Origin of the sequence: Mycobacterium zoologicum (assembly GCF_020181635.2) — a bacterium.
Lineage (GTDB): Bacteria > Actinomycetota > Actinomycetes > Mycobacteriales > Mycobacteriaceae > Mycobacterium > Mycobacterium zoologicum.
Genome location: NZ_JAYJJS010000010.1, coordinates 1 through 115343, shown reverse-complemented (window position 1 = coordinate 115343; position 115343 = coordinate 1). Strand labels below are relative to the sequence as shown.

The following is a 115343-nucleotide window of genomic DNA, read 5'->3' as shown; positions in this document are numbered from 1 at the left end:
GGCATTACCGCGTCCGGAAAATGAAGACGGAGCCAGTATTCGGTGAGGGCCCACAAGGAGGGACAGTGAGATCGAGATGGGGCGCGCCGACGCGTTCGGCGTCGACGCTGGCGGCACTCGCTGAGGCGACACGGCCAGTCCTACGCCCTGGCACATCCGTCGGGGATCGGCCTCCAGTCGTTCCTGGAATGTGTAGAAACATTGCCCCAACCCACACCCTGTCCAACACCCCCGACGTGCGCAATTCATCTGCCATGCAACGGCCCACCGCTGAAACCACGCGAACCTGTGGCGGTGAACGTCGATGCTGACGCTGTTCAAACGCCTGTGGGTTCCACTGGTGGTCGCCGCTGCCGCGGTCGCCGGGACCGTGGCCGTAGTCAATCTACGCGACGCGTTCGGCGCTGACGAGATCTTCGGCTGGAGTGGCAGGGGATCCGAAATCATCGAGTCGATCAACGAAAAGCACATCACCTACGAGGTCTTCGGCCCTGCGGACACCGCCGGTGGCGTGAGCTTCTTGAACCGGGACACCCAGACCGAGCAGGCTCAGTACACCGGCTTGCCGTGGACTCATGAGATCATCACCACCAGCCCGGCGGTGATCGGCAACCTGGTGGCCCAGGGCGACGGGGATCAGATCGGCTGCCGGATCACGGTCAACGGCGTGATCAAGGATGAGCACGTCGTCACCGGCCACCACGCCCAGGTGTTCTGTCTGGTGAAGGCCGCATGAGCGCGCACGACAGGACCAGCCGCCCGGCCTACATGCGGCTGGTCCGCACGCTGGCGTGGCCGCTGATCGTCTTCTGGCTGCTGCTCACCGCCGGGCTGAACCTGCTGGTGCCGCCGATCGAGTCCGTGGCCCGCACCCACGCTGTGACCATGTCGCCGCAGGACGCACCGGCGATGATCGCGGCCAAGCACATCGGTAAGAAATTCGAGGAGTTCGACTCCGACTCGATGGTGATGCTGGTGCTGGAGAGCGACGAGAAGCTCGGTCCCGAAGCGCACCACTACTACGACGGCCTGATCGCCAAACTCGACAAGGACCACACCCACATCCAGCACATCCAGAATCTGTGGGGGGATCCGATCACCGCGGCCGGTGTGCAGAGCACCGACGGCAAGGCCGCTTACGCGCAGATCCACACCGCCGGCGACCAGGGCAGCACGCTGGGCAATGCCTCGGTCGACGCGGTGCGCAAGATCGTCGCCGCCGACCCGCCGCCGCCGCCGGGACTGAAGGTCTATGTCACCGGTCAAGCGGCGCTGACCACCGACATGACCGAGGCCGCCGACCATTCCATGCTCACGATGATGGGGGTGACCGGTCTGGTCATCATCATCATGCTGTCGATCGTCTACCGCTCGGCGGCCACGGTGGCGCTTGCGCTGGTGATGGTGGGCTTCGAGATGGGCACCGCACGCGGCCTAGTAGCGCTACTGGGAAATCTGGGCCTGCTGGGTTTCTCGACGTTCGTGGTCGCGATGCTGTCATCATTGGCGATCGCCGCCGGCACCGACTACGCGATCTTTCTGATCGGTCGCTACCACGAGGCGCGCAACGCCGGTGAAGACCGGGAAACCGCTTGGTATTCGATGTTTCGCGGCACCTGGCATGTGATCCTGGGTTCGGGCCTGACCATTGCCGGGGCCTCGCTGTGCCTGCATTTCGCCCGGTTGTCCTACTTCAAGGCCCTGGGTATCCCGTCGGCGCTGGGGTTGCTGGTGGTGATCGCCGGTGCGCTGACCGTCGCCCCCGCCGTCGTCGCGGTCGCCGCCCCCGCGTTGGACCCCAAGCGGGTGGAGGGCCGCGGCTGGCGTCGGATCGGTACCGCCAACGTCCGTTGGCCCGGACCGGTGTTCGTCGCCGCCCTGCTGGTCACCCTGGCCGGGATGCTGGCGGTGCCGGGGATGAAGATCAGCTTCAACGACCGCTACTACATCCCGAAGGATCTGCCGTCGAATGTTGGCTACGACGCTGCCGAGCGGCATTTCAGCGCGGCGCGGATGAACCCGGACATGCTGATGGTCGAGACCGACCACGACATGCGCAACCCCAGCGACATGATCCTGCTGGACCGGATCGCCAAGAACATGTTCCGCAGCCGCGGCATCGAGCGGGTGCAGAGCATCACCAGACCGCTGGGCAGCCCGATCGACCACACCTCGATCCCGTTCCAGATCAGCATGCAGGCGGTGCCGATCCAGGAGAACCTGCAGTTCATGAACGACCGGATGAGTGACATGCTCAAAATGAGCAATGACCTCGACGGCACCATCATGTCGATGACCCGACTGCGTGATCTGGTCAGCCGGATGGGCGCCACGACCGGTCGGATGTCTGCCGATATGGCCTCGATCGACGAGACCGTCGAGGAGATCCGCGACCACATCGCCGACTTCGACGACGTCATCCGCCCGATCCGCAACTACGTCTACTGGGAGCAGCACTGCTTCAACATCAATGTCTGCTGGGCGGCCCGTTCGGTCTTCGAGGCCTACGACGGCATGGACAAGTTCAGCATGAAGATGCAGCCGCTGCTGCAGGACGTCAAGGACATGGACGCCGTGCTGCCCGAGATCGTCGACCAGTTCGATCCGATGATCGCGATCGCGAAATCGATGCAGGGCAGCCTGCTGTCCATGCACTCCAGCTTCTCGGGTCTGGTCAACCAGATGTCGCGGATGACCGACACTGCCGGGGCGATGGGGCAGGCGTTCGACGCGTCGAAGTCCGACGACTACTTCTACCTCCCGCCGGAGGCGTTCGACAATCCTGACTTCAAGAAGGGGCTGGAGCTCTTCCTGTCCCCGGACGGCAAGGCCGCACGGTTCATCGTCACCTACGACGCCGACCCGGCCACCCCGAAGGGCATCGCATTCGTCGAGCCACTGCTGGCCGCCGCCCATGACGCGGTCAAGGGCACGCCGCTGACCGACGCCAAGTTCTACCTGACCGGCACCGCCGCGGTCTACAACGACATCCAGACCGGTTCACGCTACGACATCCTGATCGTCGGCACGGCCGCGGTGACCCTGATCTTCATCGTGATGCTGCTACTCACCCGAGCGCTGGTGGCCGCGGCGGTGATCGTCGGCACCGTACTGCTGTCACTGAGCGCGGCGTTCGGGCTCAGTGTGCTGGTCTGGCAACACCTCCTCGGGCTGCCGCTGAACTGGATCGCCCCGGTGTTCGGGGTGATCATCCTGCTGGCGGTCGGTTCCGACTACAACCTGCTGTTGGTCCTGCGATTTCAGGAGGAGATCGGGCTGGGGACCCGCACCGGCATCAAGACCGGCATCATCCGCTCGATCGGCGGCACCGGGTCAGTGGTCACCGCGGCCGGGCTGGTCTTCGCCTTCACGATGATGTCGATGGCCGCCAGCGACCTGTATTCGATCGGCCAGGCCGGGTCCACGATCGGGCTCGGGCTGCTGTTCGACACCCTGATTGTGCGATCGTTCCTGACGCCGGCGGCCGCCGCGCTGCTCGGACGGTGGTTCTGGTGGCCCCAGCGGGTGCACAACCGACCGGTACGCGACATGGCACCGCCTACCACGCCGATCCCGGTGGCTGTTCTGCCACCACCGACCGGCGACCAAACAGGCACCACACAACATCCGGAAACGCAATAACACACACGATCAGAGAAAGCGTGACACGTGCCCGCCAAGAGTGTTGATGAAGGCTTAGACCGTACCCAGACCCCGTTCGCTACCGCCGCACTGGTCGCTCTGCCCGTGCGCCTGGTCCTCGGCTGGACGTATTTCTCGGCCTTCTGGCGGCGAGTCGTGCTGTCCAACAAACTGAATCCAGATCTACCGGGCTACGTCGGTGAGAAGTTCAATCATTTCCTGCCTCATTCGATCGGGATCGGGCCGATCATGGAGCATCTTCTGACCGCACCGGGCCTGCTTCGCGTCGCCATGATCGCATTCACGATCGTCGAGGGCATCGCTGGCGCCTGTATGATCCTCGGTTTGTTCACCCGGCCCGTGGCGGTAATCGTGTCAGCCCTGGCGTTCGGAATCTTGATCAGTGCCGGATGGTTGGGTACCACCTGCCTGGACGAATGGCAGATCGGGATTCTCGGCGTCGCCGGCGGGCTGTTGTTGTTCCTCAGCGGCGGGGGCACTACTCTCTGGACGGATTCCTGGCGGCAAGGAATAACGCGTTCACCCGCACGCGAATGTTTTCCTGGCTGACCTCTGGCGATGTGACACTCGACCGTAGAGCCGTATTCGCCGGGTCAATCGCTGTGCTGTCCTTGACGCTCTTCACCAACCAGTATTTTCACGGTGGCTTGTATGGTCCGCTGCACAATAAGTCGATTGCACCGACCATAGAGATATCTGACGCTCGCATCGATACCGACGTGCTGCGGTTCACGATCTATCGCACTGACGGTGTCGACGTGTACGGGTCTTTTCTCATCGGCGTAGCAGTCACCGACGACACCGCGGGCAAGAAGGTCGTGAATTTAAACGCCGACCAGCTGAGCCGACTGCCGCAACACGTTATCGCCAACCGGTACATAGCCAAGGTCAAGCCCGGCGCGCACAGTCTCATCGTCCCGCTCGGCGCCAAGGCAGAACTGACGATGAACACCGGCTCCGCACGCCCGAACACTGATCATCGTTACCGATTGACGCTGACCGACATCAGTGGAGCCACCTGGAGCCAGGAGATAGTGGTCGGCAGTTGACGACGGGTGGCTTGACGACTTCAGAATGCCAGGGCCGGGAGTGTCCATGCTGCGTACCGTTCCGTCCCGTGCTGATACGGCTGTGCCGGCCAAGGCGCGATGACAGTCGCCTTGGCCGGCACAGGAATCCAAGCGGCCCCGCAGAGACTGCGGGCTCACGCCGCGGCTACCCGGCTGTTGCGGCAGGGCGCTCCCACACTGCCCGCCACTGGTGCTCCTCGGCGTGTTTGTCGCTGTTGAGTTCGGCTGACGGTGGGCTCAGATGGATGGCTGGGTACGGAAGGGTGAAGAAGTCTCCAGCACCGCGGGCGGAGGTGCCCGCACCGGTGTCGATGTAGCAGTACCCCTCACCCGAGAGAGCCCCAGCACGGTCGGTCTTGCCGAGGTAGTGCAACACGTTCTCTGCAGCGGTTTTTGCCCCGTTTCGGGCGAAGATCGCTGCCTTCGGCAGGGAGCGGCCCGATGGGATGGTGATCGAGGTGGCGTCACCGACCGCGAAGATACCTGGGTGCTGGGTCTGCATGGTGTTGACGTCAACCGTGATCCAGTCGTCCCCGTCAAGGCTGAGGGACGGTTCGTGCGGGGGGATGAATACCAGCATGTCGAACTCGGCTTGGGTTTCATCGTGAAACTCGATGATTCGGCGGTCACCGTCAACGCGTTCCACGTTCCGCTCCCCGTGGAAGTCGATGCCGGCACCCTTGAGCAGTTCCACCAGCTCAGGCCCTGCGTAGGGGCCTGCTGAGGGCATCGGATGCGTTTCGGGGCTGTAGACAGACATCTGGGTTGCCGCTCGTGCACCGCTGTCACGCAGGAGATCCGCAGCCAGCAGTGCGCCTTCGTACGGGGCGACCGGGCAACGGAAGGGCTGGGATGTGATCAGAAAGACCAGCTTTCCGCCCGTGAAGCCCCGCAGGGCGCGGTGCGCGGCACCGGCCGCTTCGATGCCGTAGTAGTGCACGGCAACGCCTCGGTCCATCGCGTCCGCCAATCCGGGCACCTTGTCCACCGCGTTACGCGCCCCGGTGGCGATCACCAGCGCATCGAACGGAACGTCGGTGCCGTCGTCCATCGTGACGGTGTGCGCCAAATGGTCGATGGTTCGGGCGGTACCAGTGACGGTGCGGACACCCGACAACGCCTCGACGGTGGGCCGGATCGCGACGCTGTCCTGATCACGCCACCCACGCATCACCCAGGGCAACGTGAAGCCCATGAAATGAGAGAAGTCCTGGTCGACGATGGTCATATCCACGTCGTCGAGTGAGGCGCCAGATTCCCTGAGCTCGTTGACGACGCTGAGTCCACCGACACCGGCACCCAGAATGAGTAGTTTCTTGACCATACCGATACCTTCCATCCTCGTTACATTGCGCACGCACACCATTGGGTGTGCGAGTTGAGATCCCTGCGAATGCGACGGCCATGCCGGGACATTCCGCAGTGATGGTCGGGCAAGCACCATCGCCATCGGGGGATCCGCGCCCCGGCGGAACTACCGACCCGATCGCAGTCGGGACAGATCTGGGTGTCGGCTGCGCCTGGGCAGCGTTGCACAACCAGCCCGCACCCCACGCTCCTACGCGTCAGGTTGCCCGGACCGAATGGCCGCCTCGACCTCTTGTACGGCGATCTGCTTGGTGCAGAAGAACCAATCCTGGCAGTCGAGGCCTTCGACGTCGCCGTCCATGCGCTCCTTGGCGGTTCCGCAGGAACCGGCGGTCGGCACGATCACCGGCTCACCCGGGCGCCAATCCGCCGGTGTCGCAACGTCGAAGTGGTCCGCGGCCTGCAGGGCCTTCACCACCCGCAACAGTTCGTCGAAGTTGCGACCGATACTCAGCGGGTAGTAGATGATCGCCCGGATGGTCCCGCGCGGGTCGACGAAGAAGACCGCGCGCACAGCCTTCGTGGTGTCTTCCCCTGGCATGATCATTCCGTACTTGCCGGCGACCTGCATCGAGACGTCGTCGATCAGCGGGAAGGTGACCTCGACGTTGCGCATGTCGCGGAAGGCGATCTTGTCTTTGATCGTCCGCAGCCAGGCGATGTGGCTGTAGAGGCCGTCCACAGACAGGCCCACCAGGTCTGTGTTGTAGGCGGCGAACTCCTCCTGCATCGACGCGAACGTCACGAACTCACTGGTGCACACCGGCGTGAAGTCCGCCGGATGGGAGAACAGGATCACCCACTTGCCGGCGTAGTCGCCGGGGAAGTTGATCTCGCCCTGGGTGGTGACCGCAGTGAAGGTCGGTGCCGGGTCGCCGATGCGGGGCATCTGCACGATCGGCGCGTTCTCTGTCGTGGTCATCCTTGATCCTCCTCAATCGATCCATAGCAACTGCTTGCACCCTAACAGATACCCCACCGGGCATCCATGCAGAGGAGCGGACATGTGAACATCACATGGCAGGCCTGGATCGCATTGCACCCCAACGGAAGTCAACTCTAGGACAATGCCACGCCGGCCCTTCGGGTGATCACCGATCTGGTAAATGTGAGGAAGGTCACATATACCTATAGGGGTATTGACAAGAATGATCTCATATACGCTACCGGGTATATGATCAACGGTGACGCACCTTAGCGGCGATGCGCCGCGAAGTTCGTCAGCGATGCGTCACCGAGCCGTCAACAAACCGGAAAGGTTCCAGCCCAATGCAGGACAACAACAGCCACGACGCACCCCCGACCCGGCGCATGACATTCGGCATCCCGCAACCAGCCGGATGGCCACTGGAACGGGTACTGCACCTCATGGCGGGAATCATCGTGCTGACCAGCCTGACTTTGGGGCAGCTGCTCGACGGGCGCTGGCGGATACTCACCGCGTTCGTCGGTGCCAACCTGCTGCTCGATGCGATGGTCGGCTGGTGTCCGGCAAAACTGCTGCTCCACCGCCTTGGCATAGCCACGACGTTTGAACGAGCACTGCGGTCGTCGCCGAAGTCGACCCCCGCTTGCCGATAGGCGCGATCCGCTCTTGAAGGGCGGAACGTGTGACGATGCGCATCCGCACGAAAAGTCATGACATACATACCCCGATGGGTATAGACTGGGATTCGAGAATGATCCTGCCGACAAGCTGAACCCACTCAAATCAGGAGGATCTCATGGCCCGAGTCGCCATCCTCGGTGCCGGAATTGCCGGACACACCGCCGCAATGCACCTTCGCCGAATGCTCCCCCGTAAACATGAGGTCGTGGTGGTCTCGCCCGAGCCGGACTGGAACTTCATTCCGTCGAACATCTGGGTCGGGGTGGGCCGGATGGAGGCGAAGAAGGTGCTCATCCCGCTGGAGCCGATCTATAAGCGCAAGGGAATCGGCTTCCATCAGGGGTTTGCCACCACCATTCATCCCGCGGGCAGCCCCGAGCAGCCGTCACCGTCGGTGGACTTCACCTACACCGATCCCGTGCGTAGCGGCGAGACCGGCAGCCTCACCTACGACTACCTCATCAACGCCACCGGCCCGAAGTTGAACTTCGCCGCCACGCCCGGACTCGGACCCGACGGGCACTCCTGGTCGGTGTGCACCGCCGCACACGCCGCCGAGACGGCCAAGGCGTTCAACCAAGTCGTCGCCAAACTCAAAACCGGCCAGAAGCAGCGTCTGGTCATCGGCGTCGGGCACGGCACCTCCACGTGCGAGGGGGCGGCCTTCGAGTACACCTTCAACGTCGAGCACATGCTGCGCGCCGCCGGCGTCCGCGACCTCGCCGAGGTCATCTACCTGACCAACGAATACGAACTCGGCGACTTCGGTGTGGACGGAATGAAATTCGTCGACAAGGGCTTCACCCAGTCGAGCCGGCTGTGGACCGAGTCACTGTTCCGGGAACGTGGCGTCAAAGCCATCACTCAGGCGCACGTGAGCGAGGTGATGGACGGCAAGCTGCGCTACGAGCAACTCGACGGTACCGAGCACGACCTCGACTTCGACTTCGCGATGCTGCTGCCGCCGTTCCGGGGTGCCGGCCTGAGCGCCTATGACAAAGACGGTGCCGACATCACCTCCACTCTGTTCGCGCCATCGGGTTTCCTGAAGGTGGATGCCGATTACTCGGGCAAGCCCTACGAGGAGTGGTCTGCCGACGACTGGCCGCGCACCTACGAATCCTGTGCCTACCCGAACATCTTCGCCCCGGGCATCGCCTTCGCCCCACCGCACTCGATCTCGCAACCGCGCAAGAGCCCCAACGGGACGGTCATCACCCCCAGCCCGCCACGCACCGGCATGCCGTCGGGCATCATGGCCAAGACGGTCGCCCAGACCATCCGCGACCGTATCGCCCGCGGCGGCCAAGCCCCGGCCCACCACGCCTCGATGGCGGCCATGGGCGCCGCATGCGTGGCATCGGCCGGCGCCGGGTTTCGCGACGGCTCCGCCGCGGCGATGACGATGTTCCCAGTCGTTCCCGACCCGGTGAAATACCCGCAGACCGGCCGCGATCTGGCAGGCACCTACGGTGAGATCGGGCTGGCCGGCCACTGGATCAAGGCGCTGCTGCACCACCTGTTCATCTACAAGGCCAAGGCCAATCCGTTGTGGTGGCTGATCCCCGAGTGAAAGGCCCTGCCGTGGACGACGACATCTACACCACCGCGAACGCTCAGACCGCAGAACGTATCGCCGACGCCCCGCTGCCCACCGATGCCACGCTGCGGACACGCCAGAACCTGCCCGTCCAGGCGTGGCGCTTCGCCCGCCTCAACCTCAAGATGCTGCGCATCATCTACCGCGGACACGGCTGAGGGAAACCGGACGAGTTCAATCGGTCGATACAACACCGGGTTGTTGAAGCGAGTGTAGTTGCTCGGCAAAGACTTCGGCGGGAGTCTACCAGTTGAGGACCTTGCGTGGCCTGTTGTTGAGCCCGAGGGCGACCGCTTCGAGTTCTTCGGCGGACCAGCGGGATAGGTGGGTTCCCTTCGGGAAATATTGACGCAGAAGACCCTTCGTGTTTTCGTTCGTTGGTCGCTGCCAGGGTGAGTGTGGGTCAGCGAAGAACACCTTCGTCCCGGTGTCGAACGTGAAACTGGGCATGCCCGGACAGTTCTTTACCGCGATCCCAGGTGAGCGTCTGCCGCAGCTGTTCGGGTAGCTGCGTCAGTGATGCGGCCAACGCGGCGTTCATCGCCACGGCGCCGTATCCGCTGAGCACCGGCTCGTTCTTCACCGGCGGCCTCTGGCCCCACCCGTCGAGCCGGGGAAGGTGGACCAGCATCGTGGAGCGGCTTTTGCGTTCTACGATTGTGCCGATCACCGAGGTCGGAGTTCGATGACGAACAGGGGTGTCATTTGCGATACTTAAGGCGAGGCAGTCGTCTTTGCCGGAATCCAACCCCCGAACCACCCATGGCTTGCGCGCACGCTTGCCCACAAATGCCATACATTTGTCACCCACTGAGTGGGTGACCGAGTTGCACTGGCCCAGCGAAGCGGTCACCCATATGTGGGACAAACACCGTACCACCGTCGAGATGGCAACCGAAGCCGTCAGCAATCCCGACGCGGTGGGGTTCATCCCCGACCCCAAGCGCCGCTCGGGCAAAAGCAGCCGGTTCATCGGCTTCTCGCCGACCGCAGACGCAGTCCTCGTCGTCATCGTCGTTGACCACGAGGACCGGCCATACGGCGCGAACTGCTGGCCGGCCAACGCCACCGACCAGAACACATACCGGGAAAGGAACAACCCGTGAACAACGAACTCAGCAACCTACTCAACGAGGCACGCGAGCTGGAAGCCGTCGACAGCTCTGAATACACGACCGCACCGGCCACCCACCCCAACCGCGAAAAGGCCCAAACCCTCACCGTGCGCCTCACCGACGATGAGATGACCCGGCTACGTACCGCTGCAGCAGAGCGCCGCCTACCGGTATCGGCCGTGGTGCGCACAGCCATCGCCCACGAACTGGCGCCACAACCCGACGACGGTACCCGCGAACTCATCACCGCGCTCCATGACCACAACCTCGCCATCGTCAGAACAGCGAAGTGACTGTAGCCCAATGGTTCACGGGCAAGCCCGTCATGCGGGCAATACCTATAGGCGGCCGAGTCGTACACCCGCGCGAAGGGGGTAGATTGCCAACTTGCAACCAAGGTCGGCTCAGTTGGTCGACAACCCAGCGCAAATCGATCATTCCCGCACTTGTGCGCCGGGTGACGTAGCCCCGGCCCACAATCAAAGCAACTTGCATGTTATACATGCAAGTCCCATGTTAAACTCGGTACGGTGAGCACGATCCAGATCAGAGATGTGCCTGAGGATGTTCATTCGGCGCTTCGTTCGAAGGCTGCTGTTGCCGGGCTTTCCCTGTCGGAGTACCTGCTCCGGGAGGCAATCCGGGTGGCCGAGCGCCCTGCCATCGCCGATGTGTTGCGCCGCAATGAACGACGAGGTTGGGGTGTCGGACCGGGCGAGGCGGTAGCCGTGCTGCGTCAGATCCGCGACGGCGAATCTGACGCGTGATCGTCGTCGATACCTCGGCATTGATCGACATTCTTGTCGAGCGCCCGCTCAACATCGCCTTGCGCCAGCGAATCAGCGGGGCAGCCGAGTTGCACGCTCCGCATCTGATTGATATCGAATTTCTCAGTGTGATCCGTCGCCTGGTTCGCATTCAGGCCCTCTCGGCCGATGCGGCCGCCGTCGCGCGTGAGCAGTTCGAGGATCTGTCGATCGAGAGGTATTCTCACGAGTCGCTTCGGGATCGGATCTGGCAGTTGCGCGACAGCCTGACCGCGTATGACGGCGCATTTGTCGCGCTAAGCGAGACCCTCGGGCTTCCGCTCGTCACCGCTGATGGTCGGGCCGCCCGCTCGCACGGTCATCACGCCCAAGTCGAGTCTTACGCCCGGTGAGTGCCGGGTCGCCTTGGACATTTCTGTCCGATACGCGATGGACAGACAGCTAAGGTATGCTGGCATACATGAAACGGACGACGGTCAAGATCCCTGACGCGTTGGATGCCCGCCTGCGGCATGAGGCTAGCCGACGGAATGTGACCATCTCGGACGTCAGCCGTGAAGCGCTTGAGGCTTACCTCGGCACGACCGGTGGCCGTCGGCGCCTCAACGCGGCGGCCTCCGGCCGTAGCGGCCGAAGCGATATCTCCGAGCGCATCGAGGAGATCTTGGCTGCCGAGGTCGGACCATAGCGGCAATCGTTGTCGATGCGGGCCCTCTCTATGCCTACGTCGACGCCGACGACGCTCACCATGCGTCGTCGCTGGAGCTTCTGCAGACCCATCCGGGTCCGTTGATCGTCCCGACACTCGTCATCACCGAGGTGGCCTACCTACTGGGCACCCGGCTGGGTACCGAACCTGAGGTGCGATTCCTCGGCGACTTGGCCGACGGTGCGTTCGTCGTCGAGCCGGTAGCTGCGGGAGATTGGCTGCGGATCGCTGAACTTGTCGCGCGGTACCGAGACCTGCCGCTCGGCACCGTAGACGCTTCCGTAGTGACCACGGCAGAACGGCTGGGCATCAGCGAGATTGCGACCGTCGACCGTCGTCACTTCACCGCCGTGCGTCCGCGCCATATCGAGGCATTCACTCTTCTTCCATGAACCCCCAGGTGCCGCCGGAGTCGTCTCGCGCCGGCAGTTGGTCACGTCATGAACGGGCGTCCGGCGACACTCCAGCACCCTCGACGGGGGTAGGTTGCCGAATCGCAACAAACCTCGTGCTGGTACGCCCGTACCACCACCGACTACATCACCGTGGTGGCATCACCATCACCGGCGACGCCACCCACCTGGTCGTCAGCGACCCCACCGGCCAACCACTGCAGCCCGCTTCCCTGGCCCGCCCCCCGCAGAAACCCGCACCAGCGGTGCGGCCCTGCAAAGGACCGACCGGTGAACGCGCCCAATGGTGGTGGTACCAGCCCTTCCAACCCAAAGCACCACCGACCACCAACTGACACCTTGGTGCTCAGCCCAGCGACCGCGGCTCCCAGACGGCTCCGCCGTCGCGACCCGCCTTACGTGCCAAGCGGTGATTGCGGCCCCGAAGCAGCCGCAGCTGCAACACCGATTCGATCCAGAACGTCCGGCGAATCGACGAGGTCCACGTCGAGTGGAACAGTTTCTTGGTCGCCGTCAACGCATCGGGTGACCGCTCGACGAGCTGTGCGGCCAGATCCGCGGCGGCGGCAACGGGATCGTCGGCAACCGAGGTCACCAGCCCGTACCCGAGGGCGTCGCTACCCGAGAACACCTCTGCGGTCATGGTCAGGCGTTTGGCCACATCCATGGGCAGCAGCTCACGCAACGTGACGGCTCCGGTCATGTCGGGGATCAGGCCCCACTTGGCCTCCATGATCGACAGCTTGCAGTCCGGCGTCGTGATCCGGAAGTCGGCGGCCAACGCCACCTGCAGGCCTCCGCCGTAGCAATGGCCGTGCAGCGCGGCGATCACCGGAACCGGCAGTTCGCGCCAGGCCCAGCAAGCCTGCTGAAACAGGTTGGTCTTCTGCCAGGGCAACTTGCCGAAGTTGCGCACGCCGGCCAGCCCGGACAGCTTCGCTCCGGCGAAGTCCAGACCGGTGCAGAATGCCCGGCCTTCGCCGCGCAGGATCACCACGCGGATCGACCGATCACGGGCCAGCTGCTCGGGGACCGTTGCCAGCGCGTGCAGCATCGGCAGGTCAAGGCTGTTCATTTTGTCCGGTCGGTCCAGCGTCACGTGGGCGATGCCGTCGACGACCTCAACTCTGATGCGTTCCTGTGTCATCGCGACAGGATAGAGCCGGGTACCACGTGGCGGGATCCGCCGTGAGATCAAATTTGCCAATTGAATGGTAATTTAGTGCCATGAGCGTGACTGTGGACAGGCTGGGACGGCTGGTGATCCCGAAAGCGCTGCGGGTCGCGCTCGGGATCACCCCGGACACACCGCTTGAACTGATTCCGGACGGATCGGGACTGCGGATCGAGCCCGTTCAGCGGAATGCCCGCCCGATCGAGACACGAGACGGACTACCGGTGCTCGGCCAGGTCGAGGGTGCGGCTCTGACCGACGACGACGTGCGCCGGCTTCGCGATGACGTCCAACGATGACCGCTGGGCCTGCGACACCAGTGTTGCCGTAGCCGCCCTTGACTCGACCCACGTGGCCCACGAAACCTGCCGCCAAGCGTTGGTTCAACATCGCCCTGCGCTAGCGGGCCATGCCGCATTCGAGACGTATTCGGTGCTCACTCGGCTTCCCCTCCCACTTCGCCTCGATGGCACAGCGGCCGCCTCGGTATTGGCGCAGGCATTCCCGGCCGGGTGTTGGCTCGACGCGCGAGCGGCCGGCGATCTACTCGCCCGCCTCGCGCGCCTCAACATCGTCGGCGGATCTGTGTACGACGCTCTTGTCGGCCTGGCCGCCTCGACGAATCAGCGCGTACTACTCACCCGCGACCGTCGGGCCGAGCGCACCTATCGCGCACTCGAGGTGCGATACCAGTTCGTCGGTTGACGGGCCGGGGCGCTTGTTGAGATCCGCCTACCAGTTCAGCGCGGCCATCTCGCGTTTGGTGTCGCACACCGCGCGCACCGCGGCGTCGATGTCGACGGCGGTGACGGTCTTGAGGTCATCGATCGTCACCTGGTGACCGGCCCGCTTGGCCGCGGCCACCCTGGTGTCACGGGCCAATTCGGCTTCCTCTATCACGTTGCGGGCGAACCGGCCGTTGTGCATGACGTTGATGCCGTGCTCGCCGCGCGGGCTGCTGTACCCGCGGATGGTGGTCACCATCTCCAGGAACCGTTGGCGCGCCTCGGGATTGAGCTCGGTGGCGCGGCTGGAGCCGTAGCGTTCGCCGATCTCGACGATCTCCTCCGGCGAGTAGGACTCGAAGCGGATCTTGCGGTTGAACCGGCTGGCCAGACCGGGGTTGACGGTCAAGAACTCATCGACCTGGTCCTCGTATCCGGCGGCCAGGAAACAGAAGTCGAAGCGGTGCTTCTCCAGCGCGATCAGCAGCTGGTTGACGGCCTCCATGCCGATCATGTCCGGCGTCCCATCCTGATGACGCTCCACCAGGGAATAGAACTCGTCCATGAAAAGGATTCCGCCCAAAGCCTTTTCGATCAATTCGTTGGTCTTCGGCCCGGACGAGCCGATGTGCTCGCCGCAGAAGTCGGAGCGCCGCACCTCGGTGATCTCGGGGTTGCGCACGATTCCCATGCCGGCGTAGATCTTGCCCAGCGCCTCGGCGGTGGTGGTCTTACCGGTGCCCGGCGGTCCGACCAGCAGCATGTGGTTGGTCTGGCCCTCCACCGGCAGGCCGTGCTCCAGCCGCATCGCCCGGATCTCGAGCTGGTCCTCCAACGCCTTGACCGCGCGTTTGACCTCGGCCAGCCCGACCTGCTTCTCCAGCTCGGCGCGGCCCTGCGCCAGCAGCTCCGCCCGGCGGTCGGTGGCGTTGTGCTCGTCGAGTTCGGCGCGGCTCTTCGCCGACTCGGCATCCCAGCGGTCGCTGCGGCTGTCGATGATCTGTTCCTCGGTGATCACCAGGCGCAGTTTGGGTTCGGCGAGTGCGGCTTTGGCCGCCTCGGTGAGCACACCGTTGATCGCGGCCTTGGACAGCCAGACCTGTGCCTGCTCCTCTTCGCCGAGCTGGCGATGCACCATGCCGCGGATGTAGGCCAGATCCGCTGCCAGCAAAGGGATCTCGTTCGGTGCGATCGACGCGGTCAGCACCCCCGGGGGAAACCGGTCCGAGCCGTGGATGTGCCCGGCGATGTCGACCCGGTCCAGCCAGTCCAGCGCAACCCTGCCCTGCCCCAGATGCGCGGCGGCATAGGCGGCCAGCGCGCAGATCGAGGCGGTGACGGCGGGCATGACGATCGCCCGGTCGGGCAGCTCCTCGGCGGCGACGGTCAGCAGATCCGGCCAGCGCTGGGTGAGGAACATCAGGTAGGCGCGGGCCAGTTGGTGCCACTGGTGGTTGACCCAACTGTCCAGCAGCGCGCGATCGGACAACAGCGCGTCGGCCCGGGCGTACTCGCCCTCAACCGCCCATGCAGAGGCCAGCGCCAACCCCACATGCGAGGCATCGGTCACGGTGATCGACAGATACGGCCCCAACGGAATCTGGGCGGCCAGGTGCCGGCCGAGCCGGGTGGTCTCCTTGTGCAACCAGTCGCCGTTGTTGTACAGCCGGGTGAGTGTCTCCAGAGAGGTGTCGCCGCACGCGATGCGGCCCAGCCACGCGTCGGCCATGGACGGATCGGCCTCGGTGGCCGCGGCGAACTCCGCCAACGCATCAGGCGAGCCGTACCGCGCGTCCATACTCACCATGGCCCGGTCGAAGTGCCGCCGGGCTGCCAGCAAGTCACTCAATGTCTGTCGTCCCCTGTCGCATATACGAGGTCATGGTGAGGTCATCGCGACGACATCGGCGCCAGCGCCTCCGGACTGCAGTACCGGTTCTCCGCCCGGAACAGTTCCACCGTAGCCAGCCACGAATTGTTGCCGACGACAACCCGCACCGCGGTCCGATCGATCTGCTCGATGCTCACCTCGACCGCGTCCGGTGGCGGCGGCGGGCTGCCGGGCGGCGCCACGGTGATCACGGTGGCCGGACGCGGAGACGGCGCGATCGGCCCGTCCACCACGCTCACCGTGGTGCGCGGCGTGGGCCGCGACTCGTCGACCACCGCGATGTCGGGCATCCGGACGCTGGCCCAGCGCGCCCGGTCACGGGTGTGTACACAGACCCGCTCGCCGGACCCGGCGGCACGGATGATGAGCCGTTTGGCGATCAGGTCTTCGGCGGCGATGAACACCCGGCTCAGCTCACCGGAGTCGGTCAGCGGCATCATCAGCCGGTCACCGTTGGCCAGCTTGCCGATCAGCACACCCGATGGGCCGATCTCGATCGGCAGCTCGGCCGGCAGCGGACCGGACCGCAGCCCGCGCAGTCGCGGCCGCGGCGCGCACATGTTCGCCTCCAGCGCCGCCGCCTGTTCGCCGTTGAGCCGGCGCAGCACCGTCGCGGGGGGAGTGGGGGCCGGTTGCGGGGTCTGCAGTGTGACGGTGGCGGTACACGTCCCGTCGGGATACACCGTGACGTTCTGCGTCACCTCGTCCACCGGCAGCGTCCAGGCCTGCGCCAGCAGCGCGGCACTGATCTCGCGGGGCGGGTAGGCATAGGTGGTCACCCAGCCCCGGTCGGTGCGCACCGTCTTCCAGCGCACGGCATCGTCGGTCAGTGACGAACCCCCGCCGATCCGTCGGTCCAGCTCCACCAGATCGCTGGCCGTCGCCACCCGGGTGCGCAGGCCGACGCACCGCAACGACCCGGCGATCTGCTGCGCGACGGCCACGGCGGTGGCACCCAGCGTGGTGCGCCAGCGCAGCGCCGAGGTGTTGTCCAGAACGCTCAACCGCAGCAGCAGCCAGGTCTCTCGCTGGCCGGCGTAGGGCGGCGTGCCGATCTCGGTGTCGTAGACCCGCGGGTAGTCGCCCGCGGTCGCCCGGCGTGCCCCGATGCTGACGACGCTCAACGATTCGAGCACCAGACCCAGGGGGTGCCGCAGCATCGGCAGCAGGGCGCTGACGTCGACGACGTTGTCGGTCTCCACGTTGACCGAGCCGGTGGCGATGGTGGCGGCATGGGATCTGCCCAGCAGGTGTACCGCCACCACGGCCACGCCGTCCTGGATGCGGACCCCACCGCCGGAACGGTTGTTGGCCACCGTGATCGGTTCGGCCCACGCAGCCTTCGCGTCGCGCCGCAACCGCAGCAGCGCCCACGACCAGGCCGGCTGGCCCCACCACGGCACCAGCACCAACAGCACCGCGGGCACCACGGCAGCTGCGACGCCGATCCACCCGCCCAGCGCCCAGCCCGCCAGCCCGCACAATGCGATCACCAGGGCGCACACCAGCCGCCGGTTGCTCGAGGCGCTGAAACCGGTGAGCCGGACCCGGTCCTGACTCACTTGATGGCCCTTCGGATCCGGGCGGTGACGACGGCGACCAGGACCGCGGCGGCCAGCGCTCCGAGGAATCCGAGGGCGACGGTCCGGGCCCGATGGTCCGGTGGTGGCGGCGGGGGTGCCGGGGTCAGCACGCGGTGCTCCGACCCGGGTGTGAGCGGCTCACCCGGCGGCACGTTGAACGTCAGCGCGGCCACCGGATCGACCAGGCCGTAGCCGACCCGGTTGTCCACCCCGGCGGGTGGATTGTGCGCGGTCTGCACGATCCGGTTGATCACCTGGTGCGCGGTGAGCTGCGGGTATTTCGCCCTTACCAGCGCGGCGACCCCGCTGACGTAGGCGGCGGAGAAGCTGGTGCCCCAGAACGGCATGTTCTTCTCCCCGACCCTGATCGGCGGGTAGGCGTTGACCGGTCCACCGCCTTGCGGGGACAGGCCCATCACGTGGGTGGCGGGGGCGGCCACTCCGACCCACGGGCCGGACATGCTCTTGTCGATCGGCGCCCCGGTGGCGTCGACCCCGCCGACCGACAGGACATAGTCGGAGAACCACGACGGGCTCGAGATCACCTTGACCTGGTTCCAGTCCCGCGGATCGTTCGGGTTGAGCGGATTGAACATCGGGTTGTCGGCGCAGCCCGCCTCGCCGACGTTGCCGGCCGCGGTGATGATGACGGCGTCTTTGACCGTCGCGGCGTACCACAACGCCGCACCCAGCGCCCGCTGATCCAGCCCGGACGCGGCCGGGACGCAGGAGGTCACCGAAATGTTGATCACCTTGGCGCCGAGGTTGGCCGCGTGCACGACGGACCGGGCCAGCGTCGCCAGAGTGCCGGCCTTGACGTGCTCGTCGTCGTAGCCGCCGAACTGCGGGTGCACCGGCTCGAACGCGCGGGAGGACTGCCGGATCGAGATGATCGTCGCGTGCGGGGCGACACCCACCACGCCGTCAGGGGCGCCCGGTGCGGGCGGCGGGACGGCCGGGTCGTCCTCGGTCTGGGGATCGGCCGGCCCCGACGAGGGAGCCACCGCACCGTCTTCGGGCGGGGGAGGCGGCGGGGGTGGCGGCGCCGCGGTCTGGGTGATGGTCACCGGAACCGGGATGGGTGGCGGGGCGGGCGGGCCGGGAATGTCGGCCGGCGGCAGCGCTTCGCCGATACTCGGCGGGGGCCCGGCCGGTGGGGGGAAGGCGGGGACCTCGGGCATCGGCCGCGGCATCGGCAGCACGCCGAGTGGGGCGGCGGCGATGATCGACGCGGCGATCGTGCCGTGCGCGTCGCAGTCCTGCAGGCCGCCCATGCCCTCGGAGCCGCCCATGATGTAGTCGCCGCCGGCGATCGCGGGCAGCCGTGGGTTCGGGCTGACGCCGGTGTCGATCACCGCGACCGGCACACCGTGGCCGGTGGAGTACTGCCATGCCGTGGCAATCCCGAGCGTGTCGAATCCGGGTGCCAGTTGGGCGAGGTCGGGATTGCTGACGGTGATCGGGACGCTGCAGGAATTCGAGCGGCGCATCGGCTGGTCCGGTCCGGGTGTGTCGTCGGCCGGGGCCAGCGCGGGATCGACCACCGGGGGGTCGATCGCCAGCGCCATCGGGGAACCGTCGGACAGACTCACCAGCAGCATCACGCCGGCGATCGCGGCAGCGCGGGTCCCCAGCCGACTCAGTTGCGGACCCACACGAACAGTCCTCCCAGCCAGGCGCCGAGCACCCCCACGACGATGAATGCCAGCACTTCGAGCCATTCGACGGCCAGCCGAATCCAGGGGACGAACTTGGTCTCGGGCACCAGCAGGCCGGCGGCCACCCCCAGTGCGGCGAAGACCGCGATGGCGGCCGACGGCCACAGGAACCCCCCGGCGGTATCACCCGGATTGGCCAGCGCGTACTTGACGATTCCGGTGAGCACGGCAGCACACGCCCCGCCGACCAGGGCGATGGCCTGGACACGGCCGGCGAACCCGCGGCCCTGGGTGATGAACAGGCCCGCGACCAGACCGCACAGCAACACCGCACCGCGTTGGCGTGCAGATCCCGGCGCCAGCACCATCCACACCGCGATCGGCAGTGTCGCGGCGATGGCCACACACATCCCGACCTGCACCGCGTTGATCAACCGCGCCGAGGCTGCGATCGCGGTGCCGCGCGCCGAGATGTCGACCAGGTCGTCCTCGTCGTCCTCGTCCTCCGGGGTGACCGGGGAGACCGTGTCGATCGGCATGTTGGCGCGCCGGGCGAACAGGTCGCGTCCGGTGATCGAGCCGAAGTACGGTGGCCGCACCCGCGCCACCCACAGCGCGATCGTCGGCGACATGCGCAGCAGCATCAGCAGACCCAGCAGGGTGCAGATGCCGATCACCTGCGGGGACACCGGATGCCACATGCGTGCCGCCGCCACCGCCCCGCCGATCCCGGCAGAGGTGACGATGGCGGTGGTGACAGCGGTCTGCGAACGCAGCAGAACGCTCAGGGCGATCGCACCCAGCGCCAGGACCGTCACCCCGATCAGCAGGTGCGGCGCCCCCAGCGGTCCGGGTGCCGCGCACAGTGCCGAACAGGACAGCGCGATCACGGCCAGCCAGCCGAACCCGCTGAACAGGTCGTCGCGAGCGGGCCAGTTCTGCCGGATCACGCCTGCGCCGAGCGTCAGCAGAGCGCCCAGGCCGACCAGGACGGCAGCCGGCGGCCAACTGTCACTGAAGGTGCGGGCGCGCACTCCCAGCGCCGAGACCACCAGCACCGCCATGGCCAGCAGGCCGACTGCGGTGTGCGCTGCCGTCAACGCGGTGACCGGGGCGAACATCCGGTCGACCTTGACGTTGAGCAGCCGGGAGACCGTCTGCTCGTCGGCCTTGTGACCGCACTCGGGGCACTGGACCTCGGGCCGGGTTCCCAGCCGGCGGGCCGTGGCCGCCAGTGCACTCGACAGCGACTCGTACTGGGGCTCGAAGGAGTCGCCGCCCACCACCGGGACCAGGACCAGGGTGTCGCCGTCCTGCACGCCGAGGTCATCGAGGCTGCGGGTGATGTCCAATCGCACGCCGTTGACCTTGTGCAATTCGTAGCTTCCCGGCGGAAGTGCCACACCGTCGAAACCGTGGTGTTTCAAATCCTCGTCGAGTAGTTCGACCATTCCCTCGAAGAATTCCTCCACCGGAATACCGGCCGGGAAGACCTGGGATACCAGGTGTTTGTCGTAGGCGAGGCTCACCGCACAGCGCGCTGGAAATGCGACTTTCGCCGGCGTCGGAGAGGTCACCGTTCTTACCTTTCGGTGTCGGGCACGAACTTGTCGGCCAGACCGGCGGTTATTTCGAACAGTCGCAGTCGGGTCTTCTTCTTCACCTCATTGTGGACATCGATGATTCCGCCCTTGGCCAGATGCGCGTCGTAGGGCATCACTTCCACCGTGGCACCGGTTTTGCTGAACCGTTCGGTCAGGTACGCCACCGCGGCGCTGTCCTCGACCGGCCCGGAGTGGTTGAGAATCACCGTGGCCCGCGACACCAGCTCGTGGTAGCCCTGCGCGGCGAGGTAGTCCACCGCCCGCAGTACCGGCCGCGACCGATCCGCGGTGATTCCCGAGACGAAGACCAGCGTGTCGGTGTTCTCCAGTACCGGTTTCATGACGGGGTGTTCGAGGTCGGCCGCGGTGTCGACGATGATCACGTTGTGGGTCCGCCGCAGGCGTGACAACACGCCGCTGAACATGGCCGGGACGAGCGGGCGGAGCTGGTCGGACGTGCGGTTGCCGGCCAGTACGTCCAGGCCTACGGCATTTTGCCCGAGGTGTTCGCGGATGTCGGAATATCCCTGAACATCGGTGTCGCTCAGAACGGCCGAGTAGTCGCCCGGGGGATGCTCGTCGATACGGTCCGAGAGCGTTCCGAAGCCCGGAACAGCGTCAATCGCGATCACATTTTCCGGCCGGCATTCCCGGAACACGCTGCCGATCGCGGCGGCCATCGTTGTGACGCCGGTACCGCCCTTTCCGGACACCAGCGTGATCACGTACTGCCGACGAATGTGCCGGCGAATTCGATTACGCAGATCGCGGTAATGCCGCTCGCGCGGTGACTCGCCGGGATTAATGACTTTTGCCGACACCGAATACACCAGTTTGCGCCAGCCGGAACCGGGGGGAATCTTGCGGGGTGTCGCCAGATCGGAAATGCGCATGGAGTCCGATACGGAATCCCGGTAGCGGTGGCCCGTCATCGGATCCCGCCGCCCGGATGCGCCTTCGTCAGGCGTATTCTGGCTATTCCATGGGCTTGTCACGTGCGTGATGTTAACACGGTTGTAGATACCTCGTTTACACAGTTTCTGCTGGCCAGCGGTAATGCACGGTAATGGTGATCATGTGAATTCACTGTCACACAACCCGTCGGTGTGAATGCCAGTCCGCCCCGGCCGGGAGCCGGCTGATGAGCCGCAGGATCGCATTGGCGACGTCGGTTCGGGTGCCGGGGGAGACGATCTGATAGCGCCGGCCGCCGTTGTCGATGTTCTCCACGCACACCCGGCCGGCCGGGGTGTCCGAGATCATTACTGCGGTGTCGCCGATCGCCATCCGGGCCAGATCTTCGGGTCCCGCTCCGGGTTGCAGCGCGACGATATTGGCCTGGCCGGACACCTCGGGGTCGGCGGCCGCCATGACGGTCTGCTGCTGGTCGATGTCGAGTCGCTGGTCGGCCAGATACTTGCGCAGGCCCTCACGGTCCCGGACCCGCTCGAGCAGCTCCTTGGTGTCCAGGGTGACCGGTCGCAGGGGGGCGGAGTCGGTGACTCCGCAGAGCCGCTCGATCTGGCCGACCAGGAGGTCACCGGCCGAGGCCTGGTCACCGGCGGTGCCGGCGGGATACAGCCGCACCTCCTGATCGTGGCGTTCGAGCACCACCCACCAGGAGGCGAATCGGTTGATCGAGACCCGGGTCATGTGCGCAGGGTCGCCGTAGGGCCGGCCGGGGAAGTTCAGCGTCACCAGCAGTGCGACGTCCCGGCGCATGATCACCGTCAGCCACTCGCGGATCATCGGATCGACCTCACCCAGCCCGTCGAGTGCGCCGATCTCGGTCAGCTCCTCGGCGATCGGATGGCGCAGGGCCTGCTCGGCGGTGTCCAGCCGGGGCAGCAGCGGCCGCAGGCCCAGTTCCGGGCAGAGCTGCTCGATGCCGGTCACGGACTGCAGCACCCACAGCCCGTCGAGCGTCGTCGTCAGCACGTGGTTCCCTCGGTCAAGGTTCGCGTCGTCTCAGTGCACTTCAATGAACGAGGTGGGGCACCCGCACCGATCGTGCGGGCACCCCACCTCGGGAAGATCAGAAAAGGCTGCTGATCGTCTGGTCGGTCGACATGGCGCCTTCGAGCACCGAACCGATGGTGGAACCGTGCTGGCCGATGGTCTCGATCAGGCCCTGCAGGCCCTGCAGCATCTGCGCCTGAGCTTCGAAGAACCCGGTGGCGCCGTGGCCACCGAAGTACTCCGTCAGCGCCTGGGTGAGCTGCTGCGAGTCGGCGTGGATCTGGTCCAGGGTGCCGGCGCTGCTGACAACGCTGTGGGCGTGATCGCCGACAGCGGCGGGGTTATAGGTGATGCCGTCCATGTGATCGTGTCCTTTCGGGTTCAGGGATCAGGGCTTAAGCGGACTGTCCGCCGAACAGCGAGTGGAAGGCGTGCTCCGAGTGGGATTCGTGGGATTCCATCAGGGCAGCGGCCTGGTTGAGGCCCTCGGTCAGGCGGTGGCCGCCGGTGAGGACCTTCTGGATGTCTTCGTGGATCTGGGCGGCCGTGGCGAACGACGCCTTGGAACCTCCGCCGTCCCAGGTCGAGGCGCCCAGGATGTTCTCGTGGTCGTGCAGGTACTGGTTGGCGATCGCCTGGGCGTGTTCGATGTGCTGGCTCAACTTCGAGGCCGTGTTCCGCATCAGTTCCGGCGTGACAACAATGGATGCCATCGTTTTCTCCTTGGTGGTAAGACCAACCCCCCCGGGGTTCGGCGGGATGTATCTGGCGGTAGTGTATGGGCTCCTTTCAGATGTGTCGATTCACCCTGATTTTCAGCAAATAGCCAGGTCACGCCCGGTTGTCGATGACCTGCACGGTGTTCGGTCGCTCGTTGGGCCGGCTACCTTGGCCTTTTCCACCGGCGCCGGCGCCGTGGGCCATGGGCATGCCGCCCATGCCGCCGGCGCTGGTGGTGGTCACCCGCTGGGACTCCACCGACCCCAGCGCGCCACTGGGCCGCAGCCCCTGCGGACGGCCGCCGCCGGATTCGAATGCGCTCACCGGCCGGGTGAACGCCGAAACCGGCGCCCCGGCTCCACCCCCGCCGAACCCGCCCGCCGTGGGCGCGCCCGTCGCGTTGGTCAGCATGGCCGCCGCCGGCACGCCACCGGCGCCCGCCGGATTCAGCGCGCCGCCGAGCATGCTCGGGTTCATGAACATGCCCATCATCGACTGCATCGGGCCCATCATCTGCTGCGGCATCTGCATGAACTGCTGGGGTGCCTGCATCAGCGTCGAGCCGATCTGCTGGACCGGGCCCAGCATCGAACTCATCTGATTGCCCATGCCCTGGGCGGCGCCCGCACCCTGGCCTGCGGCGTTGGTGGCCCCCGACGTGCCCTCATAGGCGGCGCGCATGGCACCGCCGGCCGCGGTCTGCGCGGATGCTTCGCCGACGGCGCTGGCCGCCGCCGCCGGGGCCGCCGGTGAGGCACCCATCCCGGCTACCGGAGCGGGAACGGTCAGGCTGGAGGTGAGCGCGTTCAGCGTCGCCCCGTAGGCTGCGCCCACCGCGGAGTTATTGGGCCAGAACATGCCGAAGTACTCGAGCTCCAGCGAGGCGATCCGCGGCGTCAACGCCCCGAGAACAGACCAGTTGATGCTGTTGTCGAAGGCGCTCTCGATCCGGTTCTCGTCGCACTCCTGGAAGGTGCGCATGGTTCCGTAGGCCAACTGGTAGGCCTCCACCGCCGCCGCCACGATCGGTGCCTTCATATCCACCCAGCCGGCCAACCCATGCAGGGCGACGTTGAGCATGGTGGCGTTGAGGACCGAACTCCCCGAGCCGGCGCCTATCCACCCGATCGAGGTCAGCGCGGTGTTGACCGCCGAGGCGATCCCGGACGCGTGGTGGGCGGCGCCCACCGCCGTCCAGGCCGCGCCGTTGGTCAGCATGGTCGGAAGGCCCGCGCCACTCTTGATCAACATGTCGTTGGCCTCGGGCGTGCGGGCGGCCCACCCCGGGTCGGCCATGGGCTAGCCGCTGATGGCGGCGGTGGCTGCCCGCAGCGCCTCGGTGGCGCTGTAGACACCCGCCGCGGTCGCCTGCGTGCCGGCGAACAGCCCGCGCTGCGCCGAGTGCTCGGCGACGATGCCGAGGTATTCCGTGCCGGCGGCGAGCAGGGCCGCGTGGAAGGCGATCGAGTCGAGGTCATTGCCCATCGGCAGCACGCCGAGCAACCCGGGGCTGGCCGCGGAAGCGGCCGCCGCCGTCTCTGCGCTGATGGCGGACTCCGCGCCAGCGGACGCCAGGACCGCTTCTGGTTCTACAGAGAGCATTGTTCCTCCCGATGCCTCATAGACGATGAGCCGACGGCGCTGGCAGCTTCGCCGACGATCCTAAACCCGAACCGGCATTCGCGTCACTTCACTGCACGTTTACCGGCTAATCCTGCTCGAAATCGCGCATCATCGACGTCGGGACACCCACCAACACGCCTTCTACCTGCGAATCGTCGACCAGCAGGCCGCGGCCGGCGGGCAGCTCCTGAGCCCGCACCAGCCGGTTGACCTTGTTCTGCGGATCGTTGTCCATGAACAGGAACGGCGACTTGGCGGTGCGCTGCGTCTTGACCCAGGGGTCCATCTCCAGCTGGGCGAAGTTGGAGGAGTTGCGGGTGGTGAACACGTGCAACCCGATCTGGCGGCCCCGTTCCATCAGCTTCCACAGCGCCGCGCCCACCGGTGGCTTGGCCGGATGGATCTGCGCGGGGCGCAGGTCCTGCACGTCGTCGATCAGCACGAAGTGCCGCGGGCCCTCCCAGGGCCGCAGTGCCCGCAGTTCCTCCTGGCTCAGGCCCTTGGCGGGCAGTCGCGGGATCAGGACCTGCTGGGCCAGTGCGGTCAGCACCTCGTCGATCTCGTCCTGGTCGTAGGCGTAGGCGTTGACGTAGCCGGGCCCCTGAAGGTCGCGCAGCGGCCCGGTCTTGGGGTCGATGATGGTGATCTGGGCTTCGTCGCGGCCGAACCGTGCCATCACGGATTCGCCGATGGCGGCCAGGGTGGCGCTCTTACCGCACAGCGCGCGGCCCAGGATCATCATCCCCGGGTGCTCGGACAAGATCAGCGGCACCGGCAGCAGATCGTGCTGCTCGCCGATCGCGAACGCGATCGACGGCACGGATCGGGCCGGCGGGCGTTCGGCGAGGTCGTAGGCGATGACGTCGGTCAGCGCGACCGCGGACGGCAGCCGCTTGAGGGTGGCGTGCTTGGTCACCCCGGCGACTTCGGCCACGCGGGCGCCGAGGTCGCGCGTTCCGATTCGGGTGCCGTCGGCGGCGGCCAGTTCCGGCACACCGATGAGCATCTCGTGCAGCGATTCGGTCAGGCCGAAACCGGGCCGGTTCACCGTGCGCTTCGCGGCGTCGCGGGCGTCGACCGAGGCGGTGCCCATCTCGTTCTCACCCGGGTTCTGCAGACGCAGCTGGATGCGGACGTCGGAGTTCTGCAGCAGCGTCTGGCGCTGACCGTGAATCCAGCCCGACGCACTGGTCATCAGGTGGACGCCGTACTCCGGCCCGACACCGCTGAGCGCGATGATCCGATCTCCCAACATGGTGTCGGTGTTGTAGAGGTCGGAGAAGTCGTCGATGACCAGGAAGACGTCGCCGTAGGGATCGCCCGGATCGGTGCCGGCCAGCGTGTCGGTGCCGGAACCGAAGCGCCGCTCCCGGAATTCGTTGATGTCGATCTTGTCCCGCCGGAAGGTGTCCTGGCGGGCGCTGACCAGTGCGGCCATGGTCGCCACGGTGCGCTCGACGCCCTCACGGTCGGCCGGCGAGACGATGTCGGCCACGTGCGGCAGGTTCTCGGCGTAGCCCAGCGTGGCGCCGCCGACGCAGAAGAAGGTCAGCCGCGCCGGGGAGTACATCAGCGCCGCCGAGCACATCAGCGTCATCAGCGTCGTCGTCTTGCCGCGGCTCTTGGCCCCGACCACCATGATGTTGCTGCGCAGCACGTCGACGCAGTGCACCAACTGCTGGGCATCCTCGGGGATGTCCTTGACGGCCAGCGGCCACACCAGCCCCGAGTTGCGCCCGTAGTCGACGTCCCACGGCTTGCCCCGGTACAGCGCGACCAGCGCGTCGACCGGCTCGGAGATCTCCAGCGGCGGCAACCACGGCAGGTGCGGGGCCCGGCGGTCCGCGGCGATCAGCGACTCGCGCAGGACGTCGACGATCTTCTTCTTCTTGAACCCGTCGTCGTGCAGGAGGAACTCGTCGGGCTCGGTGTCGGTCGCCGACATATCCTGCAGCGCCTGGGCATCCGCGTCGTCCAGCGGCTGGAACTGCCAGGTGTAGAGCCGGGGCTTGGTCAGCGTCATGTCCAGGGTCTTGCCGGTGGACACCTTGCGCTTGGGCACCACGAACGGCGCCGACAGGTAGAAGCAGCGGAACGGGTCCAGATCGCGCGGGCCGACCTTGAGCAGCCCGAAGCCGTTCTCCTTCGACGGCAGGTGATAGGCGGCATCGGAGCCGATGACCTCCCGGCTGTCGTCTCCGGATTCGGCACGCAGCGCGACGCGGAAGGCGATGTTGGACTTGACCTTCTGCAGCGACGACAGGTCCAGGCGCTGGCCGCCGAGCATGAAGAAGACGTTGGCGCCGCGGCCCTCCTGGCCGATGTGGATGATCAACTCGATCCACTTGCCGTGGTTGGCGAACAGCTCCAGGTACTCGTCGATCACCACCAGCAGGATCGGCACCGGCTCCAGATCGCGGCCGGCCAGCCGGATCTCCTCGTAGTCGTTCGCGTCGCGGGCGCCGACGGAGTTGAACAGCCGGTAGCGCCGGGCGATCTCACCGTCGATCGCGCGCCGCATCCGTTCGGCCAGGTGGCGGTCGTCCTTGCCGAGGTTGGACAGCGCCGCCGACACGTGCGGTATGCCGAGGATGTCCTGGGCCGCGGACTCGAACTTCATGTCGACGAAGATCACGTTGAAGGTCTCCGGCGAGTGGGTCAGCGCGATCCCGTAGACCAGCGAAAGGAAGAACTCCGACTTGCCCGAACCGCTGGTGCCGACCACCACCGAGTGAAAGCCGAAGCCGCCGAAGTCCTTTGCGCGCAGGACCACGTTCTGCAGCTCGCCGTTGGGCTTGGCGCCGACCGGGATCTCGGCCCACCGCTCGTCGCCGCGACTGCGTCGCTCGGCCCACAGCCGGTCCACGTTCAGCTCGCGGGCGTCGTCGATTCCCAACGCGCGCAACAGTTCCAGGGCGCCGCTGCCGGCGTCGGCGACATCGACGCTGGCCGTGGGCGACCAGCGCGCCATGGCCCGCGCATAGCGGTAGGCCCGTGGCACCGAAAGTTGATCGGCGTGGGCGAAGAACTTGCCGCCGACGCGCAGCATGGGCCGCTGCGCCGGGACGGCCCGCCCGTCCCGGCGGTGGGTGGGGGCCGGTTCGTCGGCGTGGTTGTGGCGGGCGGGCTGGTCGATGACCTCGAAGATCTCCTCGCGTGCGAACCCCACACCCGCGCCGAGCCGGGACGCCACCCGCAGCACCGTGATGCCGTCCTTGCCGACGCGGCCGACAACGCTCTCCCACGCCTCGGGACTGCCGGTGTTGTCGTCGACGATCACCCAGTGCGGCCCCAGCTCGTTGCCGTCGGCGCCGGTCTCCAGCGCCGATCCCATGGTGGTGGGACTCGGCGCCGACGGCGGCCGCCACGCACCGCGCTTGCCCTTCATGTGCAGGTCCGCGCCGAGCGTCGACTCCAACTCGGTGGGGCTGGTGAACACCAGCCGGCGCCATCCGCAGGCGTCGAACAGTTCGTCATGCTGGTTGTGCGGCAGCCACACCATCCAGGACCACAGCTCGGGGTGGCGGGTCACCACCATCAGCTTGAGATCGAGCGGATTGTGGAAGACCGCCAGCCCGGCCAGCACCGAGCGCAGCAGGGAGCGAACCTGGTCGAGGTCCTCGCCGACGAAGCTGAAGCCCGGGCGCGAACGCAGGTTGACCACCTTGGCGATGTCGCGGATCTTGCGCTGCTCGAGGATGAAGTCCCGCAGCGCCTGGCCGGTGACCGGCTCCAGCTCCTCGTCGATGGGGATCTCCGGCCACTGCACCGACAGCACCGAATCCGGGGCGTGCTGCACCCCGACACCCACCCGGGCGTCCAGGAAATCCGGGTCCGAGCGGCGGCGCTCCCACATCTGCGGCCCGCCGATGACCGCGCCCAGGCCCTGCGGATTGGAGTGCACCTGATCCTGGGCCTGGCGCTGGGCGCAGACCGCCTTCTGGATCTCGTCGCGCTCACCGTCGAGCGAACGCAGGTAACTGCGCCGGTTCTTCTCCTGCTCGCCCCAGCTGATCTTGCGGGCGCGGCCGAAGCGGCCGGAGAACATCAGCATGCCCAGCCCGGCCATGCCCATCATCGGGAACATGCCCGACCCCAGGCTGCGTACCCCGGAGACGTAGAGCATGACGATGGTGCCGATCAGCGCGACCAGCAGCGCCGGTAGGCCGATCATCACCCACAGGTTGCGCGGCTCGCGTTCGGGCAGGGCGTCAGGGGCCCGGGGCGCGACACGCACCGGCTTGGGCTCGGGAACCTGAAGGCGTACGGGAACAAACGCGCGCTTGGACATCGCCTCAGTGCCCTCCCGGAATGGCCAATTGGTTTTGCGGCACCACCGGCTGCACCGCGCCGGCGGAGGCCACGGTGTCGCGGGCCAGCAGTGCGGCGTGGCGAGACAGTTCCGGGCCGGCCGCGAACGTCCGCAGCAGCGGCCACGGCGCCTGTTGCGCCGAGCCGGGGTCCAGGCCGAGGCCCTGCAGGGTTTCGGTCTCGGCGGCGATTCCGAACCGGACACCGCTGGGTGACACCCAGAACAGGGTCTCGCGGGAGTCCGAGTCGAGCAGCTCACTGGTCGAGGTGACGAAGTTGGTGGCCCCGGGCTGCACCAGCACCTGGTTGGCCACCACCGAGGTGGGTCCGCGGTCATCGCGCACCAGTTTGACGATCCGGTTGTCCAAGCCCGGCGAGACCGGCAGGCCGCGGCCGTTGTACAGCGTGATCCGGGCCTGCCGGTCACCGGCGGCCTTCTCCCACCCCACGCACGTCGTCGGTTCGGCGGCGGTGTCGACGAACCTCAGCCGGCTGTTCGGGTAGTACTCCACCGGCAGCGTGCCCACTTCCGGGATGTTGACCAGCTTGTCGGGGCTGACCACCAGGGGAGCGACCGAACCGAACGAGTTCGCGCTGCGGATCAGGTCGGCCACGAAGCTGGTGATCTTCTGGACCCCGTCGGGCACCAGCACGTAGAACTGGGAGCCGCCGCCGGCGGTCCGGGTCTCCAGCACCGCTCCCACCGCCGATCCGGGCACCCACTGCGACGGCGCTCCGGCCAGTGGAATCAGTGGTACCCGCAGCGGCTCGGTGCTGGGCAGGGCGTCGTAGAGCGCGCGGGACATCTCCACCGGGACCGTGGTTCCCGGGTCGATGCCCAGGCTCAGGGTGATCGCCCGATCGGACGGGTCCACCTGGGAGCGTTTGCCGCCCCAGATCACGTAGGTACCACCCTGGAAGCGGGTGAGCACGGCGGCGTCGGCCGCCAGCGGTGCGGCACGGCCGGCGCCGGTCAGCGGTCCCGCGATCGCGGTCACCAGGGGCGGCTCGGCCCGGCGCGGGGAACCCGCGGTGTCGCAGACGGCCCACGCCGACGGGGCGCCGGTGTCGGCGACCAGTGCCGCCGGGGCTCCGGGGATGCCGATCATCGGGCCGGTGGGGTATTTGGCGATCTCGGCGGGTTTGACCCAGGTGGGTACTTCGGAGTGGCCCACCGCCAGCCGGGCCGAGGTGATGTTCAGCGCGGGGTACAGGCGCCCGTCGATGCGCGCGTAGATGGCTCCGGAGTCACGGTCACCGACGATCGCCGACGTCCGCACGATTCCGGCCGGGCGCAGCACGTTCAGCAGCAGCATCCAGCCCATGCCGATGAAGATCAGCACCACCGACAGCACGATCGCGGCGGTCTGCTTGCGGTCGTCGTGCTTCATCCGCACGGAGAACTTGGTGGTGGCAGCGCGCAGCCGTCGGTTGTAGAACAGGTGGCCCGAGTTCTGGTCCCGGCTCGACAGACTCAGCGGCATGCTGTGTTACTCCTTCGACCCTGCGGTCACATGCTTCACGCGCACCGCGACGACGATACTGGCCGCAGCCTGCGGGAACCAGTCGCTGCCGCAGACGCGATCGCGCCGAAGGGCGTAGCTTTTGCGCTATGGCCGATGCGCGGGGAGCTTTCGCGGATGCGGCGCGGGCGCGTGAAGCGGTGCTGGCGCAACAAGTCGCGGGAGATCCACACGATCGTCTCCGACGCGGCGGCAATTGAAGATTTTCCCCGCAATATCACGGCACCTATGGAGGAGCTTGATCGTCGTGGCCGGTCTAAGAACGATTGCACGCCGCACCGCGTTTTTCGCCCTCGGTCTCGTGACCGGGATTGGATTGTTCCTGTTTGCAAGTCTGATACTTGCCGTGCTGGGGTATGGCGGCGGATACGCGTTATATAACGGGTACTTCCTGTCTGTCGCGCTTTGGGGAATCGCAGCCGTCGCAGCTTACTTCGTGACGAAATCCTGGGAACCGGGAAAGCGGCTCAACCTTGGGCTATTCATGGTCGGCGTGGTGATTCTCGCGTTGATAGGCGGCCTCAGCACCTTATTTACCACGCCCCAGTACCTGATGTTTCCAGGGGGCCGGTGAGGGCCGGCGGTCGGTTGACGTCGGTCGAGCCGCCCGGCTAACTTGGTGGCGCCGCGGATCAACCGAGGTCATCACAGACAGGAGCCGACTCATGTCGCCAACAGACCTGGGCGTCATCACATCCATTGCGTGCGTCGTGATGCTCACCTTGGCGCTGTTCCTGTCGACCAGCTCCTAGCCGAACCGCACCCTCAGGGGTGCAGGTTCCACTGCCCGCAGTCATGGGCCATGACGTCGTTGACGTCGACTTCGATTCCACCGACCACCGGACCCGGGCTCGATGCGGTGCTCACGATCCGCTGGAAGAGCACGGCCGCGGGGTCGCGCTTACCGTTCGACCAGGATCGGGTCTGCCAGGCCCACCGGTGTCCCGGCGTGCTGGAGCTGCCGATCACAGCGTCGGCGGCAGCCCACTGGCAAGCGTTGACGCCACCGTAGACGCCGGTGCGTTGCACGCCCAGAACCGAATTGATTCCCCGAAACCATTGCAGCGCAACATTGTTCCAGGTCTCGCGGTTGATGTCGTCGTCGACACTGAAGAAGATCGGTGCGTTGCGTGCGCCACCGGCCGCGGTGTGCAGCTGCCAGGCGGTGTGCGCGTCGCTGACACCGCCGGCGAACCCGCGGGTGAAGTCCGACGGGGCCGTCCCGCCCGGCTTGCCGAACTGGTAATTACTGACGATCACCAGGCCCGCGGCGGTCAGCGACTCGGCGTAGGGCCGGGTGATCGGCTTGGCGCCGAAGCTGGACCCGGGCCGCGACGTCGACACGTAGTTGATGACCCCGGAGTAGCCGGCGGCGCGGATGTCCTGGGCCGGGATCTGGCGCATGGCGTAGTCGATCAACATGTGTCCGGTGCCCGCGGCGACGGGCGCGCCGGCCCCCGCCGCTGCCACGCCCAGACCGGCCATCGCCGTCGCCGCCGAGGCGTATCGGAGCACGTCACGGCGGGAGAGATGGTTCCGGGAGGGGGAGGTTCGTGGCGAATCGGACACGCCCCCGATGTTAACAATGTGACTGTTGTTAATAGGGTTGCCCGCGCCGCGGATCGGCGGTCTCGTTTCCGTAAACATGGTCGTTCTGTCCGGTGATGAAGTCGGCGACAGCTACGCTGCGACGGTGTCGACGCCGGTGAGCAGCGCATCGCCGACGGCTCCGCGCGGGGCCGGGTTGGTGATCACCTGCTGGTGCGTCCTGGCGGTCTGGCTGGTGGCGACGGTGGGCAATGCCGTGAGCGCCGGATCGTCGAGAGCCGCTGACGCCGAAGCGATCTGGGGTGCGGCGCTGCTGGTGTTCGTGGTCCTTCATACGTTCACCCTTTATCGACCCGCCGGTGTCATCGCCTACTTCGCGATCGCGGTGACGGTGGGGTTCGGCCTCGAGGCGTGCAGTGTGGCGACCGGCTTCCCATTCGGCTTCTACACCCATCACATGGCAGGTCCCCGTGCGCTCGGCATCCCGTTCCCGGTGGTGGCGGCCTGGGTGATGATCGCCTGGGTGGCGTGGATTCTGGCGCGGGTGATCGTGGGCGAGTGCCGGAGCCGGCGCCTGGCCGTGCTGGGGACGCCGGTGGTCGCCACCCTGATCGCCGGCGGCTACGACCTGGTGATCGACCCGTTCGGGGCCTATGTGCGGCAGGTGTTCTCCTACCGGTCACCGAGTGGGGTGTTGGGTGTGCCGCTGAGCAACTACGTCGGCTGGCTGATCACGGGGTGGGTGCTGTTCCAGACGTTCGCGTTGATCGAGCGGCGGTGGCGACGCGAACCCACCGCGTCCACCCGATCGGCGCTGTTGATGCCGGCCGTCGTCTGGTTCGGCCTGGGCCTCCAGGTGAACCTCGGGCTGCTGCTGGTCGACGATGCCGCCACCACGACCATCGCGGGCAGGGCCGTCGCGCTGAAGGACGTCTATGAGACCTGCGTCGAGATGACCTGGTTCATGATGGGCCTGGTGGTGGTCATCGCCGTGGTGCGGCTGTTCTCGACGGAGACGCCGGGGCCCGACGGCACTCAGTGATCGGTCGCCCGCACCCTTGACCTAAGTCAAACGATTGACTTAAATGGGTCACGCTGCCGGCTCCCCGGTGGTCAGCCGAGGAGGTTCATGTCCGCCCGTCAAGTCGTAGCCGGCGCCTCGGACTTCACCGGCCCGCTGCGCGATACCGGCACTCCGCTGGAGGCCGCGACGCTGGGCGCACTCGACCGGCTGCAGCAGGTGCTGACGCCGCAACCCACCGGCGCCGACCGGTTCCGGGCCGACAACGAGGCCGGCCGCTTCGGCCGGATCTTCGGCGGCCAGCTCGTGGCCCAGGCGATGGCCGCGGCGGCGGCCACCGTCGACGGGCCCAGCCCGCATTCGATCCACGCCGCGTTCCTGCGGGCCGGGGATTGCGACACGCCGCTGGACATCGTCGTCGACCGCACCCGCGACGGACGATCCATGTCGATCCGCCACGTCGAGGTGCGCCAGGCCGGACACACGCTGCTGACGGCCACGGTGTCCTTCGACAGCAATCCCGAGGACGGCCCCGAGAACCACCTGGCCACGACCGAATTCAACGACGCGCCGGAGTCGCATCCGCTGCTGCAGCACTGGGTGCGCCAGGCCCCGCCCGGGCTGGCAGAGCGGGGCATGACCTGGATCGACACCCCACCCCCGTTGGAGCTGCGGATCGCCGAGCCGCCGATCTTCCTGGGAGGCGGGCGGGGACCGGGGGAGCGCACCCACTGGATGCGGCTGCCGCGCAGCATCGACGGCGGGCCGGTGACCGACGCCGTGCTGCTCGCCTACGCCACCGATTACCTGTTGGTGGACATGGCGCTTCGGTCCCACCCGCAGTGCGTCGGCTACGGAACGCACACCGGCCTCACCCTGGATCACGCCGTCTGGTTGCACCGCCCGGTGCGCTTCGATCGATGGCACGCCTACACCCAGCAGACCGTCGCCGTCGGCGGTCATCGAGCCCTGGTCCGGGGCAGCATCGTCGACTCGGCGGGCCGTCACGTGGCCAGTACCGCGCAGGAAGTCCTCATCCGTCCGACCGGCGGAACGCCACCACGAAAGGCAGCAGACCAGTGACCACCATCATCCCCGTCTACAACCCGTCGACCGAGGAACAGATCGCCGAGGTCCCCGACGCGGATCAGGCGGCCGTGGACGCGGCGGTGGCGCGCGCCCGGGAGAGCTTCGAATCGGGAGTGTGGCGCAAACTGCCCGCGGCCCGGCGCGCCGAGATCCTGTTCCGCGCAGCCGAGATCATCAAAGAGCGCACGCCCGAACTCGCCGAGATCGAATCCCGCGACAACGGGATGACCGCCATGGGCGCCAGTCAGATCATCAAGGTCTCCCAGGAGATGCTGACCTACTACGCCGGCTGGGTCGGCAAGATCCACGGCGAGTCTGCCAACCTGGTCTCCGACGGCCTGCTCGGGCATTTCGAGGAGTACCACACCTTCACCCAGCTCGAGCCGGTCGGCGTCGTCGGATTGATCATCCCTTGGAATGGACCGTTTTTCGTCGCCATGCTCAAGGTGGCCCCGGCGCTGGCCGCCGGCTGCAGCTGCGTGCTCAAGCCCGCCGAGGAAACCCCGCTGACCGCGCTGAAACTGGAGGAGATCTTCCGAGAGGCCGGCCTGCCCGACGGAGTCCTCAACGTCGTCACCGGCTACGGCGAGACCACCGGGGCCGCGCTGACGGCGCACCCGGACGTCGACAAGATCTCGTTCACCGGATCGACCGAAGTGGGACGGCTGATCGTCAAGGCGGCCGCCGGAAACCTCAAGCGCCTCACGCTGGAGCTCGGCGGCAAGTCGCCGCTGATCATGTTCGACGACGCCAACCTGGACAAGGCGATCATGATGGCCGGCATGGGCCTGCTGGCCGGCTCGGGCCAGAACTGCTCGTGCACCTCACGGATCTATGTCCAGCGCGGAATCTACGAGCAGGTGGTCGAGGGCCTGGCCAACTTCGCCCAGATGCTGCCGATGGGTGGCAGTGACGACCCGAATTCGGTTCTGGGCCCGCTGATCAGTGACAAGCAGCGGCAGCGGGTGGCGGGCATCGTCGACGACGGCGTGGCCGCCGGGGCGCAGGTCATCACCGGGGGCAAACCGATGGACCGCCGTGGCTACTTCTACGAGGCGACGATCATCACCAACACCACCCCGGACATGCGGCTGATCCGCGAGGAGATCTTCGGCCCGGTCGGATCGGTGATCCCGTTCGACTCCGAGGGCGAGGCGATCGCCGCCGCCAACAACACCGAATACGGTCTGGCCGGCGCCATCTGGACCGAGAACCTCAGTCGCGCCCACCGGGTCGCCAACGCGCTTCGCGGAGGCCAGATCTGGGTGAACTCCGCGCTGGCCGCCGACCCGTCCATGCCGATCTGCGGGCACAAGCAGTCGGGTTGGGGCGGCGAACGCGGGCGCAAGGGCCTGGAGGCCTACTTCAACACCAAGTCGGTCTACATCAGCCTGTGACCGGCTGACAACCCAACCCTCAGGAGACCGCCGATGGTGCTGCGCAAGGACGCGTCGTCGTTGGAGGGCCGGGTGGCCGTGATCACCGGGGGTGGCGCGGGCATCGGGCGCGGCATCGCCGAGACCTTCGCGGAATTCGGTGCCCGGGTGGCGATCTGGGAACGCGACCCGCAAACCGCGGAGCAGGCCGCTGCCGCGGTCGGGGGCCTGGCCTGTCCGATCGACGTCCGCGACCCCGACCAGGTCGATGCCGCGCTGGCCGAGACCATCGCGGCGGTGGGGCTGCCGACGGTTCTGGTCAACAACGCCGGCGGGACGTTCGCCTCGGCGCTTCTGGACACCACGCCGAACGGCTGGGACGCCTTGATCCGCTCCAACCTGACCCAGGTGCTGCTGTGTACGCAACGGGTGGCGCGGGCCCTGGTGCAGCGGGGCGAGCCCGGCAGCGTCATCAACGTCAGCAGCATCGAGGGCACCCGTGCCGCGCCGGGTTACGCCGCCTATGCGGCGGCCAAGGCGGGCGTCATCAACTACACCAAGACCGCCGCGCTGGAGCTGGCGCCGCACGGCATCCGGGTCAACTGCCTGGCGCCCGACCTCACCCTGACCGAAGGCATCGAGCGGGTCGGCTCGCCCGAGATGCTGGCCGGCGCGGGCCACATGATCCCGATGGGCCGCCCCGGCCACGTCGACGAGATGGCCGGGGCCGCAGTATTTCTCGCCAGTGACATGAGTTCCTACGTCACCGGGCAGGCGCTGCACGTCGACGGGGGCACCCACGCCGCCGGCGGCTGGTACCACCATCCCGACAGCGGCGACTACCTACTCGGGCCGCCGCGAAAGGAATAGGCATGCGATTCGCGTTCACCTACCCGATCATCACTCACCCCTGCGACCCGGAACTGGCGTCACCGCACGGGGTCGCCGCCGTGGCACGAGCCGCCGAGGCCGCCGGATTCGACGCCATGGGCTTCACCGATCACCCGGCGCCCACCCAACGCTGGCTCGACGCCGGGGGCCACGACAGCCTGGACCCGTTCGTGGCAATGGGATTCGCTGCCGCGCACACCCGCATCCTGCGGTTCATCCCGAACGTCGTGGTGCTGCCCTACCGCAATCCCTTCGTGGTCGCCAAAGCGGGAGCGACACTGGACCTGCTCTCCGGGGGACGCTTCACCCTGGCCGTCGGCGTCGGCTATCTCAAGGGTGAATTCGCCGCTTTGGGAGTGGATTTCGACGAACGTACCGGGCTGGTCGAGGAGAGCCTGGAGGTCATCCGGGCGATCTGGACCGGCGACGACGTCTCGTTCGAAGGCAGCAATTTCCACGCCCGGGGAATCACTGCCCATCCACGCCCGGTCAGCCTCCCGCATCCGCCTATCTGGATCGGTGGGAACACCGGTAAGGCCCGCAGGCGGGTCGCCGCCCATGGTGATGGGTGGGCGCCGTTCGCGGCTCCGGCGGCCCTGGCCGGAACGGCGCGCACCGCCGCCATGGACACGGTCGAAGCGTTGGCCGCCGGTGTCGAGGACTTGAAGCGGCGCTGCGAGGAAGCGGGCCGGGACTTCGCGGGCATCGACATCTGTTTCTCCAATCTGGTCGGTGGCCGCGTCGGGTACGACGACTTCAAGCCGGACGCCTACTTGGACGGCCTGGGCCGGCTGGCCGATGCCGGCGTGACCTGGACGCAGGTGGCTTTGCCGGGAGACAGCCTGGCGCACGCCATCGAGGCCATCGAGCAGTTCGGCGAATCGGTGATCGGCCAGCAGTAGAGCTCTTAGTCTTTGCCGATGACGGTTTCCCGGCGCGACATCCTGCGCTATGGCGCACTGGCGGTTCCCGCGCTCGCGGTCCCAGGCGTCTTCGGAGCCACCGCCGGTGCGCCGCCGGCCGCGGCAGAAGGACTGCGGCTCATCGACTTCGCTCACCGACTGGTGCAACCTGAAGCGATCCGCGCGGCGGGCTTCGACGGGGCGTTGGTCTATGTCTCCGAACTGCGCCCGGGTGCCGACTTCGACTTCAAGCCCGTCACACGGGATTACACCGATGGGCTGCGCGCGGCTGGCCTCCACGTGGTCAGCTGCTACCAGTACGGCAAACCCGGGTGGGTGAATTCGCCGTCGGACTTCACCCGCGGCTACGACGGCGGGGTGGCCGACGCCCGCACCGCCCTGCGGCTGCACAACGCGGCCGGGGGCCCCGACACCGCCCCGATCTTCTTCAGCGTCGACGAGGACATCGATTCGTCGGCGTGGAAGAACCTGGCGTCCGCGTGGTTTCGCGGGATCAACTCCGTGCTCGGCGTGCCGCGAACCGGAATCTACGGTGGCGTGCGCCAGCTCGGCTGGGCGATCGGCGACAACGTGGTGGGGCATTCGACCAGCGCGGGTCACCGCTGGGCCTGGCAGACCAGGGCGTGGTCGGGCGGTCAACGGGAGCCAGCGGCCGTGCTGTTTCAGCGCGAGATCGTCACCGCCACCGACCCGGGCTTCATGATCGACGACGTGCACGTCGACGTAGATGATGTGTTGGCAGCCGATTTCGGCCAGTGGGATCTCGGGGATCGCCGGATCCGATGACAGACCCGCCACCGCCGTCCTACGTTGGGCCAGTGCACCCTCACACCGAATCAGAACCGCTCGCATCGCCGGCGGATCTCAGCGCGGAATGGCTGACCCGCGTGCTCGGCGGCCCGAGCGTAACCGGATTCCGGACCGAACGGATCGGCACCGGACAGATGAGCGAGTGTTATCGGGTCACGCCGGCCTACGCGCAAGGATCCGCCGGGCCGGCCTCGCTGGTGCTCAAGGTCGCGGCCGGTGAACCGACCAGCCGGCAGACCGGGCTGATGCTCGGGCTCTACGAGCGTGAGGTGAGGTTCTACACCGACATCGCGCCGCGGCTGTCAGGTCCGATCCCGCACTGCTATCACGCCGCCATCGACACCGACACCGGGATCTTCGACCTGGTCCTGCAGGATGCGGCGCCGGCCGTCCCCGGCGACGACATTGCCGGCGCCGCCGTCGAGCAGGCATTGCTGGCGGTCTCCGAACTGGGCCGCATGCACTCCTCGCTGCGCGACGAGGCGGACCTGGCTGAGGTGGCGTGGCTCAACCGCGCGGCACCGATCAACCAGGCGCTGCTGCAGACCCTCTACGCGGGATTCCTGGACCGCTATGCGGCCCGGATCACCGATGAGCAACGCACGGTCTGCGACCGGCTGGTGGCCGGCTTCGACGGCTACCAGGCCGCCGAGGACCAGCAGCCGAAAGGACTGGTGCACGGCGACTATCGGCTGGACAACATGCTCCTGGGCGAACCCGGCTCGCCACGCGCCCTGACGGTGGTGGACTGGCAGACCGTGACCTGGGCGCCGGCGTTCGTCGATCTCGCCTACTTCCTGGGCTGCGCGCTGCCGGTCGAGATCCGCCGGGCCCGCTTCGACGACCTGGTCCAGGCGTATCTGGCCGGCCGCGGACCCGATGCCGACGTCACCGCCGTCGACGTCCGGGAGGGGGTGCGCCGGCAGAGCTTCTTCGGGGTGATGATGGCCGTGGTCTCGTCCATGCTGGTCGGGCAGACCGAACGCGGCGACGACATGTTCATGACCATGCTGTCGCGGCACTGCGCCCAGGTTCTCGACACCGATGCGCTGGCGATCCTGCCCGCCCCGGCCGTCCCGGAGCCCCTGGCGCCCAACGACTCCGATGAGTACCCGCATCCGCCGGCAGCCGAGCCGCTGTGGAACGAGAGTTGGTACTTCGACTTCGTCGACCCGGCCGGGTCGATCGGTGGCTGGATCCGGCTGGGGCTGTACCCCAACGAGAATCACGCCTGGATCAACGCCCTGCTGTGCGGGCCCGGCATGCCCACCGTGGCGCTCAACGACTTCCGTGCCGACCTGCCGGCCGAGCCGTTCTCGATCAGCACCGCCGGCATCACCATGACCCAGCAGGTCATCGAACCGCTGCGGTGCTACCGGGTGGCGGTCAGCGGCACCGCCCAGGCCTTCGACGATCCGGCGGCGCTGCTACGCAACGAGACCGGTCGACCGGTGCCGCTGAATATGGAGCTCGAGTGGACCACCGCGGGGCGGCCGTATCAGTACCGGATCACCCCACGCTTCGAAATCCCCTGCACCGTCACCGGTTCGGTCACCGTCGACGGCGTAACCCACGAGGTATCCGCGGTTCCGGGTCAACGTGATCATTCCTGGGGGGTGCGGGATTGGTGGGCGATGGACTGGGTGTGGAACGCCCTACATCTCGACGACGGCACCCACCTGCACGGCGTCGATGTCCGGATTCCGGGCATGCCGCCGGTGGGCATCGGTTACGTGCAGGACGACGCCGGGTTCATCGAACTGCAATCGGTGCAGGCCGAGGCGCAGTTCGGCCCCGACGACCTGCCGGTCTCTACGGTACTGCGCTTGCAGCCCACCGGTCTGGTCGCCACCGCGGAGATCATCGCCCACGCGCCGGTGCGACTGGAGTCACTCGACGGTCGGGTCAGCCAGTTCCCCAGGGCCTGGGCGGCGGTCACGATGGCCGACGGACGGACCGGGGTCGGTTGGCTGGAGTGGAACCGCAACCGTTGAGCAGTGCTGCGACCATGTAGGCATGACCGCAACGCTTGTCGCCAAGGCTGTGGCCGGCGGCTTCGCCCACCGCACCCTGTTCGAGGGGCTGGACCTGACCGTGGCGCCGGGCGACGTGGTCGGCGTGGTCGGCGCCAACGGTGCTGGTAAGAGCACGCTGCTGCGGATCCTGGCCGGGGATCTGGCGCCGCTGGCCGGATCGATCAACGCCGCGCCGGCCGATGCGTTCGTAGGCTGGCTGCCCCAGGAGCATGAGCGGGTGGCGGGCGAGACCGTCGCCGCCTACATCGCGCGGCGGACCGGGTGCGCCCAGGCGGCCCAGGCGATGGACGCCGCCGCGGCCGCCCTGGCCGATCCGGACACCGCACCCGCCGGCACCGATCCGGCGGAGGACTACTCGCGGGCGCTGGATCACTGGCTGGCCACCGGTGCCGCCGACCTCGATGAGCGACTGCCCGCGGTGCTGGCCGATCTGGGCCTGGACGGCGAGGCCGTGCAACCGGATTCCACTCTGATGACCGGACTGTCGGGCGGGCAGGCGGCGCGGGTGGGCCTGGCTGCGCTGATGCTGTCCCGGTTCGACATCGCGCTGCTCGACGAGCCGACCAACGACCTGGATCTGGACGGACTGGACCGGCTCGAGCAGTTCGTCCGCGATCTGCGCGGCGGTGTGGTGCTGGTCAGCCATGATCGGGAGTTCTTGGCCCGCAGTGTCACTCGCGTGCTGGAGCTCGATCTGGCCCAGAACACCAACACCGTCTACGGCGGCGGATACGAGAGCTACCTGGAGGAACGCGAGATCAACCGTCGGCACCGCCGCGAACAGTACGACGAGTTCGCCGAGCGCAAGGCCGATCTGGTCGCCCGCGCCCGCGTCCAGCGGGAGTGGTCGAGCCAGGGCGTTCGCAACGCCATCCGCAAAGCCCCCGATAACGACAAGATCCGACGCCGCGCCGCCACCGAGTCCAGCGAGAAGCAGGCGCAGAAGGTCCGGCAGATGGAGAGCCGGATCGCCCGGCTGGAAGAGGTGGCCGAACCCCGCAAAGAATGGACGCTGCAGTTCACCATCGGCGCCGCGCCGCGGTCGAGCACGGTGGTCGCCACACTCGACAATGCTGTTGTCCGACAGGGGGATTTCACTCTCGGCCCGGTTTCCCTACAGGTCGACGCCGGCGAGCGGATCGGGATCGTCGGCCCCAACGGCGCCGGAAAATCCACATTGCTGCGGCTGCTTCTCGGCCGCCGGGAACCCGATACGGGCCGCGCGAGCCTGGGCGCCAACGTGGCGATCGGTGAGATCGACCAGGCGCGAGCCGATTTCACCGGGGATGCGCGTCTGGTGGACCGCTTCGAGCAGCGGGTGCCGGACTGGACGACCGCTGACGTGCGGACCCTGCTGGCGAAGTTCGGGCTGACGGCCGACCATGTCGAGCGCACCGTGGATGAGCTCTCACCCGGGGAGCGCACCCGCGCCGGGCTGGCGCTGCTGCAGGCTCGCGGGACCAACGTGCTGGTGCTCGACGAGCCCACCAACCACCTCGATCTGCCCGCCATCGAGCAGCTCGAGCAGGCGTTGGAGAGCTACGATGGCGCGCTCCTGCTGGTGACTCACGACCGCCGGATGCTGGCCAACGTCCGGTTGGACCGGTCCTGGCGGGTCGAGGACGGGCGCGTCACCGACCTGCAAAACTAGGATCCATTTCGGCTGTCTGAGGGGATGGGATCAACTGATGCGACTCGGACTGTCCACGCCCGTGGTCATCCAGGTTCCCGGCACCGCCTCGGCCTGGGAGGCGGACGCGGGTATCGACGACGTTGCGCGGATCGGCACGGCAGCCGACGAGCTGGGGTTCGGCTACCTCACCTGTTCCGAACACGTGGCGGTGCCCGCCGCAGCCGCCGAAACCCGGGGAGCGACCTACTGGGATCCGTTGGCCACCCTGGCATTTCTCGCCGCGCGGACCACCCGGATCAGATTGCTGACCTCGGTTCTGGTGCTGGGCTATCACCATCCCCTGGAGATCGCCAAGCGGTACGGGACACTCGATCGGCTCAGCGCCGGCCGGGTGATCCTGGGCGTGGGAGTCGGGTCGCTGCGCGAGGAGTTCGACCTGCTCGGCGCCGAATGGGACGACCGTGGCGTCCGCGCCGATGACGCGATCAGGGCACTTCGGGCGTCCCTGTCGCAGACCCGGCCGGTCTACGACGGTCCGCACTACCGCTACGACGACATGGTGGTCCAGCCGTGTGCCATCCAGACCCGGGTGCCGATCTGGGTGGGCGGCCGAACCATGCGCTCACTGCGGCGCGCCGTCACGCTGGGGGACGGGTGGACGCCGTTCGGGCTGACCGCGGCCGAGATCACGAGAATGCTTGCTGCTGTGGATACTCCGGACGGTTTCGCGGTAGCCCTGGCGACACCGCCACTGGACCCGACCGGTGCGGCTGCGCACGCCACGGACTGCGTCGCCAGGTTGGCCGACGCCGGGGCGACGGATCTGAACTGCGTGATCTCGGCACGCTCGGCGGAGCACTACTGCGACCAGCTGGCGGCACTTGCCGAGCTCGTGCCGGGAGCCGTCAGCGGCCCGGCCACCGGGTGATCGCGGCCGGCAGGTCGTGGCGTGGCCGCAGCCCGAACTGCGGTTTGCGGCGTTGCAGAAACGCCGCGACGCCTTCGGCGAAGTCGGCCGATGCGAACAGTTCCTGCAACACCCGAGAGTCCAATTCGTGTGCGGCCCAGGGATTGTCGGCCCCCGACATGGCCCACAACATCTGCTTGGCCGCCGCCACGGCCACCGGCGAACCGTTCTCGGCGATCTCACCGGCGAGGCGATAGGCCGCCTCGAGCACGCCGCCGTCGGCGATCACCTCGGAGACCAGACCGGCCGCATGGGCCTCGGTGGCATCGAAGACCCGGCCGGTGACCACCCACTCCATGGCCTTGGACATGCCGACCACCCGAGGCAGGAACCAGCTCGATGCGGCCTCGGGCACCAGGCTGCGCCGAACGAACACGAACCCGAAACGTGCGGTGTCCGAAGCGATCCGGATGTCCATGGGCAGGGTCATGGTGGCGCCGATCCCGACCGCGGGACCGTTGATCGCGGCGATCACCGGTTTGAGCATCGCGGCGAACCGCAGCGCGACCACGCCGCCGGTGTCGCGGGGCACGCCGTCGTCGAACAGCAGTTCCGCATCGGGTGCCTGGCTGAACTCGACGGCCTTCGGGTCCAGATCGGCGCCGGCGCAGAACGCCCGCCCGCTGCCGGTGACCACCACCGCGCGGACGGCGTCGTCATCATCGGCCAGGTCGCACGCCGCGACGAGTTCACCGGCCATGACCTGAGTGAAGGCGTTGAGCCGGTCGGGGCGCTGCAGGGTGATGGTGGCGATGGCGTCGGTGACCGAGTAGTCGATCTGGGTGAACGCGGGCTGATCGGGTGCCATGCCCGGACGTTACACTCGCGCCAACAGCTAGCGTGCCGTTGCCCCGTCACCGCAAGGAGAGATATGGATCTGGGCTGGTCGCAGGCTGACCGTGCATTCCAAGACGAGGTCCGGACGTTCCTCGCCGAGAAACTGACGCCGGAGCTGCGCCGCGCCGGGCAGCTGATGACCAGTGTGTACGCCGACCACGAGGCCAGCATGGCCTGGCAGGCGATCCTGCATGAGCGCGGTTGGGCGGCCCCGGGCTGGCCGGTCGAGCACGGCGGCTGCGACTGGAGCCTCACCCAGCACTACATCTTCAGTCGCGAGACCATGCTGGCCGGCGCTCCGTCGTTGTCTCCGATGGGAATTCGGATGGTCGCACACGCGATCGTCCGCTACGGCACCCAGGCGCAGAAGGACTACTTCCTGCCCCGCATCCTCACCGGTGAGGTGTTCTTCTGCCAGGGCTATTCCGAACCCGAAGCCGGCTCAGACCTGGCGGCGTTGTCGATGGTCGCCACCCTCGACGGCGACGACCTGGTCTGTACCGGCAGCAAGATCTGGACCACCCATGCCGCCGAGGCGAATTGGATGTTCGCGCTGGTGCGCACTTCGCGGTCGGGCAAGAAGCAGCAGGGCATCACGTTCGTGCTGATCGAGATGGACTCACCGGGTATCGAGATCCGGCCGCTGGTGATGACCTCCGGTGAGCAGATCCAGAATCAGGTGTTCTTCGACGACGTGCGGGTGCCCCGATCCAACGTCATTGGGGAGATCGACGACGGCTGGACCGTCGCGAAGTACCTGCTCGAGTTCGAACGTGGCGGCGGCGCCGTGGCGCCGGGCCTGCAGGTGATGGCCGAGGAGATCGCCACCGCGGCCGCCGGGCAGCCCGGTCCGGAGGGCGGGTCGCTGGCCGACGACGGTGCGTTCATGCGCAAGCTGGCCGACACGCGCATTCGTGCCGAGGTGCTGGAGATCCTGGAGTACCGGGTGCTCACCGCGGTGGCCGAGGGCCGCAACCCCGGAGCGGCGTCGTCGATGCTGAAGATCCTCGGAACCGAGCTCAGCCAGGAGCTCACCGAACTGGCGCTGGAGGCTGCCGGGCCGCGCGGGCGGATCTATCAGCCGCACGTCACCGCCCCCGGTGGACCGATCGCCGACTATCTGCCACCGGCCGACGGTTACCGGTCCGGCGAGCCGTGGCAGGCCGTCGCCCCGCTGCGCTACTTCAACGACCGGGCCGGCTCGATCTACGCGGGCAGCAACGAGATTCAGCGGAACATTCTCGCCAAAGCGACATTGGGGCTCTAGATGGACTTCAACCTCACCGACGAGCAGCAACTGCTGCGTGACGGGATCACCCGGTTTCTCGGCTCACGCTACGACCTCGAGGCCAGCCGAGCGGCCGCCAAGACCGGCGCCGGTTGGCAGCCGGAGATCTGGCACGCCCTGGCCTCCGAGTTGGGCATCCTGGGCGCCACCCTTCCCGAAGAGGTCGGCGGGATCGGCGGCGGCGCAACCGAACTAATGATCATCGCCGAGGCGCTGGGCCATGCCCTGGTGATCGAACCCTACGTCGACGCCGTGGTGGTCGCAGGTGGGCTGCTGCACCGCGCCGGTGGCCCGACCGCGAACGGTGTGCTGGAGCAGTTGATCGCCGGGACTGCCGTCGTGGCGCTGGCCGCCACCGAAGCTGAGTCCGGTGAACGCTGGCAGGACGCGACGACGCTGTCGCGCCCGGACGGTGACGGCTGGGTGCTGTCGGGCGGAAAGATCATGGTGCTGGGCGCACCGCTGGCCACGCATCTGCTCATCACCGCGCGCATCGAGGGCACCGACGGGCTCTCGCTGTTCCTCGTCGACAGTGACGCGCCCGGCATCCAGACCCACCCGTACCGCACCATCGACGACCGAAGCGCGGCCGACATCGCCTTCGACGGGGTACGTCTTGCGGGCACCGCACTGCTCGGCGAACCGGGCGGAGCCTGGCCGTCGCTCGCCCGGGCCCGCGACGAGGGTGCGGCGGCGATCTGCGCCGAGGCGGTCGGCGGCATGCGAAAGGTATTGGCCGACACCGTCGAATACTGCAAGCAACGCCAGCAGTTCGGCCAGCCGATCGGCAGCTTCCAAGTACTGCAGCACCGGATGGTGGACATGTACATGGAGGTGGAGCAGTCCGTGGCCGCGGTGTACCTCGCGGTGCTCAACCTCGACGCCGACCAGGCCACCCGGGCCCGTGCCGTTTCGGCGGCCAAGGCCACCATCGGCCGGGCGGCCCGGATGATCGGCCAGCAGTCGGTCCAGCTGCACGGTGGTATGGGGATGACCGAAGAACTGGCGATCGGCCACTACTTCAAGCGGCTCACCGCGATTCAGTACGAGTTCGGTACCACCGACTTTCACATCGCCCGCTACGCAGAGCTGACAAAGCCGTAGCGGAGGCGGCTACTTCTGTAAGTGGTGCGGGCAGTAGGCGTGGGCGGCGACCGCCGCGAACTGCGCGGCGCCGTCCATGGTCAGCCCGGGGTTGTCGGCCGTGAGTTGTTTGACGACCTGCAATCCCGTCTCGCCGTTGTTGGCCATGCTGCACACGGCATGGCCGGCCACGATGGCCTGGTCGTTACCGGCGAAGGCGAGCCCCGCAGATCTCAAGCCGGCCAGGAAGATGGCGTCGGCGTTGCCGCCGTCGTCGCCGACATCAGGCTCCGCGTACGCCGGCGCAGCACCCCCGATGAGGGCGGCGACGCCCAGTACTGACAACACGCTTCGTATGCCGTTCATCGTTTACACCTCCGTGACCAGACGGGCGATCTCGATGTAGAGGGGGATTCCGACGGTGACGTTGTAGGCGAACGTCAGACCCAGCGATGCCGCCAACGGCAGGCTGGGGCTGGCCTCGGGAATCGCCAGCCGCTGGATGGCGGGCACCGCGATGTACGACGCCGCAGCGCACAACACGGCGAACAGGACATAGGTGCCCGGCTCGAAGTGGACTCCGGTGAGCGCGGAATAACCGTGGGCGACCAAGATCCCGATCGTGGCAAAGAGGTTGGGAGCCAACAAGCCGTAGAGGATGAAGCCGCGGCCGGCGGTCTGCAGATCCCTGAGTTTGCGGGCCGCGGTCAGGCCCATCTCGAGCAGGAACAGGCACAGGGCGCCCTGGAAGGCCGTGACGAAGACCGGGTCGTCGACTCCGGTGACCTTGCTGCCCTGCAGGCCGCTGATGAAGCCGATCGCGATGCCGCCGAGCAGCAGGCAGATTCCCGGGTTGAGGAAGACCTCCCGCACCAGCTCCGGGCTCAGCAGGCGACCCTTCGCGGCGCCGGACTCGGCAGCGGGTTCGCGGGCCGCTCCGATCTGCATCCCACCGGTGGGGTCACCGGGGGCCGCCGCGCCCGCCGCAGTCGCACTCCCGGCGGCCACGGCGGCGTAGTCGGGCTCGCCGGGCAGGTTGCCGGCGGCGTCCATGCCGCGGTGCCGCAACCGGGCGACCAGGAACAGCGCCACCAGGCAGCCGGGAATCTCCATGATGGCCAGCATCACCGGCATATAGGCGTCGAAGGCCATGTCGATGGCGGCCAGCACACCCAGGCAGGTGGCGAAAGTCCCCGCGGAGTCCGAGCCGTAGTAGCCGGCGACCGTCGCCCGGTCTACCTCACGCAACCTGGTCAGGTGTTTCAGCAGGTAGTAGGCCAGGATGCCGATCCCGAAGTTCAACACGAACCCGGTGATCATGAACCCGAGGATGCCGCCGAGTTCGGAGACCTCGATGGTCGCGAGCTCCTCGCCGCCGCGCCAGCCGATGGCCAGCAGCAGATACATCGTCAGGCCCTGGTAGACCGCGTTGGGGAAGTCGAACGGAACCTTCAGCAGCGCGAGCAGGAACCCGAAGTAGAAGAACAACAGCAATGGCTTGAACAGGTTGTGCGTGAAGTTCTGCCAGAACTCGAGGAGCATCGTTCTCTCTTTCGTCTCAGATGCCAGGCGCCGTCGGTGGGTGTCAGTTGAGGGGAGTGGTGGCGGCCGTCTCGGCGCCGGTGCGCTTCTTGCCGCCCTTGAGGTGCACGGCGTGCACGCCGGGCTTACGGGACAGTTCTTCGAGCAGGTCGTCCAGGCCGGCCTGGTCGACGTTCCAGTGCTGTACGGCCTCGGGCTGACTCTGCAGTTTGGCGATCACGGCGTCGAGCTTGACCGGGGTCTTGGCCTTGCCGCCCTGGATCCGGATGCGCCCGGTGCCGCCGGCGGCGACAGCGCGGGGGTTGACCCCGCCCAGGGCGCCGCCGGCCATACTTCCCAGGGTCGTCTGGTTGAGCAGGCCCCCGGCCATCCCCGACGCGGGCGCGGCGGCCAGGCTCGCGGCGGGCATCCCGGTGGCCGCCAACCGGATCGCCGGGCTGGCCGAAGCCCAACTCGGCGGCACGGACAGGTTCCCCACCAGGTTGGCCTCGGCCATACCGGCCGACACCGCCGAGGACAGGCCGGCGGAGGTTCCGGCACGAAGCCCGGCGCTGAGACCGGTGAGCGGCAGGCCTTCGAAGAGTCGGCCTATCGGCGTTCCGAACTTCAGAAAGTTCTGGATCGGGAAGTTGGTCAGCAGCGAGATGTCGTTGAACGGCGTGGTCAGGCCCGCCGGACCCTTCAGAGCCGAGAACACCGAAGCGAAGCCGGTCGCAGCATTCGGATTGCCGGTCAGCTGGATGAGCAGGTTGTTGACGAAGTTGTTGTACTGGGTCGCCAGGTTGCCCAGGAAGTCCATGATCGAGTTGCTGCCCGCGCTGGCCGCCGCCGACCCCGCGCTGGCCGCTGACGTGGCTGCGGCGGTCCCGGTGGTGGTCTGCGGAGGCTCGGTGAAGGCGGTGATCTTGGTGGCCGCGGCAGCCGATGCGGCGTAGGTCTGCATGGCGGCGGCGTCCTGCGCCCACATCTGGAGGTACTCGGCCTCGTTGGCCGCGATGGCCGCGAGATTCTGGCCGAGGTAGTTCGTGGCGTACAGCATCTCGTTCTGGGTGCGGTTGGCCGTAACGACTTCCGGCGGAACGGTTGCCGCATGGGCGGCTTCGTAGGCGGTGGCCGCGGCCTGCGCCTGGGTGGCCGCCTGAGCCGCGGTGGCCGCGGTCGTCGACATCCAGCTGACGTAGGGCTGGGCGGCGGCCGTCATCGCCGCGGCGGACGGGCCGGTCCACGATTCACCGCCGAGCGAGGCGAGCACCGCGTCGTATTCAGCTGCGGCGGCGCTCAATTCGCCGGCGAGGCGCCCCCACGCGGTGGCAGCGGCACTCAGCGACCCGGATCCGGGGCCGGCGTACATGTTGGCCGAGATGATCTCCGGCGGTATCAGCGAGAAGTACATTTCGACACCCTTATCTGGTCGAGTGCGACTGGGTCAGGTGGGCGGGGCCACGGCTGGTCATCGTCGGCTCACTCATCGGGTGCCGGTATCACGATGATGGTGGCTGCGGCCGGATCGGCCTCACCAGGCGGAATCGGGCCGAAGGCGTCGGCGCCGCCGCTGTTTCGCAGGGATCGCGTCGCCGCGCCCATGGTCTGGGTTGCGGTACCGCCCATTCCGCGGCCGAGCAGGCTGGACAGCGCCATCTGCCCGAACATGGCGTCCTGGCCCACGACCGCGGCCAGCGGGGCGGCTTCGACGGTCGCCGGGAGCGGTGAGGTCATGCTGACGAGTCTGGTCGCGGGCGCCGCGGTCGTCCAGGATGGCGGCACCGACAGTTTCCCGACCGCCGCGGCGTTGCCCAGCGATCCCGTAGCGCTGCTCAGGCTGGCGGTGGGAAATGCGGTCGGCGCCAGTGGCGCGAGCGGCAACAGTGCTCCGGTGATGGCTTTGGGGCCGGCGAGGTAGGCCTGCGCGGCCATCCCGTTCATGATCCAGGAGTACAGCTGCCCGAACGCCAGCCAATAGCCACCGGGGATTGTCGTCCAGCCGAGCGGGGTTGTGTACCCGGTCAGTGTGCTGAAGATCAGGTTCCAGTTGTCCAGGAATGAACCCGATGTTGTCGCCGCCGCGGTGCCGACGGGGTTGGACGCCAACGACTGCAGCGCCTTGGGCATCGCGGTCAGCAACTGGGAGACCTGCTGCGCGATGTCCGACGCCGCCGAGTCTCCGGTTGCCTCGGCCGATGCCGCCATCTGACTGGCCGCACCGGTCGGATTGGTGGTCTCCGGCGGCTCGCTGAAGGGCGTGAGCTGGGTCGCGACTGCCGACGCGCCCGCGTAGCCGTACATCGCGCCGGCGTCTTGGGCCCACATCTCCGCGTAGTGGATCTCGGTGGCCGCGATGGCCGCGGTGTTCTGCCCGAGCAGGTTCGTCGCGACCAGCGTTGCCAGCTGCGCCCGGTTCGCTGCGACCACCGGCGGCGGAACCGTCGCGGCGAAGGCGGCCTCATAGGCCGCTGCAGCGGCGCGGGCCTGACCGGCGGTGAGTTCGGCCTGCGCCGCCGTCGAGGTCATCCAGGTCACGTACGGCTCAGCGGCGGCCGTCATGGTCGACGACGACGGACCGGACCACTCTCCGGCCAGGGTCGAAAGGGTGGAATCGTATGCCGCCGCGGCGGAACTCAGTTCGGCCGCGAGCGCGTCCCATGCGGACGCGGCAGCCAGCAGCGGCGCTGAACCAGCGCCCGAGTACATGCGACCGGAATTGACCTCCGGCGTCAATGCAGCAAAATCCATCTCGGGTAACTCCTTACACCGCGCGTCTCGACCGCTGACGCCTTAACCGTGCTACAGAACCCCAAATCCCAAACAGCAGGTGTCTATTCAGGGTCCTGATGTAAACAGCGTCCGACATTGTTCATTTAGTAGTGGACCAGCTGCCGGTTGAAATCTGTTGTGAGGCAGCTGGGATGGTGCTCCTGGTGCCGATCGCCCACCCGCGTAAGTGTTTTGACGACATTTATTCGGTTAACTGAAAACCAGAGAGGTCACAAGCGGCCGGGGGTTGACCGGCTGTAACATTGGCCGGGCTTTATGCGCCGGCCAGCGCCGAATTTCTTCGGGTGAAATTCCTTCCGGATTCGGCGCCTCAGTCGACTGAATAGTACGCAGGGCTAGCTGGAAAGTAGCTGTATGCGAACTGGATCTTTCCTGTAGTCGCGCTGCTGATGAACTGTCAATCTCGTCGTTGTTCGCGCGGCCGTACAGTACTTGTTGATACGCAAAGAAAAGCGCTGACGAGCGCTACCGGCCGGGACGGTATACCGCTGAAGTTCTAGTAACCCTTGTTGGTGCGCAAGACTCTGCGCTAACCTCCCGTTGTGCAGCTTCCGTCGGCTGAACTCACCGCAGCAGAACTAGACCTGCGCGCGCAGGTCCGTGCCTTCCTGGCCGAGCGGCTGCCCGCCGGAACCTTCGAGCCTGGCCTGGGCATGGGCGCTCCGGTGGACCCGGCGTTCTCCGCGGCACTCGCCGAGCGGGGTTGGGTCGGGATGGCGGTGCCGGCGGTCTACGGCGGGCCCGGAGCCACCGCCGTAGACCGTTTCGTGGTGGTCGAGGAGCTGCTGCGCTGGGGCGCCCCGATCGGGCAGCACTGGGTGGCCGACCGCCAGATCGCCCCGGTGCTGCTGCGTTACGGCACCGAGCATCAGAAGCAGTGGCTGCTCCCGCGGATCTGCCGGGGCGAGGTGTGCTTCTGCATCGGCATGAGCGAGCCGGACGCCGGCAGCGACCTCGCGGCGGTGCGCACCCGGGGTGTGCGCACCGACGGCGGCTGGCGGGTCTCGGGAACCAAGGTATGGACCACCAACGCGATGGCCGCCGACTACATGATCGCGCTGTGCCGCACCGGCGAGTTCTCCCAGGGCGCCCGGCACGAGGGGCTCAGTCGCTTCCTGATCGACATGCGCAGCCCCGGCGTCACCGTCGAACCGATTCCCTACCTGGACGGCAGCACCGGCCACTTCGCCCAGGTGGTCTTCGACGACGTGACGGTCTCCGACGACCTGGTGATCGGCGAGATCGGCCAGGGCTGGGCCCAGAACACCAGTGAACTGGCGTTCGAACGCAGCGGCCCGGACCGGTGGATCTCGACGTTCCTGCTCGTCCAGGAGTTCATCCGCGAGCACCCGCAGTTGGCGGCCGGTGTCGCCGGTCGCCGGCTGATCGGCGAGCAGGCCGCTCAGTACTGGGTGCTGCGGCGGCTCTCCCTGGCGGTGGCCCGGGCCATCGACGCCGGCGAGACCCCCGCTGCCGAAGCCGCCCTGATCAAAGAGATGGGCACCCGATTCGAACAGGACGTGGTGACCGCACTGCAGGACCTGCTGGACCGGGAGCTGATCTGCGACCTCGATCCGGCGCACCCGCCATCGTTGTTCGAACGGCTGTTGCGCCGCGCGGTGCTGGACGCGCCGTCGTTCACCATCCGCGGCGGAACCACCGAGGTGCTGCGTTCGGTGGCCGCCAAGGGGCTCACATGAGTGCCGGCGAACTGCGCGGCGCCGCAGACCGGCTGTTCGCCGAGCACAGCGGATGGCAGGCGGTCGCCGACGCCGAAACCACCGGGTGGTCCGCGCCGCTGTGGGAGGCGTTGCGGCAGACCGGATTTCTGGACGTCGGAGTCCCCGAAGAGCTCGGCGGATCGGGCGGCAGCGTGGCCGACGTAGCCGAACTGCTGCGCGCCGCCGGCGCCCACGCGGCACCGGTACCGCTCGCCGAGGCCGGACTGGTCGGGGGCTGGCTGCTGACCGCCGCCGGGCTGGCGCTTCCCGATGGTGTCCGCACCGTGCTGCCGCCGGGATCGCTGCGGCTCGACGGCGACCGGCTGTTCGGCACGGTGCACGGCGTGCCGTGGGGCCATCGGGCGCAGCACCTGATCGCCCTCGTCGACGGCGTCGTGGTGTTGGCCCCCGGCCCGGTCGCCGGCGGGCCGACCTGCGATCGCGCGGTCAACCTCGCCGACGAGCCCCGTGACACCCTGCGGTTCGACGGAGTGGCGGTGACCGCCCGCGCCGGCGCGCCGGTCACCGAGCAGGCGCTGAGTGAGCGGACCGCACTGGGCCGAGCGGTGCTGATCGGCGGCGCGCTGAGCGCGGTGGCCGCGATGACGTTGCGCTACACCTCCGAACGCGAGCAGTTCGGGCGCCCGATCGGCCGGTTCCAGGCCGTGCAGGCCCATCTGGTCACCATCCACCAACAGGCCACCGTGGTGGCGGCCGCCGTCGAGGCTGCGGTCGCCGCCGTCGAGGCGGGCACCGCAGGTTTCGAAATCGCCTGCGCCAAGGTGCTCGCCGACCGGGGCGCCCAACTCGCGGCACGCGCCGCACATCAGGCGCACGGCGCCATCGGAATGACGAAGGAGTACCCGTTGCACCACCTCACCCGGCGACTGTGGGCTTGGCGTACCGAGGGCGGCGGTCATCACCGGTGGGCCGACCTGCTCGGCCACACCCTGGTGGCCGCGGGCCCCGATGCGCTCTACCCCGCCATCCAATCCGGCTCCGCGGTGGTGACGGCGGTGTCGCGATGAACCGCCTGCAGCGGCCCGACGGGGTAACCCTGGCCTACCGGGTGCACAACCCGCAGGCCGGCGGAGTGCCGGTGCTGCTCACCCACGGCTTCGGCGCCACCGCCGCCATGTGGGACGCCAATATCGCTGCGCTGGCAGCGGATCGGCCGGTGATCGTCTGGGACCTGCGCGGACACGGCGACAGCGACGCCCCGGCGGACATGGCGCACTACAGCGAGCGGCTCAGCGTGCAGGACATGGCCGCCGTCCTGGACGAGGCCGGTGCGCAGCGGGCGGTGATCGGCGGAATGTCGTTGGGCGGCTACCTTTCTCTGGCGTTCCACCTCGCTTACCCGCAGCGGGTGGCGGGGCTGCTGCTGGTCGACACCGGGCCGGGTTACCGCAACGACGAAGCCCGCGCCGGGTGGAACGACTGGGTGGAGCGCCAGGCCACGAAACTCGAACGCGGGGAAACCCTTTCGGGTATCACCGCCGAAACCGGACAAGCGGTCCACGCCCATCCCGAAGGATTGCCGCGGGCCGCCCGCGGCATCATGGCCCAACACGACGCCCGGGTCATCGAATCACTGGACGGCATCACGGTGCCGGCCCTGGTGGTGGTGGGAGCCCGCGACACCAAGTTCCTGGCGCCGGCCGAATACCTGGCGCGCCGCATCTCCGATGCCCGCAAGGTCGTCATCGACGACGCCGGGCACGCCGCCAACATGGATCAGCCCGAGGCGTTCAACGCCGCTGTCGTCGAATTTCTGGACCGGCTGTGACCGCGCCGCATCTGGTTGTCGAGCTCGTCGGGCAGCTGGCTGTCATCGAGCTGCGCCGGCCGCCGAACAACTTCTTCGACGCCACCCTGATCCGCGATCTAGCCGATGCCTACGAGCGGCTCGACACCGCCGGCGACTGCCGGGCGATCGTGCTGTGCTCGCAGGGCAAGAACTTCTGCGCCGGTGCGGATCTGTCCGGCAACACCGGGGACGGCGCCTCGGCCGCCGAACTCTACCGCCAGGCCGTGCGCCTGTTCCGGGCCCGGACACCGGTCGTCGCGGCGGTGGCCGGCGCCGCGATCGGCGGCGGACTCGGGCTGGCGCTCAGCGCGGATTTCCGCGTCGGGTCGCCGTCGTCGAGGTTCGCCGCCAACTTCAGCCGGCTCGGTTTCCACCCGGGCTTCGGGATCACCGAGACCCTGCCTCGGGTCATCGGGCAGCAGCGGGCACTGGAATGGATCTGACCGGTGAGCGGTTCGGCGGCGAGGTGGCCTACCAGGCCGGGCTGCTCGACGAGCTGGCCGCCGACGGCGACGTGCGCCCCGCCGCGCTGCGGTTCGCCCAGCGCATCGCGGCCGCGGCCCCCCAGTCGCTGGCCAGCATCCGCGCCACCATGCGTGCCGGGCTGGCGGAGGCCGTCGCGGCGGCCACCGATCATGAACTGGCCGAACAGACCCGGCTGCAGCACACCGAGGACTTCCGTGAGGGCGTCGCCGCCTCAGCCCAGCGCCGCGCCCCGCGGTTCACCGGGCGCTGAATCATGGCCGCGCCCAACCCGCCGCCGCGCAAGCAGGAACGCGGCACCGCCGCGCAGCGCAAGATGATCCAAGCCGCCCAATCGCTGATCGCCGAAGGCGGTTTCGGCCACGCCACCATGGCCCGCATCGGGGAGCGGGCCGGCTACAGCCGCGGCCTGGCCGACTACCACTTCGCGTCGAAGTCGGAGATCGTCGAGAAGATCATCGACGAGATCGCCCGCGGTTGGGATGACCGCATCGGATCCGCCGAACCGCGCCGCGGCATGCCCGCGCTGGCGCACGCCATCGACGTCGCGATGGCCGGACTGGAGGACGATCCGACACCGGCGCGGGTACTGCAGGTGCTCGCCAGTGAGGCACCCGGGCTCGAACCGGCCATCCGGGAACTGCTGGCCCGCCATGACGAGTCCTACCGGCGAAGGTTGCGGCGCTGGATCGTCGAAGCGCAGCAGGACGGAACCGCGCGCACCGACATCGATCCGGTCGCGGCGTCGGCGGTGATCGAGGGGATGTTGCGCGGCGTTGGCTACCAGTGGATGCTCAATCCGGAATCGTTGCGGCCCACCGCGATGGTGCCGACGTTGCGCGATGCGGTGCTGGGTCTGCTTGCCCGCCCGGCCGGACTGTGGGGCGCACCGCCGGAACGCTGATGCAACACTGGTCGCATCCCATCCGAAAGAGGAGACACGCCCCATGAGCGAGACCGAATTGTTGGACGCTGTTGTTGCGACCGGAACCGCGATGGAACAGGCCGTCGCGACCTTCATGCTGCACCCGGAGACCTTCGGTGCCAGTATCGCCGCCGGCTATACGAACCCGCTGTCGGGCTACGTCGCCGGCCGCGGGGGAGTGCTCGGCGAGGCCACCGGTGCGACCGTTGCGTCGGTGTTCGCGGTGTTCGAACCGACTGCGCTGGGCGCGATGTGGGACGAAGGTGTTGCGGTGCGCGGCGCCGCCGGTGCGGCGCAGCTGTATTGGGAGCAGACCGCGGAGTTCGGGCGTAAGTACCTGGCCGGTGCCGACGGGCTGGACCGGATCGCCGCGCTGGGCGAGAAGATCATCGCCGCAACGCCGCCCGCGGGATTGCCGCTGTTCGCCGGATGGCGGGCCATGCCGCTGGCCGACGACCCCGCCGGCCGGGCACTGCAGGTGATGTTCGTGCTGCGGGAGCTGCGCGCCGCCGTGCACTTCGGCGCGCTGTGCATCTCCGGTGTCACCCCGATCGAGGCACACATGCTCAACAAGGGGCCGCAGTACGCCGCGATGTTCGGCTGGCCCGAACCGTACCCCGACGGCGCCGGCAAGCGCGACGAGTACGCGCAGATCGAGCAGATGACCAACCGGCGGATGACCGACTTGTTCACTACCGCACTTGATTCCGCTGAGGCAACCGAACTCGCCCGGCTGAGCACAGCCGCCCTGGCGTCGCTGCGGGCCGCCGTTCCCGGCTGAGGCGTCAGCGGAAGCGGACGCCCAGCGTCGCCAGGCCGAAGATCTTCTTGTCGGCGGACTTTGCGCCGACCAGGATCACCCCGGTGCGGGTCTCGGGGTCGAGTGACTTGATCTTGCCGCTGAACTCGATGTCGGCGCCTTCCTTGGCCGACACGATCGCCGGGGCCGAGAGCCGCACCGCGAAGCGGGTGACCGCCCCGGGGTCGCCGGTCCAGGTCGAGGCGAAGCCGGCGCCCAAGCCCATGGTGAGCATGCCGTGCGCGATCACGTCGGGCAGCCCGGCCAGCTTGGCGATCTCCTCGTCCCAGTGGATCGGGTTCGCATCGCCGGCCACCCCGGCGTAGTTGACCAGGTCGCCCCGCGAGAGCCGGGTGTGGTGCACCGGCAACGCGTCCCCGACCTTCACCTCGTCGAACGACGGTGTCGCCGGGGTGCGGGTCAGGCCCCCGGTGGACAGCGGGGCAGCGGGGCCGGGCCGGGTCGTCTTGACGTAGTTGGCGTTTGACTGCCCGATGTCGAGGATGTTGACGTCGTGCATCATCGCGCGGTGCACCGCGGACTTGACGTCCGGGCCGATGTCCTCGGCGGTGACGCCGACGACGGTGGTGTGCAGGGTGTGCACCACTTCGCCCGCGGTGTCGGTGAAGGTGTTGGTGACGGTGATCAGGTCGCGGCCGGCGATCCGGCGCACCGATGTCAGCTCCACGTCGATCGTGAGCTCGTCGCCGGCGACGATCGGGCGGTGCTGCTCGAAGACCTCTTCGGTCTGCATGTAGGTGTCGTAGCCGACGACCACCGATTCGAACATCTCACGGTTGCAGCTCATCCCGGGAGTCGAGGTGAACGTCAGCGGCGCCACCAGCTCCGGGTAGCCCATCTCCGCCGCTGCGGCGACATCCCAGTGCGCGGGGTGGTAGTCCTGTACCGCGCGGGCGTACTCACGTACCTTCTCCCGGCCGACCAGGTACGTGCCGTCCATCTGGTAGTAGTGGCCGACGCGGGCTTCCATTGCCGATGCTTCTGGTGCGGTCATGAATTGACTCAACCGTTCTGTCGGCGGGTTTGCTGGCACCGACCAGAGAACCCTAGCGCGCCTACCGGCTGGCGGGCTCCGCAGCCAAGGCGGCGCTGAGTCGGCGCGTCGCCTCATGCAGCTGCGTCCCCAACCGCATGACGGTCGCCCCGGTCATCGGTGCGGCGCTGGGAACCAGGCTCAGCATCAGGGCGACCCGCGAATCCGGCCCCAGGATCGGGGAGTCGATGTGGCTCACCTCGTAGCTGCGGTCCGGGGCCAGGCTGACCGGGAACCACTCCTCGGTATGGATCAGTTCGTCGGTCAGCGCCTGCGCCAGTTGGCTCAACCGGGTGGAGCGAACCTCGGCGCTGCGCACGATCAGCGCGAGTTCCTGCAGCCGCAGATCAGGCAGGATATGCAGGCCGACCGCGTAGCCACGTTGCGTCACGGCCGCAAGCGCGTGGCGGTAGCGATCGCGCACCTCGGGGGGAAGGGCGGCCAGCCAGTCCTCGCGCACCTGCGGCCCGGACCAGGCAGCGATCGAAGCCCCATACGGCGGGCGGTGCGGGAACTGGGTGCCGATCGGCATCGGGTGACCGCCGCCGTGGCGGCTGCGGACCTGATCGACGACGGTGGAGTAGTCCTCGCTGACCGAGAAGGCGATGCAGTGCGCTCCCGTGGCGGCGGACAACTCGGCCATCTCCGAGCGGGCCAACACCAGGGCCGGATAGTGGCCGGCCGCCTCCCTGCCGAGCCGGACCAGGGCAGGACCCAGGTGGTAGGTCTTGCGAACCGGGTCACGCAGCAGCCAGCCGGCCCGCAGCAGTTCGGACAGCATCGAGTGGCAGCTGGCCTTGTGGACGCTCAGATGACGTGACACCTCGGCCAGGGTCATGCCGTCGTCAGCCACACCCGCCAGGTGCTCGAACAGGTTCACCACTCGCTCGGTCTGCGGGGAGGGACGGGCGGCCATGGCAGAACCATAGCCGCGTGGTCGCATAGTGCGACCTATTGCGGTGGTATACGCGACCATGTGACGATGCCCACAATGTCTAGAGTCGCGGACCTTCGAGGCAAGACGGCGGTCGTCACCGGGGGCGCCGGTGGTATCGGCCAGGCACTGGGCCGGCGTTTCGGTCGGGCGGGCATGAAGGTGGTGCTCGCCGACGTCCTCGCCGAACCGCTGCGGGAGGCGACCCGAGCTCTCGCCGACGAGGGGATCGAGGCGGCCGGAGTGGTCACCGACGTCACCGACTACACCTCGGTCGAGGCACTGGCCGACGCCGCTCGCGATCGATTCGGTGGGGTGCACGTGGTGTGCAACAACGCCGGCACCGGCGCGGTCTCCGAGGGCTACCTGTGGGAACACGACCTGGCCGACTGGCGGTGGGGAATCGACGTCAATGTGCTGGGCGTCATCCACGGCATCAAAGCGTTCGTGCCGATCCTGCTCGAGGCGGGCGAGGGACACCTGATCAACACCTGCTCGGGCAACGGTGGATTCGCCCCGATCGCCCGGGGCGCCATGGGCGGCCCGGCCACCGCCGTCTACCCGATGACCAAGGCCGCGGTGCTCTGCCTGACCGAAAGCCTCTACACCCATCTGGAGATGACCGGGACGCGGGTGCGGGCGCACGTGCTGTTCCCGGGCGGCTTCCTCAACACCGGGATCTGGGAGTCGTGGCGGCATCGGCCGGATCGCTACGCCGCGACCCAGCAACGCCGCACCCCGGAGACGACGCTGGCAGGCGTGGTGGACCGCTTCGAAGCCGCCGGCGCGCACGTCGAGTTCACCCCGCTCGACACTGTCGCCGACCTGGTGATCGACGGCATTGCGGCCGAACGGTTCTGGATGATGGGGCCGCCCACCGCGGCCGATCAGGTCGTCAGCAAGAAGGCCGAGTCGATCCTGGCGCGCGGCGAACCCGACTATCTGGTCGACGTGCTGGTCCAGCACGCCGAGAGCACCTCGGATGAAGGAGGAAGGCCTTGAGCACCATCGCAGTTCGCTACGGCCCGCGGCCCCCGCAGGAGCGGGTCGACCATGAGATCGATGCCACCAGGGCGCCTATCGCCACCGAGGCGGTGACGATCACCTACCTGACCGATCCGGAGATCGTCGCGGCCGTACTGCCCCGGCCGCTGGAACCGGCCGCCGAACCGCTGGTGCGCGTCCAGCTGCAGCGGGTCCGCATCGAGGGCATGCCGACGTTCACCTCGGCGGTGTTCTCGGTGACCGCCCGGCACGGTGACATCGCCGGCGACTATCCGCTGTTCATGCCGCAATCCACCGAACAATCGGTCACCGGCGGGCGCGAGACCTTCGGCGAGCCCAAGAAGATCGCACGCATCGAGGTGGAGCGCGACGGCGATCGCATAACCGCCGGCGTGAACCGGCTGGGCCATCAGCTCGTCACCGTCACCGGCCGGGTGACCGGCCCGGCGGAGCTGCCGCCCGACCAGATCAACACCGAGTTCTACTTCAAGTTCCTGCGTGCCCCCGACGGCAACGGCATCACCGACCCGCACCTGGTCTACGGCGAATACCACCGGCACTATGAGGTACTCGAGAACATCGAAGGCACAGTCGAACTGGGGGAGTCCCCGCTGGATCCGGTGGCCGACATCGTGATTCGCGAAATCCGTTCGATCAGCTGGTGCCGCCGACGCACCGTCCAGGTGGGGCGGATCGCCGAGCGGGTGCCCGCCGAATGGCTGCTGCCGTATGTGCACCAGCGCTACGACGATGTCGCCCTGCTCGCCGCCCCCCGGCCCGAGTCGGCGCGGGCCTAAGTCCATGGACCGCTACACCATCATCTCGGCGGACTGCCACGCCGGCGCCGACCTGTTGGACTACCGCGAATACCTGGATCCGGGCTTCCGGGACGAATTCGACAGTTGGGCGAAGACTTACGTCAACCCCTTCGGCGACCTCACCGAGCCCGATGCCGAACGCAGCTGGAACAGTGAGCGGCGCAACGCCGATCTGGACGCCGAAGGTGTTGCCGGCGAGATCATCTACCCCAATACCGTGCCTCCGTTCTTCCCCAGCGGCAGCCTGGCCGCTCCGCCCCCGGAGAACGCCCGCGAGGTCGAGCTGCGCTGGGCCGGACTGCGGGCGCACAACCGCTGGCTGGCCGACTTCTGTTCGCGAGCACCGGAGCGGCGCGCCGGGGTGGGCCAGATCCTGCTCGAAGACCTCGACGAAGCCGTCGCCGAAGTCGCCCGGATCGCCGAACTCGGATTGCGCGGCGGGGTGCTGCTGCCCGGGGTCGCCCCCGGCGCTGCGATCCCGCAGCTCTACGCCGAGCACTGGGCGCCGCTGTGGGCGGCCTGCGACGAGGCGGGTGTGGTGGTCAACCACCACGGCGGCACCGCCGGACCGACCCCGACCGACGGGTGGGGCAGCTCGTTCGCGGTATGGGTCTACGAGACCCACTGGTATGCGCACCGGGCGCTGTGGCACCTGATCTTCTCCGGCGCACTGGATCGCCATCCGGACCTCACCGTGGTCTTCACCGAGCAGGGCGCCGGGTGGATACCGGCGACGCTGGACTCGCTCGACGTCGCGGCGGCCCGCTATGCGCGGCCCGGTTCGGCGATCTCCCGCTTCGCCGGACCCACCGCCGGCTCGCTGAGCCTGCAGCCCAGCCAGTACTGGTCCCGGCAGTGCTACGTCGGCGCCAGCTTCATGCGGCCCGTGGAGTGCGCCGAACGGCACGCTATCGGCGTCGAGAAGATCATGTGGGGCAGCGACTACCCGCACTACGAGGGGACCGGCCGCTATACCCGGGAAGCGTTGCGGCACACCTTCGCCGGTGTCCCTCCCGCCGAGGTGGCGGCCATGCTCGGTGGGAACGCGGCCGCCGTCTACGGCTTCGACCTGGCGGCGCTGGCGCCGTTGACCGAGCGGATCGGCCCGACCGTGGCCGAGGTAGCCGAACCACTGGTGGACTTACCCGCCGATGCGAGCAGCACCGTTTTCGAACCCGACCCCATCCGTACCTGGTAGGCGAAAGGAAGCCCTATGGACCCGTACACGATCATCTCCGCCGACACCCACGCCGAACTGCCGACTGAGCGGTACCGCGAGTACGTCGACCCCGAATACCTCGACGACTTCGAGGTCTATCTGGCCGAGAAGACCGCCGCGGCGCAGGCCGGCGGGTTCATCGACGAGGAGTTCGCCCAGGAGTGGTTCGACGAGCACGGTGAGGGCATCGCCGGCGGCTGGGATGTGGCGCTGCGGGATCGGGAACTCGACGGTGACGGGGTGGTCGGTGAGGTCATCTTCCCCGACGCCGACGCGGTGACCGGGGTCGCCGGGGCCCCGTTCGGGGCCGGCCTGGGCCAGTCCGGCGACCTGGACCCCGGACGCGCCATGGCCGGGGCGCGGGCCCACAATCGCTGGCTCGCCGAACTGTGCAGCCACAGCCCCGAGCGGCGCGCCGGGGTCGCGGTGGTGCCGATCCTGGCCGACGTCGATGCCGCGGTCGCCGAGATCACCCGCGCGGCGGAATCCGGGCTGCGGGGCGGGATCCTGATCCCGGCCCGCTGGGTCGGCTACCCGCCGTACCACGACCGCCGCTACGACAAGGTCTGGGCCGCTTGCCAAGACCTGCAGATGCCGGTGCACACCCACTCCGGGCCGGCCCCGCAGGAGGAGTACGGCGGGCACCTGGGCATCTACGTCACCGAGGTGCGCTGGTGGGGCGCCCGGCCGTTGTGGTTCGCATTGTGGTCGGGGGTGTTCGAGCGTTTCCCCGGCCTGCGCTGGGGGGTCACCGAGTGCGGCGCCTTCTGGGCCAACGATCTGCTCTGGCTGATGGACACCCGGTTCCTGCGAGAGCACTCGGCCAAGAAGATGAGCCATCACATGGAAGGCGACCTGACGATGCCGCCGTCGGCCTACTTCGACCGGAACTGCTTCATCGGGGCCACCACCACCGAGCGCCGAGAGCTGGCCAGACGCTACGAGATCGGTGTCTCCAACATGTTGTGGGGCAACGATTTCCCGCACCCGGAAGGGACCTGGCCGCACACCCTCGACTGGCTGCGGCGGTCCTTCTGGGACATTCCGGTCGACGAGACCCGACAGATGCTCGGCCTGGCGGCAGCTGAGCTGTACAACTTCGATCTCGCGGCGCTGGCGCCGCTGGCCGCGCGCATCGGCCCGACGCCCGCGGACCTCGGCCAGGACGACGCGGTCAGCATCCCGAAGTGGGAGGCGGCGCGGGAGATCGGCCGGCACTGGCTCACCGACGCCGAGCCGATCCCCGACCTGGTGCAGAACTGAGGAAACCACGATGGATCGCTACGTCGTCATCTCGACCGACACGCACGCCGGGGCCGATCTCTACGACTACAAGCGGTATCTGCCGGCGCGGTTGCACGACGAGTTCGATTCCTGGGCAAAGACATACCAGAGCCCGTTCGACGACCTGATCATCGCGACCGCCAGCCGGAACTGGGATCACGACCTGCGGATCACCGACATGGACGCCGACGGCGTTGCCGCCGAGGTGTTGTTGCCCAACACCGTTCCACCGTTCTTCCCGACCACCCCCAACATCACCATCAGCCTGCCCCGCACCCGCGACGATTTCGAGAAGCGTTGGGCCGGAGTGCAGGCCCACAACCGGTGGCAAATCGACTTCTGCGCGCTGGCCCCGACGCGACGTCGCGGTCTGATTCAGATCTTCCCCAACGACATCGAGTTGGCGTGCCAGGAGATTCGCTGGGGTGCCGCGCAGGACTGCTTCGGCGGGGTGCTCATCCCGGCCGTATCACCGGGTGATCCGCAGGTGGCCCCGCTGTTTCACACCCGCTACGAACCGATCTGGGCCTTGTGCGCGGAACTCGACCTGACGGTGGTGCAGCACGCCGGGGCCGGCAGCCCCGAGATGCCGATGGACCAGCCGGCCTCCAACCCGGTGCTCATCACCGAGATGGCGACGTGGGCCCAGCGAACCTTGAGTCACCTGATCCTCGCCGGAGTCTTCGAGCGGTACCCGACGCTGCGATTCGTCCCGACCGAGCAGGGCACCATGTGGGTGCAGCAACAGCTGATGCTGCTCGACGTCATGGTGCCGATGATGAAGACCGAGGCGCACAACCGCACCTACGGGATGTTCGGGGGGTCCTCCGTCGACGAGATGACCCTGTTGCCTAGCGAATACGCCCGGCGGAATGTCTACCTGGCCAGCGAGCTGACCCCCTACGAGTCGTCGATGATCGACTACCTGGGGGCCGACCACATCATGTGGGGCAGCGACTACCCGCACGAGGAGGGTTTCGCGCCGCACTCCAAACTGGCGATCCGCTGGGCGCTGCATGACCGGTCCGAGGACGAGTGCCGGAAGATCCTCGGCGGCAACGCGGCCCGGCTGTACCGGTTCGACCTGGATGCGCTGGCGCCCGTCGCCGCCAGGATCGGGCCGACCGTCGACGAAGTCGCCACACCGCTGGGCGACACCGGATATGTGTCCCCAGGCGGCTTCGGCTACCGGCCGTTCGAAGGCGGGCTGGCACTCAAGCGGATGGCGCCGGCCCGCGGGTAGCGGTCGCGCCTTTAGATCATCGCCCGCAGCGGGCCCTGCGGCTCGATGCCCAACGAACTCAGCGCCGAGGCGTGGAACGTGGTCCCGGGCACGTGGATCGCATGGTTGAGCCCGGCATGCGCGTCGCGCCAATACCGTTGCAGCGGTTTGTCCATCCGCAGCGCGTTACCACCGGAGCGAGCGAAGATCTCATCGACGGCGCCCACCGCGCGCCACACCGCACGAACCTGGGTGCGGCGCCCCGCGGCGCGGTCGGCGAAGCTGACTTCCTTGCCGGCGGCGACCATGTCGTAGATCCGGTCGGCGTTGGCCAGCAGCTCCTGCCGGGCGGCGTTGATGTCGGCGGCCGCCTCCCCTATCGCGTACATGACATAGGGGTCGTCTTTGATCGCGGTCCCGGTGGCGCTCACCCGTTCCCGCTGATAGTCCAGATGGGCGGCCAGCGCGCCTTCGGCGATACCGATGACCGCCGAGGAGATGCCGAGCGGGAACATCGTCGACCACGGCATCAGATACAGCGGATCTGTCATGCCGGCCTCGCGCTGGGCGCTGCCGTCCATCACCTTCATGCCGTCCATCGTGCGGTAGCTCGGAACGAAGGCGTCTTTGACGATCACGTCCTTGGACCCGGTTCCGCGCAGCCCCACCACATCCCAGGAGTCGTCGACGATCTCGTAGTCCGAGCGCGGCAGGATCATGTGCAGGATGGCCGGTGGCATCACCGGAACGCCGTCGGCGTCGCCGACGATCGCACCGAGAATGATCCAGTCGCAGTGGTCGGTACCGGAGCTGAATCCCCACCGGCCGTTGAAGATGTAGCCGTCGTCGACCGGCTTGGCCACACCCTGCGGCGCATACGGCGAGGCCATCCAGGTGTTGACGTCGGTGCCCCAGATCTCGTCGCCCACCCGCGGATCGGCGTAGGCCAGCTGGTAGGGGTGCACCCCGACCACCCCGTTGACCCATCCCGCCGACGGGTCCAGTGCCGCGGTGGCCATCACGGTTTCGGCCCACTCGCGCGGATGCGCCTGGAATCCACCGTGTTTGGCCGACTGCAGCAACCGGATCGAGCCGGCGTCCTTCATCGCCTTGACGGTCTCATCGGTCAGTCGGCCGATCCGCTCGGCTTCGCCGGCCTGCTCCCGCAACTGGTCGGCGATGCCCATCAGTCGGTCGATTACCCGTTCACCCATGTTGTCGCCCTAACGTCGGGGATGCGAAAAGCGGTGGTCTGCTGCAGGTGATGATGACACGGCCGGCGCGCGGCGTCCGCCGAAAAGACAACCGGGACAATCATGCGTCTGCCGGCTGTAGCGATGCGGGATCGAGTCGAAGATGAACTGACCGCCGGGAAATCGTGTTGCGCACTCGGCGATCAGGTTCAGTGCGTCATGCGGGGCGAGGTACATCAGCAGGCCCTCCGCGGTGATCAGGATCGGGCGATCATCGCCGACGTGAGTCATCCAGCCGTGGGCCCGCGACCGGCATCGCGGCGACAAGCTGCCGCTGGAATACCTGGTGCGCAAACAGTGCCGGGACAACCGCGCAACTGTTCGGGCTGAGTGACCGCGGGGTCATCGAGGTCGGCAAGAAGGCCGACCTCAACGTGATCGACATGGAGGCGCTGAGGCTGCACCCGGCCCGGATGGCCTACGACCTGCCGGCCGGTGGCCGGCGTCTGCTGCAGGGCGCCAGCGGGTATGTCGCGACGATCGTCAGCGACGACCCGGGCGCATGAGCACTTCCATCACAAGTGCAAATCTGTGTCCATCCGGCGGTGTAGGACGCGGATGACATCAACGACGTCCTCAGCGGTCAACCGGTAGAACAGTGCGTGGGAACCGACCGATAGCTTGCGATAGCCGAGTCGGATCTCATCGCAGGTCCGGTCGATCCGGGGATTCGCCGCAACGCGTGCGATGGCGTATTGGATTTCGCGCAGGTATTCATCGGCCTGATCAATGCCCCACTGCTCGTGGGTGTAATCCCATATCTGTTCCAGATCCGCCTGCGCGGCCGGTGAGAGTAGATATCGGCTGGTCACCGGGTGCGTGATACTTCGGTCCGCTTGCGGTCGAGAAACGCGTCGAAGTCAAATGGCGTGGACGCGCCGCTACTTTCGCCATCCTCCAGCGCGGTGCGCAGCACACGTAGCTGGGTTTCACGATCCTCCAGTAGTCGCAAGGCCGAGCGAATGACCTCACTGACCGATCGGTAGCGGCCGGCCGCGATCTCCTGATCGATGAAGGCCTGGTAGTGCGCGTCGAGCACGAAGGAAGTGTTCTTGCCCATGATAAGAAGGTACCAAATCTTGGTATCGAGGGGCACTCGGCCGCGCCGCCGAAACCCGCAGGGTGGGGATACCGGCGATCAGATCCAGCAGCGCGGGCAGGTAGGCGGTGAAGTAGGGGCGCAGACCGTCCAGCCCGCGGGTCACGACGACGGCGGCGTCGTCCCGCTCGGCGGCCAGCCGGTCGGGGGAGCGTGCCCGCGCCACAGTCGGCGGTCCAGCGGTGCCCGGGAAGCGCGCGAGCTCAGGACGGCTCCCGGGCGACGCCGCGCTCGAAGATGCGGGTCAGCGTCGGCACGATGGTGTGCCGGTCCACCAGGCCGTGGGCCGCCTCGCGGCTGGCCTTGATCATCAGGCCGAACAACGCGATCCGGATCCACTCCGCGCTGATCTCCGGGTCGAAGACACCTTCGCGTTGCCCGCGGACGATGAGATCGAGGATCGGCGTCGAGTTGGGCAGCTGTTCGCCGGGGATATCGCGCAGCACGGCCGGGTCGGCGAACAGAAACACGATCCGGTCGCCCTCGGGAACCAGGCTGGTGATCAGCCGGCGCATCGCGTCGCGGGCCGGACCCTGGTCGATGGCCGCGTCGGCGATCGTCTCATCGATGACGCGGATCGAGTCCAGGGTGGTCTCGTGGATCAACCGGTCCCGGTCGGCGAAGTAGCGGTGCACGGTGGAGCGGGCCACCTCGGCGGCGGCGGCGATCATCGGCAGGGTGGCGGTGCGATCCCGGGCCAGCACCGATGCCGTCGCACCGAGAATCGCCGCACGGGTGCGCGATTGCGAACCGGTGAGCTCCGCGACGTCCATGCCGCGATGATAGACCCTCACACGTCCCTTTATGGGACATTGACGTCCGATTACTAGACGGTCTAGTCTTCACGACGGAAAAAGGGGTGGCGCGATGAACTGGACCGTCTTCGGCACGAACTGGCACTTGTTCGGTGACCTGGCCGCGGCCGCCTTCGTAGTGCTGCTGGTGGCGGCGACCGGCGTGTTCTTCCACATCCGGCGCCTGCGCAACCGGGCGCCGCTGCCGATCAGCGAGGGAGTCGGGGCCCGCAAAGCGGTCTTGGCCAAGGTGCGCAAGGGCGAGCCGCTCTCGCCGCAGGAGCATGAGTTCGTCGGCCGGGTGATCGACGACCACCGCACTGCGCTGGCGTTCTGCATTCCCGCCGCGATCTTCTCGCTGGGCTGCTTCTATGTGCTCGGCAGCCTGGAGCAACTGCACGGCGCCACCCCGTCCGAACGCACCTTCATCGGGGTGATCCCGATGTTCGGCTCGTTGAACGTGACCGCCCAGACGCTGCGGATCGCCAAACTCAAGAAGCGCCTGCCGGTTTCGGTGACGCAGTGAGCTCGCTGCTGGCGCGGGCCTGGCTGCCGCTGGTCGCGGTGGTCGCGCTCGGCCTCGGCGCGATCGGGATGTGGAAAGTGCACCAGATGTCGGCTCCCGGGCCGGTTCTGACGGTCAACCCGCCGCAGGCACCCGAACAGTTCACGCCGAAGACGTTGAGCTACGAGGTATTCGGCTCACCCGGGGCGGGTGTGCTGCTGTCTTACGTCGACCTCAATGGGTACCCGCACACCGTCGAACTGGACTCCTTGCCGTGGCGCCATGACGAGACCACGATGCTGACGGTGGTGTCGGGCAGCGTCTCGGTGCAGGTGCGCGGCGACTACGTCGGCTGCCGGATCCTGGTCAACGACGTCGTCCGCGACGAGCACACCAACGCCCGCGACAACGCCGACATCGCCTGCCGGGTCAAGTCCGCATGAGCGTTGATCGCAAGGCGCGCCCGTTGGGCGCCCGGCTGGTGCGGGTGCTGGCCGTACCCATCATGGTCTTCTGGGCTCTGCTGGCGGCGGTGACGAATACCTTTGTGCCGCAGGTGGAGAGGGTCGCCGAGGAGCTCGCCGGGCCGATGGTGCCGACATATGCGCCCTCGCAGGCCGCGATGCTCGCGATCGGCGAGAAGTTCCAGGAGTCCACCTCCACCAGCATGACGATGCTGGTACTCGAGGCCGACCGCCCGCTGGGTGAGGCGGACCATCGCTACTACGACGCGCTGGTGCGCACGTTGCGAGACGACACCGAGCATGTGCAGTACGTGATGGACACCTGGGGCCGTCCCATCACCGCGGCCGGCGCCCAAAGCCTCGACGGCAAGGCCTCGTATGTGTTGCTGCGCCTGGCCGGCGACATAGGTCAGATGCAGGCCAACGACTCCGTCGCCGCGGTCCGCCACATCGTCGACACCTCCGACCCACCGCCGGGGCTCAAGGTCTACGTCAGTGGCGCAGCACCATTGGCCGCCGACACCGTCGCGACGGCTAACAAGAGCCTGAACAACATCACGATCGCGACGATCTTCCTGATCATCTTCATGCTGCTGATGGTCTACCGGTCCGTCATCACCATGCTGGTGCCGCTGTTCGGGGTGCTGATCCTGATGCTGGCCGCCAAGGGGGTGATCGCCGCCCTCGGCCACTTCGGCTACATACAGCTGTCGTCGTTCGCGGTGAACATGGTGGTCTCGCTGACGCTGGGCGCGGGCACCGACTACGGCATCTTCCTGATGGGGCGCTATCACGAAGCGCGGAACAACGGCGAAAGCCGCGAGGAGGCGTTCTACATGGCCTATCGCGGTGTGTCCCATGTGATCCTGGGCTCCGGGCTCACCATCGCAGGCGCCGCCTACTGCCTGAGCTTCGCAAGGCTGAACTACTTCAACACGATGGGCCCGGCGGTGGCCATCAGCATGGTGCTCACCGTGGTGGGGGCGCTGACGCTCGGGCCGGCGATCCTCAGTGTGGGCAGCCTGATCGGCCTGTTCGATCCGCGGCTAAAGGCCAAGGCGCGGCTGTACCGGCGGATCGCCACCTCAGTGGTGCGTTGGCCTAAGCCGATCCTGACCGCCTCCGCGGCCCTGGTGGCCGCCGGAGCCGTCTTCGTGCCGACCTATCAGGTCAGCTTCGACGACCGCACCTATCAACCGCACGACTCACGGGCCAACCTGGGGTTCGCCGCCGCGGATCGGCACTTCGCCAAGAGCAAGCTGTTCTCGGAGATGCTGATGGTCGAATCCGATCACGACATGCGCAACTCGGCCGACTTCATCTCGCTGGATCGCGTTGCCAAGGCGCTGATCCGGTTGCCCGGAGTGGCGATGGTGCAGAGCATCACCCGACCGATGGGCCGTGCGCTCGAGCACGCCTCGCTGCCGTATCTGTTCACCGGGCAGGGCAGCGCCAACGGGCAGCAGTTGCCGTTCACCAGGGAGCAGAACGCCAACACCGCCCAGCAGGCCGACATCATGGGCCACACCGTCGAGGTGTTGCAGAGCACCATCGCGCTGACCCAGAAGCTGGCCGATGAGATGCACTCCACGGTGCTCACGATGGAGGACATGCAGGCCGTCACCGATCAGATGAACGAGCAGATCTCGAATCTGGACGACTTCCTGATGCCGTTGCGCAGCTATTTCTATTGGGAGCCGCACTGTTTCGACATCCCGATCTGCTGGGCGTTCCGGTCGACCTGGGACATGATGGACAACGTCGACAGGCTCGCCGAGAGCATCAAGGACGCGGTGGGGTCCCTGGAGGTGGTCGACAGTCTGCTGCCGCAGATGGTGACCCAGCTCAACACCATGGCCGAGGATCAGATCGCCCTGCGCGCCCTGATCGTGAACACATACGGCCCCACCAGTATTCAGGCGCAGAACACCGATCAGACCTTCAACGACATGATCAACGTCGGCAACGACTTCGACGCCTCCCGCAGTGACGACTTCTTCTACATACCCCGCCCGGCCTTCGACAACGAGGACATCAAGATCGGGATGCAGCTGATGATGTCGCCGGACGGCAAGGCGGCCCGGTTCATCGTCACCCACGAGGGCAACGCGATGGGCCCCGAGGGCATCGAGCACGTCGAGAAGTTCCCCGATGCGATCAAGATCGCGCTCAAGGAGACCTCATTGGCCGGGGCGAAGATCTACATCGGCGGGTCCGGCTCGAACAACAAGGACATCGCGCAGTACTCGAAGTCCGATCTGCTGATCGCCGCGATCGCAGCGTTCGTGCTGATCTTCCTGATCATGCTGGTCATCACCCGAAGCCTGGTGGCCGCCTTGGTGATTCCGGGAACGGTGGCGTTCTCCTACGCCGGGGCGTTCGGGTTGTCGGTGCTGATCTGGCAGCACCTGATCGGGCTACACCTGCATTGGCTGATTCTACCGCTGACGTTCATCATCCTGGTGGCGGTCGGATCGGATTACAACCTGCTGCTGATCGCCCGGCTCAAAGAGGAGCTCGGCGCGGGTCTGAATACGGGTTTGATCCGGGCGCTGGGCAGCACCGGCGGCGTGGTGACCTCGGCTGGACTGGTGTTCGCCTTCACCATGCTGGCCATGCTCGCCAGCGATCTGCGCACCATCGGTCAGGTCGGTTCCACCGTGTGTATCGGACTGCTGCTGGACACCTTGATCGTCCGGTCGTTCATCGTGCCGTGCCTGGTGCGGATCTACGGGCCGTGGTTCTGGTGGCCGACGATCGTGCGCCAACGTCCATTGCGTCGGCAGGTTCAACCGGCCGCGCCGGTGTGATCGCCGGCGCCACCCAGCGGCGCAGGAAGGCCCGCAGTTGCTCGCCGCGGCGAGGCGGCCGGCCCGGGTCGATGACCAGGGATTGCAGCACCCGGAGCATGAATTCGACCAACTGATCGAGACCGTCGCCGCCGAAACCCGCAGCGTCCCAGTCGACGTCGAAGCGTTCGACGATCGATCGCCCGAAGGTGCGGGCCATATCGGAGGTGACACCGGCCGAGAAGGCACTGGCCTTGCCCGGTGTCAGCAGCAGGCTCATGTAGCGCTCGTCGGGCAGACGTTCCAGTGTGTGCGCGATACCTTCCACGACGGCCTCGGCGGGATCATGGATCCCGCGGACGTGCCGGGCCAGGCCGTCGAGAAAGGGATCGACCTCGGCGACGGCGGTGGCGATCAGCAGCGCTTCGGTGCTGGCGAAATAGCGGTAGACGGTCTGGCGGGTGACGCCGACGTCCCGGGCCACATCCGAGATGCCGAAGTTCTCACCGGAGTGGTCGATCCGTCGCCGGGCGGCTTCCAGGATGCGCACGACGGCTTCGTCGTCGTCGGCCGGTTTCACGCCCGACCAGCCGTGAGTGCGCATGAGCGCACGTTACCGCTCGGCGACCGGCGCCTCTTGACCATACAAATTGATAATGTGTATGGTCACTCCGACTTACTTCGCGAGGGGAGTGATCGGGTGATCGGCGTACGGGACACCGAACTGACCAGGCGAGCGCTGCGGCTGGTGTTGAACAAGACCACCGACATGGCCGACGAGGTGCTGCGGGTGCCGTTGCACTACTACCGGGACGCAAAGGTCACCGAGATCGAGGAGTCCCAGATTCTGCGGCGCACACCGCTGGCCGTCCTGCCCAGTGCGCAGGTTCCGAACCCGAACGACTACGTGGTTCGCTCCGTACTGGGAGATTCGCTGCTGGTCACCCGCGACAAGAACGGCCGCAGTCATGTCTTCCTCAACTACTGCCGCCACCGCGGCGCCAAGCCGGCCTGCGGTGCAGGCAGTGCGGTGCGGTTCACCTGCCCGTACCACGCCTGGACCTACCGCAATGATGGGACGCTGCTGACCGTGCCGGGTAGCACCGGTTTCGCCGGTATGGACAAGCGCGACTACGGGCTCATCGAGTTGCCCAACCAGGAGCGCCACGGCTTCATCTGGGCGGTGCTGACCGCCGGCGCCGACATCGACGTCGATGGGCACCTCGGTGACCTCGGTTCTGATCTGGCCGCGCTGGACTACGACTCCTTTGGCTACCACGACTATCGCGAGTTCGAATCCGAGGTGTCCTGGAAGGGGGCTTTGGAGGCGTTCGCCGAGAGTTACCACTTCCCGTTCGTGCACGGCGAAAGCCTGATCGGTCAGAACGCGCTGGCGAACACCTCGATCCACGACCGCTTCGGCAGACACCACCGGATGGGCTTTCCGTTCAACTGGATCACCAACCTGCAGAGCGACTCCGAAGCGTCCTGGGACGTCCGCGACAACATGGGGGTCATCTACTGGATCTACCCGAACCTCATCCTGGCGAACAGCTCGGTGGGGGTGGAGGTCATCGACATCCTGCCCGCCGGCTCCCCGACCCGGTGCACCGTCCGGCACAGCTGGCTGGCCCGGACGCCCGCGGCCGACGACGACACCCGCGCCGGCTACGATGCGATCTTCGCCGCTGTGCACGCGGCGGTGCGCGACGAGGACTTCGCCATGCTGCCGCAGTGCGGTGAGGGCGTGCGGCACGGTCAGCATGACCATATGGTGATCGGCCGCAACGAGATCGGCGTTCAGCACATGGTCCGGGTGTTCGCCGACGAACTCGGCATCGCACTGGGCTGACCGGCCGATTGCTCCTCAGAACACCCGCCGTTCGGCGAGCACATCCGCGAACGCCGCCAGGTCGGTGGCGAACAGCGAGGGTTGCTCGAAGGCGGCGAAGTGCCCGCCGCGGTCCGCGACGCTGTAGTGGACCAGGTTGTAGCGATGGGCCGCCCAGGCTCGCGGGGTCTGCAGCATCTCGTACGGGTAGACCGCGTAACCGGTCGGCACGTTGACCCGGCCGGTCCAGGTACTCAACGGGCCGGTTTCGGAGCGGGAGGATTCGCAGTACAGCCGGGCCGCCGACGTCGCCGTCACCGGCAGCCAGTACAGCATCAGGTTGTCGATCAGCCGGTCGGTGCTGATCGGCATCCCGTCGCGGATGTCACACCAGGCGTGAAACTTCTCCAGAATCCAGCCGGCCAGGCCCACCGGAGAGTCGTCGAGGCCGAAACCCAGCGAATGGGGGCGCGTCGCTTGCTGTTTCAGGTAGGCCATGCCGTCGGCGGTGCGCTGCGCCGCGGCGACGATGGCGGACTGCTCATCCTCTGTCACGGCGCCCAGCAGTTCGGCGTTGTCCGGGTCGGGCGGCGCGAAGAGCATGTTGGAGTGGATCGCAGCGGCACGGCTGGCGTAATGCTCACCAAGTTCGCGGGTGACCAGCGCGCCCCAATCGCCGCCCTGCGCGACGTAACGGTCATAGCCCAACTGACCCATCACGTCGTCGACGGCGGCCGCCACAGCTGCGACGTCGACACCGCGCCGGCGGGTGGGCCCGGAGAACCCGTAGCCGGGCATCGAGGCGACGACAATGGGGAACCGGCTGCGCAGCAGCGGAAGCACGTCGAGGAACTCGACGATCGAACCCGGCCAGCCGTGAGTGAGCAGCAACAAGATAGCGCCCGGATCGGTCGAACGCGCATGCAGGGTTCAGCCACGGTCGTCTCCTCTCAGGCCGGCGACGATGTGATCGCAGACGAAATTTCGGACCGCGCGCGGGCTGTCGAGGTTGACCCGCATGGGTGGGAGCAGCTCGAAACTGAACAGCATCCGCACGATCCATTCGCCGGCGCGGCCCGCATCGAGCGTGGCGTCGACCTCGCCGCGGTGTTGCGCGGCGCGCACCATCGGCGTCCACAGCTGCACGGAGCGGCGCATCAGCTCCTCGCCGCCGTGTTCGAGCAGCAGCACCAGCACGCTCTGATTGATCGCCCGCGGTTCGGCGGCTGAGCGTCGGCGATGCGCCGAGATCAGCACCGCGGCGGCGGCGACCTGCTCGGCGAGGCTGGCCTGCTCGTTCACCTCGGCGGCCATGGTGTCGATGAATGCCGCGGACAAATGGCCGAGCGTCGCGGCGATGGCGTCGTCGCGGGTCCCGAAGACGTTGTGCACCGTGCCGCGGGACACCCCTGCCTCCTCGGCGACGGCGGTGAGGCTGAAGCGCCGCGGGCCGAGCCGGCGCAGGGTTTCGGTGGCGGCGGCGAGCAGCGGCGGCGGTGGTGTTCTCGATCCGTTGTCGCCGGGCACTTGCACACATTATCGAGATGTGTACAAATTGATCAATAGTTCCGTGCGCCGAGTCCCGCGAACACAAGGAGACTGCCGTGTATGACCTCACGATCACCGGTGGCACCGTCGTCGACGGATCCGGATCCGATCGCTTCCTGGCCGACGTGGGTGTCCGCGACGGCAAGGTCGTGGCGGTCCAACGCCGCAGTGGAGCCGACGATCCGGGCTTGACCGGCGAGGCCCGTGAGACCATCGACGCCACCGGACGCATCGTGGCACCGGGGTTCGTCGACATCCACACCCACTACGACGGCCAGGTCAGTTGGGACAGCCTGCTGGAGCCCTCCAGCGGCCACGGCGTGACGACGGTGGTCACCGGCAACTGCGGGGTGGGGTTCGCCCCGGTACGGCCGGGCCGCGAAGAGTGGCTGATCAAACTGATGGAGGGCGTCGAAGACATCCCCGGCACCGCGCTGACCGAGGGCATCACCTGGGGCTGGGAGAGCTACCCCGAATACCTCGACGCCGTCGACGGCCAGCGCCTCGCCGTCGACGTCGGCAGTCAGGTCGCGCACGGTGCGATTCGTGCCTACGCCATGGGCGATCGGGGCGCCCGCAACGAGCCGGCCACCCCGGACGACATCGCCGCGATGAGCGCCCTGGTGCAAGAGGCGATCGAGGCTGGGGCGCTGGGCTTCTCGACGTCGCGCACCCTGGCGCACCGGGCGATGGACGGCGAGCCGGTACCGGGCACCTTCGCCGCCGAAGACGAGTTGTTCGGGCTGGGCCGGGCCATGGCAGCGGGCGGTCAGGCGGTCTTCGAGCTGGCCCCGCAGGGTACCGCCGGTGAGGACATCGTGGCGCCGAAGAAGGAGCTCGAGTGGATGCAGCGCCTCGGCGCCGAGATCGACCGGCCGATCTCGTTCGCGCTGATCCAGGTCGACGCCGACCCGAACCTGTGGCGTGAGCAGCTCGACATCTCCGCGGCTGCGCATCAGGCCGGCAGCGCGCTGTACCCGCAGATCGCCGCCCGGCCGTTCGGCATGCTGCTCGGCTTCCCCGGCCATCACGCCTTCACCCACCGGCCGACCTACCGGCGGCTCAAGGAGCAGTGCAGCCGTGAGGAGCTGGCGCAGCGGCTCGCCGATCCGGTGGTCAAGGCGGCGATCCTGTCCGAAGACGATCTGCCGCCCGACCCCGCCGTGCAGTTCGACGCGATGTTCGCCCTGGTGCAGCACTCGCTGCACCGCATCTACGACCTGGGGGATCCGCCGGACTACGAGCCGACGCCGGATCGCTCGGTGGCGGCGATCGCCGCGGCGCGCGGCGAGGATCCGCTGGCGACGCTGTATGACCTGATGCTGGCCTCCGATGCCGGCGCGATGCTGATGCTGCCGTTCTTCAATTACGCCGACGGCAACCACGACGCGATCCGCGAAATGCTCACCCACCCCGCCGGCGTGCTGGGCCTGTCCGATGGCGGCGCACACTGCGGAATGATCTGCGACGCTTCCTATCCCACCTACCTGCTCACCCACTGGGCGCGCGATCGGCATCGCGGCCAGAAGCTGTCGCTGGAATACGTGGTGCGCAAGCAGTGCCGGGACACCGCCGCGCTGTTCGGTCTGACCGACCGCGGCGTGATCGAGGTCGGCAAGAAGGCCGACCTCAATGTCATCGATATGGACGCGTTGAGGCTGCACCCGGCTCGGATGGCCTACGACCTGCCGGCCGGTGGACGTCGCCTGCTGCAGGGCGCGAGCGGGTATGACGCCACGATCGTCAGCGGAGTTGTCACCCGGCGCCACGGCGCCGACACCGGCGCCCGTCCGGGGCGTCTGGTGCGCGGAGCGCGTTGAACACCAGATAAGGAGCCTGACTGTTGTCTTCGATGTATCCCTGCGATGAAGTCGATCTCGACTTCATCGAGCACGCGCCGCAGCGGTTCAGCAACAGTGTCGAACTGGCCGTGACACCCGAGCAGGTGTGGCAGGTGCTCGCCGATGCCGAAGCCTGGCCACACTGGGCGTCTGTCATCACCCATGTGAGATGGACCAGCCCCGAGCCGCATGGCGTCGGTACCACCCGTGTCGTCGACATGCGCGGCGGCATCGTCGGCGAAGAGGAGTTCCTGGCCTGGGAACCCGGTCGGCACATGGCGTTTCGCTTCAATGCGAGCTCGACCTCGGCGCTGGCGGTGTTCGTCGAGGATTACCGCATCGAACCCACCGCGCAGGGCTGCCGGCTCACCTGGACGCTGGCCAACCGGCTGACCGGCCCGGCCAAGTTCTTCTCCCCGGTCAGTGCCCCGCTGATGAACCTGGCGTTCCGCCGCTTCCTGTCCAACCTGCGGCGCTACACCGACAAACGCTTCGCCACCGCGGCCCACGGCTAGGGTCCGGCGGCGGCGGAATCAGAGGTGCCGGTCGATATCCATCCGCTGATCACCGGGTGCGTCGCGAGGCGTCGGTTCGTTAGCGGTCCATCGCCAACTCCCGGGCGATGGCGGCGTGGTACTCGTCGATCTTGGCGGGGTTGACCGCCCGGAAGAATCCGTCCGGCAGGGGCGCGTGCCGGTAGGCCTCCACGGTCATGGTGCGGGTGAACAGCGTGACTCCGTCGGCGGGTCGGGTGAATCGGTACTGCACGGTGATGCGTCCTTCCATCCCGCCGTTGCCGTCGCGGTCGTGGCCGAGCCGGCCCACCGAACTGAACATCCACAGCGTCGGGCGCGTCGCGATGGCGAGCTGCCAGGTGAAGATGCGGCCGCCGTCCGGGCCGGCCTCGGTCCAGGTGTCGCCGACCTCTAAAGGCATTCGGCTGGGCAGGTTTTCGATGTGAGCGCTGCCCGGATAGGTCTTGGTCCAGTTGGCCGGATCGGTGACGAAGTCATAGATCGTCTCCGGGGGATGGCTGAACGCGGTCTCCGAACTGGTGGTGACGATGCCCAACGTCGTGCCTTTCTTTACAGTGCCGCCTGCAGCGCGGCGACGGTGTCACCGGGTCTCGGTCTCGGCCAGCCGGCCCAGCTCGGTGACGAACCGCAGCGCGAATGTTTGGGCGGGCATCTTGACGAATACCGTGGCGGGCACGCCGTCGCAGTCGAGCGCCAGTCGGGCTCGTGAGGACGTACCGGCATCGCCGTCGACGACACGCACCCGATCCACGCGGCGCCCGAGGATCCGGGACAGCTGAGCCGCGGTCAGATCGGAAACGCGCCGCGGCAGCTTTCCACCGACCGTGCCCAGGGCCACCCGGCCGACGCCGCGACCCAGCTCGGCAGCCAGGTTCAGGGCCGGGACACGATGGCGTCGGCGGCCGGATGCGGCTGTCATCGTGGTGAGTTACCCCATTTCCCGCTGTGAACACGAACCGGTCTGACCAGCGCCTGCATATTTCACGACTTTACAGTTCATGATTAGAGTGTCATGTCGATGGTCCAACTGTTGACCTCCCCGCACTCGGGGTGCTAAGCAGGTGCACAGCATCCTGCCTCCGCGACCAGAAGGACTCGTTCATGACAGTGCAGTCGGTAATCGACGATCTGGCCAAGCGCCCCGGCACGGGCGAGGTGATCCCGGTCATCGACCCGGCCACCGAGGAGCAGATCACCGAGTTCCGCGACGCCGGGTCCGACGCCGTCGACGCGGCCGTCGCCGCCGCGAAGGCGGCTTACGAGTCGGGTGTGTGGACCGACCTGCCGGGTCGCAAGCGCGCCAAGGCGCTGTGGCGCCTCGGTGACCTGATCGACGAGCACGCCGCGGAGTTCGCCGAGCTGGAATCCCTGGACGCCGGCATGCCGCCGGCGCAGGCCGAAATGATCGTGTCCACCTGCGCGGAGTTCTTCCGCTACTACGCCGGCTGGTGCACCAAGATCACCGGATCGAGCTACCAGGTGCAGATGGAGGGCGGCGTCAACAGCACCCACGCGAATTTCCACGCCTACACCCAGAAGGAGCCCTACGGCGTCGTCGGCCTGATCTACCCGTGGAACGGCCCGCTGTTCAACGCCTGCGCCAAGATCGCCCCGGCATTGGCCGCCGGATGCAGCAGCGTCGTCAAGCCCGCCGAGGAGACCCCGCTCTCAGCGGTGCTACTGGAGCGGCTGATCGCCCAAGCCGGGGTTCCCGACGGCGTCGCCAACTTCGTGATCGGTTACGGCGCCACCGCCGGCGCGGCGATCACCGCGCACCCCGACGTGGAGAAGGTCGCCTTCACCGGCTCCACCGAGGTCGGCAAGCAGATCATGCGCGACTCGGCGGACAACCTGAAAAAGGTCACCCTGGAGCTCGGCGGCAAGTCACCGGTGCTGATCTACGAAGACGCCGACCTGGACATGGCGATCATGATGGCCTCGATGGGCATCTTCGTGCACTCCGGTCAGGGATGCGTCTGCGGCTCAAGGGTTTTCGTGCAGCGCAGTGTGTACGAGCGGGTGGTCGCGGGCATCTCGATGATCGGGGAGAACCTGGTGCTCGGCGGGCCCAAGGATGAGGGCGCCATGATCAGTCCGCTGGTCAGCGCCAAGCAACTCGACCGGGTGCTGGGCTACATCGAGCAGGGCAAGTCCGACGGCGTCGAGATCGTCAGCGGCGGCTACCGGCTCGACCGCAAGGGTTACTTCGTCAAGCCCACCGTGGTCACCGGCGTCGACCCGGCCACCAGCCGGCTGTACAAAGAGGAGATCTTCGGCCCGGTCGTCACGATCCTGCCGTTCGACGACGACGACGAAGCCATCGCGATGGCCAACGACACCAGCTACGGCCTGGCCGCCACCGCCTGGACTTCCAACCTGGCCCGCGCCCACAACCTGGGCAAGCGGCTGCAGGCCGGCATGGTGGGACTCAACTGCCAGCTGACCTTCGACCACAACGTGCCGTTCGGCGGCTACAAGCAGTCCGGCGTCGGCAAGGAGTTCGGCTACGAGGGCATCGACGGCTACTTCAAGACCAAGTCGATCTGGGCTGCGCTGTAAGAACTCAGCGCGGGATGCTGGGCCACCAGACCCGATCGCCGATCAGCGCGAACAGTGCCGGAATCACCAGGGTGCGAACGACGAAGGTGTCCAACAGGATTCCCAAGCCCACGATGATGCCCAGCTGGGTCAGTACGATCAGCGGCAGCACCCCGAGGACGCAGAACACCGCCGCCAACACGACTCCGGCGCTGGTGATCACCCCGCCGGTGGCCGACACCGCCCGCACCATGCCGGCGCGGGTGCCGTGGGCTGGGGTCTCCTCGCGGGCGCGGGTCACCAGAAATATCGTGTAGTCCACGCCCAGGGCGACCAGGAACAGGAACGCCAACAGCGGAGTGCCGTTGTCCAGCGCGGGAAACCCGAAGGCGTGCAGGCTCACCCAGCTTCCCAGGCCCAAGGCGGCGAGCGCGCTGAGCACGGTGGCGGCCACCAGGACCGGCGGCGCCACGGCAGCCCGCAGCAGCACGAACAGCACCGCGAGCACCACCAGCAGGATCAGCGGGATCAGCACCCGGCGATCACGCACCGCGCCGTCGCGGACGTCGAGGGCCTGGGCGTCTGCGCCGCCCACCAATGCTCCGGTCGAATCCCGCAGCGCGGCAACGATGGTGAACGCCTGATCGGTCGCCGGCGCTGCGTCGAGCACCACCGACCACTTGGTGAGTCCTGTGGCGGACTGCCCGGCCGGGACGGCCGCGACCACGCCGGGAACCGCGGCGATGCTCTGTCCGATCGCGGGCGCGCTGCCGGTGGGGCCGACGACGACCGTCGGTCCGGCCGCGCCGCCCGGGAAATGCTGTGCCAGGGCTTCGAATCCGCTCACCGAATCCGCCCGTAGCCGGAACTGCTCGGTCTGCGACAGCCCGATGCCGGTGCCCGCCAGCCCGGCCGCCGAGACCGCCAGCACCGCCAGCGCCGCGATGCACACCACGGCGGGACGGCGACAGACCGCGTCGGCGACCCGGTGCCACGGCCCGGTCGTGTCGATCGAGCCGCTACCGGTCCGGGGAATGAACGGCCAGAACACCTTTCGTCCACACCACGCCAGCAGCGGAGGCAGCACCAGCAGCACGAACACCGCGGCCACCACCAGACCGCAACCCGCGCACAGGCCGAGGCTGCGGGTGCTCGGCGTGGCCGCCAGGATCAGGGTCAGCAGGGCCAGCACCACGGTGGCGTTGCTGGCCAGGATCGCCGGGCCGGCGGCGGTCACCGCGCTGCGCAACGCGATCCGATGCTCGGGCTCGGCACGCAGCTCCTCGCGGTAGCGCGAGATCAACAGCAGCGCGTAGTTGGTGCCGGCGCCGAACACCAGGACGCTGGTGATCCCGGAGGTGGAGCCGTCGAACGTCACCCCCGCGACCCGAGCGACGTCGGCGCCCACCACGGTGGCGACCCGATCGGCGAACGCGATCACGATCAGCGGCGCCAGCCACAGCACCGGGGAACGATAGGTGACGATCAGCAGCAGTGCCACCACCAGCGCGGTCACCACCAGCAGCGTGACGTTGGCGCCGGTGAAGGCGTCGGCGATGTCGGCGCCGAAGGCCGGCCCGCCGGTGATGTGCGTGGCCAACCGCCCCGGCAGGCCGTCGCGGGCCGCAGCGCGCAGCGCCTTGACCGTGTCGGTGAGCTCGAAACCCGACAGTTGGGCGCTCAAGACCACCGGTGCCAACGCCGCGTGGCCGTCGGCGGAGACCAGCATCGGTGCCGGCGGGCCGGTCAGCACCTGCGGCAGCTGTGCCATCCGGTCGCAGGCTTGGGCAAGTGCGGCCAGGTCATCCGGGGACAGCGGCAGGCCGTCCTTGCGGGTGGCCACCAGCAGCGCACTCGCCTGGTCGCCGTCGGCGAACTCGGAAAGCAGGGCGGCGACGCGGGCCGACTCGGAGTCTCCCGGCAGCGCCACCGGTGAGCGGGTGGCGGCGTCGTTGACTCCGCTGAGGGCCAGCAGCGCGATCGCGATCAACAGTGGAACCAGCGCCACCAGCCAACAACGGCGCCCGGTCGCGGCGGTCGCCAACCGGTCCCACACCATTCGGCGAGCATGTCACAGGCGGGCCTGGTCGCCGGCCTCAACACCGCCCGCTCGGCCTGAAAGTCAGGCGGCCGGGATCGGCTGGTCGTCGTCGCGATGGCCGAACGCGCCGAAGCCGTCGACCAGCTGCTCGGATGGCTCCGGCGACCAGTCCCAGGCTGCGATCTGGCGCCGCGAGCGCCTGCTGAACAGCGCACGCATCAGCTCGTAGCCGTCGGCACGCAGCGTGATGACGGTTTCGCCTGTGCCGCAGCGCCATTGCTGCCCCAGCTCGTCGCTGATCAGGAGCGTCGCGGTGTCGCGCAGCCGTCGGCCGGGAAGCCTGCCCATCACGTCGAGCAGCGGCTGCCAATGCTCACGATCGGTGCGGGCCAGTCCCAGCGCCTCGTGCAGGTCGGCCTCGTGGCAGATGGCGTCGGCGGCCAGATTGGGGCCGTCGAACTTCTGGCCCACCAGGGCGGCCTCCACGGCCGGGGCGTCGGCCTCCCATTCGGCGATCAGCTCGGCGACCGGGCGGGTGCGACGTTCGGCGACGTGCCGAGCGGTCCAGGACGCGCCGGGAGCGCCGTCGAGCCGGTTCGCCGCGGCGTCGGCGGCACCGCCGGCCAGATGCGCCAGCAGCTCATGCACCGTCCAGCTGGGTGTGGCGGGAACCGGGGTGGCGAGCTGGGTGTCGGTGAGCCCGGCGGCCAGCGCGGCGATCCGGGCGCGTGCGTTGCGGTAGGTCACGTCAAGCATGGGTGTCTCCTGAGTGTCTGTCGAACAGTGTGCCCATCGGCTTTTCGGCCAGCCGGCGGTGGGTGGTGTTCTGCGAGGCCGCCAGCAGCCCAGCCATGCCGGCTCCCAGCACAACCGCCGACGTTGTCGATTCGCCCACCGCAGTCCCCTTCCGTGACGCCAGGGACCGACGATACAGGCAAATTAAGAAAATTAAGAGCGCCTTGGCGTAACAGTAAGATCGCTAGCCGGCCGGGACGGGTGCCGGCAACACCTGGGTCGGCGTGTCTGCGACGACGGCGGGAGCCTCGGCGGGCACCGGGGCGGGCCGGCGGTGCACGTTGATCGGCCACCAGAACCACCGTCCCAGCAGCGCAGCGATCGACGGGGTGATCAGGCTGCGCACGATGAACGTGTCGAACAGCAGGCCCAGCCCGATCGTGGTGCCGATCTGGCCGACCGAGCGCAGGTCGCTGGCGATCATCGCGATCATCGTGAACGCGAACACCATTCCGGCCGCCGTCACCACCTTGCCGGTGGCGCCCATGGCGCGGATCAGCCCGGTCTTGAGGCCGGCCCCGATCTCCTCCTTCATCCGGGAGACCACCAGCAGGTTGTAGTCCGAGCCCACCGCCAGCAGCACGATCACACTCATCGCGATCACCAGCCACTGCAACTCGATACCGAACACGTACTGCCACAACAGCACCGACAGCCCGAACGACGACGCCAGCGAGAGCACCACGGTCCCGACGATCACGATCGAGGCGACCAGCGCCCGGGTGATCAGCAGCATCACCACGAAGATCAGGATGATGGCGGCGATCGCCGCGATCAGCAGGTCGTAGTGCGCGCCGGTCGCGATGTCGGCGTAGGTGGCGGCGGTGCCGCCCAGGTAGAACTTCGCCTTGGCCAGCGGGGTGCCCTTGACGGCCTCCTTGGCGGCCTGCAGTTCGGCGCCGACGGTCGCGATGCCCTCGACGGTCGCCGGGTCGGTGTCGTGGGTGATCAGGATGCGTGCGGCCTGGCCGTCCGGCGACATCATCAGCTCCATGCCGCGCTGAAAGTCCGGGCTGTCAAAGGCTTCCGGCGGCAGGTAGAACATGTCGTCGTTGCGGGCGTCGTCGAAGACCTGGCCCATCACCGCGGCGGTGTCGGTCATCTGCTCCAGCTGGGTGACCACCTGGCTGAAGCTGCTGTGCATGGTCAGCATCAGGTCGCGCATGTTGGTGGCGATGGCCATCATCGGCGGGATCTGAGCAGCGATCTCCGGCGTGATCGCATCGACCCGGTCCAGCTGATCGGCCAGCGACGCGGTGTTTTCGGCCAGCTTGTCGAAGCCGTCGGTGGCGTCGAACATCGACCGGAACGCGTTGCACACGCCGATGTTGAAACAGTGCGGCTCCCAATAGAAGTAGTTCCGCAGCGGCCGGACCTCGTCGTCGAAGTCGGCGATCCGGTCCCGAACCTCTTCCATGGTGCCCGCCATGTCGTGGGTGGCCTCATCGGTGCCGTGGGTGGCGTCGGACAGCTGCACCGTCAGGTCGTGCAGCCGGTCCATCACCGCGACCATCGAGGTCAGCTGGTCGGCCATGGTCGCGGTGTCGTCCAGGCGGGCGCGCAGGAACTGCAGATTCTCTCGCATCGTCACGCCCTGCGCGCTGATCTGGAACGGCACCGATCCGTGCTCGAGCGGTGGGCCCAGCGGCCGGGTGATGGACTGCACCCGCTCGACGCCGGGAACACGGAAGATGTTGCGGGCGATGCGATCGAGCACCAGCATGTCGCGCGAGTTGCGCATGTCGTGATCGGTTTCGACCATCAGCATGTCGGGGTTCATCCGCGCGGAGCTGAAATGCTTCTCGGCGGCGGCGTAGCCGATGTTGGACGGCACATCGGCGGGAATGTAGTGCCGATTGTCGTAGCTGGTCTTATAGCCCGGCAGCACCAGAACACCCACGGCGGCAACGGCGGTGGCGGCGGCCAGGATCGGCAGCGGCCAGCGCACCACGGCGGTACCCACTCTGCGCCAGCCGCCGGCGCTGGTCGCCTGCTTGGGGTCGAGCAGCCCGAACCGGCTGCCCAGAGCGAGCACCGCCGGCGCGAACGTCAGCCCCATCGCCAAGATGGTGAACATGCCCAGCGCGCACGGCACCGCCAGCGTGTTGAAGTAGTTCAGCCGGGTGAAGTGCAGGCACAGCATGGCCCCGGCGATGGTCAGCCCGGAGCCCAGGATCACGTGGCTGACGCTGGCCAGCGTGGTGCGCTGGGCGGATCGGGGATCTTCGCCGGCGTTGCGGGCCTCGTGATAGCGGCCGATCAGGAAGATCCAGTAGTCGGTTCCCGCCGCGATCGCCAGCGCGGTCAGGATGCTGACCACGAAGGTGGAGATCGCGAAGACGTGGAAGTCGGCCAGCACCGCGATCAGCCCGCGGGCCATGCTCATCTCGGTGACCACCACCAGCAGCCCGATCAAGGTGGTGGGAAAAGACCGGTACACCACCAGCAGCATCACCGCGATGACGACCAGGGTGATCCCGGTCATCTTCACCATGGAGGCGTCGCCGGCCTCGTTGGTGTCGGCGACCAGGGCCGCCTGACCGGTCACATACGACCGCAGGCCGGCCGGCGGATCGGAGTGCTCCACGATCTCGCGCACCGCGTCGACCGATTCCACGCCCTGGGCCGAACCCTGGTTTCCCGCCAGATGGACCTGCACGTAGGCGGCCCGGCCGTCCTCGCTCTGCGATCCCGCCGAGGTGACCCGGTCGCCCCAGAAGTCCTGCACGTGTTCGACGTGGGCGGTGTCGGCCTGCAGGCTTGCCACCAGCCGGTCGTAGTAGCGGTGGGCGTCGTCTTGAAGCTCTTTGTCGCTCTCCAGCACGATCATCAACACGCTGTCGGAGCTGAACTCGCCGAACTTCTCGCCGATGTGCTTCATGGCCATCACCGACGGCGCGTCCTGCGGCGACAGCGAGACGGCGTTGTGGGCGCCGACGATCTCCAGCTGCGGCACCAGCAGATTGGTGGCCGCGGTGGCGGCCAGCCAGAACAGGATGATCGGGATGGACAGCGCCCGGATCACCCGCGGGTAGCGGGGCTCGGTGGCCGAACCACGGTGGCCGCTCATGCCGCTTTCACCACGCAGAACGTCGCGGCCGCGTGCCCGTCGGCGCGCTGCTGGTCGCGCAGCTCGCCGTTGACCGTGATCCGGCAGCCCAGCTCGGAGCTGTCGCCCTGGGCCATCACGTTGGCGAACACGCTGGGCGCGGTGGTGGTCATGGTCAGCGACCAGGGCAGCGAGGCGAACGTCGTCTCCTGGGACTGGGCCCGCTCGTCGACGTAGCTGACCATGCCCGAGGTGCCTTCGGGGCCGTAGACCTCATAGGTGACGTACTTGGGCACGGTCGAGATGATCTGGCCGCCGTCGTTTCCCGAGGCGGCGGCGCCCTGGGCGCCGAAGACGCCGTGGAACCGGTAGATCACCAGGGTTCCTACCGCGACGACCGGGACGATCACCAGCACGATCCACAGCCGTTCCAGCGGCCCCCGCAGCTTTCGCATTGCGCTCATGACCGTTGACCTTACGGCCATAAGGAAACGCATGTAAAGTTAGATTGTGCCAGCTCACACTCGTTGCCGAGGTGTTGCGCAGCACGCAGATGCAATCAACTAACAATCGTTAGGATGTCGATGTGTCCGGTACCCCCCGTCAGCGCAATCTGCGCGGCCACGGCGCGCTGCTGCGCGACGAGATCCTCGCGGCGGCCACCCGCGTCATCGACGCCGCCGGCAGCGAGGGCGAGGTGTCGCTGCGCAGCATCGCCCGGGAGGCCGGCATCGCCGCGCCGTCGGTCTACGGCCATTTCGAGGACCGGGACCGGGTGCTCGAAGCCGTCGCGGAGGCCAGCTGGCTTCAGGTGTCCGAAGAGATCGCCGACCAGGTCCAGTCGGCCACCGACCCTCGCGAGCGGCTGCTGATCGGCTGCCGGGTGTATGTGTCGTTCGCCCAGCGCCACCCGCTGCGCTATGCGCTGATGACCCAGGACGGCCAGGCGCCGCCGGCCGCCCGTCAGGCCCTCGACACCGTCACCCGGGCGCTGCTGGCCTGCAGCGGCAAGACGTCCGGGTCGGAGCGGATCGCGGCCGCGCTCTCGGTGGCGCTGCACGGCGTGGCGATGCTGCACCGCACCGACGCACCCAACCTGTGGCTGAGCGATTTCAGCACCGACGAAGTGATCCAGACGCTGGTCGACGCCGCCACCCTGCTGCTGGACCGGCCGGTAACATCCAGCTGATTTTCATTGAACGCTCAGCTTTATTGCTCGTAGGGTTCAGGAGTGGACTCTCGCACTGCACTCCGACTCTGTGCCACCTCCGGCGTCACCCTGGTGGGCGCCGGCCTGCTCGCCGCCGTGCCGGCCGCACCCGCGGCGGCATCACCGCAGTTCCGCGCCGTCGCGCTGGCCGCGGGTCAAGACGTGGGCCTGGTCGTCGGCGGCACCGGCACACCGATCCCGTCGCAGGACTACATCGACGGTGCCAATGCCTACATCCAGCGGATCCTGCCCGGTGCGGTCTCACAGGGTGTCTTCACCCCCGAGGGCGGATCGCCGATCTACACCGGCGTCAAGAGCCTGCCGTTCGACCAGTCGTTCGCCCAGGGCACCACGATCCTGACCAGCGACATCGAGAATCAGGTCGCCGCGGGCAACACCGTCGCGGTCTTCGGCGAATCGCAGAGTTCGACCATCTCCGGGATGGTGATGCCCAACCTGGAGAAGGACGGGGTGGCCGCCGACGCGGTCAAGTTCGTCCTCGTCGGTGACCCCAGCAACCCCGACGGCGGCCTGCTGGAGCGCTTCGACGGGCTGAGCCTGCCCAGCCTGGGCATCACGTTCAGCGGCGCCACCCCGCCGGACACCATCTACGACACCACCATCTACACCCAGGAGTACGACGGCTTCGCCGACTTCCCGAAGTACACCCTGAACTTCCTGGCCGACCTCAACGCCTTCCTGGGCATCGAGTACGTCCACCCGACCTACCGGGACCTGACCCCCGACCAGATCAACAACGCGATCCTGCTGCCCACCACCGCCGGCTACGACGGCAACACCACCTACTACATGGTCCCGATGGCCGACGACCAGGTGCTGCCGCTGCTGCGGCCCTTCGAGGGCCTGCTCGGCAAGCCGGTGGTCGACCTGCTGAATCCGGTACTGACCCAGATCGTCAACCTGGGCTACGACAACCCCGACAACAACGGCTGGGACGTCGGGCAGGCCAACGTGCCCACCACCTTCGGACTGTTCCCGTCCAGCGCGCAGCTGGCGACCGCCATGAACAACATGGGCCCGGCATTGCAGGAGGGCTGGAGCGCCTTCCTCAACGACCTGGAGCACCCCACGACGACCACCGCATCGTCGTCGATAGGTGACCTGCTGTCCGGCAGCACGCCGTCGTTCACCGACATCGTCAACGGGCTGACTTCGGCGTTCTCCCAGGCGTATTCGGTGCTGCTGCCGACTGCCGACATCGGCACCGCGCTGACGTTCAACCTGCCGGCTTATGACGCCACGCTGTTCGCCGACAACATCGCGTCGAACCCGCTGGACGCCTTCGGTCTGCCGCTGGCGGCGGACACCGGCCTGATGACGCTGGCGTTGGGAATCGAGTACATGGTGCTGCAGGAGACCGCTTCATCGATCAGCAGCACCCTGGGGGATCTGTTCGGGACCGCCGGCTAGCGTCAACCGCCGGGAGCGGGAGCGGGAGCCGGCGGCCGGGGTGTTGGCACAAAGCCCTTCAGCACATCCGGCAGGTTCACCGACTGCTGCGGCACCGGCGCGCAGGTGGGCGGGCACTCGGTCAGCTGCCAGGTCTGGCACCGGTCGGTGCGGAACGCGGTGTCGCCCGGCTCGATCAGCACCACCTGCGGCTGCTTGGTCATGGCGCTGTCGACGGTCTTACCGCCGCTGATCCGCCGCCAGTAGCAGGCGTTGCCGTCCCGCGGCCCGTCGGAGCGGTAGGTGCCGGGCACGATGTCCTTCCCGACCGTGAACGTGCCGTCGGCGTCGATCACCTGCTTGGGCGCGGGCGGGGGAGCAGGGGTCGGGTCAGCGGCGGCGGTCCCGGCACCGGCGAACCAGGCCGTCAGCGCGACAGCCACCGCCCCGGCCTGCTTCATCGGTCTCATACCTGACGAAGGTACCTGCTAGGGCTTGACGCCCACCGTGATCAGGTCGGACACGATCAGCGTCCACGCGGGGCGCGCCACCCGATGCTGGTCGGCCACGGTGAACCCGGCGTCGGTGAACAGCGTGCGCATCTCGCTGGGGGTGGGCTGCTTCGCCGGGTTCCACCGCAGGCCCGACAGCCGGTGCAGCGGGTCGGGCAGCCGCGGACTCATCGCGGTGACCGCCGCCATGCCGCCCGGCGCCAGCACCCGGTGGAACTCCCGCACCGCCGCCGGCTGGTTGAAGAAGTGAAACGCCGAGCTGGTGACCAGCGCGTCGAGCGCGCCGTCGGCGAACGGCAGCTGCTCGGCCGGCCCGGTCAGCCACTGCACCCGCGAGGAACGCTCCCGGGCCTGGGCGAGCATGCCCTGCGACATGTCCACGCCGTAAACCGCCTCGGGCGCCAGTTCGCGCTCGATGCGGTCGGCCAGGATGCCGGTGCCGCACGCGATGTCGGCGACCCGGGCCGGCGCATGGGCGCGCAGCGCGGCGATCAGCTCGTCCTGGGCCGGCCGATAGACCAGCTGCTGGAGGTACTGGACGTCATACGCCGGAGCCGCGAAGCTCCAGAACCGGGTGACGGCCTCATTGAACGGTCTGCGGGGTGCCTGTGGTGCCACAGCTGCAGAATCTACCGCCGGGACAGTGAGAGGGTGTACCCCATGACCGTCTGCTACCGGCATCCCGATCGGGTCACCGCGCTGCGCTGCACCCGATGCGATCGCCACATCTGCGGTGACTGCATGCGCAGCGCGGCCGTCGGCCAGCACTGCGTGGACTGCGCGCAGGCCGGAGCCGCCCAGCTGCGCCGCACCACCCGGCCCCGCGTTCGCGGGGTTCGGGCGGCCTCGGGTGCGCCGGTGGTCAGCTACGGGCTGATCGCGTTGTGCGTGCTGGCCTTCGTCGCGCAGGTGTCCTCCCGTGACCTGGACTCCGAGCTGGTGCTCTGGACGCCGGCGGTGGCCCACGGCCAGCTCTACCGCCTGCTGACCTCCGCCTTCCTGCATTACGGCCCGATGCACCTGCTGCTCAACATGTGGGCGCTCTACGTGGTGGGACCGCAACTGGAGGGCCTGCTCGGCCGGGCGCGGTTCGGCGCGATGTATCTGCTCAGCGCACTGGGTGGTTCGGTGGCCGTCTATCTGCTCGCGCCGGTCACCTCAGCGACCGCCGGCGCCTCGGGGGCCATCTTCGGCCTGTTCGGCGCCACCCTGGTCATCGGCCGCCGGCTGCGGATGGACATCGGCTGGGTGGCCGCGATCATCGTCATCAACCTGGTCTTCACCTTCACCATTCCGAACATCAGTTGGCAGGGTCACGTCGGTGGACTGATCACCGGGGTGGTGGTCGCCTTCGCCTATGTCTATCCGCCGCAGCCGAACCGGACCCGGGTGCAGGTGGCGGCCAGCGTGCTGCTGCTGGCCCTGTTCGTCGCGCTGATCTGGTGGCGCACTGCCGAATTGGTGTCCTGACGCCGAGCGTGTCATCCCCGTAGTAGGGGTGGGTCGGCCCTAAGATTTCGGTGGTCCACCAGGGAGAGGATCGACCAATCGGCGCCAACGGCGGCCAGGATCGCACACATCCGTCGGCCGGGAACCGGACACGCCGGGCCACCTCGATGCGTACCCCGGCCAAACCTCGCTGGGTCGCGCCGGCTCCGCGTGCCGCCCGGTTGGGCACCGCGCGTGCCGCGGACCGGACCCGACGGGGCGGACGCAAACCCGGCATTCACGCCCTCGACGGCCTGCGGGCCATCGCCGTCGCGTTGGTGCTGGCCGACCACGGCGGCATCCCCGGAATGTCGGGCGGGTTCATCGGGGTGGACCTGTTCTTCGTGCTGAGCGGATTCCTGATCACCTCGCTGCTACTCGACGAACTGAGCCGCACCGGCCGCATCGAACTTGGCGGGTTCTGGATCCGGCGCGGGCGACGCCTGCTGCCCGCCCTGGTGCTGATGGTGCTCACCGTGGCGATCGCCCACCAGCTGTTGCCCTCGGATGCGGTGGTGGGCCTGCGCGAAGACGCCATCGCCGCGTTCTTCTGGGTGGCCAACTGGCACTTCGTCGCCCAGCACACCGACTACTTCACCGAGGCGGGCACGCCGTCGCCGCTGCAGCACACCTGGTCACTCGGGGTGGAGGAGCAGTACTACTTCATCTGGCCGCTGCTGCTGGTCGCGATCGCTGTGACCCTGGGCGCCCGGGCCCGGCGCCGCGACTCCCGCGCCACCGTCGGCGGCGTGCGGTTGACCGTATTCCTACTGGCCAGCGTCAGTGCGGCGGCTTCCGCGGCAGCCGCGGAGATGCTGGCATCTGACGCGACCCGCGACCGGGTCTACTTCGGTACCGACACCCGGGCGCAGGCGCTGCTGATCGGGGCCGCCGCCGCGGCACTGTTGGTGGGGGACTGGCCGGCGCTGACGGCAGGGTTCTCGGTGGTCCGCAGCCGGCGGGGCCGTCTGGTCGCCGGCGCGCTGGCGATCGCAGGCCTGACCGTGCTCGGGGTGGCCGCCCACCGCAGCACCGGGTCCGCCGCGGAGTTCCACGGCGGGCTGTTCACCGTCGTCGCGGTGGCGGCGATCGCGGTGATCGCACCGGTCGCGCTGCACCAGAGCGGGCTGCCGGCCCGGGCGCTGGCGTGGCGGCCACTGGTGTGGCTGGGCACCATCTCCTACGGCGTCTACCTGTGGCACTGGCCGGTGTTCCTGGTGCTCAACGGCGAACGCACCGGGTGGTCGGGCTGGGCGCTGTTCGGCGCGCGGTGCGCGGCCACCCTGGTGCTGGCCGCGGTGTCCTGGTGGGTCATCGAGGAGCCGATCCGGCACTGGCGGCCGGCGCGGGTCTCGATGCTGCCGCTCGGGGCGGCCATCAGCGGCACCGCGATCGCGGTCACCGTGCTGGTGGTGCCGGTCGTCGAACGGCCGTCGGCGGTCAACGGCCTGTCCCCGGACGTGGCGGCGGCCGCGGCGGTCTCCCCGATCGAGGCGCCGAACCCGCCGTCGACGTCGCGGCGGCCCACCCCGCGGCCGGTGCACCACGACCCCGACCGGCCGCGCACGGTCTCGGTGTTCGGCGACTCGATCGGGTGGACGGTGATGCACTACCTGCCGGCCACCCCCGGATACGACTTCATTGACCACACCGTGGTGGGCTGCAGCATCGTGCGCGCCGGGCCCTACCGCTGGGCCGGCAGGGTGATCGATCAGGGCAAGGACTGCGACGGTTGGCCGGCCCGCTGGGCACGCCAGGTAGCCGCCGACCAGCCTGATGTGGTGCTTCTGTTCGTCGGACGCTGGGAGACCGTGGACCGGGTCAACGAGGGCCAGTGGACCCACATCGGTGATCCGACGTTCGACAGCTATCTCACCGCGGAACTGCGCAGCGCGCTGGACGTGCTGGAAGCGGCCGGCAGCCGGGTGGTGGTGACGACGGTGCCCTACAGCCGCTTCGGTGAGCGGCCCGACGGCAGCCTGTGGCCCGAAGACGATCCGGTCCGGGTGGACCGCTGGAACGCCCTGCTGCGCCGAGAGGTGCACGGCCGCGACGCCGTCACGGTGACGGATCTGAACAAGAAGCTCGGGCCGGCCGGCAGCTACACCGCCAAGGTGGACGGCATCAAGGTCCGCAGCGACGGCATCCACCTCACGCCCGAAGGGGTGAAGTGGCTGCTGCCGTGGCTGGAGGAATCGATCAGCTGATCTGGGTCGTGGACCACTGTCGGCTCGCACTGCGTGCAACATCACACCAGCTCAGGGCGCCTAAATTAAATTAGTTTTGCTAACATAGTTTTTGTTGGCGCAGCGTCGCACCCTCGAAAAAATACTTCAGCGATATCCCCTTAGAGGTCCCGATTATGTCTATCGATTCATCCACCGCAGCCGAGGAACAGAAGGCCCTTCGCGTCGCCGTGCTGGCCGCGTCCGATCCCCAGTTCGCCGCAGCCCAACCCGACCCGGCCGTCGCCGCCGCCGTCGAAGCGCAGACGAAGCTGGCGCCGATCGTGCGAGCCGTCCTGGACGGCTATGCCGACCGGCCCGCGCTCGGTCAGCGCGCAGTCGAGTTCGTCGCCGACCCGGCGTCCGGGCGCACCGTCGCGCAATTGCAGCCCCGCTTCGACACCGTCAGCTACGGCGAGTTGGCGCAACGGGTCCGCGCCGTCAGCGCGGCCCTGGCCGCCGCCGCCGTCCGGCCCGGTGACCGCGTCGCGGTGCTGGGCTTCACCAGCGTCGACTACACCGTCATCGACGTTGCGCTGGGTCAGATCGGTGGCGTCTCCGTGCCGCTGCAGACCTCAGCGGCGGTCGGCACCCTGGCTCCGATCGTGGCCGAGACCGAGCCGCGCGTGATCGCCGCCAGCGTGGGCTCACTGTCCGACGCGGTCGAGTTGGTGCTGGCCGGGCCGGCCCCGACCCGCCTGGTGGTGTTCGACTACCACGAGCAGGTCGACGACCACCGGGACGCGCTCGCGGACGCCCGGGCGCGACTGGCCGGTCTCGAGATCGTGGTCGAGCCGCTGGCCGACCTGCTCGCCCGCGGCCGCAACCTGTCCGCGCCGGCCGAGTCCGCTGCCGACGAGCAGGATGACCCGCTGGCCCTGCTCGTCTACACCTCCGGCAGCACCGGAGCGCCCAAGGGTGCGATGTACCCGCAGAGCAACGTGTCGCGGATGTGGGTCCGGTCGACCAAGAACTGGTTCGGGCCGAGCGCCGCCTCGATCACCCTGAACTTCATGCCGATGAGCCACATCATGGGTCGCGGCATCCTTTTCGGCACGCTCGGCAACGGCGGCACCGCCTACTTCAGTGCGCGTAGCGACCTGTCGACATTCCTCGAAGACCTCGCGCTGGTGCGGCCCACCGAGCTGAACTTGGTGCCCCGGATCTGGGAGATGCTCTTCCAGCACTTCCAAAGCGAACTGAACGGAATCGCCGACGGAGGCGGGGAGGCCGCCGAGGCGCAGGTGCTCGCCCAGATGCGCCGCGACCTGCTCGGCGGGCGCTGCATCTTCGCGATGAGCGGATCCGCGCCGATCTCCGAGGAGCTGCGGACTTGGGTGGAGGAGCTCACCGAACAGCACGTGATGAACGGCTACGGATCGACCGAGGCCGGGATGGTGCTCTTCGACGGCCAAGTGCAGCGGCCGCCGGTGCTTGACTACAAGCTGGCCGACGTGCCCGACCTCGGCTACTTCGGCACCGACCAGCCGCACCCGCGCGGTGAGCTGCTGCTCAAGACCGAGAACCTGTTCCCCGGTTACTACAAGCGCCCGGAGATCACCGCCGAGGTGTTCGACGCCGACGGCTACTACCGCACCGGCGACGTGGTCGCCGAGGTCGCGCCTGACCACCTGGTCTACGTCGACCGGCGCAACAACGTACTCAAGCTGGCCCAGGGCGAGTTCGTCACCCTGGCCAAACTGGAGGCGGAGTTCGGCAACAGCCCACTGTTGCGCCAGATCTACGTCTACGGCAACAGTGCGCAGCCCTACCTGGTGGCGGTCGTGGTGCCGACGGAGGACGCCCTGGCACGCTTGGATGCCGCCGGCCTCAAGTCGGCCATCGCCGAGTCGCTCCAGCAAGTCGCCAAGGATGCCGACCTGCAGTCCTACGAGGTACCCCGAGACTTCATCGTCGAGGCCGAACCCTTCACCCTGGAGAACGGGCTGCTCACCGGCATCCGCAAGCTGGCCTGGCCAAAACTGAAGGCGCACTACGGTGAACGCCTAGAGCGGCTCTACACCGACCTGGCCGAAGGTCAGGCCAACGAGCTGACCGAGCTACGCCGGAACGGCGCACAGCGGCCCACGGGCGAGACCGTGGCCCGAGCCGCCGCCGCACTGCTGGGTTCCTCGGCCGACGTCGCGTCCGACTCCCACTTCACCGACCTCGGTGGTGACTCGCTGTCCGCGCTGACCTTCGGCAACCTGCTGCGCGACATCTTCGATGTCGACGTCCCGGTCGGCGTCATCGTCAGTCCGGCAAGCGATCTGGCGTCGATCGCCGACTACATCGATGCCGAGCGGCAGGGCGCTCAAACCGGTACCAGACGGCCCAGTTTCGCCTCGGTTCACGGCCGCGACGCGGTCGAGGTGACCGCCGCTCAGCTCACCCTGGACAAGTTCCTCGACGAGGCCACTCTGGCTGCGGCACCGTCCCTGCCCGGCCCGTCCGAGCAGGTGCGCACCGTGCTGCTCACCGGTGCCACCGGCTTCTTGGGCCGCTACCTGGCGCTGGAGTGGCTGGAACGGCTCGATGCCGCTTATGGCGAGGCGGACGGCACGCTGATCTGCCTGGTGCGGGCCCGCTCCGATGAGGACGCCCGCCGCCGGCTCGACGACGTCTTCGACAGCGGTGACGCGAAAATGCTTGCCCGCTATCGGGAATTGGCGGCCAAGCACCTGCAGGTGGTGGCCGGCGACAAGGGCGAGGAGAACCTCGGCCTGGATGCCGACACCTGGCAGCGGTTGGCCGAGGACGTCGACGTGATCGTCGACCCGGCCGCGCTGGTCAACCACGTGCTGCCCTACAGCGAGCTGTTCGGCCCGAACGTGGTGGGCACCGCCGAACTGATCCGGGTCGCCCTGACCGGAAAGATCAAGCCGTTCACCTACTTCTCCACCATCGGTGTCGGCGATCAGATTCCGCTGGGCGCCTTCACCGAGGATGCCGACGTGCGGGTGATGAGTTCGGTGCGGGCCATCAACGACGGCTACGCCAACGGTTACGGCAACAGCAAGTGGGGCGGCGAGGTGCTGCTGGCCGAGGCCCACGATCTGTGCGGCCTGCCGGTCGCGGTGTTCCGCTGCGACATGATCCTGGCCGACACCAGCTACGCCGGCCAGCTCAACCTGCCGGACATGTTCACCCGGATGATGTTCAGCCTGGTCGCGTCCGGAGTCGCCCCCGGCTCGTTCTACGAGCTCGACGCCGACGGCAACCGTCAGCGCGCGCACTACGACGGCCTGCCGGTGGAGTTCATCGCCAACGCGTCCACCACCTTGGGCGCGGGTAGCGCCCCGGCCGGCACAGCCGGGTTCGCCACCTACCACGTGATGAACCCGCACGACGACGGCCTGGGCATGGACGAGTTCGTCGACTGGCTCATCGAGGCCGGCTACCCGGTCCGGCGGATCGCCGACTACAGCGAGTGGCTGCAGCGGTTCGAGACCACCCTGCGGGCACTGCCGGAGCGGCAGCGCCAGGCGTCACTGCTGCCGCTGCTGCACAACTACCAGAAGCCGCAGCCGCCGATCAGCGGGTCGATCGCTCCGACGGATCGGTTCCGTGCGGCGGTGCAGCAAGCGGAAATCGGTGCTGTGAAAGACATTCCGCACGTGACACCGGCGGTGATCGTCAAGTACATCACCGACCTGGAGCTGCTCGGTGTGCTCTGAGTCGACCGGGTCTCGAATCAGCCGCTGCGCCAAGGTGTTTCGCGGCATGGTTTGACGACCTCGGATTTCAGTGAGATCATGTCGGTAATGCAACGGCGCCCGCGTGCGTCTCGGCCGGAAGGAGGTGAGGGCGAAGTGAGTCCCAGTGACGGACCTTATCCAAGTTCGATGACCAGTTCGTTCGCCACCGTCCCCGGCGCTCTTGCTATCCCCTGAACCGCGAAGGCCTGAACCTCGAGTTCGGCTGCTCGCAAGGGCTTGCGCCGGCCGGTGGAATTCCCCGGCAGGAGAAGAATCATGGCTTTCACTGTTACCACTCGTACTGGCCGTACCACTCGTACTGGCCGCGGCGTGATCGCCCGGCTGCGTCACCTGGGTATTCAGGCGATGGGCGCACAGCAGCGCACCGAGCGCTACATAGCGCACATGCCGACGGCGGTGCTCGGCGCCTGCTAGGCCTGCACGATGATCGGGTCGCCCAAGTGCACCGAGTTGAAGTACCACGCTGCGTCGTCGGGGCTCAGGTTGATGCAGCCGTGGCTGACATTCGCGTAGCCCTGTGAGCCCGTCGACCAGGGCGCCGAATGCACGTAGACCCCACTCCAGGTCACCCGGACGGCGTACTCGCCGTTAAGCAGGTAGCCCTCCGGATCGTTGAGCGGAATGCCGATGGTGCGCGAATCGAACTTGATGGTGCGCTCTTTGGTCAGTGCGGTGAACGAACCGATCGGGGTGGGGCGCTTGGGCTTACCCATCGAGGCCGCCATCACCCGCAGCATCTCGCCGTTCACGCTCACGGTGAAGGTGTGGTCGGAGATGTCGGCGACTCCCAGCACGGCGTCGCCGGTCTCGAATCCCGTCTTCATCCCGTGGACGTCAACGCTGATCTTGGAGTGCGGTGCCCAGTAGCCGTCCGGAATCCACTGCACCTCATCGGAACTCGGCCATTCGAAGTGACCGGTGCGAGCAGGTGTCGAGGAGATGTGGATGCCGCGTTCGGCTGCTGCCCGGTCACCGACCGGACCGGCGAACGTCACGATCACCGGGTAGGCGACCCCCACCACCGAGCCGGCCGCGGGCTCGATGGCTGCCACGGCCGGGTTGTTGCTGCCTCGGTCAGGTGTGATCTGTGCGGCCTGACCCACCCCGGCCGACGCCGTCATCACCAGGGCCACCGAGCCGGCCAGCGCCACAATTCCCCTCAACATGCGGTACATGGCGTCCATTGTGCCAAGCCGAACGCCATTGGCGCAGATTCAGCCGTCCTGCGGCGATGCCAGCAGGTCGCCCCAGGCCGCCTTGGCGCCGGACTCGCCGATGGTGTGGATGGCGAACATCGCCCCGCCGGCCAGGGCTAGCACCGCCACGCCCAGGACCAGCCGGACCGGCATCGCAAGGCCGCGCTCGCGCGATCCGGCCAGGTGCAGGCCGGCCAGCAGCGCCGCCGCGACAACCAGGGCCAGCGCCATGTAGACGCCGTACTCGCCGGCGGACATGTGAGTGTCGAGCTGTGGGGATCCGGCGATCTTCCCGGTGTCGGCGAGCCATTCCCCGGCGGTGACCGTCAGCGGCGTGACCACCAGCGTGACGCCCGCCAGCACCGCTACCAGCCACACCAGTCGCCGCCGTGCCGCCGGCCACAGCGTGCAGACGATCAGCAGAATGCCTGTGAGCGGCACCAGCGCCACCACCGAGTGCAGCAACAGGATGTGGGCGGGCAATCCGGCGATCGTCGTCATGGCTGTCCTTCCGTCGGCAGACCCAGCCTTCCCTCAACAGGGCTCGGGCACAAGACCCATGTCTCCCCAGCTCTGGGCCGCTGTTTGTGGTCAGTACCGGCGGTTCCGGTAAGCTTGCCGTGTTTGTGACCTGAGCGCAGGAGGTAACCGATGAGCGGATCGCATCGCCCTGGACGGTGGTGGCTGCTCAACTTGACGGCTGCCACGGTGGCCCCATTGGTCATGGTGGCCACAACCGGCCTGGGCCTGATGGCTGCACCGGTGCAGGCGCTGCCGGCGATTCCCGCCCCCCCGCTGGACCCCGCGGCCATGCTCGCGCAGGTCGGTCCGGCGGTGGTCAACATCGACACCCAGATGGACTACCAGAGCGCCGTCGGCGCCGGAACCGGCATCGTGTTGGACCCGGGCGGCATCGTGCTGACCAACAACCATGTCATCGCAGGAGCCACCGGCATCACCGCCGTGTCGGTCGGCACCGGCCAGACCTACGACGTGGACGTACTGGGCTTCGACCGCAGCCATGACGTCGCTGTGTTGCAGCTGCGCGGCGCATCCGGCCTGCCGGCCGCCAACATCGGCAGTTCCGCCCGGGTTGCAGTCGGCGACCCGGTGGTCGCGATGGGCAACGCCGGTGGCCACGGCGGCCAGCCGAGCGCGGAGCCCGGTCGTGTCATCGCGTTGAACCAGACCGTCTCGGCCGCCGATGAGCTGACCGGCAGCACCGAGACCCTGAACAACATGATCAAGGCCGACACCGCGATCCGCCCCGGCGACTCGGGCGGCCCGATGGTCAACGCGGCCGGCCAGGTGATCGGGATGAACACCGCGGCCAGCGACAACTACAAGTTCGCCCAGCCGGGCGGCGAGGGTTACGCCATCCCGATCGATCAGGCGATGGCCATCGCCGGACAGATCCGGGCCGGCACCCCGTCGAGCACCGTGCACATCGGCGAGACCGCGTTCATGGGCGTCGGAGTGGTGGACGACAACGGCGGCGCCCGCGTCGCGCAGGTGCTGGCCGGCACCCCGGCGGCCGCGTCGGGCATCGCCAAGGACGACATGATCACCTCGGTCAACGGCCGGCCGGTCAACTCGGCTACCGACCTGACCGACGTGCTCGACCAGTGCCACCCCGGTGACACCGTCACCCTGAGCTGGCGCAGCGCGATGGGCGGCGACCACAGCGCCAGCGTCACGTTGGTACCCGGCCCGGTCGGCTGAGGCCGCCGGCACGCGTGATCCGCGAGAACTACGACAGCGAGACCAAGCTGTCGTGGGTGCTTGCCGCCCTCGCCGGGACGTTGGCGGCCGCGGCGTTCACCCACTCGGAGGGTTACTTCGTCACGTTCATGACCGGCAACGCCGGCCGTGCGGTGCTGGGCGTGTTCACCGATAATCAGTGGCTGTCGATCTCGGCCGGGGCGCTGCTGCTGTCGTTCCTGGCCGGGGTGGTGACCGCGGCGGTGTGCCATCGCCGGGTGTGGCCGCAGCGGCCGCACGGGGCGCTGATACTGACCGCGATCGCGCTGGTGACCGCGACCCTGGTCGACTGGCTGGTCGAAGGCGGACCGGCGCTGCCGCTGCCGCTGTTGCCGATCCTGCTGGTCGCGTTCGGGGTGGGCGCGCTGAACACCACGTTTCTCCGCGACGGCGAGGTGTCGATTCCGCTGAGCTACATCACCGGGACGGTGGTCAAGCTGGGCCAGGGCATCGAACGCCACATCAGCGGCGGTGGCACGGTCCACGACTGGCTCGGCTACTTCCTGCTGTTCACCGGGTACGTGTTCGGTGCGTTCGTCGGCGGTTGCATCAGTCTGTTCGCCGGCGGCACCTGGATGCTGGTCATGGCCTCGGGCGTCTGCGTGCTGGCAACCTTCTACACCTACGGCTACGTCGACCGTCGCGGGTTGTGGAAGTAGGACAAACGCCGAGACCGACGTTTCGCAGATCCGCTGTCGGATCTTGCCTGCGAAACGTCGGTCTCGGGTTGGGGGGCCTGATCAGGTCGGGTCGACGGTGGAGCTGAGCACCCGCTGGATGTCCGGCTTCATCGCGACAAGCTGCTCGTTCCAGTACGGCCAGTCGTGCGTTCCGTTGGCCGGGAAGTTGAACACGCCGTTGTTGCCGCCGGCCGCGGTGTAGTTCTGCTGGAACGTCTGGTTGGTGCGCAGCGTCATGCTCTCCAGGAATTTGGCGGGCATGTTGTTGCCGCCCAGGTCGTTGGGCGTGCCGTTGCCGCAGTAGACCCAGATGCGGGTCCGGTTGGCGACCAGCCGCGGGATCTGCACCATGGCGTCGTTGCGCTTCCATGCCGGGTCGGACGACGGCCCCCACATGCTGTTCGCGTTGTAGCCGCCGGCGTCATTCATGGCCAGCCCGATCAGCGTCGGCCACCAGCCTTCGGACGGGTTCAAGAATCCGGAAAGCGCTGCGGCGTAGACGAACTGCTGCGGGTAGTAGGCCGCCAGGATCAGCGCCGAACCGCCCGCCATCGACAGGCCCACCACGGCGTTGCCGTTGGGGGAGACGCTCTTGTTGGCCTGCAGCCACGACGGCAGCTCGCGGGTCAGGAAGGTCTCCCACTTGTAGGTGTAGTTCTGGCCGTTGCCCTGCGACGGCTGGTACCAGTCGGAGTAGAAGCTGGACTGGCCGCCGACCGGCATGATCACCGACAGGCCGGACTGGTAGTACTCCTCGAACGCCGGGGTGTTGATGTCCCAGCCGTTGTAGTCGTCCTGGGCGCGCAGGCCGTCGAGCAGGTAGACCGCGTGCGATCCGCCCGGCTGGAACTGCACCTTGATGTCGCGGCCCATGGACGCCGACGGCACCTGGAGGTACTCCACCGGCAACCCGGGGCGGGAGAACGCCGAGGCGTCGCCCGAACCGCCGGTGACTCCGACGAGGCCGGCAAGCAGTGCGGCCCCCACCGCCGCGACCCCGAGACGGCGCGGTAGCCGACGGGCCGCGTGTCGCAACTTCTCAACGCTCTTCATAGCCTTTTCCCATCCGATGATCGATCCGCCCGCGGCGGCTTGGTGCCTGGTCTTGCCCTGCTGAAGGCAGTCAAACACGGTGGTCGGCTGTGTCCTGTTCGCCGCCACGGGATTTCATATCGCGGTTCGGCAACGATTGAGATTCGGCGCGGACTCGCCCGGGCGCCGGTTAGACATATAGTCGACGTAGTCACGAGAACGAGGAGTGCGCCATGCAACCGACAGCAGGGGCCCCGGCAGGCCCGCTGACCGGCGTGCGCGTCATCGAGATCGGCAGCTTCGTGGCGGTGCCGCTGGCGGGGATGACGCTGGCACAACTGGGTGCCGACGTGGTGCGTGTCGATCCGGTCGGCGGGGCCGCGGACTATCGCCGCTGGCCGGTCGCGCAGGCCGGCACCTCGATCTACTGGACCGGGCTGAACAAGGGCAAGCGGTCGTTCGTCGCCGACCTGCGGGCGCCCGACGGGCAGCAGGTGGTCCAGCGCCTGATCGCCGAGGCCGGGGTGGTACTGACCAATATGGCGGGCCGGCAATGGCTTTCCTTCGACACGCTGGCTGGGCTTCGTCCGGATCTGATCCACCTCGAGGTGCTGGGGAAAGCGGACGGCTCGACTGCGGTGGACTACACCGTGAACGCCGCGGTCGGATTTCCGCTGGTCACCGGGCCCGGCGATTACCGGGCGCCGATCAATCATGTGCTGCCGGCGTGGGATATCGCCTGCGGTCTGCACGGTGCGCTTGCGGTGGCCGCCGCGGTGCATCGTCGTGAAAACACCGGCCAGGGTGCCCGGATCAGCCTGGCTCTGGAGGATGTCGCGCTGGCCACCGCCGGCACGCTGGGCTTTCTCACCGAGGCGATGGTGAACGGCACCCGGCGTGAACCCATCGGTAATGCCCTCTACGGCCAGTACGGGCAGAGCTTCACCAGCAGTGACGGGGCGACGTTCATGATTGTCACGCTCACCGACCGGCATTTCCGCGACCTGACCGAGCTGACCGGAACCACCAAAGTCCTTGCCGCCCTTGCCTCGGCGCGGGATATCGACTTCTCTGACGAGGGCCAGCGCTACCGCAATCGCGACCTGCTGACCGGGCTGTTCGGTGGCTGGTTCGCCGAATGCACCGCGGACCAGATCGAAGCCGCCCTGGGGGAGACCTCGCTACTGTGGGACCGCTACCGCAACTTCACCGAAGTCGCTGCCGGCCAACGGGTTCGCGACAGTGCGATGTTCGCGCCGCTGCATCAGCCGGGGGTGGGCGACTACCTGGCCGCCGGCCTGCCCACGCGCATCGACGGGGTGCACGCGCCGGCGGCCGCGGCGCCGGAGTTGGGCGCCGACACCGTCGCGATACTGGCCGACCGCCTCGGAATAGCACCCGAAGACATCGACAAGCTGTGCCAATCCGGCACGGTGGCAACGGATTAACGAAGGAAACGGGACGGTATATGCGCACATTCGCCTCGATCGAAGAACTCGCTGCCTGTCAGGGGGAGCTGATCGGCCAAAGTGACTGGGTCACCATCACCCAGGAGGCGGTCAACCTGTTCGCCGACGCCACCGGGGATCACCAGTGGATTCACGTCGACCCGGAGCGGGCGGCCTCAGGTCCGTTCGGAACCACGATCGCCCACGGCTACATGACACTGGCCATGCTGCCGCAGCTGATGCACCAGATCTACCGCCTCGACGGCGTCAAGCTGGCGATCAACTACGGGCTAAACAAGGTCCGGTTTCCGGCGCCGGTTCCGGTCGGCTCCAAGATCCGCGCGGAGACCTCCGTGGTGGAGGTGGCCGACGCCGGCGGCGGCGCCCACCAGGTGACCCTGTCGACCACGGTTGCCATCGACGCCCATGCCAAGCCGGCATGTGTCGCCGAGAGCGTGGTGCGCTACCTGCTCTGATCGGTGGGCCGGCCGCCGGGGCGGGAGGCGAAGTGGCGGGCGATGATCGCCGCGATGTGCAGGAACCGCCGCCGGGTGTCCGGCGCCATCTCCTGCACCACGTCGATCACGCCGCCGGGCCGTAGGTGCGGGTCGAACGGCACCTCCACGACGGCCTGACCGTGCGCCACGAACTGGGCGCTCAGGGCCGCACGGGTGCGCCGGTCCGCGTGCCCGTCGGAGTCGTTGAGCACCACCACGGTCCGGTGCAGCAGCCCGCCCTGGCCGCGGTGGGCCAGCCACTCCATGGTCTTGGCCGCTGCGCCGGCTCCGTCCGCCCACGGGGAGGAGACCACGATGAGCGCGTCGAGGTCGCGCAGCGCCTCCTGGGTGACCGGCGAATCCATCGTCGAACCGCAGTCGATGATCGAGATGGCGAAATGCCGGTCCAGGCGCAGCGCCGCCTCTCGGTACAGCGCCGCGTCGAGGGTCCGTCGTCCCCCGGCGGCGGGCTCGCCGATGAGCACGTAGAGCCCTGCGGCGTTGGCTCCCACCCGGCTGCTGATGTCGGCGAACGACTGCAGGCCCGCATCGGCCGCCAGGTCCCAGTATGAGCTGGTGGCATGCGGATCGATGCGGCTGCCCAGGCGCCCGAAGGCGGTGTCGGCGTCGACGGCCACCACGTGATCGGTGCGCCGCAGGGCCGCGAACACCGAACCGACACTGGCCGCCACCGTCGTCTTACCGACGCCGCCCTTGCCCAGCACCCCCACCTTGTAGGTGCCGCGCGGCAGGGATCGGATGGCAGCCTCGTAGGCGGCCTCCTCCTGTTCGGCCGGTGACGGGCCCAGGTTGATCAGGCCCAGCGTCGCCGAGAGCACGAGGCGCCGCCAGCCGCGGCGCGGTTGGGGACGCGGCGGCCGGACCGCTGCCGGATTCGGGAACGGTTGGGGTTGGGTGTACATAGGCCTGCCAGCTTAACCGCGAGGATGGCCTGCGGGGCCGCAGCAGGAGATCAGCAGTCGTAATACAGCGCGAATTCGTACGGGTGCGGGCGCAGGTTCACCGGGGCGATCTCGTTCTCGCGCTTGTAGCCGATCCAGGTCTCGATCAGGTCGGTGGTGAATACCCCACCCTCGGTGAGGTATTCGTGGTCGGCTTCCAGGTTGTCCATCACCTGGGAGAGTGAGGTCGGGGCCTGCGGGATGCCGGCGGCCTCATCGGGCGGCAGCTCGTAGAGATCCTTGTCGACCGGTGCGGCCGGCTCGATCTTGTGCTTGATGCCGTCGATACCGGCCATCAGCATGGCCGCGAACGCCAGATACGGGTTGCCCGAGGAGTCCGGGCAGCGGAACTCCATGCGCTTGGCCTTCGGGTTGGTGCCGGTGATCGGGATGCGCACGCACGCCGAGCGGTTGCGCTGGCTGTACACCAGGTTGATCGGCGCTTCGAAGTGCGGGACCAGGCGCTTGTAGGAGTTGATCGTCGGGTTGGTGAACGCCAGCAGTGACGGCGCGTGGTGCAGGATGCCGCCGATGTAGTGCCGTGCGGTGTCGGACAACCCGGCGTAGCCGATGTCGTCGTAGAACAGCGGTTCGCCGTCCTTCCACACCGACTGGTGCACGTGCATGCCCGAGCCGTTGTCGCCGAACAGTGGCTTGGGCATGAAGGTGACGGTCTTGCCGTGCGCCCAGGCGGTGTTCTTGATGATGTATTTGAACAGCATCAGGTCGTCGGCGGCGGCCAGCAGTGTGTTGAACTTGTAGTTGATCTCGGTCTGGCCGCCGGTGCCGACCTCGTGGTGGCCGCGCTCGACGGTGAAGCCCGCATCGGTCAGGTTGGTGCTCATGACATCACGCAGATCGACGTACTGGTCGACGGGCGCCACCGGAAAGTAACCGCCCTTGGGGCGCACCTTGTAACCCCGGTTGGGGCTGCCGTCGGCCTCGGCGGAACGGCCGGTGTTCCACCACCCCGAGACCGAATCCACCTCGTAGAACGACCCGTTCATCTGCGAGTCGAAGGAGACTGAGTCGAAGATGTAGAACTCGGCCTCGGCGCCGAAGTAGGCGGTGTCGGCGATCCCGGTGCTGGACAGGTAGTTTTCCGCCTTGCGGGCGATGTTGCGCGGATCACGCGAATACGGCTCGCGGGTGAAGGGGTCGTGCACGAAGAAGTTCACGTTCAACGTCTTTGCTGACCGGAACGGATCGATGCGCGCAGTGCTGGCGTCGGGCAGCAGCAGCATGTCCGATTCGTGGATGGACTGGAAGCCCCGGATCGACGAACCGTCGAACGCCAGCCCGTCGGTGAAGACGCTCTGGTCGAACGCCGTGGCAGGAATCGAGAAGTGCTGCATCACACCAGGCAGATCACAGAATCGAACGTCGACGTACTCGATGTTCTCGTCCGCTACGAGCTTCAGGATCTCGTCGGTCATGGGGGGCCTCCTTCGGGTACGGACAGCCCGACCATAAGCAAGGCACATTTCCCGCGCGTGATCCTGTTATTGCGCTGATGTAACACAAAACTCACCGTTTTGGAGTTTGCCCAGCGGCTGGCGCCGCGGCCGGACCCGGGTATATCGTGGCGATGCCTGCCGGTAATTTTCGCCGCGGGCAAAACCGTTCAACGTCGCACGGCTGAAATCCCCGTCTTGCATCGCAGCTCATTGGGCGATGCACCAGGCAAGTGCGAAGGGTCAGGTACTGATGTCGACCACCCCGATCGGTCTCTACAACCCCGCGTTCGAGCATGGCGCGTGCGGAGTGGCCATGGTTGTCGACATCCATGGCCGGCGCAGCCGCGACATCGTCGACAAGTCGATCACCGCGCTGCTCAACCTGGAACATCGGGGCGCCGCCGGGGCCGAGCCGAACAGCGGTGACGGCGCCGGCATCATGCTCCAGATCCCCGACCGATTCCTGCGTGCGGTGACCGATTTCGACCTGCCCGCCGAAGGTTGCTACGCAACCGGGATGGCGTTCCTGCCGCAGTCGGCCAAGGAGGCGGTGGCGGCCTGCGTCGCGGTGGAGAAGATCGCCGAGGCCGAGGGGCTCACAGTGCTCGGCTGGCGTGATGTGCCCACCGACGACTCGTCGCTGGGCGCCTTGGCGCGCGATGCGATGCCGACCTTCCGGCAGCTGTTCCTGGCCGGGGCGTCCGGGATGGAGCTGGAGCGCCGGGCGTATGTGGTGCGCAAGCGCGCGGAGCACGAGCTGGGCAACCGGGGCCCGGGCCAGGACGGTCCCGGGCGGGAGACCGTCTACTTCCCGAGCCTTTCCGGTCGGACGATCGTCTACAAGGGCATGCTGACCACCCCGCAGCTCAAGGCCTTCTACCCGGATCTGGCGGACCCGCGGATGGAGAGCGCGCTGGGCATCGTGCATTCCCGGTTCTCCACCAACACCTTCCCGTCGTGGCCGCTGGCGCACCCGTTCCGGCGCATCGCACACAACGGCGAGATCAACACCGTCACCGGCAACGAGAACTGGATGCGGGCCCGCGAAGCGCTGATCCGTACCGATGTCTTCGGCTCGGCCGAGTCCGGAAACGGCGGCAGCACCGCCGACAAGCTCTTCCCGATCTGCACCCCGGGTGCCTCCGACACCGCACGATTCGACGAGGTGCTGGAGCTGCTGCATCTGGGCGGCCGCAGCCTTCCGCACGCGGTGCTGATGATGATCCCGGAGGCCTGGGAGCGCCACCAGGCGATGGAGCCCGAGCTGCGGGCGTTCTACGAGTACCACGACTCGCTGATGGAGCCGTGGGACGGCCCCGCCTCGATGACCTTCACCGACGGCACCCTGGTGGGTGCGGTTCTGGACCGCAACGGTCTGCGGCCGTCGCGGATCTGGGTCACCAACGACGGCCTGGTGGTGATGGCCTCGGAGTCCGGGGTGCTCGACCTGGATCCGTCCACCGTGGTGCACCGGCAGCGGCTGCAGCCCGGGCGGATGTTCCTGGTCGACACCGAAGCCGGCCGGATCATCTCCGATGACGAGATCAAGTCCACCCTGGCGGCGCAGCGGCCGTACCGCCAGTGGATCAACGAGGCCCTGATCCCCATCGAGGAGCTGCCGCCGGGTGAGGTGCCCCGGATGGAGCATCACCGGGTTCTGCTGCGCCAGCACATGTTCGGCTACACCAATGAAGAACTGAACCTGGTTCTCGCGCCGATGGCCCGCACCGGGGCCGAGCCGATCGGCTCGATGGGCACCGACACCCCGGTCGCGGTGCTCTCAGCTCGGCCGCGGATGCTGTTCGACTACTTCCAGCAGATGTTCGCCCAGGTCACCAATCCGCCGCTGGACGCCATCCGCGAAGAGGTGGTCACCAGCCTGCAGGGTGCGCTCGGTCCCGAGGGCGACCTGCTCAACACCGAGGAGCCCACCTGGCGCCAGGTGGTGCTGTCCCAGCCGATCCTGAGCAACTCCGACCTGGCCAAGCTGGTGTCGCTGGACCCGGATCTGCCCATCGGCTCACGTGGCAGACACGGCCTGTCCGCCGCGGTGATTCACTGCCTGTACCCGGTCGCCGAGGGCGGCGCGGGTCTGCGCGCCGCGCTGCGACAGGTGTGCGCCCGGGCGTCGGCGGCGATCAAGGACGGGGCCGGTTTCATCGTGATCTCCGACCGGGAGTCCGACGAGACGCTGGCCCCCATCCCGTCGCTGCTGGCCACCGCCGCGGTGCACCACCATCTGGTCGCCGAACGCACCCGCACCCGGGTCGGCCTGGTGGTCGAATCCGGTGATGCCCGCGAGGTGCACCACGTGGCGGCGCTGCTCGGGTTCGGTGCCGCCGCGGTCAACCCCTACCTGGCGTTCGAGTCGGTGCAGGACATGATCGACCGGGGCATGATCAAGGGCCTCGACGGTGAGCATGCGATCGCCAACTACGCCAAGGCCGCCGCCAAGGGTGTGCTCAAAGTCATGTCCAAGATGGGCATCTCGACCCGGGCCTCCTACACCGGCGCGCAACTGTTCCAGCCGGTCGGTATCTCCCAGGACATTCTCGACGAATACTTCACCGGCCTGTTCTGCCCGATCGGGGGAATCACCCTCGACGAGATCGCCGCCGACGTCGCGGCTCGCCACGCGATGGCGTATCTGGCCCGGCCCGAGGAGCAGGCGCACCGCGAGCTGCCGGTGGGCGGTGAGTACCAGTGGCGGCGGGAGGGCGAGTACCACCTGTTCAACCCCGAAACCGTGTTCAAACTGCAGCACTCCACGCGCACCGGCCAGTACGCGGTGTTCAAGGAGTACACCGCGATGGTCGATGACCAGAGTGAGCGGCTGGCCACGCTGCGGGGCCTGCTGAAGTTCAAAGCCGGGGAACGCAAGCCGATTCCGATCGAGGAGGTGGAGCCGGCTACCGAGATCGTCAAGCGGTTCGCCACCGGCGCTATGAGCTACGGCTCGATCTCCGCCGAAGCTCACGAGACCCTGGCGATCGCGATGAACCGGATCGGTGGCCGGTCGAACTGTGGTGAGGGCGGTGAGCACGCCGACCGGTACCTGCCGGATGAGAACGGCGACTGGCGGCGCAGCGCGATCAAGCAGGTGGCGTCCGCCCGCTTCGGTGTCACCAGCGACTACCTGGTGAACTGCTCGGACCTGCAGATCAAGATCGCCCAGGGCGCCAAACCCGGAGAGGGCGGCCAGCTTCCGGGCAACAAGGTGTACCCGTGGATCGCCGAGGTCCGCCACGCCACTCCCGGCGTCGGGCTGATCTCGCCGCCGCCGCACCACGACATCTACTCGATCGAAGACCTCAAACAACTGATCTACGACCTGAAGAACGCCAACCCGGCCGCCCGCATCCACGTCAAACTGGTCGCCGAGAACGGGGTGGGCACGGTGGCGGCCGGGGTGTCCAAGGCGCACGCCGATGTGGTGCTGATCTCCGGGCACGACGGGGGCACCGGCGCCGCGCCGCTGACCTCGCTCAAGCATGCCGGGGCGCCGTGGGAGCTGGGGCTGGCCGAGACCCAGCAGACGTTGCTGCTCAACGGGCTTCGGGACCGGATCGTGGTGCAGGTGGACGGTCAGCTCAAGACCGGCCGGGACGTGGTGATCGCCGCGTTGCTCGGCGCCGAGGAGTTCGGCTTCGCCACCGCGCCGCTGGTGGTGTCGGGCTGCATCATGATGCGGGTCTGCCATCTCGACACCTGCCCGGTCGGGGTGGCCACCCAGAATCCGGAGCTGCGCAAGCGGTTCAGCGGCCAGCCGGAGTTCGTCGAGAACTTCTTCTGGTTCATCGCCGAGGAGGTGCGCGAATACCTTGCCGCACTGGGCTTCCGCACCCTCAACGAGGCTGTCGGGCAGGTGGGTGCCCTGGACACCACCATGGCCCGGGCGCACTGGAAGGCCCACCGGCTCGACCTCGACCCGGTGCTGCACGCGCCGGAGTCGGCGTTCATGAACCAGGACCTGTACTGCACCTCCGGTCAGGATCACGGGCTGGAGAAGGCACTGGATCAGCAGTTGATCGCGCAGAGTCGCGAGGCGCTGGACTCGGGCACCCCGGTGCGGTTCGACTGCGAGATCTCCAACGTGAACCGGACCGTCGGCACCCTGCTCGGCAACCGGGTCACCACAACCTATGGCGCCCAAGGGCTTCCCGATGACACCATCGACATCACCTTCACCGGGTCGGCGGGCAACAGCTTCGGTGCGTTCCTGCCGCGCGGGATCACCCTCCGGGTCTTCGGTGACGCCAATGACTACGCCGGCAAGGGACTCTCCGGTGGCCGGATCGTGGTGCGCCCGCCGCGCGACGCCCCGCAGGGTTATGTCGCCGAGGACAACATCATCGGCGGCAACGTGATCCTGTTCGGGGCCACCGGAGGCCAGGCCTTCCTGCGTGGAAAGGTCGGGGAACGGTTCGCGGTCCGCAACTCCGGCGCGGAGGCGGTGGTGGAGGGCGTCGGCGACCACGGCTGCGAGTACATGACCGGCGGCAAGGTGGTGGTGCTCGGGCCGACCGGGCGCAACTTCGCGGCGGGGATGTCCGGCGGCATGGCCTATGTGTGGGACCCGCACCGCGACCTGCCGCACAAGCTCAACACCGAGATGGTGGATCTGGACATGTTCGGTGACTTCGACAACGCCGACATCGCCTGGCTGCGTGGCCTGTTGGCCGCGCACGTCGAGGCCACCGACTCCGCGCCCGCACGGGCGATCCTGTCCGACTGGCCCAACCAGCGCCGTCACTTCGTCCGAGTGATGCCACGCGACTACCGGCGGGTGCTCGCCGCTACCGCCGAGGCGAAGGCGAACGGCACCGACCCGAATGAGGCGATTATGGCGGCAGCTCATGGCTGACCCGAAAGGCTTTCTGACCAACCCCCAGCGGATCCTGCCGCTACGGCGCCCGGTCGCCCAGCGACTCGGCGACTGGAACGAGGTATACGAGGAGTTCGCCGAGGACACCGTCCGTCAGCAGGCGGGGCGCTGCATGGACTGCGGTATCCCGTTCTGCCACAACGGGTGTCCGCTGGGGAATCTGATCCCGGAGTGGAACGACCTGGTGCGCACCGGTCGCTGGCGCGAAGCCTTCGACCGGCTGCACGCCACCAATAACTTCCCGGACTTCACCGGGCGGCTGTGCCCCGCGCCGTGCGAACCGGCCTGTGTGCTGGGCATCAACCAGCCGCCGGTGACCATCAAGCAGGTCGAGTACGAGATCGTCGAACGCGGGTTCGCCGAGGGCTGGGCGGACCCGATTCCGCCGTCGGTCCGAACCGGGAAGTCGGTCGCAGTGGTGGGCTCCGGGCCGGCGGGACTCGCCGCGGCCCAGCAGCTCACCCGGGCCGGGCATTCGGTGACGGTGTTCGAGCGCGACGACCGCATCGGCGGGCTACTGCGTTACGGGATACCGGAATTCAAGATGGAGAAGCGGATCATCGACCGGCGCCTGGCGCAGATGACCGCCGAGGGCACCGCGTTCGAGACCGGCGTGAACGTCGGCGTAGACGTTACCGCCGAGCGGCTTCGCGCCGAGTTCGACGCGGTGGTGCTGGCCGGCGGCGCGACCGCCTGGCGTGACCTGCCGGTGCCGGGCCGTGAACTCGAGGGCATCCACCAGGCGATGGAGTTCCTGCCGTGGGCCAATCGGGTGCAGGCCGGCGACCTGGCCGAACCGCCGATCACCGCCAAGGGCAAGAAGGTGATCATCATCGGCGGCGGTGACACCGGCGCGGACTGCCTGGGCACCGTGCACCGCCAAGGCGGGACCTGCGTGCACCAGTTCGAGATCATGCCGCGCCCGCCGGAGACCCGCGACGCGTCGACACCCTGGCCGATGTACCCCTTGGTCATGCGGACCACCTCCGCGCACGAGGAGGGTGGCGACCGGGTGTTCTCGGTCAACACCGAGGAGTTCACCGGACGCGACGGCCGGGTGACCGGGTTGCGGGCCCACGAGGTGCGCCGGCAGGGCGGTGCCTTCGAGAAGGTCGACGGCACCGACTTCGAGCTGGAAGCCGACCTGGTCCTGCTGGCGATGGGGTTCGTCGGCCCGGAGCGCGCGGGGTTGCTCACCGATCTGGGTGTGGAGTTCAACGCTCGCGGAAACGTCACGCGTGACGCCTCTTTCGCCACCGGGGTGCCGGGCGTCTATGTCGCGGGCGACATGGGGCGGGGGCAGTCCCTGATCGTGTGGGCGATCGCCGAGGGACGTGCCGCGGCGGCCGCCGTGGACCGCTACCTGATGGGGACCACCGCGCTGCCGGCTCCGATCGCGCCGACGACCGTCGCGATCCACTGAGGGACCAAGAAACACAACAGTCACTTCAGTAACTTCTACATCACAATCCGGCGAGTCGATCTCTGTTAGCCAATGAGCGGGTGTCTAATGGTCGGCACCACGAACAGTGTTAGCCACACGTTGACACCGTCCGTGTTGTTCCGTTCTGGGCCGAGCCGGGGGTCAGCGCCGTGCACATCAACCCGATATACCGCTACCGCATGGGTCGGATGGCCTGGTCGCTGCTGCGACACCCGTTGCGCAGCCGCGAATTCCCGGCCAAGCATGAACGGCTGATCACCGCCGACGAGTTGATGCGTTTCGCCGTCCGAGCTGTCTGAGCCGAGCTAGCAGAGCAGTCCGGAATCCCTGGCCGCCTCGGCCATCGGCTCCAGCACGTGCGGGTCATAGGGCACCGGCAGGTAGATGATCGCCAGGTCCAGGCCCTGTGCCCCCAGTGCCGCCGCGTCATCGATCACCTTGCGGTAGTCCAGATCCGGGTCCAGTCGCAGGTGCGCTGAGAGCCGGATCTCCTTCGGGTCCCGGCCGATGTCGGCGCAGTGGGCGGCCAGGACGTCGCGCTTGCGCGCGAACTCCGCGGGCGTGCCCCCGACGAAGTTCCAGTGCTGGGCGTAGCGCGCGGTGATCTTCAGCGTGCGCTTCTCGCCGCTGCCGCCGATGCAGATCGGCGGGTGCGGACGTTGCGGCCCCTTGGGCTCGTTACGCGCGCCCTTGAGCTGGTAGTAGCGGCCGTCGAAGTCCGTTGTCTCCTGGCTGAGCAGGCCGACCAGCACCTCGCAGGCCTCCTCGAACCGGTCGAAGCGCTCCTTGATGGTGCCCAACTCGATGCCGTAGGCCCCGGACTCCTCCTCGTTCCAGCCTGCGCCGATGCCCAGCTCCAGCCGGCCGCCGGAGATGATGTCCAGTGCGGCAGCCATATTCGCCAGTACCGCGGGGTGGCGGTAGTGGATCCCGGTGACCAGCGTGCCCACCCGCAGCCGGGTGGTGGCCTGGGCCAGCGCGGTCAGCGTCGTCCAGCCCTCCAGGCACGGCCCGGTGGAATCGGTGAAGATCGGATAGAAGTGGTCGAAGGTCCAGCCGGACTCGTAGACATCGATGTCGTCGGCAGCGCGCCAGACAGCGAGCATGTCGGCCCATGCGGTGTTCTGCGGTGAGGTTTTGAAGGCGAAACGCATTCGGTCGAGCGTAGTGCGTTTCCCCGCCCGGCGAACGAAGCTCACCGCCGGGTTAGGCTCACCGTGTGCTACTGACGCTGGGGATCGACACCAAGGTGACCCTGCTTGCCGCGGGCCTGATCTTTCTGTTGGCGCTGTTGTTGGGGGTCTGGAAGTACCAGCAGATCCTCACCTCGGACAAGCACCAGGCCCACATCTATGTCGACATCGCGCATCGGGCGGCGCTGATGTACTCGTTTGCCACCCTGCTGGTCGCGGTCTTCGTCGAACTCAGCGGCTGGCCGACGTGGGTGAACATGACCGCGGCGATGGTGGTGGTGTACTTCTTCGTCACCGCGATCGGCACCTACATGCTGCACGGCGCGTTGCACGACACCACAAACCAATTCGAGAAGCCCGGCTGGTTCCTGCGGGCCGGCATGGTGTTGCTCATCCTCGGAGAGATCGGCGGCTTCGCGGTGCTGCTGGGTGGATTCGGCGTCGCGCAGTTCTGAGTCAGGACGCCTGACCGTAGATGCTGCTCACCCAGATGTGGGTCAGCGTGTCGACCACCTTCTCGGGCGGTACCGACGGCTTCTCGGCCACCAGTGCGGCCATCATGGTCCGTTCGTTCATCTGATTCAGTGACGTCGCCAGGTCCAGGGCGTCGATGGTGACCGGGGCCGCGCCGCGTTCACGTTCGGCGGTGATCATCGCGGCGGTCTGCTCGATCCACCTGCCCATGAACCCGTTCCACACCGCTCGAAACTCCGGGCTGGTGGCCAGTGCCTCGGTTCCGGCGCGGGCGATTGCCCGGTGCGAGGTGAACGCGACGAAGAACGCCTTGATCCCGCTGCGCCAGATCCGGCGCGGGTCGGTCGGCAGGCGTTGCACCGCGCCGACGAACTCCGCGTCGGCCGACTCGATCAGCGGCCCCAGCAGGGAGAGCAGCACCGCGTCCTTGGACTTGAAGTAGAAGTAGAAGGTGGGCCGGGAGATGCCGGCTCCTTTGGCCAGGTCGTCGACCGAGATCTCGGTCAGCGAACGTTCCTCCAGCAGTCGTTCGGCGGTCGCCAGGATCGCCTGCTCGCGGTCGTCGCCGGATGGGCGTGTCGAACGTCGGCTGCGGGTACGCGTCGAGCCGGGCCGGGTCACAACGGATAGTTTACACGGTGTTGAGAAAATCAACACAATGTCGAGAGATTGCGGCGGCGGGTTGACTACGCTATTCGCCCGTGTCCGAACACCTCGACGTCGTGGTTGTAGGCGCGGGGATCTCCGGGATCAGCGCCGCGTGGCACCTGCAGCGGCACTGCCCGTCGAAAAGCTATGCGGTCCTGGAACGCCGGGCCGATCTGGGCGGCACCTGGGACCTGTTCAAATACCCCGGGATTCGGTCGGACTCGGACATGTTCACCTTCGCCTTCCGGTTCAAGCCGTGGACGGCCGACACCACCATCGCCGACGGCGCGGCGATCAAGGACTACCTGCGTGAAACCGTCGCCGACCACGGCATCGGCGAACACATCCGCTACGGGCACCGGTTGCTGGCCGCCGACTGGAGCGACGCCGACGCCGCCTGGAAGCTGACCGTGCAGCGTGACGGCGAGATCGTCGAGATCAGCTGTGGCTTTCTGGTCGCCTGCAGCGGCTACTACGACTATGACGACGCCTACGCCCCGGAGTTCCCGGGAGCCGACGAGTTCACCGGACCGATCGTCCATCCCCAGCATTGGCCCGACGACCTGGACTACACCGGCAAGAGGATCGCGGTGATCGGCTCGGGTGCCACCGCGGTGACCCTGGTCCCGGCGCTGGTGGAGTCCGGGGCGGGCCACGTCACCATGGTGCAGCGCTCCCCGGGCTACATCGGTCTGCTGCGCTCGGTCGATCCGGTGGCACGCGGGCTCAACCGGCTGTTGCCGACCCGGGCCGCCGCCCGGGCCAACCGGTGGGGCTACATCGTCGGACAGGTCGGCGTCTACCAGGTGAGCCGGCGCTTCCCGAACTTCATGCGCAGGACGCTGATGCGGATGGCCCGCCGGCGACTGCCCGAGGGGTTCGACGTGGCCAAGCACTTCGGCCCCGATTACCAGCCGTGGGACCAGCGGTTGTGCCTGGCTCCCGACGGGGACCTGTTCGCGGCGATCAGCTCCGGCCGGGCCGACGTGGTCACCGATGAGATCGAGACGTTCACTCCGGCCGGCATTCGGTTGAGCTCCGGTGATGAGCTGCCCGCCGAGGTGATCATCACTGCGACCGGGCTGAACCTGCGACTGTTCGGCGGTGCCGAGATCAGCCGCAACGGCGAGGCGATCAGCCCGCGCGACACGGTGGCCTACCGGGGCATGATGCTCAGCGGCGTGCCGAACCTGGCGTTCACCGTCGGCTACAGCAACGCGTCTTGGACTCTGAAAGCCGACTTGGTGTCGGAATCGGTTTGCCGGGTGCTCAACTTCATGGCCTCTCAGGGGTTTGACACCGTGGTCCCGCGTGAACCCGACCCGCACGTCCAGGATCGGCCACTGGTGAAGCAGCTCTCCGGGTATGTCCTGCGCGCCCTGGAGCATCTGCCACGGGCGGGGTCGCACCGCCCGTGGCGGCTACACGACAACTACCTGCTGGATTCTGCGTTAATCCGGCGGAGCAGGGTCGATGACGGCCACCTGCTGTTCGGCCGTCGCCCGTCGCACGACGAGGACTGATTTCCGACGTCATGGTCGTCTGTGTCATATTCCTCGACGGTGGTCGCCGCAGGAACGGTGGACAGAGCTGGCACGCCGTAGAGGCCCGTTTGGTCTCAAGTTCCCGAGAAGTCAACCCAGGTCTACATACCCATCAGGGCTGATTGACCAGTAAAAGCTAATGAAATGCACGCACACGACGCGTGAATGGTCAGATAAGGTAGACATTCGTTTAGATTGTTTGGTAACTTTTCCGCGAACTTAGTAATAGACGTCGCTGATGACACGCGGCGTTCTCACAGCAGAGGGAGTGATGTGAATGTCGAAACGGGATAGCGGTCG

The 115343-nt window shown here is 67.7% G+C and carries 102 protein-coding genes and 8 pseudogenes; 61 read left to right on the top strand and 49 right to left on the bottom strand.

The annotated features are described in order from the left end of the window. Positions 1 to 304 precede the first annotated feature (304 nt). The 3 genes and pseudogenes from K6T84_RS10765 to K6T84_RS23890 all read left to right on the top strand — a co-directional run bounded on the left by K6T84_RS10765 (position 305) and on the right by K6T84_RS23890 (position 4712). Positions 305 to 736, top strand: coding sequence for an MmpS family transport accessory protein (locus K6T84_RS10765; protein WP_149773515.1), 432 nt, complete (start codon positions 305 to 307; stop codon positions 734 to 736). Then, the gene (locus tag K6T84_RS10760; protein WP_188108935.1) at positions 733 to 3642 is read left to right on the top strand and encodes an MMPL/RND family transporter; all 2910 of its coding nucleotides are present in this window, start codon (positions 733 to 735) and stop codon (positions 3640 to 3642) included. The genes K6T84_RS10765 and K6T84_RS10760 overlap by 4 nt, the downstream gene beginning before the upstream one ends. Positions 3643 to 3669: 27 nt before the next feature. Next, a pseudogene (locus tag K6T84_RS23890) lies at positions 3670 to 4712 on the top strand (TQO small subunit DoxD). Positions 4713 to 4878: 166 nt separating this feature from the next. Here the strand turns inward: K6T84_RS23890 and K6T84_RS10745 are convergent. Both K6T84_RS10745 and K6T84_RS10740 read right to left on the bottom strand, forming a co-directional pair. Continuing rightward, complete coding sequence (locus K6T84_RS10745; RefSeq protein ID WP_149773516.1) at positions 4879 to 6057, bottom strand: NAD(P)/FAD-dependent oxidoreductase; 1179 nt, start codon at positions 6055 to 6057, stop codon at positions 4879 to 4881. Positions 6058 to 6291: 234 nt separating this feature from the next. Beyond that, positions 6292 to 7023, bottom strand: a complete 732-nt coding sequence (locus K6T84_RS10740; protein WP_372585098.1) for a peroxiredoxin — start codon at positions 7021 to 7023, stop codon at positions 6292 to 6294. Between the two features lie 347 nt (positions 7024 to 7370). Between K6T84_RS10740 and K6T84_RS10735 the strand changes: the two genes are divergently transcribed. From K6T84_RS10735 to K6T84_RS10725, 3 genes are all read left to right on the top strand, one after another. Continuing rightward, entirely contained in the window at positions 7371 to 7682 is a 312-nt protein-coding gene (locus K6T84_RS10735; RefSeq protein WP_225401011.1) for a YgaP family membrane protein, read from the top strand. Positions 7683 to 7825: 143 nt separating this feature from the next. Next, the gene (locus K6T84_RS10730) at positions 7826 to 9283 is read left to right on the top strand and encodes an NAD(P)/FAD-dependent oxidoreductase (protein WP_149773517.1); all 1458 of its coding nucleotides are present in this window, start codon (positions 7826 to 7828) and stop codon (positions 9281 to 9283) included. After that, positions 9280 to 9468 carry a hypothetical protein gene (locus tag K6T84_RS10725; protein ID WP_220696935.1) on the top strand — a complete coding sequence of 63 codons (189 nt, stop codon included), beginning with the start codon at positions 9280 to 9282 and terminating at the stop codon, positions 9466 to 9468. Before K6T84_RS10730 ends, K6T84_RS10725 begins: the two co-directional genes overlap by 4 nt. Before the next feature lie 16 nt (positions 9469 to 9484). Here the strand turns inward: K6T84_RS10725 and K6T84_RS10720 are convergent. Next, positions 9485 to 9983, bottom strand: a pseudogene (locus K6T84_RS10720) (IS30 family transposase); the annotation flags it as partial. Positions 9984 to 10128: 145 nt separating this feature from the next. Here K6T84_RS10720 and K6T84_RS10715 point away from each other — a divergent pair. From K6T84_RS10715 to K6T84_RS10685, 7 genes and pseudogenes are all read left to right on the top strand, one after another. Next, positions 10129 to 10416 (top strand): transposase, encoded by a 288-nt coding sequence (locus K6T84_RS10715; protein WP_225401010.1) that lies wholly within the window; start codon positions 10129 to 10131, stop codon positions 10414 to 10416. Continuing rightward, entirely contained in the window at positions 10413 to 10718 is a 306-nt protein-coding gene (locus K6T84_RS10710; RefSeq protein ID WP_149773518.1) for a ribbon-helix-helix protein, CopG family, read from the top strand. The genes K6T84_RS10715 and K6T84_RS10710 overlap by 4 nt, the downstream gene beginning before the upstream one ends. Positions 10719 to 10955: 237 nt before the next feature. Then, on the top strand, positions 10956 to 11192 hold the full coding sequence (locus K6T84_RS10705) for a FitA-like ribbon-helix-helix domain-containing protein (protein ID WP_224863854.1): 237 nt from the start codon (positions 10956 to 10958) through the stop codon (positions 11190 to 11192). Then, positions 11189 to 11584 carry a type II toxin-antitoxin system VapC family toxin gene (locus tag K6T84_RS10700; protein WP_224863855.1) on the top strand — a complete coding sequence of 132 codons (396 nt, stop codon included), beginning with the start codon at positions 11189 to 11191 and terminating at the stop codon, positions 11582 to 11584. Before K6T84_RS10705 ends, K6T84_RS10700 begins: the two co-directional genes overlap by 4 nt. A gap of 68 nt (positions 11585 to 11652) precedes the next feature. Continuing rightward, on the top strand, positions 11653 to 11880 hold the full coding sequence (locus tag K6T84_RS10695; RefSeq protein WP_224863856.1) for a ribbon-helix-helix domain-containing protein: 228 nt from the start codon (positions 11653 to 11655) through the stop codon (positions 11878 to 11880). After that, positions 11877 to 12293, top strand: a complete 417-nt coding sequence (locus K6T84_RS10690; RefSeq protein ID WP_329786678.1) for a type II toxin-antitoxin system VapC family toxin — start codon at positions 11877 to 11879, stop codon at positions 12291 to 12293. The genes K6T84_RS10695 and K6T84_RS10690 overlap by 4 nt, the downstream gene beginning before the upstream one ends. A 107-nt stretch (positions 12294 to 12400) precedes the next feature. Further along, positions 12401 to 12649 (top strand): annotated as a pseudogene (locus K6T84_RS10685) (hypothetical protein); the annotation flags it as partial. An 11-nt stretch (positions 12650 to 12660) separates the two neighbouring features. Here the strand turns inward: K6T84_RS10685 and K6T84_RS10680 are convergent. Next, entirely contained in the window at positions 12661 to 13461 is an 801-nt protein-coding gene (locus K6T84_RS10680; RefSeq protein ID WP_225401009.1) for a crotonase/enoyl-CoA hydratase family protein, read from the bottom strand. Positions 13462 to 13541: 80 nt separating this feature from the next. Here K6T84_RS10680 and K6T84_RS10675 point away from each other — a divergent pair, with 80 nt between their 5' ends. Continuing rightward, positions 13542 to 13787, top strand: a complete 246-nt coding sequence (locus K6T84_RS10675; protein ID WP_224863858.1) for an AbrB/MazE/SpoVT family DNA-binding domain-containing protein — start codon at positions 13542 to 13544, stop codon at positions 13785 to 13787. Next, the gene (locus K6T84_RS10670) at positions 13771 to 14193 is read left to right on the top strand and encodes a type II toxin-antitoxin system VapC family toxin (protein WP_224863859.1); all 423 of its coding nucleotides are present in this window, start codon (positions 13771 to 13773) and stop codon (positions 14191 to 14193) included. The genes K6T84_RS10675 and K6T84_RS10670 overlap by 17 nt, the downstream gene beginning before the upstream one ends. Positions 14194 to 14220: 27 nt before the next feature. Here K6T84_RS10670 and eccA read toward each other — a convergent pair whose 3' ends face one another. The 12 genes from eccA to eccB form a co-directional block, all read right to left on the bottom strand. Then, positions 14221 to 16020, bottom strand: a complete 1800-nt coding sequence (eccA, locus tag K6T84_RS10665; protein WP_224865609.1) for a type VII secretion AAA-ATPase EccA — start codon at positions 16018 to 16020, stop codon at positions 14221 to 14223. 83 nt (positions 16021 to 16103) lie between these two features. After that, positions 16104 to 17666 carry a type VII secretion protein EccE gene (eccE, locus tag K6T84_RS10660; protein ID WP_224863860.1) on the bottom strand — a complete coding sequence of 521 codons (1563 nt, stop codon included), beginning with the start codon at positions 17664 to 17666 and terminating at the stop codon, positions 16104 to 16106. Continuing rightward, complete coding sequence (gene mycP / locus K6T84_RS10655) at positions 17663 to 19288, bottom strand: type VII secretion-associated serine protease mycosin (RefSeq protein WP_408066092.1); 1626 nt, start codon at positions 19286 to 19288, stop codon at positions 17663 to 17665. Before mycP ends, eccE begins: the two co-directional genes overlap by 4 nt. A 38-nt stretch (positions 19289 to 19326) precedes the next feature. Continuing rightward, positions 19327 to 20922 carry a type VII secretion integral membrane protein EccD gene (gene eccD, locus K6T84_RS10650; RefSeq protein ID WP_224863862.1) on the bottom strand — a complete coding sequence of 532 codons (1596 nt, stop codon included), beginning with the start codon at positions 20920 to 20922 and terminating at the stop codon, positions 19327 to 19329. Between the two features lie 5 nt (positions 20923 to 20927). Next, complete coding sequence (locus K6T84_RS10645) at positions 20928 to 21944, bottom strand: MinD/ParA family ATP-binding protein (RefSeq protein WP_225401008.1); 1017 nt, start codon at positions 21942 to 21944, stop codon at positions 20928 to 20930. 94 nt (positions 21945 to 22038) lie between these two features. Then, the gene (locus K6T84_RS10640; protein ID WP_224863864.1) at positions 22039 to 22887 is read right to left on the bottom strand and encodes an ESX secretion-associated protein EspG; all 849 of its coding nucleotides are present in this window, start codon (positions 22885 to 22887) and stop codon (positions 22039 to 22041) included. Positions 22888 to 22984: 97 nt separating this feature from the next. Continuing rightward, positions 22985 to 23269 (bottom strand): WXG100 family type VII secretion target, encoded by a 285-nt coding sequence (locus K6T84_RS10635; RefSeq protein ID WP_224863865.1) that lies wholly within the window; start codon positions 23267 to 23269, stop codon positions 22985 to 22987. A 34-nt stretch (positions 23270 to 23303) separates the two neighbouring features. Continuing rightward, positions 23304 to 23621 (bottom strand): WXG100 family type VII secretion target, encoded by a 318-nt coding sequence (locus K6T84_RS10630; protein ID WP_224863866.1) that lies wholly within the window; start codon positions 23619 to 23621, stop codon positions 23304 to 23306. A 118-nt stretch (positions 23622 to 23739) separates the two neighbouring features. Further along, positions 23740 to 24924, bottom strand: coding sequence for a PPE family protein (locus tag K6T84_RS10625; protein ID WP_224863867.1), 1185 nt, complete (start codon positions 24922 to 24924; stop codon positions 23740 to 23742). A 3-nt stretch (positions 24925 to 24927) separates the two neighbouring features. After that, positions 24928 to 25230, bottom strand: coding sequence for a PE domain-containing protein (locus tag K6T84_RS10620; RefSeq protein WP_224863868.1), 303 nt, complete (start codon positions 25228 to 25230; stop codon positions 24928 to 24930). Positions 25231 to 25336: 106 nt separating this feature from the next. Next, entirely contained in the window at positions 25337 to 29542 is a 4206-nt protein-coding gene (eccCa, locus tag K6T84_RS10615; RefSeq protein ID WP_225401007.1) for a type VII secretion protein EccCa, read from the bottom strand. A gap of 4 nt (positions 29543 to 29546) precedes the next feature. After that, the gene (eccB, locus tag K6T84_RS10610; RefSeq protein WP_224863870.1) at positions 29547 to 31046 is read right to left on the bottom strand and encodes a type VII secretion protein EccB; all 1500 of its coding nucleotides are present in this window, start codon (positions 31044 to 31046) and stop codon (positions 29547 to 29549) included. A gap of 277 nt (positions 31047 to 31323) precedes the next feature. On the opposite strand from eccB, the gene K6T84_RS10605 reads away from it, so the two are divergent. Then, positions 31324 to 31659, top strand: coding sequence for a hypothetical protein (locus K6T84_RS10605; protein ID WP_224863871.1), 336 nt, complete (start codon positions 31324 to 31326; stop codon positions 31657 to 31659). 191 nt (positions 31660 to 31850) lie between these two features. On the opposite strand, the gene K6T84_RS10600 is transcribed toward K6T84_RS10605, so the two are convergent. Next, entirely contained in the window at positions 31851 to 32570 is a 720-nt protein-coding gene (locus K6T84_RS10600; protein WP_224865610.1) for a DUF1906 domain-containing protein, read from the bottom strand. Between the two features lie 160 nt (positions 32571 to 32730). Here K6T84_RS10600 and K6T84_RS10595 point away from each other — a divergent pair, with 160 nt between their 5' ends. From K6T84_RS10595 to K6T84_RS10555, 9 genes are all read left to right on the top strand, one after another. Then, complete coding sequence (locus K6T84_RS10595; protein ID WP_225401006.1) at positions 32731 to 33675, top strand: carotenoid biosynthesis protein; 945 nt, start codon at positions 32731 to 32733, stop codon at positions 33673 to 33675. 87 nt (positions 33676 to 33762) lie between these two features. Further along, a complete protein-coding gene (locus tag K6T84_RS10590; protein WP_225401005.1) occupies positions 33763 to 34737 on the top strand; it encodes an acyl-CoA thioesterase in 975 nt (324 codons plus the stop codon). Next, positions 34734 to 36140 carry an aldehyde dehydrogenase family protein gene (locus tag K6T84_RS10585; RefSeq protein WP_225401004.1) on the top strand — a complete coding sequence of 469 codons (1407 nt, stop codon included), beginning with the start codon at positions 34734 to 34736 and terminating at the stop codon, positions 36138 to 36140. The genes K6T84_RS10590 and K6T84_RS10585 overlap by 4 nt, the downstream gene beginning before the upstream one ends. Before the next feature lie 33 nt (positions 36141 to 36173). Continuing rightward, positions 36174 to 36989 (top strand): SDR family NAD(P)-dependent oxidoreductase, encoded by an 816-nt coding sequence (locus K6T84_RS10580; RefSeq protein ID WP_225401003.1) that lies wholly within the window; start codon positions 36174 to 36176, stop codon positions 36987 to 36989. A 2-nt stretch (positions 36990 to 36991) separates the two neighbouring features. Then, on the top strand, positions 36992 to 37912 hold the full coding sequence (locus K6T84_RS10575; RefSeq protein WP_224863876.1) for an LLM class F420-dependent oxidoreductase: 921 nt from the start codon (positions 36992 to 36994) through the stop codon (positions 37910 to 37912). Positions 37913 to 37930: 18 nt separating this feature from the next. Continuing rightward, complete coding sequence (locus K6T84_RS10570) at positions 37931 to 38719, top strand: DUF1906 domain-containing protein (RefSeq protein WP_224863877.1); 789 nt, start codon at positions 37931 to 37933, stop codon at positions 38717 to 38719. Beyond that, positions 38716 to 40737 carry a DUF7064 domain-containing protein gene (locus K6T84_RS10565; RefSeq protein WP_408066089.1) on the top strand — a complete coding sequence of 674 codons (2022 nt, stop codon included), beginning with the start codon at positions 38716 to 38718 and terminating at the stop codon, positions 40735 to 40737. The genes K6T84_RS10570 and K6T84_RS10565 overlap by 4 nt, the downstream gene beginning before the upstream one ends. 22 nt (positions 40738 to 40759) lie before the next feature. Continuing rightward, complete coding sequence (locus K6T84_RS10560) at positions 40760 to 42430, top strand: ABC-F family ATP-binding cassette domain-containing protein (protein ID WP_224863879.1); 1671 nt, start codon at positions 40760 to 40762, stop codon at positions 42428 to 42430. Positions 42431 to 42467: 37 nt separating this feature from the next. Further along, entirely contained in the window at positions 42468 to 43340 is an 873-nt protein-coding gene (locus K6T84_RS10555; RefSeq protein WP_225401001.1) for an LLM class F420-dependent oxidoreductase, read from the top strand. Here K6T84_RS10555 and K6T84_RS10550 read toward each other — a convergent pair. Next, on the bottom strand, positions 43318 to 44187 hold the full coding sequence (locus K6T84_RS10550) for an enoyl-CoA hydratase-related protein (protein ID WP_225401000.1): 870 nt from the start codon (positions 44185 to 44187) through the stop codon (positions 43318 to 43320). The two genes, K6T84_RS10555 and K6T84_RS10550, sit on opposite strands and share 23 nt — an antisense overlap. Before the next feature lie 63 nt (positions 44188 to 44250). Here K6T84_RS10550 and K6T84_RS10545 point away from each other — a divergent pair, with 63 nt between their 5' ends. Continuing rightward, entirely contained in the window at positions 44251 to 45483 is a 1233-nt protein-coding gene (locus K6T84_RS10545; protein WP_225400999.1) for an acyl-CoA dehydrogenase family protein, read from the top strand. Continuing rightward, the gene (locus K6T84_RS10540; RefSeq protein WP_225400998.1) at positions 45484 to 46608 is read left to right on the top strand and encodes an acyl-CoA dehydrogenase family protein; all 1125 of its coding nucleotides are present in this window, start codon (positions 45484 to 45486) and stop codon (positions 46606 to 46608) included. A gap of 9 nt (positions 46609 to 46617) precedes the next feature. On the opposite strand, the gene K6T84_RS10535 is transcribed toward K6T84_RS10540, so the two are convergent. The 4 genes from K6T84_RS10535 to K6T84_RS10520 form a co-directional block, all read right to left on the bottom strand. Beyond that, positions 46618 to 46944: a DUF732 domain-containing protein gene (locus K6T84_RS10535; protein ID WP_224865611.1), complete on the bottom strand. Its 327-nt coding sequence runs from the start codon at positions 46942 to 46944 to the stop codon at positions 46618 to 46620. 12 nt (positions 46945 to 46956) lie between these two features. Next, the gene (locus K6T84_RS10530; RefSeq protein WP_225400997.1) at positions 46957 to 48129 is read right to left on the bottom strand and encodes a sodium-dependent bicarbonate transport family permease; all 1173 of its coding nucleotides are present in this window, start codon (positions 48127 to 48129) and stop codon (positions 46957 to 46959) included. A gap of 43 nt (positions 48130 to 48172) precedes the next feature. Further along, a complete protein-coding gene (locus tag K6T84_RS10525; protein WP_225400996.1) occupies positions 48173 to 49522 on the bottom strand; it encodes a PPE family protein in 1350 nt (449 codons plus the stop codon). Between the two features lie 68 nt (positions 49523 to 49590). Further along, the gene (locus K6T84_RS10520) at positions 49591 to 50859 is read right to left on the bottom strand and encodes a PPE family protein (RefSeq protein WP_225400995.1); all 1269 of its coding nucleotides are present in this window, start codon (positions 50857 to 50859) and stop codon (positions 49591 to 49593) included. Positions 50860 to 51443: 584 nt separating this feature from the next. Here K6T84_RS10520 and K6T84_RS10515 point away from each other — a divergent pair. The 6 genes and pseudogenes from K6T84_RS10515 to K6T84_RS10485 all read left to right on the top strand — a co-directional run bounded on the left by K6T84_RS10515 (position 51444) and on the right by K6T84_RS10485 (position 56621). Next, positions 51444 to 52601, top strand: a complete 1158-nt coding sequence (locus tag K6T84_RS10515) for an acyl-CoA dehydrogenase family protein (RefSeq protein WP_225400994.1) — start codon at positions 51444 to 51446, stop codon at positions 52599 to 52601. After that, the gene (locus tag K6T84_RS10510) at positions 52598 to 53650 is read left to right on the top strand and encodes an acyl-CoA dehydrogenase family protein (protein WP_225400993.1); all 1053 of its coding nucleotides are present in this window, start codon (positions 52598 to 52600) and stop codon (positions 53648 to 53650) included. The genes K6T84_RS10515 and K6T84_RS10510 overlap by 4 nt, the downstream gene beginning before the upstream one ends. Beyond that, positions 53647 to 54411, top strand: coding sequence for an alpha/beta fold hydrolase (locus K6T84_RS10505; RefSeq protein WP_224863889.1), 765 nt, complete (start codon positions 53647 to 53649; stop codon positions 54409 to 54411). Before K6T84_RS10510 ends, K6T84_RS10505 begins: the two co-directional genes overlap by 4 nt. Further along, positions 54408 to 55168, top strand: a pseudogene (locus tag K6T84_RS23885) (enoyl-CoA hydratase/isomerase family protein). The gene K6T84_RS10505 and the pseudogene K6T84_RS23885 overlap by 4 nt, the downstream one beginning before the upstream one ends. A 3-nt stretch (positions 55169 to 55171) precedes the next feature. Then, positions 55172 to 55819, top strand: a complete 648-nt coding sequence (locus tag K6T84_RS10490) for a TetR/AcrR family transcriptional regulator (protein WP_225400992.1) — start codon at positions 55172 to 55174, stop codon at positions 55817 to 55819. A gap of 43 nt (positions 55820 to 55862) precedes the next feature. Next, entirely contained in the window at positions 55863 to 56621 is a 759-nt protein-coding gene (locus tag K6T84_RS10485; protein WP_224863892.1) for an SCO6745 family protein, read from the top strand. A gap of 4 nt (positions 56622 to 56625) precedes the next feature. On the opposite strand, the gene K6T84_RS10480 is transcribed toward K6T84_RS10485, so the two are convergent. Beyond that, positions 56626 to 57654 carry a fused (3R)-hydroxyacyl-ACP dehydratase subunits HadA/HadB gene (locus K6T84_RS10480; RefSeq protein WP_225400991.1) on the bottom strand — a complete coding sequence of 343 codons (1029 nt, stop codon included), beginning with the start codon at positions 57652 to 57654 and terminating at the stop codon, positions 56626 to 56628. A gap of 61 nt (positions 57655 to 57715) precedes the next feature. Next, positions 57716 to 58609, bottom strand: a complete 894-nt coding sequence (locus tag K6T84_RS10475; protein WP_224863894.1) for an IclR family transcriptional regulator — start codon at positions 58607 to 58609, stop codon at positions 57716 to 57718. A gap of 66 nt (positions 58610 to 58675) precedes the next feature. Between K6T84_RS10475 and K6T84_RS10470 the strand changes: the two genes are divergently transcribed. Genes K6T84_RS10470 through K6T84_RS10450 form a run of 5 tightly spaced genes read left to right on the top strand, consistent with a single transcriptional unit; the run spans position 58676 to position 64196 of the window. Next, positions 58676 to 59629, top strand: coding sequence for an SDR family NAD(P)-dependent oxidoreductase (locus tag K6T84_RS10470; RefSeq protein ID WP_225400990.1), 954 nt, complete (start codon positions 58676 to 58678; stop codon positions 59627 to 59629). Continuing rightward, a complete protein-coding gene (locus K6T84_RS10465) occupies positions 59626 to 60429 on the top strand; it encodes an acetoacetate decarboxylase family protein (RefSeq protein ID WP_225400989.1) in 804 nt (267 codons plus the stop codon). Before K6T84_RS10470 ends, K6T84_RS10465 begins: the two co-directional genes overlap by 4 nt. A gap of 4 nt (positions 60430 to 60433) precedes the next feature. Next, entirely contained in the window at positions 60434 to 61648 is a 1215-nt protein-coding gene (locus K6T84_RS10460; RefSeq protein ID WP_225400988.1) for an amidohydrolase family protein, read from the top strand. Between the two features lie 15 nt (positions 61649 to 61663). Continuing rightward, on the top strand, positions 61664 to 62932 hold the full coding sequence (locus K6T84_RS10455) for an amidohydrolase family protein (protein ID WP_225397830.1): 1269 nt from the start codon (positions 61664 to 61666) through the stop codon (positions 62930 to 62932). 10 nt (positions 62933 to 62942) lie between these two features. Beyond that, complete coding sequence (locus tag K6T84_RS10450; protein ID WP_225400987.1) at positions 62943 to 64196, top strand: amidohydrolase family protein; 1254 nt, start codon at positions 62943 to 62945, stop codon at positions 64194 to 64196. Between the two features lie 11 nt (positions 64197 to 64207). Here the strand turns inward: K6T84_RS10450 and K6T84_RS10445 are convergent, their stop codons facing one another. Together K6T84_RS10445 and K6T84_RS10440 are read right to left on the bottom strand one after the other, a co-directional pair. Beyond that, positions 64208 to 65389, bottom strand: a complete 1182-nt coding sequence (locus K6T84_RS10445) for an acyl-CoA dehydrogenase family protein (RefSeq protein WP_225400986.1) — start codon at positions 65387 to 65389, stop codon at positions 64208 to 64210. A 105-nt stretch (positions 65390 to 65494) separates the two neighbouring features. Then, positions 65495 to 65662: pseudogene (locus K6T84_RS10440) on the bottom strand (class I SAM-dependent methyltransferase); the annotation flags it as partial. 4 nt (positions 65663 to 65666) lie between these two features. Between K6T84_RS10440 and K6T84_RS10435 the strand changes: the two are divergent. Further along, a pseudogene (locus K6T84_RS10435) lies at positions 65667 to 65916 on the top strand (amidohydrolase family protein); the annotation flags it as partial. 27 nt (positions 65917 to 65943) lie between these two features. On the opposite strand, the gene K6T84_RS10430 reads toward K6T84_RS10435, so the two are convergent. From K6T84_RS10430 to K6T84_RS10415, 4 genes and pseudogenes are all read right to left on the bottom strand, one after another. After that, complete coding sequence (locus K6T84_RS10430) at positions 65944 to 66240, bottom strand: type II toxin-antitoxin system RelE/ParE family toxin (protein WP_225400985.1); 297 nt, start codon at positions 66238 to 66240, stop codon at positions 65944 to 65946. Further along, entirely contained in the window at positions 66237 to 66488 is a 252-nt protein-coding gene (locus tag K6T84_RS10425) for a type II toxin-antitoxin system ParD family antitoxin (RefSeq protein WP_225400984.1), read from the bottom strand. Before K6T84_RS10425 ends, K6T84_RS10430 begins: the two co-directional genes overlap by 4 nt. Before the next feature lie 85 nt (positions 66489 to 66573). After that, positions 66574 to 66696, bottom strand: a pseudogene (locus K6T84_RS10420) (hypothetical protein); the annotation flags it as partial. A 34-nt stretch (positions 66697 to 66730) separates the two neighbouring features. Next, entirely contained in the window at positions 66731 to 67300 is a 570-nt protein-coding gene (locus tag K6T84_RS10415; RefSeq protein WP_224863903.1) for a TetR/AcrR family transcriptional regulator, read from the bottom strand. 94 nt (positions 67301 to 67394) lie between these two features. Here K6T84_RS10415 and K6T84_RS10410 point away from each other — a divergent pair, with 94 nt between their 5' ends. The 3 genes from K6T84_RS10410 (at position 67395) to K6T84_RS10400 (ending at position 71100) form a co-directional block, all read left to right on the top strand. Further along, positions 67395 to 67847 carry a hypothetical protein gene (locus K6T84_RS10410; protein WP_225400983.1) on the top strand — a complete coding sequence of 151 codons (453 nt, stop codon included), beginning with the start codon at positions 67395 to 67397 and terminating at the stop codon, positions 67845 to 67847. Positions 67848 to 67915: 68 nt separating this feature from the next. Beyond that, positions 67916 to 68269 (top strand): MmpS family transport accessory protein, encoded by a 354-nt coding sequence (locus K6T84_RS10405; RefSeq protein ID WP_408066091.1) that lies wholly within the window; start codon positions 67916 to 67918, stop codon positions 68267 to 68269. Continuing rightward, positions 68266 to 71100 (top strand): MMPL/RND family transporter, encoded by a 2835-nt coding sequence (locus tag K6T84_RS10400; RefSeq protein WP_225400982.1) that lies wholly within the window; start codon positions 68266 to 68268, stop codon positions 71098 to 71100. The genes K6T84_RS10405 and K6T84_RS10400 overlap by 4 nt, the downstream gene beginning before the upstream one ends. Here the strand turns inward: K6T84_RS10400 and K6T84_RS10395 are convergent. After that, positions 70994 to 71683 carry a TetR/AcrR family transcriptional regulator gene (locus K6T84_RS10395; protein WP_225400981.1) on the bottom strand — a complete coding sequence of 230 codons (690 nt, stop codon included), beginning with the start codon at positions 71681 to 71683 and terminating at the stop codon, positions 70994 to 70996. The genes K6T84_RS10400 and K6T84_RS10395 overlap by 107 nt on opposite strands. 96 nt (positions 71684 to 71779) lie before the next feature. Here K6T84_RS10395 and K6T84_RS10390 point away from each other — a divergent pair, with 96 nt between their 5' ends. Then, a complete protein-coding gene (locus K6T84_RS10390) occupies positions 71780 to 72931 on the top strand; it encodes an aromatic ring-hydroxylating oxygenase subunit alpha (RefSeq protein WP_224863908.1) in 1152 nt (383 codons plus the stop codon). Positions 72932 to 72946: 15 nt separating this feature from the next. On the opposite strand, the gene K6T84_RS10385 is transcribed toward K6T84_RS10390, so the two are convergent. Both K6T84_RS10385 and K6T84_RS10380 read right to left on the bottom strand, forming a co-directional pair. Continuing rightward, positions 72947 to 73837 carry an alpha/beta fold hydrolase gene (locus K6T84_RS10385; protein WP_329786677.1) on the bottom strand — a complete coding sequence of 297 codons (891 nt, stop codon included), beginning with the start codon at positions 73835 to 73837 and terminating at the stop codon, positions 72947 to 72949. A gap of 3 nt (positions 73838 to 73840) precedes the next feature. Next, positions 73841 to 74437: a TetR/AcrR family transcriptional regulator gene (locus K6T84_RS10380; protein WP_224863909.1), complete on the bottom strand. Its 597-nt coding sequence runs from the start codon at positions 74435 to 74437 to the stop codon at positions 73841 to 73843. Positions 74438 to 74514: 77 nt separating this feature from the next. Between K6T84_RS10380 and K6T84_RS10375 the strand changes: the two genes are divergently transcribed. Together K6T84_RS10375 and K6T84_RS10370 are read left to right on the top strand one after the other, a co-directional pair. After that, on the top strand, positions 74515 to 76278 hold the full coding sequence (locus K6T84_RS10375; protein WP_225400979.1) for an N-acyl-D-amino-acid deacylase family protein: 1764 nt from the start codon (positions 74515 to 74517) through the stop codon (positions 76276 to 76278). Between the two features lie 32 nt (positions 76279 to 76310). Beyond that, positions 76311 to 76814, top strand: a complete 504-nt coding sequence (locus tag K6T84_RS10370; protein ID WP_225402085.1) for an SRPBCC family protein — start codon at positions 76311 to 76313, stop codon at positions 76812 to 76814. A gap of 79 nt (positions 76815 to 76893) precedes the next feature. On the opposite strand, the gene K6T84_RS10365 is transcribed toward K6T84_RS10370, so the two are convergent. Further along, complete coding sequence (locus K6T84_RS10365; protein WP_224863911.1) at positions 76894 to 77370, bottom strand: SRPBCC family protein; 477 nt, start codon at positions 77368 to 77370, stop codon at positions 76894 to 76896. Positions 77371 to 77418: 48 nt separating this feature from the next. Then, a pseudogene (locus K6T84_RS10360) lies at positions 77419 to 77754 on the bottom strand (phosphotransferase); the annotation flags it as partial. Between the two features lie 182 nt (positions 77755 to 77936). Between K6T84_RS10360 and K6T84_RS10355 the strand changes: the two are divergent. Continuing rightward, positions 77937 to 79394, top strand: a complete 1458-nt coding sequence (locus K6T84_RS10355) for an aldehyde dehydrogenase family protein (protein WP_225400978.1) — start codon at positions 77937 to 77939, stop codon at positions 79392 to 79394. Between the two features lie 4 nt (positions 79395 to 79398). Here K6T84_RS10355 and K6T84_RS10350 read toward each other — a convergent pair whose 3' ends face one another. The 5 genes from K6T84_RS10350 to K6T84_RS10330 form a co-directional block, all read right to left on the bottom strand. Beyond that, positions 79399 to 81432: an MMPL family transporter gene (locus tag K6T84_RS10350; RefSeq protein ID WP_225400977.1), complete on the bottom strand. Its 2034-nt coding sequence runs from the start codon at positions 81430 to 81432 to the stop codon at positions 79399 to 79401. 63 nt (positions 81433 to 81495) lie between these two features. Further along, positions 81496 to 82170, bottom strand: a complete 675-nt coding sequence (locus K6T84_RS10345; protein ID WP_225400976.1) for a maleylpyruvate isomerase family mycothiol-dependent enzyme — start codon at positions 82168 to 82170, stop codon at positions 81496 to 81498. Continuing rightward, positions 82163 to 82309 (bottom strand): hypothetical protein, encoded by a 147-nt coding sequence (locus K6T84_RS10340; protein WP_225400975.1) that lies wholly within the window; start codon positions 82307 to 82309, stop codon positions 82163 to 82165. The genes K6T84_RS10345 and K6T84_RS10340 overlap by 8 nt, the downstream gene beginning before the upstream one ends. Before the next feature lie 84 nt (positions 82310 to 82393). Next, complete coding sequence (locus tag K6T84_RS10335; RefSeq protein ID WP_225400974.1) at positions 82394 to 85279, bottom strand: MMPL/RND family transporter; 2886 nt, start codon at positions 85277 to 85279, stop codon at positions 82394 to 82396. After that, positions 85276 to 85722 carry an MmpS family transport accessory protein gene (locus K6T84_RS10330; protein ID WP_225400973.1) on the bottom strand — a complete coding sequence of 149 codons (447 nt, stop codon included), beginning with the start codon at positions 85720 to 85722 and terminating at the stop codon, positions 85276 to 85278. The genes K6T84_RS10335 and K6T84_RS10330 overlap by 4 nt, the downstream gene beginning before the upstream one ends. Before the next feature lie 122 nt (positions 85723 to 85844). Between K6T84_RS10330 and K6T84_RS10325 the strand changes: the two genes are divergently transcribed. Further along, complete coding sequence (locus tag K6T84_RS10325; RefSeq protein ID WP_225400972.1) at positions 85845 to 86447, top strand: TetR/AcrR family transcriptional regulator; 603 nt, start codon at positions 85845 to 85847, stop codon at positions 86445 to 86447. 42 nt (positions 86448 to 86489) lie between these two features. Next, the gene (locus K6T84_RS10320; RefSeq protein WP_225400971.1) at positions 86490 to 87899 is read left to right on the top strand and encodes a PE-PPE domain-containing protein; all 1410 of its coding nucleotides are present in this window, start codon (positions 86490 to 86492) and stop codon (positions 87897 to 87899) included. A gap of 2 nt (positions 87900 to 87901) precedes the next feature. Here K6T84_RS10320 and K6T84_RS10315 read toward each other — a convergent pair whose 3' ends face one another. Both K6T84_RS10315 and K6T84_RS10310 read right to left on the bottom strand, forming a co-directional pair. Then, positions 87902 to 88348, bottom strand: a complete 447-nt coding sequence (locus tag K6T84_RS10315) for an Rv1352/Rv1906c domain-containing protein (RefSeq protein ID WP_225400970.1) — start codon at positions 88346 to 88348, stop codon at positions 87902 to 87904. A gap of 18 nt (positions 88349 to 88366) precedes the next feature. Continuing rightward, a complete protein-coding gene (locus tag K6T84_RS10310; protein WP_408066088.1) occupies positions 88367 to 89071 on the bottom strand; it encodes a class I SAM-dependent methyltransferase in 705 nt (234 codons plus the stop codon). Between K6T84_RS10310 and K6T84_RS10305 the strand changes: the two genes are divergently transcribed. The 4 genes from K6T84_RS10305 (at position 89051) to K6T84_RS10290 (ending at position 96236) form a co-directional block, all read left to right on the top strand. Further along, a complete protein-coding gene (locus K6T84_RS10305; protein WP_225400968.1) occupies positions 89051 to 89860 on the top strand; it encodes a rhomboid family intramembrane serine protease in 810 nt (269 codons plus the stop codon). The two genes, K6T84_RS10310 and K6T84_RS10305, sit on opposite strands and share 21 nt — an antisense overlap. Before the next feature lie 146 nt (positions 89861 to 90006). After that, positions 90007 to 92085 (top strand): SGNH/GDSL hydrolase family protein, encoded by a 2079-nt coding sequence (locus K6T84_RS10300; RefSeq protein ID WP_225400967.1) that lies wholly within the window; start codon positions 90007 to 90009, stop codon positions 92083 to 92085. A gap of 155 nt (positions 92086 to 92240) precedes the next feature. Next, complete coding sequence (car, locus tag K6T84_RS10295) at positions 92241 to 95780, top strand: carboxylic acid reductase (protein ID WP_225400966.1); 3540 nt, start codon at positions 92241 to 92243, stop codon at positions 95778 to 95780. A 297-nt stretch (positions 95781 to 96077) separates the two neighbouring features. Beyond that, complete coding sequence (locus K6T84_RS10290; RefSeq protein ID WP_225400965.1) at positions 96078 to 96236, top strand: hypothetical protein; 159 nt, start codon at positions 96078 to 96080, stop codon at positions 96234 to 96236. Here the strand turns inward: K6T84_RS10290 and K6T84_RS10285 are convergent. Continuing rightward, a complete protein-coding gene (locus K6T84_RS10285) occupies positions 96233 to 96997 on the bottom strand; it encodes a L,D-transpeptidase (protein ID WP_225400964.1) in 765 nt (254 codons plus the stop codon). The genes K6T84_RS10290 and K6T84_RS10285 overlap by 4 nt on opposite strands. Positions 96998 to 97036: 39 nt before the next feature. Then, positions 97037 to 97519: an F-box protein gene (locus tag K6T84_RS10280; protein WP_225400963.1), complete on the bottom strand. Its 483-nt coding sequence runs from the start codon at positions 97517 to 97519 to the stop codon at positions 97037 to 97039. Positions 97520 to 97669: 150 nt separating this feature from the next. Here K6T84_RS10280 and K6T84_RS10275 point away from each other — a divergent pair, with 150 nt between their 5' ends. Together K6T84_RS10275 and K6T84_RS10270 are read left to right on the top strand one after the other, a co-directional pair. Further along, positions 97670 to 98740 (top strand): S1C family serine protease, encoded by a 1071-nt coding sequence (locus tag K6T84_RS10275; RefSeq protein ID WP_225400962.1) that lies wholly within the window; start codon positions 97670 to 97672, stop codon positions 98738 to 98740. A gap of 14 nt (positions 98741 to 98754) precedes the next feature. After that, a complete protein-coding gene (locus K6T84_RS10270; RefSeq protein ID WP_225400961.1) occupies positions 98755 to 99438 on the top strand; it encodes a YoaK family protein in 684 nt (227 codons plus the stop codon). Positions 99439 to 99519: 81 nt separating this feature from the next. On the opposite strand, the gene ag85C is transcribed toward K6T84_RS10270, so the two are convergent. Next, complete coding sequence (ag85C, locus tag K6T84_RS10265) at positions 99520 to 100512, bottom strand: diacylglycerol acyltransferase/mycolyltransferase Ag85C (RefSeq protein WP_225400960.1); 993 nt, start codon at positions 100510 to 100512, stop codon at positions 99520 to 99522. Between the two features lie 212 nt (positions 100513 to 100724). Here ag85C and K6T84_RS10260 point away from each other — a divergent pair, with 212 nt between their 5' ends. Further along, positions 100725 to 101939: a CoA transferase gene (locus K6T84_RS10260; protein ID WP_225400959.1), complete on the top strand. Its 1215-nt coding sequence runs from the start codon at positions 100725 to 100727 to the stop codon at positions 101937 to 101939. Positions 101940 to 101959: 20 nt separating this feature from the next. Beyond that, positions 101960 to 102415 (top strand): MaoC family dehydratase, encoded by a 456-nt coding sequence (locus K6T84_RS10255; RefSeq protein ID WP_225400958.1) that lies wholly within the window; start codon positions 101960 to 101962, stop codon positions 102413 to 102415. Here K6T84_RS10255 and K6T84_RS10250 read toward each other — a convergent pair. Next, on the bottom strand, positions 102403 to 103359 hold the full coding sequence (locus K6T84_RS10250) for a MinD/ParA family ATP-binding protein (RefSeq protein WP_225400957.1): 957 nt from the start codon (positions 103357 to 103359) through the stop codon (positions 102403 to 102405). The two genes, K6T84_RS10255 and K6T84_RS10250, sit on opposite strands and share 13 nt — an antisense overlap. Before the next feature lie 50 nt (positions 103360 to 103409). Further along, positions 103410 to 104834 carry a type I glutamate--ammonia ligase gene (gene glnA / locus K6T84_RS10245; RefSeq protein WP_225400956.1) on the bottom strand — a complete coding sequence of 475 codons (1425 nt, stop codon included), beginning with the start codon at positions 104832 to 104834 and terminating at the stop codon, positions 103410 to 103412. 271 nt (positions 104835 to 105105) lie between these two features. Here glnA and gltB point away from each other — a divergent pair, with 271 nt between their 5' ends. From gltB to K6T84_RS10230, 3 genes are all read left to right on the top strand, one after another. After that, positions 105106 to 109719 carry a glutamate synthase large subunit gene (gene gltB / locus K6T84_RS10240; RefSeq protein ID WP_225400955.1) on the top strand — a complete coding sequence of 1538 codons (4614 nt, stop codon included), beginning with the start codon at positions 105106 to 105108 and terminating at the stop codon, positions 109717 to 109719. Next, positions 109712 to 111163 carry a glutamate synthase subunit beta gene (gltD, locus tag K6T84_RS10235; protein ID WP_225400954.1) on the top strand — a complete coding sequence of 484 codons (1452 nt, stop codon included), beginning with the start codon at positions 109712 to 109714 and terminating at the stop codon, positions 111161 to 111163. Before gltB ends, gltD begins: the two co-directional genes overlap by 8 nt. 170 nt (positions 111164 to 111333) lie before the next feature. Beyond that, a complete protein-coding gene (locus tag K6T84_RS10230) occupies positions 111334 to 111483 on the top strand; it encodes a hypothetical protein (protein ID WP_225400953.1) in 150 nt (49 codons plus the stop codon). 6 nt (positions 111484 to 111489) lie between these two features. Here the strand turns inward: K6T84_RS10230 and K6T84_RS10225 are convergent, their stop codons facing one another. After that, positions 111490 to 112338 carry an LLM class F420-dependent oxidoreductase gene (locus K6T84_RS10225; RefSeq protein ID WP_225400952.1) on the bottom strand — a complete coding sequence of 283 codons (849 nt, stop codon included), beginning with the start codon at positions 112336 to 112338 and terminating at the stop codon, positions 111490 to 111492. A 71-nt stretch (positions 112339 to 112409) separates the two neighbouring features. Here K6T84_RS10225 and K6T84_RS10220 point away from each other — a divergent pair, with 71 nt between their 5' ends. Then, positions 112410 to 112832 (top strand): hypothetical protein, encoded by a 423-nt coding sequence (locus tag K6T84_RS10220; RefSeq protein ID WP_225399943.1) that lies wholly within the window; start codon positions 112410 to 112412, stop codon positions 112830 to 112832. 1 nt (position 112833) lies between these two features. On the opposite strand, the gene K6T84_RS10215 is transcribed toward K6T84_RS10220, so the two are convergent. Next, positions 112834 to 113472: a TetR/AcrR family transcriptional regulator gene (locus K6T84_RS10215; protein WP_225400951.1), complete on the bottom strand. Its 639-nt coding sequence runs from the start codon at positions 113470 to 113472 to the stop codon at positions 112834 to 112836. An 80-nt stretch (positions 113473 to 113552) separates the two neighbouring features. Here K6T84_RS10215 and K6T84_RS10210 point away from each other — a divergent pair, with 80 nt between their 5' ends. Beyond that, a complete protein-coding gene (locus K6T84_RS10210; RefSeq protein ID WP_225400950.1) occupies positions 113553 to 115022 on the top strand; it encodes a flavin-containing monooxygenase in 1470 nt (489 codons plus the stop codon). Positions 115023 to 115343 lie beyond the last annotated feature (321 nt).

Bases quoted from the DNA above. Each gene is read 5' to 3' on its own strand.
- K6T84_RS10765 (WP_149773515.1), top strand. From the start codon at position 305: ATGCTGACGCTGTTCAAACGCCTGTGGGTTCCACTGGTGGTCGCCGCT.
- K6T84_RS10760 (WP_188108935.1), top strand. From the start codon at position 733: ATGAGCGCGCACGACAGGACCAGCCGCCCGGCCTACATGCGGCTGGTC.
- K6T84_RS10745 (WP_149773516.1), bottom strand. From the start codon at position 6,057: ATGGTCAAGAAACTACTCATTCTGGGTGCCGGTGTCGGTGGACTCAGC.
- K6T84_RS10740 (WP_372585098.1), bottom strand. From the start codon at position 7,023: ATGACCACGACAGAGAACGCGCCGATCGTGCAGATGCCCCGCATCGGC.
- K6T84_RS10735 (WP_225401011.1), top strand. From the start codon at position 7,371: ATGCAGGACAACAACAGCCACGACGCACCCCCGACCCGGCGCATGACA.
- K6T84_RS10730 (WP_149773517.1), top strand. From the start codon at position 7,826: ATGGCCCGAGTCGCCATCCTCGGTGCCGGAATTGCCGGACACACCGCC.
- K6T84_RS10695 (WP_224863856.1), top strand. From the start codon at position 11,653: ATGAAACGGACGACGGTCAAGATCCCTGACGCGTTGGATGCCCGCCTG.
- K6T84_RS10680 (WP_225401009.1), bottom strand. From the start codon at position 13,461: ATGACACAGGAACGCATCAGAGTTGAGGTCGTCGACGGCATCGCCCAC.
- K6T84_RS10675 (WP_224863858.1), top strand. From the start codon at position 13,542: ATGAGCGTGACTGTGGACAGGCTGGGACGGCTGGTGATCCCGAAAGCG.
- K6T84_RS10670 (WP_224863859.1), top strand. From the start codon at position 13,771: ATGACGTCCAACGATGACCGCTGGGCCTGCGACACCAGTGTTGCCGTA.
- eccA (WP_224865609.1), bottom strand. From the start codon at position 16,020: ATGGTGAGTATGGACGCGCGGTACGGCTCGCCTGATGCGTTGGCGGAG.
- mycP (WP_408066092.1), bottom strand. From the start codon at position 19,288: ATGCTGCTGGTGAGTCTGTCCGACGGTTCCCCGATGGCGCTGGCGATC.
- K6T84_RS10635 (WP_224863865.1), bottom strand. From the start codon at position 23,269: ATGGACGGCATCACCTATAACCCCGCCGCTGTCGGCGATCACGCCCAC.
- K6T84_RS10630 (WP_224863866.1), bottom strand. From the start codon at position 23,621: ATGGCATCCATTGTTGTCACGCCGGAACTGATGCGGAACACGGCCTCG.
- K6T84_RS10625 (WP_224863867.1), bottom strand. From the start codon at position 24,924: ATGGCCGACCCGGGGTGGGCCGCCCGCACGCCCGAGGCCAACGACATG.
- K6T84_RS10620 (WP_224863868.1), bottom strand. From the start codon at position 25,230: ATGCTCTCTGTAGAACCAGAAGCGGTCCTGGCGTCCGCTGGCGCGGAG.
- eccCa (WP_225401007.1), bottom strand. From the start codon at position 29,542: ATGTCCAAGCGCGCGTTTGTTCCCGTACGCCTTCAGGTTCCCGAGCCC.
- eccB (WP_224863870.1), bottom strand. From the start codon at position 31,046: ATGCCGCTGAGTCTGTCGAGCCGGGACCAGAACTCGGGCCACCTGTTC.
- K6T84_RS10600 (WP_224865610.1), bottom strand. From the start codon at position 32,570: ATGGCCGGTCTGGGCGTGGCAGCGGCGGGGGCCGGCGCGCCCGTCGCC.
- K6T84_RS10595 (WP_225401006.1), top strand. From the start codon at position 32,731: ATGGTCGTTCTGTCCGGTGATGAAGTCGGCGACAGCTACGCTGCGACG.
- K6T84_RS10590 (WP_225401005.1), top strand. From the start codon at position 33,763: ATGTCCGCCCGTCAAGTCGTAGCCGGCGCCTCGGACTTCACCGGCCCG.
- K6T84_RS10580 (WP_225401003.1), top strand. From the start codon at position 36,174: ATGGTGCTGCGCAAGGACGCGTCGTCGTTGGAGGGCCGGGTGGCCGTG.
- K6T84_RS10575 (WP_224863876.1), top strand. From the start codon at position 36,992: ATGCGATTCGCGTTCACCTACCCGATCATCACTCACCCCTGCGACCCG.
- K6T84_RS10570 (WP_224863877.1), top strand. From the start codon at position 37,931: ATGACGGTTTCCCGGCGCGACATCCTGCGCTATGGCGCACTGGCGGTT.
- K6T84_RS10565 (WP_408066089.1), top strand. From the start codon at position 38,716: ATGACAGACCCGCCACCGCCGTCCTACGTTGGGCCAGTGCACCCTCAC.
- K6T84_RS10560 (WP_224863879.1), top strand. From the start codon at position 40,760: ATGACCGCAACGCTTGTCGCCAAGGCTGTGGCCGGCGGCTTCGCCCAC.
- K6T84_RS10555 (WP_225401001.1), top strand. From the start codon at position 42,468: ATGCGACTCGGACTGTCCACGCCCGTGGTCATCCAGGTTCCCGGCACC.
- K6T84_RS10550 (WP_225401000.1), bottom strand. From the start codon at position 44,187: ATGGCACCCGATCAGCCCGCGTTCACCCAGATCGACTACTCGGTCACC.
- K6T84_RS10545 (WP_225400999.1), top strand. From the start codon at position 44,251: ATGGATCTGGGCTGGTCGCAGGCTGACCGTGCATTCCAAGACGAGGTC.
- K6T84_RS10540 (WP_225400998.1), top strand. From the start codon at position 45,484: ATGGACTTCAACCTCACCGACGAGCAGCAACTGCTGCGTGACGGGATC.
- K6T84_RS10530 (WP_225400997.1), bottom strand. From the start codon at position 48,129: ATGCTCCTCGAGTTCTGGCAGAACTTCACGCACAACCTGTTCAAGCCA.
- K6T84_RS10525 (WP_225400996.1), bottom strand. From the start codon at position 49,522: ATGTACTTCTCGCTGATACCGCCGGAGATCATCTCGGCCAACATGTAC.
- K6T84_RS10520 (WP_225400995.1), bottom strand. From the start codon at position 50,859: ATGGATTTTGCTGCATTGACGCCGGAGGTCAATTCCGGTCGCATGTAC.
- K6T84_RS10510 (WP_225400993.1), top strand. From the start codon at position 52,598: ATGAGTGCCGGCGAACTGCGCGGCGCCGCAGACCGGCTGTTCGCCGAG.
- K6T84_RS10505 (WP_224863889.1), top strand. From the start codon at position 53,647: ATGAACCGCCTGCAGCGGCCCGACGGGGTAACCCTGGCCTACCGGGTG.
- K6T84_RS10490 (WP_225400992.1), top strand. From the start codon at position 55,172: ATGGCCGCGCCCAACCCGCCGCCGCGCAAGCAGGAACGCGGCACCGCC.
- K6T84_RS10485 (WP_224863892.1), top strand. From the start codon at position 55,863: ATGAGCGAGACCGAATTGTTGGACGCTGTTGTTGCGACCGGAACCGCG.
- K6T84_RS10480 (WP_225400991.1), bottom strand. From the start codon at position 57,654: ATGACCGCACCAGAAGCATCGGCAATGGAAGCCCGCGTCGGCCACTAC.
- K6T84_RS10475 (WP_224863894.1), bottom strand. From the start codon at position 58,609: ATGGCCGCCCGTCCCTCCCCGCAGACCGAGCGAGTGGTGAACCTGTTC.
- K6T84_RS10470 (WP_225400990.1), top strand. From the start codon at position 58,676: ATGCCCACAATGTCTAGAGTCGCGGACCTTCGAGGCAAGACGGCGGTC.
- K6T84_RS10460 (WP_225400988.1), top strand. From the start codon at position 60,434: ATGGACCGCTACACCATCATCTCGGCGGACTGCCACGCCGGCGCCGAC.
- K6T84_RS10455 (WP_225397830.1), top strand. From the start codon at position 61,664: ATGGACCCGTACACGATCATCTCCGCCGACACCCACGCCGAACTGCCG.
- K6T84_RS10450 (WP_225400987.1), top strand. From the start codon at position 62,943: ATGGATCGCTACGTCGTCATCTCGACCGACACGCACGCCGGGGCCGAT.
- K6T84_RS10445 (WP_225400986.1), bottom strand. From the start codon at position 65,389: ATGGGTGAACGGGTAATCGACCGACTGATGGGCATCGCCGACCAGTTG.
- K6T84_RS10425 (WP_225400984.1), bottom strand. From the start codon at position 66,488: ATGGGCAAGAACACTTCCTTCGTGCTCGACGCGCACTACCAGGCCTTC.
- K6T84_RS10415 (WP_224863903.1), bottom strand. From the start codon at position 67,300: ATGGACGTCGCGGAGCTCACCGGTTCGCAATCGCGCACCCGTGCGGCG.
- K6T84_RS10410 (WP_225400983.1), top strand. From the start codon at position 67,395: ATGAACTGGACCGTCTTCGGCACGAACTGGCACTTGTTCGGTGACCTG.
- K6T84_RS10405 (WP_408066091.1), top strand. From the start codon at position 67,916: ATGTGGAAAGTGCACCAGATGTCGGCTCCCGGGCCGGTTCTGACGGTC.
- K6T84_RS10400 (WP_225400982.1), top strand. From the start codon at position 68,266: ATGAGCGTTGATCGCAAGGCGCGCCCGTTGGGCGCCCGGCTGGTGCGG.
- K6T84_RS10395 (WP_225400981.1), bottom strand. From the start codon at position 71,683: ATGCGCACTCACGGCTGGTCGGGCGTGAAACCGGCCGACGACGACGAA.
- K6T84_RS10370 (WP_225402085.1), top strand. From the start codon at position 76,311: ATGTATCCCTGCGATGAAGTCGATCTCGACTTCATCGAGCACGCGCCG.
- K6T84_RS10355 (WP_225400978.1), top strand. From the start codon at position 77,937: ATGACAGTGCAGTCGGTAATCGACGATCTGGCCAAGCGCCCCGGCACG.
- K6T84_RS10350 (WP_225400977.1), bottom strand. From the start codon at position 81,432: ATGGTGTGGGACCGGTTGGCGACCGCCGCGACCGGGCGCCGTTGTTGG.
- K6T84_RS10345 (WP_225400976.1), bottom strand. From the start codon at position 82,170: ATGCTTGACGTGACCTACCGCAACGCACGCGCCCGGATCGCCGCGCTG.
- K6T84_RS10335 (WP_225400974.1), bottom strand. From the start codon at position 85,279: ATGAGCGGCCACCGTGGTTCGGCCACCGAGCCCCGCTACCCGCGGGTG.
- K6T84_RS10330 (WP_225400973.1), bottom strand. From the start codon at position 85,722: ATGAGCGCAATGCGAAAGCTGCGGGGGCCGCTGGAACGGCTGTGGATC.
- K6T84_RS10315 (WP_225400970.1), bottom strand. From the start codon at position 88,348: ATGAGACCGATGAAGCAGGCCGGGGCGGTGGCTGTCGCGCTGACGGCC.
- K6T84_RS10305 (WP_225400968.1), top strand. From the start codon at position 89,051: ATGACCGTCTGCTACCGGCATCCCGATCGGGTCACCGCGCTGCGCTGC.
- K6T84_RS10310 (WP_408066088.1), bottom strand. From the start codon at position 89,071: ATGCCGGTAGCAGACGGTCATGGGGTACACCCTCTCACTGTCCCGGCG.
- K6T84_RS10300 (WP_225400967.1), top strand. From the start codon at position 90,007: ATGCGTACCCCGGCCAAACCTCGCTGGGTCGCGCCGGCTCCGCGTGCC.
- car (WP_225400966.1), top strand. From the start codon at position 92,241: ATGTCTATCGATTCATCCACCGCAGCCGAGGAACAGAAGGCCCTTCGC.
- K6T84_RS10290 (WP_225400965.1), top strand. From the start codon at position 96,078: ATGGCTTTCACTGTTACCACTCGTACTGGCCGTACCACTCGTACTGGC.
- K6T84_RS10285 (WP_225400964.1), bottom strand. From the start codon at position 96,997: ATGTACCGCATGTTGAGGGGAATTGTGGCGCTGGCCGGCTCGGTGGCC.
- K6T84_RS10280 (WP_225400963.1), bottom strand. From the start codon at position 97,519: ATGACGACGATCGCCGGATTGCCCGCCCACATCCTGTTGCTGCACTCG.
- K6T84_RS10275 (WP_225400962.1), top strand. From the start codon at position 97,670: ATGAGCGGATCGCATCGCCCTGGACGGTGGTGGCTGCTCAACTTGACG.
- ag85C (WP_225400960.1), bottom strand. From the start codon at position 100,512: ATGAAGAGCGTTGAGAAGTTGCGACACGCGGCCCGTCGGCTACCGCGC.
- K6T84_RS10260 (WP_225400959.1), top strand. From the start codon at position 100,725: ATGCAACCGACAGCAGGGGCCCCGGCAGGCCCGCTGACCGGCGTGCGC.
- K6T84_RS10255 (WP_225400958.1), top strand. From the start codon at position 101,960: ATGCGCACATTCGCCTCGATCGAAGAACTCGCTGCCTGTCAGGGGGAG.
- K6T84_RS10250 (WP_225400957.1), bottom strand. From the start codon at position 103,359: ATGTACACCCAACCCCAACCGTTCCCGAATCCGGCAGCGGTCCGGCCG.
- glnA (WP_225400956.1), bottom strand. From the start codon at position 104,834: ATGACCGACGAGATCCTGAAGCTCGTAGCGGACGAGAACATCGAGTAC.
- gltB (WP_225400955.1), top strand. From the start codon at position 105,106: ATGTCGACCACCCCGATCGGTCTCTACAACCCCGCGTTCGAGCATGGC.
- gltD (WP_225400954.1), top strand. From the start codon at position 109,712: ATGGCTGACCCGAAAGGCTTTCTGACCAACCCCCAGCGGATCCTGCCG.
- K6T84_RS10225 (WP_225400952.1), bottom strand. From the start codon at position 112,338: ATGCGTTTCGCCTTCAAAACCTCACCGCAGAACACCGCATGGGCCGAC.